This window comes from Pseudomonas sp. 43mfcvi1.1 (genome assembly GCF_900115935.1).
In the GTDB taxonomy this organism is placed as follows: domain Bacteria; phylum Pseudomonadota; class Gammaproteobacteria; order Pseudomonadales; family Pseudomonadaceae; genus Aquipseudomonas; species Aquipseudomonas bijieensis.
In genome coordinates, this window is record NZ_UETT01000004.1 from 1 (window position 1) to 112,271 (window position 112,271).

General features: G+C 59.6%; 108 protein-coding genes and 1 pseudogene (1 of these 109 running past the window's edge). 43 read left to right on the forward strand and 66 right to left on the reverse strand.

The window, feature by feature from the left end:
- Positions 1-207 precede the first annotated feature (207 nt).
- The 4 genes from DTP52_RS08700 to gabP form a co-directional block, all read right to left on the reverse strand.
- Complete coding sequence (locus DTP52_RS08700) at positions 208-1,557, reverse strand: TolC family outer membrane protein (RefSeq protein ID WP_109752968.1); 1,350 nt, start codon at positions 1,555-1,557, stop codon at positions 208-210.
- A 2-nt stretch (positions 1,558-1,559) separates the two neighbouring features.
- Positions 1,560-2,930, reverse strand: coding sequence for an HlyD family type I secretion periplasmic adaptor subunit (locus DTP52_RS08705; protein ID WP_109752969.1), 1,371 nt, complete (start codon positions 2,928-2,930; stop codon positions 1,560-1,562).
- Positions 2,923-4,644 carry a type I secretion system permease/ATPase gene (locus DTP52_RS08710; RefSeq protein WP_109752970.1) on the reverse strand — a complete coding sequence of 574 codons (1,722 nt, stop codon included), beginning with the start codon at positions 4,642-4,644 and terminating at the stop codon, positions 2,923-2,925. The genes DTP52_RS08705 and DTP52_RS08710 overlap by 8 nt, the downstream gene beginning before the upstream one ends.
- 308 nt (positions 4,645-4,952) lie before the next feature.
- The gene (gene gabP, locus DTP52_RS08715) at positions 4,953-6,353 is read right to left on the reverse strand and encodes a GABA permease (RefSeq protein ID WP_109752971.1); all 1,401 of its coding nucleotides are present in this window, start codon (positions 6,351-6,353) and stop codon (positions 4,953-4,955) included.
- A gap of 523 nt (positions 6,354-6,876) precedes the next feature.
- Here gabP and DTP52_RS08725 point away from each other — a divergent pair.
- Positions 6,877-7,488 carry a TetR/AcrR family transcriptional regulator gene (locus DTP52_RS08725; protein ID WP_109752973.1) on the forward strand — a complete coding sequence of 204 codons (612 nt, stop codon included), beginning with the start codon at positions 6,877-6,879 and terminating at the stop codon, positions 7,486-7,488.
- Between the two features lie 51 nt (positions 7,489-7,539).
- Here the strand turns inward: DTP52_RS08725 and DTP52_RS08730 are convergent, their stop codons facing one another.
- The 3 genes from DTP52_RS08730 to DTP52_RS08740 all read right to left on the reverse strand — a co-directional run bounded on the left by DTP52_RS08730 (position 7,540) and on the right by DTP52_RS08740 (position 11,397).
- Complete coding sequence (locus DTP52_RS08730) at positions 7,540-8,643, reverse strand: polyamine ABC transporter substrate-binding protein (protein ID WP_109752974.1); 1,104 nt, start codon at positions 8,641-8,643, stop codon at positions 7,540-7,542.
- A 39-nt stretch (positions 8,644-8,682) separates the two neighbouring features.
- Positions 8,683-10,020 carry an alginate export family protein gene (locus DTP52_RS08735; RefSeq protein ID WP_109752975.1) on the reverse strand — a complete coding sequence of 446 codons (1,338 nt, stop codon included), beginning with the start codon at positions 10,018-10,020 and terminating at the stop codon, positions 8,683-8,685.
- Between the two features lie 117 nt (positions 10,021-10,137).
- Entirely contained in the window at positions 10,138-11,397 is a 1,260-nt protein-coding gene (locus DTP52_RS08740) for a serine hydrolase (protein WP_109752976.1), read from the reverse strand.
- A 309-nt stretch (positions 11,398-11,706) separates the two neighbouring features.
- Here DTP52_RS08740 and DTP52_RS08745 point away from each other — a divergent pair, with 309 nt between their 5' ends.
- A complete protein-coding gene (locus DTP52_RS08745) occupies positions 11,707-12,810 on the forward strand; it encodes a sigma-54-dependent Fis family transcriptional regulator (RefSeq protein ID WP_109752977.1) in 1,104 nt (367 codons plus the stop codon).
- Between the two features lie 62 nt (positions 12,811-12,872).
- On the opposite strand, the gene DTP52_RS08750 is transcribed toward DTP52_RS08745, so the two are convergent.
- The 7 genes from DTP52_RS08750 to msuE all read right to left on the reverse strand — a co-directional run bounded on the left by DTP52_RS08750 (position 12,873) and on the right by msuE (position 19,970).
- Complete coding sequence (locus DTP52_RS08750) at positions 12,873-14,198, reverse strand: ABC transporter substrate-binding protein (protein ID WP_109752978.1); 1,326 nt, start codon at positions 14,196-14,198, stop codon at positions 12,873-12,875.
- A gap of 72 nt (positions 14,199-14,270) precedes the next feature.
- Positions 14,271-15,338, reverse strand: coding sequence for a branched-chain amino acid ABC transporter permease (locus DTP52_RS08755; protein ID WP_109752979.1), 1,068 nt, complete (start codon positions 15,336-15,338; stop codon positions 14,271-14,273).
- Between the two features lie 11 nt (positions 15,339-15,349).
- Complete coding sequence (locus tag DTP52_RS08760; protein ID WP_109752980.1) at positions 15,350-16,231, reverse strand: branched-chain amino acid ABC transporter permease; 882 nt, start codon at positions 16,229-16,231, stop codon at positions 15,350-15,352.
- Positions 16,232-16,298: 67 nt separating this feature from the next.
- Positions 16,299-17,081 (reverse strand): ABC transporter ATP-binding protein, encoded by a 783-nt coding sequence (locus DTP52_RS08765; protein WP_109752981.1) that lies wholly within the window; start codon positions 17,079-17,081, stop codon positions 16,299-16,301.
- A 13-nt stretch (positions 17,082-17,094) separates the two neighbouring features.
- Positions 17,095-18,255, reverse strand: coding sequence for an AMP-binding protein (locus DTP52_RS08770; RefSeq protein ID WP_109752982.1), 1,161 nt, complete (start codon positions 18,253-18,255; stop codon positions 17,095-17,097).
- 14 nt (positions 18,256-18,269) lie between these two features.
- Complete coding sequence (gene sfnG, locus DTP52_RS08775; protein WP_109752983.1) at positions 18,270-19,367, reverse strand: dimethylsulfone monooxygenase SfnG; 1,098 nt, start codon at positions 19,365-19,367, stop codon at positions 18,270-18,272.
- A gap of 39 nt (positions 19,368-19,406) precedes the next feature.
- Positions 19,407-19,970 (reverse strand): FMN reductase, encoded by a 564-nt coding sequence (msuE, locus tag DTP52_RS08780; protein ID WP_109752984.1) that lies wholly within the window; start codon positions 19,968-19,970, stop codon positions 19,407-19,409.
- Positions 19,971-20,347: 377 nt separating this feature from the next.
- On the opposite strand from msuE, the gene DTP52_RS08785 reads away from it, so the two are divergent.
- From DTP52_RS08785 to DTP52_RS08800, 4 genes are all read left to right on the forward strand, one after another.
- Positions 20,348-21,592 (forward strand): acyl-CoA dehydrogenase family protein, encoded by a 1,245-nt coding sequence (locus tag DTP52_RS08785; RefSeq protein WP_109752985.1) that lies wholly within the window; start codon positions 20,348-20,350, stop codon positions 21,590-21,592.
- A 333-nt stretch (positions 21,593-21,925) separates the two neighbouring features.
- Positions 21,926-22,696 (forward strand): class I SAM-dependent methyltransferase, encoded by a 771-nt coding sequence (locus DTP52_RS08790; protein WP_109752986.1) that lies wholly within the window; start codon positions 21,926-21,928, stop codon positions 22,694-22,696.
- 90 nt (positions 22,697-22,786) lie between these two features.
- Positions 22,787-23,512, forward strand: coding sequence for a CPBP family intramembrane glutamic endopeptidase (locus DTP52_RS08795; RefSeq protein ID WP_249411789.1), 726 nt, complete (start codon positions 22,787-22,789; stop codon positions 23,510-23,512).
- Positions 23,513-23,569: 57 nt separating this feature from the next.
- A complete protein-coding gene (locus tag DTP52_RS08800) occupies positions 23,570-23,947 on the forward strand; it encodes a hypothetical protein (protein ID WP_109752988.1) in 378 nt (125 codons plus the stop codon).
- 176 nt (positions 23,948-24,123) lie between these two features.
- Here the strand turns inward: DTP52_RS08800 and DTP52_RS08805 are convergent, their stop codons facing one another.
- From DTP52_RS08805 to DTP52_RS08820, 4 genes are all read right to left on the reverse strand, one after another.
- Complete coding sequence (locus tag DTP52_RS08805) at positions 24,124-24,819, reverse strand: tRNA (adenine(22)-N(1))-methyltransferase TrmK (RefSeq protein ID WP_109752989.1); 696 nt, start codon at positions 24,817-24,819, stop codon at positions 24,124-24,126.
- Positions 24,820-24,834: 15 nt separating this feature from the next.
- A complete protein-coding gene (locus DTP52_RS08810) occupies positions 24,835-25,761 on the reverse strand; it encodes a Gfo/Idh/MocA family protein (protein ID WP_109752990.1) in 927 nt (308 codons plus the stop codon).
- A 131-nt stretch (positions 25,762-25,892) separates the two neighbouring features.
- Positions 25,893-26,687, reverse strand: coding sequence for a DeoR/GlpR family DNA-binding transcription regulator (locus DTP52_RS08815; protein WP_109752991.1), 795 nt, complete (start codon positions 26,685-26,687; stop codon positions 25,893-25,895).
- A gap of 108 nt (positions 26,688-26,795) precedes the next feature.
- Positions 26,796-27,803 carry an aldo/keto reductase gene (locus DTP52_RS08820; protein WP_109752992.1) on the reverse strand — a complete coding sequence of 336 codons (1,008 nt, stop codon included), beginning with the start codon at positions 27,801-27,803 and terminating at the stop codon, positions 26,796-26,798.
- A 92-nt stretch (positions 27,804-27,895) separates the two neighbouring features.
- Here DTP52_RS08820 and DTP52_RS08825 point away from each other — a divergent pair, with 92 nt between their 5' ends.
- Positions 27,896-28,798, forward strand: a complete 903-nt coding sequence (locus tag DTP52_RS08825; protein ID WP_109752993.1) for a LysR family transcriptional regulator — start codon at positions 27,896-27,898, stop codon at positions 28,796-28,798.
- A 105-nt stretch (positions 28,799-28,903) separates the two neighbouring features.
- Here the strand turns inward: DTP52_RS08825 and DTP52_RS08830 are convergent, their stop codons facing one another.
- A complete protein-coding gene (locus DTP52_RS08830) occupies positions 28,904-29,245 on the reverse strand; it encodes a hypothetical protein (protein ID WP_109753375.1) in 342 nt (113 codons plus the stop codon).
- Between the two features lie 150 nt (positions 29,246-29,395).
- On the opposite strand from DTP52_RS08830, the gene DTP52_RS08835 reads away from it, so the two are divergent.
- Positions 29,396-29,632 carry a hypothetical protein gene (locus DTP52_RS08835; protein ID WP_109753376.1) on the forward strand — a complete coding sequence of 79 codons (237 nt, stop codon included), beginning with the start codon at positions 29,396-29,398 and terminating at the stop codon, positions 29,630-29,632.
- On the opposite strand, the gene DTP52_RS08840 is transcribed toward DTP52_RS08835, so the two are convergent.
- The gene (locus DTP52_RS08840; RefSeq protein ID WP_109752994.1) at positions 29,629-30,507 is read right to left on the reverse strand and encodes a hypothetical protein; all 879 of its coding nucleotides are present in this window, start codon (positions 30,505-30,507) and stop codon (positions 29,629-29,631) included. The genes DTP52_RS08835 and DTP52_RS08840 overlap by 4 nt on opposite strands.
- A gap of 112 nt (positions 30,508-30,619) precedes the next feature.
- Here DTP52_RS08840 and DTP52_RS08845 point away from each other — a divergent pair, with 112 nt between their 5' ends.
- The gene (locus DTP52_RS08845) at positions 30,620-31,105 is read left to right on the forward strand and encodes a thiol-disulfide oxidoreductase DCC family protein (protein ID WP_109752995.1); all 486 of its coding nucleotides are present in this window, start codon (positions 30,620-30,622) and stop codon (positions 31,103-31,105) included.
- Here the strand turns inward: DTP52_RS08845 and DTP52_RS08850 are convergent.
- From DTP52_RS08850 to DTP52_RS08860, 3 genes are all read right to left on the reverse strand, one after another.
- The gene (locus DTP52_RS08850; protein WP_109752996.1) at positions 31,102-31,596 is read right to left on the reverse strand and encodes a DUF2269 domain-containing protein; all 495 of its coding nucleotides are present in this window, start codon (positions 31,594-31,596) and stop codon (positions 31,102-31,104) included. The two genes, DTP52_RS08845 and DTP52_RS08850, sit on opposite strands and share 4 nt — an antisense overlap.
- Positions 31,597-31,599: 3 nt before the next feature.
- On the reverse strand, positions 31,600-32,727 hold the full coding sequence (locus DTP52_RS08855; RefSeq protein ID WP_109752997.1) for a saccharopine dehydrogenase family protein: 1,128 nt from the start codon (positions 32,725-32,727) through the stop codon (positions 31,600-31,602).
- Positions 32,728-32,970: 243 nt separating this feature from the next.
- On the reverse strand, positions 32,971-34,158 hold the full coding sequence (locus DTP52_RS08860) for a XylR family transcriptional regulator (RefSeq protein ID WP_109752998.1): 1,188 nt from the start codon (positions 34,156-34,158) through the stop codon (positions 32,971-32,973).
- A gap of 154 nt (positions 34,159-34,312) precedes the next feature.
- Between DTP52_RS08860 and xylA the strand changes: the two genes are divergently transcribed.
- The 7 genes from xylA (at position 34,313) to DTP52_RS08900 (ending at position 42,061) form a co-directional block, all read left to right on the forward strand.
- A complete protein-coding gene (gene xylA / locus DTP52_RS08865) occupies positions 34,313-35,629 on the forward strand; it encodes a xylose isomerase (RefSeq protein ID WP_109752999.1) in 1,317 nt (438 codons plus the stop codon).
- 148 nt (positions 35,630-35,777) lie between these two features.
- Positions 35,778-36,779, forward strand: a complete 1,002-nt coding sequence (gene xylF, locus DTP52_RS08870) for a D-xylose ABC transporter substrate-binding protein (protein WP_109753000.1) — start codon at positions 35,778-35,780, stop codon at positions 36,777-36,779.
- Positions 36,780-36,963: 184 nt separating this feature from the next.
- Positions 36,964-38,520: a D-xylose ABC transporter ATP-binding protein gene (xylG, locus tag DTP52_RS08875; RefSeq protein WP_109753001.1), complete on the forward strand. Its 1,557-nt coding sequence runs from the start codon at positions 36,964-36,966 to the stop codon at positions 38,518-38,520.
- A complete protein-coding gene (locus DTP52_RS08880; protein WP_109753002.1) occupies positions 38,521-39,657 on the forward strand; it encodes a sugar ABC transporter permease in 1,137 nt (378 codons plus the stop codon).
- Positions 39,657-40,118, forward strand: a complete 462-nt coding sequence (locus DTP52_RS08885; RefSeq protein WP_109753003.1) for a GNAT family N-acetyltransferase — start codon at positions 39,657-39,659, stop codon at positions 40,116-40,118. The genes DTP52_RS08880 and DTP52_RS08885 overlap by 1 nt, the downstream gene beginning before the upstream one ends.
- 17 nt (positions 40,119-40,135) lie before the next feature.
- Positions 40,136-41,275, forward strand: a complete 1,140-nt coding sequence (locus DTP52_RS08890; protein WP_109753004.1) for an epoxide hydrolase family protein — start codon at positions 40,136-40,138, stop codon at positions 41,273-41,275.
- A gap of 510 nt (positions 41,276-41,785) precedes the next feature.
- The gene (locus tag DTP52_RS08900; RefSeq protein ID WP_109753005.1) at positions 41,786-42,061 is read left to right on the forward strand and encodes a fructose-bisphosphate aldolase; all 276 of its coding nucleotides are present in this window, start codon (positions 41,786-41,788) and stop codon (positions 42,059-42,061) included.
- Positions 42,062-42,308: 247 nt separating this feature from the next.
- Here the strand turns inward: DTP52_RS08900 and DTP52_RS08905 are convergent, their stop codons facing one another.
- Positions 42,309-43,979: a hypothetical protein gene (locus DTP52_RS08905; protein ID WP_109753006.1), complete on the reverse strand. Its 1,671-nt coding sequence runs from the start codon at positions 43,977-43,979 to the stop codon at positions 42,309-42,311.
- A 400-nt stretch (positions 43,980-44,379) separates the two neighbouring features.
- Between DTP52_RS08905 and DTP52_RS08910 the strand changes: the two genes are divergently transcribed.
- Positions 44,380-44,910 carry an AidA/PixA family protein gene (locus DTP52_RS08910; protein ID WP_109753007.1) on the forward strand — a complete coding sequence of 177 codons (531 nt, stop codon included), beginning with the start codon at positions 44,380-44,382 and terminating at the stop codon, positions 44,908-44,910.
- An 88-nt stretch (positions 44,911-44,998) separates the two neighbouring features.
- On the opposite strand, the gene DTP52_RS08915 is transcribed toward DTP52_RS08910, so the two are convergent.
- The 5 genes from DTP52_RS08915 to DTP52_RS08935 form a co-directional block, all read right to left on the reverse strand.
- The gene (locus tag DTP52_RS08915) at positions 44,999-45,220 is read right to left on the reverse strand and encodes a formate dehydrogenase subunit delta (protein ID WP_109753008.1); all 222 of its coding nucleotides are present in this window, start codon (positions 45,218-45,220) and stop codon (positions 44,999-45,001) included.
- On the reverse strand, positions 45,217-48,093 hold the full coding sequence (gene fdhF, locus DTP52_RS08920; RefSeq protein WP_109753009.1) for a formate dehydrogenase subunit alpha: 2,877 nt from the start codon (positions 48,091-48,093) through the stop codon (positions 45,217-45,219). The genes DTP52_RS08915 and fdhF overlap by 4 nt, the downstream gene beginning before the upstream one ends.
- Positions 48,090-49,649 carry an NADH-quinone oxidoreductase subunit NuoF gene (locus tag DTP52_RS08925; RefSeq protein ID WP_109753010.1) on the reverse strand — a complete coding sequence of 520 codons (1,560 nt, stop codon included), beginning with the start codon at positions 49,647-49,649 and terminating at the stop codon, positions 48,090-48,092. The genes fdhF and DTP52_RS08925 overlap by 4 nt, the downstream gene beginning before the upstream one ends.
- Complete coding sequence (locus DTP52_RS08930) at positions 49,643-50,125, reverse strand: formate dehydrogenase subunit gamma (RefSeq protein ID WP_109753011.1); 483 nt, start codon at positions 50,123-50,125, stop codon at positions 49,643-49,645. The genes DTP52_RS08925 and DTP52_RS08930 overlap by 7 nt, the downstream gene beginning before the upstream one ends.
- A gap of 306 nt (positions 50,126-50,431) precedes the next feature.
- Complete coding sequence (locus DTP52_RS08935; protein WP_109753012.1) at positions 50,432-51,325, reverse strand: LysR family transcriptional regulator; 894 nt, start codon at positions 51,323-51,325, stop codon at positions 50,432-50,434.
- 89 nt (positions 51,326-51,414) lie between these two features.
- Here DTP52_RS08935 and DTP52_RS08940 point away from each other — a divergent pair, with 89 nt between their 5' ends.
- Together DTP52_RS08940 and DTP52_RS08945 are read left to right on the forward strand one after the other, a co-directional pair.
- A complete protein-coding gene (locus tag DTP52_RS08940) occupies positions 51,415-51,897 on the forward strand; it encodes a cyclophilin-like fold protein (protein ID WP_256594247.1) in 483 nt (160 codons plus the stop codon).
- 25 nt (positions 51,898-51,922) lie between these two features.
- The gene (locus DTP52_RS08945; protein ID WP_109753014.1) at positions 51,923-52,951 is read left to right on the forward strand and encodes an alpha/beta hydrolase; all 1,029 of its coding nucleotides are present in this window, start codon (positions 51,923-51,925) and stop codon (positions 52,949-52,951) included.
- Positions 52,952-52,991: 40 nt separating this feature from the next.
- Here the strand turns inward: DTP52_RS08945 and DTP52_RS08950 are convergent, their stop codons facing one another.
- Positions 52,992-53,726, reverse strand: coding sequence for a helix-turn-helix domain-containing protein (locus DTP52_RS08950; RefSeq protein WP_109753015.1), 735 nt, complete (start codon positions 53,724-53,726; stop codon positions 52,992-52,994).
- Between the two features lie 113 nt (positions 53,727-53,839).
- On the opposite strand from DTP52_RS08950, the gene DTP52_RS08955 reads away from it, so the two are divergent.
- The 4 genes from DTP52_RS08955 (at position 53,840) to DTP52_RS08970 (ending at position 57,195) form a co-directional block, all read left to right on the forward strand.
- Entirely contained in the window at positions 53,840-54,457 is a 618-nt protein-coding gene (locus tag DTP52_RS08955) for a YebB family permuted papain-like enzyme (RefSeq protein ID WP_233459518.1), read from the forward strand.
- Positions 54,454-55,920, forward strand: a complete 1,467-nt coding sequence (locus DTP52_RS08960; protein ID WP_256594248.1) for an FAD-binding oxidoreductase — start codon at positions 54,454-54,456, stop codon at positions 55,918-55,920. Before DTP52_RS08955 ends, DTP52_RS08960 begins: the two co-directional genes overlap by 4 nt.
- Before the next feature lie 154 nt (positions 55,921-56,074).
- Positions 56,075-56,998 (forward strand): hypothetical protein, encoded by a 924-nt coding sequence (locus tag DTP52_RS08965; protein WP_109753017.1) that lies wholly within the window; start codon positions 56,075-56,077, stop codon positions 56,996-56,998.
- Positions 56,999-57,033: 35 nt separating this feature from the next.
- Positions 57,034-57,195, forward strand: a complete 162-nt coding sequence (locus DTP52_RS08970; protein ID WP_109753018.1) for a DUF2986 domain-containing protein — start codon at positions 57,034-57,036, stop codon at positions 57,193-57,195.
- A 17-nt stretch (positions 57,196-57,212) separates the two neighbouring features.
- On the opposite strand, the gene DTP52_RS08975 is transcribed toward DTP52_RS08970, so the two are convergent.
- Positions 57,213-57,935, reverse strand: coding sequence for a class I SAM-dependent methyltransferase (locus DTP52_RS08975; RefSeq protein ID WP_109753019.1), 723 nt, complete (start codon positions 57,933-57,935; stop codon positions 57,213-57,215).
- A 293-nt stretch (positions 57,936-58,228) separates the two neighbouring features.
- Between DTP52_RS08975 and arsH the strand changes: the two genes are divergently transcribed.
- Positions 58,229-58,963 (forward strand): arsenical resistance protein ArsH, encoded by a 735-nt coding sequence (arsH, locus tag DTP52_RS08980; RefSeq protein WP_109753020.1) that lies wholly within the window; start codon positions 58,229-58,231, stop codon positions 58,961-58,963.
- A 46-nt stretch (positions 58,964-59,009) separates the two neighbouring features.
- Here arsH and DTP52_RS08985 read toward each other — a convergent pair whose 3' ends face one another.
- From DTP52_RS08985 to DTP52_RS09000, 4 genes are all read right to left on the reverse strand, one after another.
- Positions 59,010-59,657 (reverse strand): DUF998 domain-containing protein, encoded by a 648-nt coding sequence (locus DTP52_RS08985; protein ID WP_109753021.1) that lies wholly within the window; start codon positions 59,655-59,657, stop codon positions 59,010-59,012.
- A gap of 77 nt (positions 59,658-59,734) precedes the next feature.
- Positions 59,735-60,001 carry a hypothetical protein gene (locus DTP52_RS31025; RefSeq protein ID WP_146206846.1) on the reverse strand — a complete coding sequence of 89 codons (267 nt, stop codon included), beginning with the start codon at positions 59,999-60,001 and terminating at the stop codon, positions 59,735-59,737.
- A 349-nt stretch (positions 60,002-60,350) separates the two neighbouring features.
- Positions 60,351-60,569 (reverse strand): hypothetical protein, encoded by a 219-nt coding sequence (locus DTP52_RS08995; protein WP_109753023.1) that lies wholly within the window; start codon positions 60,567-60,569, stop codon positions 60,351-60,353.
- A gap of 42 nt (positions 60,570-60,611) precedes the next feature.
- Entirely contained in the window at positions 60,612-61,016 is a 405-nt protein-coding gene (locus DTP52_RS09000) for a hypothetical protein (protein ID WP_109753024.1), read from the reverse strand.
- A 245-nt stretch (positions 61,017-61,261) separates the two neighbouring features.
- Here DTP52_RS09000 and DTP52_RS09005 point away from each other — a divergent pair, with 245 nt between their 5' ends.
- The 5 genes from DTP52_RS09005 (at position 61,262) to DTP52_RS09025 (ending at position 64,577) form a co-directional block, all read left to right on the forward strand.
- The gene (locus tag DTP52_RS09005; protein WP_109753025.1) at positions 61,262-61,456 is read left to right on the forward strand and encodes a hypothetical protein; all 195 of its coding nucleotides are present in this window, start codon (positions 61,262-61,264) and stop codon (positions 61,454-61,456) included.
- Positions 61,453-61,779 (forward strand): low molecular weight protein tyrosine phosphatase family protein, encoded by a 327-nt coding sequence (locus tag DTP52_RS09010; protein WP_109753026.1) that lies wholly within the window; start codon positions 61,453-61,455, stop codon positions 61,777-61,779. The genes DTP52_RS09005 and DTP52_RS09010 overlap by 4 nt, the downstream gene beginning before the upstream one ends.
- 36 nt (positions 61,780-61,815) lie before the next feature.
- On the forward strand, positions 61,816-62,109 hold the full coding sequence (locus DTP52_RS09015; RefSeq protein ID WP_109753027.1) for a hypothetical protein: 294 nt from the start codon (positions 61,816-61,818) through the stop codon (positions 62,107-62,109).
- Positions 62,110-62,146: 37 nt separating this feature from the next.
- Positions 62,147-62,713 (forward strand): hypothetical protein, encoded by a 567-nt coding sequence (locus tag DTP52_RS09020; RefSeq protein WP_109753028.1) that lies wholly within the window; start codon positions 62,147-62,149, stop codon positions 62,711-62,713.
- Positions 62,714-62,810: 97 nt separating this feature from the next.
- On the forward strand, positions 62,811-64,577 hold the full coding sequence (locus tag DTP52_RS09025) for a S8/S53 family peptidase (RefSeq protein ID WP_109753029.1): 1,767 nt from the start codon (positions 62,811-62,813) through the stop codon (positions 64,575-64,577).
- Positions 64,578-64,592: 15 nt separating this feature from the next.
- Here DTP52_RS09025 and DTP52_RS09030 read toward each other — a convergent pair whose 3' ends face one another.
- From DTP52_RS09030 to DTP52_RS09050, 5 genes are all read right to left on the reverse strand, one after another.
- On the reverse strand, positions 64,593-65,306 hold the full coding sequence (locus tag DTP52_RS09030; protein WP_109753030.1) for a class I SAM-dependent methyltransferase: 714 nt from the start codon (positions 65,304-65,306) through the stop codon (positions 64,593-64,595).
- Between the two features lie 219 nt (positions 65,307-65,525).
- Entirely contained in the window at positions 65,526-66,062 is a 537-nt protein-coding gene (locus DTP52_RS09035) for a dihydrofolate reductase family protein (protein ID WP_109753031.1), read from the reverse strand.
- A gap of 123 nt (positions 66,063-66,185) precedes the next feature.
- The gene (locus DTP52_RS09040; protein WP_109753032.1) at positions 66,186-67,838 is read right to left on the reverse strand and encodes a N,N-dimethylformamidase beta subunit family domain-containing protein; all 1,653 of its coding nucleotides are present in this window, start codon (positions 67,836-67,838) and stop codon (positions 66,186-66,188) included.
- Between the two features lie 43 nt (positions 67,839-67,881).
- Positions 67,882-69,207 (reverse strand): MFS transporter, encoded by a 1,326-nt coding sequence (locus DTP52_RS09045; protein WP_109753033.1) that lies wholly within the window; start codon positions 69,205-69,207, stop codon positions 67,882-67,884.
- 49 nt (positions 69,208-69,256) lie between these two features.
- Positions 69,257-70,507 carry an MFS transporter gene (locus DTP52_RS09050; protein ID WP_109753034.1) on the reverse strand — a complete coding sequence of 417 codons (1,251 nt, stop codon included), beginning with the start codon at positions 70,505-70,507 and terminating at the stop codon, positions 69,257-69,259.
- A gap of 101 nt (positions 70,508-70,608) precedes the next feature.
- Here DTP52_RS09050 and DTP52_RS09055 point away from each other — a divergent pair, with 101 nt between their 5' ends.
- Complete coding sequence (locus DTP52_RS09055; protein WP_109753035.1) at positions 70,609-71,577, forward strand: AraC family transcriptional regulator; 969 nt, start codon at positions 70,609-70,611, stop codon at positions 71,575-71,577.
- 145 nt (positions 71,578-71,722) lie between these two features.
- Here the strand turns inward: DTP52_RS09055 and tssI are convergent, their stop codons facing one another.
- Positions 71,723-73,051, reverse strand: a complete 1,329-nt coding sequence (tssI, locus tag DTP52_RS09060) for a type VI secretion system tip protein TssI/VgrG (protein ID WP_109753036.1) — start codon at positions 73,049-73,051, stop codon at positions 71,723-71,725.
- Between the two features lie 149 nt (positions 73,052-73,200).
- Positions 73,201-74,304, reverse strand: a complete 1,104-nt coding sequence (locus DTP52_RS09065) for a polyamine ABC transporter substrate-binding protein (protein WP_109753037.1) — start codon at positions 74,302-74,304, stop codon at positions 73,201-73,203.
- Positions 74,305-74,442: 138 nt separating this feature from the next.
- Between DTP52_RS09065 and DTP52_RS09070 the strand changes: the two genes are divergently transcribed.
- Positions 74,443-75,234: a response regulator transcription factor gene (locus DTP52_RS09070; protein ID WP_025569585.1), complete on the forward strand. Its 792-nt coding sequence runs from the start codon at positions 74,443-74,445 to the stop codon at positions 75,232-75,234.
- 22 nt (positions 75,235-75,256) lie between these two features.
- Here the strand turns inward: DTP52_RS09070 and DTP52_RS09075 are convergent, their stop codons facing one another.
- On the reverse strand, positions 75,257-75,775 hold the full coding sequence (locus tag DTP52_RS09075) for a hypothetical protein (RefSeq protein ID WP_109753038.1): 519 nt from the start codon (positions 75,773-75,775) through the stop codon (positions 75,257-75,259).
- A gap of 771 nt (positions 75,776-76,546) precedes the next feature.
- Between DTP52_RS09075 and DTP52_RS09080 the strand changes: the two genes are divergently transcribed.
- The 5 genes from DTP52_RS09080 to DTP52_RS09100 all read left to right on the forward strand — a co-directional run bounded on the left by DTP52_RS09080 (position 76,547) and on the right by DTP52_RS09100 (position 81,676).
- A complete protein-coding gene (locus DTP52_RS09080; protein WP_109753039.1) occupies positions 76,547-77,638 on the forward strand; it encodes a hypothetical protein in 1,092 nt (363 codons plus the stop codon).
- Between the two features lie 54 nt (positions 77,639-77,692).
- Positions 77,693-78,976: a hypothetical protein gene (locus DTP52_RS09085; RefSeq protein WP_109753040.1), complete on the forward strand. Its 1,284-nt coding sequence runs from the start codon at positions 77,693-77,695 to the stop codon at positions 78,974-78,976.
- A 113-nt stretch (positions 78,977-79,089) separates the two neighbouring features.
- Complete coding sequence (locus DTP52_RS09090; protein WP_109753041.1) at positions 79,090-80,001, forward strand: hypothetical protein; 912 nt, start codon at positions 79,090-79,092, stop codon at positions 79,999-80,001.
- Positions 80,002-80,004: 3 nt separating this feature from the next.
- On the forward strand, positions 80,005-80,964 hold the full coding sequence (locus DTP52_RS09095) for a hypothetical protein (RefSeq protein ID WP_109753042.1): 960 nt from the start codon (positions 80,005-80,007) through the stop codon (positions 80,962-80,964).
- Positions 80,957-81,676, forward strand: a complete 720-nt coding sequence (locus DTP52_RS09100) for a sulfotransferase domain-containing protein (protein WP_109753043.1) — start codon at positions 80,957-80,959, stop codon at positions 81,674-81,676. The genes DTP52_RS09095 and DTP52_RS09100 overlap by 8 nt, the downstream gene beginning before the upstream one ends.
- Positions 81,677-81,736: 60 nt before the next feature.
- On the opposite strand, the gene metC is transcribed toward DTP52_RS09100, so the two are convergent.
- Genes metC through DTP52_RS09145 form a run of 9 tightly spaced genes read right to left on the reverse strand, consistent with a single transcriptional unit; the run spans position 81,737 to position 91,893 of the window.
- The gene (gene metC / locus DTP52_RS09105) at positions 81,737-84,508 is read right to left on the reverse strand and encodes a cystathionine beta-lyase (RefSeq protein WP_109753044.1); all 2,772 of its coding nucleotides are present in this window, start codon (positions 84,506-84,508) and stop codon (positions 81,737-81,739) included.
- 45 nt (positions 84,509-84,553) lie between these two features.
- A complete protein-coding gene (locus DTP52_RS09110) occupies positions 84,554-85,153 on the reverse strand; it encodes a cysteine dioxygenase (protein ID WP_025569695.1) in 600 nt (199 codons plus the stop codon).
- Between the two features lie 30 nt (positions 85,154-85,183).
- Positions 85,184-86,020 carry an amino acid ABC transporter ATP-binding protein gene (locus tag DTP52_RS09115; protein ID WP_109753045.1) on the reverse strand — a complete coding sequence of 279 codons (837 nt, stop codon included), beginning with the start codon at positions 86,018-86,020 and terminating at the stop codon, positions 85,184-85,186.
- Positions 86,007-86,795: an amino acid ABC transporter permease gene (locus DTP52_RS09120; RefSeq protein ID WP_109753046.1), complete on the reverse strand. Its 789-nt coding sequence runs from the start codon at positions 86,793-86,795 to the stop codon at positions 86,007-86,009. The genes DTP52_RS09115 and DTP52_RS09120 overlap by 14 nt, the downstream gene beginning before the upstream one ends.
- Complete coding sequence (locus DTP52_RS09125; protein ID WP_109753047.1) at positions 86,785-87,519, reverse strand: amino acid ABC transporter permease; 735 nt, start codon at positions 87,517-87,519, stop codon at positions 86,785-86,787. The genes DTP52_RS09120 and DTP52_RS09125 overlap by 11 nt, the downstream gene beginning before the upstream one ends.
- Entirely contained in the window at positions 87,516-88,727 is a 1,212-nt protein-coding gene (locus DTP52_RS09130) for an aminotransferase class I/II-fold pyridoxal phosphate-dependent enzyme (protein WP_109753048.1), read from the reverse strand. Before DTP52_RS09130 ends, DTP52_RS09125 begins: the two co-directional genes overlap by 4 nt.
- Positions 88,724-90,148: an FAD-binding oxidoreductase gene (locus DTP52_RS09135; RefSeq protein ID WP_109753049.1), complete on the reverse strand. Its 1,425-nt coding sequence runs from the start codon at positions 90,146-90,148 to the stop codon at positions 88,724-88,726. Before DTP52_RS09135 ends, DTP52_RS09130 begins: the two co-directional genes overlap by 4 nt.
- Entirely contained in the window at positions 90,145-90,996 is an 852-nt protein-coding gene (locus tag DTP52_RS09140) for a transporter substrate-binding domain-containing protein (RefSeq protein ID WP_109753050.1), read from the reverse strand. Before DTP52_RS09140 ends, DTP52_RS09135 begins: the two co-directional genes overlap by 4 nt.
- 54 nt (positions 90,997-91,050) lie before the next feature.
- Entirely contained in the window at positions 91,051-91,893 is an 843-nt protein-coding gene (locus DTP52_RS09145) for a transporter substrate-binding domain-containing protein (protein WP_109753051.1), read from the reverse strand.
- A gap of 242 nt (positions 91,894-92,135) precedes the next feature.
- Between DTP52_RS09145 and DTP52_RS09150 the strand changes: the two genes are divergently transcribed.
- Positions 92,136-92,993: a LysR substrate-binding domain-containing protein gene (locus DTP52_RS09150; RefSeq protein ID WP_109753052.1), complete on the forward strand. Its 858-nt coding sequence runs from the start codon at positions 92,136-92,138 to the stop codon at positions 92,991-92,993.
- 23 nt (positions 92,994-93,016) lie between these two features.
- Here DTP52_RS09150 and DTP52_RS09155 read toward each other — a convergent pair whose 3' ends face one another.
- The 7 genes from DTP52_RS09155 to DTP52_RS09190 form a co-directional block, all read right to left on the reverse strand.
- Positions 93,017-93,460: an HIT family protein gene (locus DTP52_RS09155; RefSeq protein ID WP_109753053.1), complete on the reverse strand. Its 444-nt coding sequence runs from the start codon at positions 93,458-93,460 to the stop codon at positions 93,017-93,019.
- 259 nt (positions 93,461-93,719) lie between these two features.
- Complete coding sequence (locus DTP52_RS09165; protein WP_109753055.1) at positions 93,720-94,121, reverse strand: response regulator; 402 nt, start codon at positions 94,119-94,121, stop codon at positions 93,720-93,722.
- Positions 94,118-96,301, reverse strand: a complete 2,184-nt coding sequence (locus DTP52_RS09170; RefSeq protein ID WP_109753056.1) for a PAS domain S-box protein — start codon at positions 96,299-96,301, stop codon at positions 94,118-94,120. The genes DTP52_RS09165 and DTP52_RS09170 overlap by 4 nt, the downstream gene beginning before the upstream one ends.
- 193 nt (positions 96,302-96,494) lie before the next feature.
- The gene (locus DTP52_RS09175) at positions 96,495-97,325 is read right to left on the reverse strand and encodes an amidohydrolase (RefSeq protein ID WP_109753057.1); all 831 of its coding nucleotides are present in this window, start codon (positions 97,323-97,325) and stop codon (positions 96,495-96,497) included.
- Between the two features lie 28 nt (positions 97,326-97,353).
- On the reverse strand, positions 97,354-98,643 hold the full coding sequence (locus DTP52_RS09180; RefSeq protein ID WP_109753058.1) for an MFS transporter: 1,290 nt from the start codon (positions 98,641-98,643) through the stop codon (positions 97,354-97,356).
- Between the two features lie 131 nt (positions 98,644-98,774).
- Entirely contained in the window at positions 98,775-99,506 is a 732-nt protein-coding gene (locus DTP52_RS09185; protein WP_109753059.1) for a GntR family transcriptional regulator, read from the reverse strand.
- A 292-nt stretch (positions 99,507-99,798) separates the two neighbouring features.
- Positions 99,799-100,788 (reverse strand): MBL fold metallo-hydrolase, encoded by a 990-nt coding sequence (locus DTP52_RS09190; RefSeq protein WP_109753060.1) that lies wholly within the window; start codon positions 100,786-100,788, stop codon positions 99,799-99,801.
- A 274-nt stretch (positions 100,789-101,062) separates the two neighbouring features.
- Between DTP52_RS09190 and DTP52_RS09195 the strand changes: the two genes are divergently transcribed.
- Both DTP52_RS09195 and DTP52_RS09200 read left to right on the forward strand, forming a co-directional pair.
- Positions 101,063-101,485 (forward strand): AraC family transcriptional regulator, encoded by a 423-nt coding sequence (locus DTP52_RS09195; protein ID WP_109753061.1) that lies wholly within the window; start codon positions 101,063-101,065, stop codon positions 101,483-101,485.
- A 36-nt stretch (positions 101,486-101,521) separates the two neighbouring features.
- Positions 101,522-102,865 carry an OprD family porin gene (locus DTP52_RS09200; RefSeq protein ID WP_109753062.1) on the forward strand — a complete coding sequence of 448 codons (1,344 nt, stop codon included), beginning with the start codon at positions 101,522-101,524 and terminating at the stop codon, positions 102,863-102,865.
- A 98-nt stretch (positions 102,866-102,963) separates the two neighbouring features.
- On the opposite strand, the gene DTP52_RS09205 is transcribed toward DTP52_RS09200, so the two are convergent.
- On the reverse strand, positions 102,964-103,731 hold the full coding sequence (locus tag DTP52_RS09205; RefSeq protein WP_109753063.1) for an EAL domain-containing protein: 768 nt from the start codon (positions 103,729-103,731) through the stop codon (positions 102,964-102,966).
- A 179-nt stretch (positions 103,732-103,910) separates the two neighbouring features.
- Positions 103,911-104,615: a phosphoribosyltransferase gene (locus tag DTP52_RS09210; RefSeq protein ID WP_109753064.1), complete on the reverse strand. Its 705-nt coding sequence runs from the start codon at positions 104,613-104,615 to the stop codon at positions 103,911-103,913.
- Positions 104,616-104,951: 336 nt separating this feature from the next.
- Between DTP52_RS09210 and DTP52_RS09215 the strand changes: the two genes are divergently transcribed.
- Positions 104,952-105,515 (forward strand): GNAT family N-acetyltransferase, encoded by a 564-nt coding sequence (locus tag DTP52_RS09215; protein ID WP_109753065.1) that lies wholly within the window; start codon positions 104,952-104,954, stop codon positions 105,513-105,515.
- A 216-nt stretch (positions 105,516-105,731) separates the two neighbouring features.
- Here the strand turns inward: DTP52_RS09215 and DTP52_RS09220 are convergent, their stop codons facing one another.
- On the reverse strand, positions 105,732-106,643 hold the full coding sequence (locus DTP52_RS09220; RefSeq protein ID WP_109753066.1) for a universal stress protein: 912 nt from the start codon (positions 106,641-106,643) through the stop codon (positions 105,732-105,734).
- Positions 106,644-107,062: 419 nt separating this feature from the next.
- Here DTP52_RS09220 and DTP52_RS09225 point away from each other — a divergent pair.
- The 3 genes and pseudogenes from DTP52_RS09225 to DTP52_RS09235 all read left to right on the forward strand — a co-directional run bounded on the left by DTP52_RS09225 (position 107,063) and on the right by DTP52_RS09235 (position 109,093).
- Positions 107,063-107,985, forward strand: a pseudogene (locus tag DTP52_RS09225) (universal stress protein).
- Positions 107,986-108,236: 251 nt separating this feature from the next.
- Positions 108,237-108,671, forward strand: coding sequence for a YeeE/YedE family protein (locus DTP52_RS09230; protein WP_109753067.1), 435 nt, complete (start codon positions 108,237-108,239; stop codon positions 108,669-108,671).
- Positions 108,672-108,673: 2 nt separating this feature from the next.
- The gene (locus DTP52_RS09235; protein ID WP_109753068.1) at positions 108,674-109,093 is read left to right on the forward strand and encodes a DUF6691 family protein; all 420 of its coding nucleotides are present in this window, start codon (positions 108,674-108,676) and stop codon (positions 109,091-109,093) included.
- A gap of 20 nt (positions 109,094-109,113) precedes the next feature.
- Here the strand turns inward: DTP52_RS09235 and DTP52_RS09240 are convergent, their stop codons facing one another.
- The 4 genes in view from DTP52_RS09240 to DTP52_RS09255 are tightly spaced (at most 11 nt apart) and all read right to left on the reverse strand, a layout consistent with a single transcriptional unit that may run on beyond the window.
- A complete protein-coding gene (locus DTP52_RS09240) occupies positions 109,114-110,481 on the reverse strand; it encodes an ATP-binding protein (RefSeq protein WP_109753069.1) in 1,368 nt (455 codons plus the stop codon).
- Positions 110,478-111,140: a response regulator gene (locus DTP52_RS09245; protein ID WP_109753070.1), complete on the reverse strand. Its 663-nt coding sequence runs from the start codon at positions 111,138-111,140 to the stop codon at positions 110,478-110,480. The genes DTP52_RS09240 and DTP52_RS09245 overlap by 4 nt, the downstream gene beginning before the upstream one ends.
- Before the next feature lie 11 nt (positions 111,141-111,151).
- Positions 111,152-111,796, reverse strand: a complete 645-nt coding sequence (locus DTP52_RS09250; protein WP_109753071.1) for a tetratricopeptide repeat protein — start codon at positions 111,794-111,796, stop codon at positions 111,152-111,154.
- Positions 111,793-112,271, reverse strand: partial view of an SDR family oxidoreductase gene (locus DTP52_RS09255; RefSeq protein ID WP_109753072.1) — the 3' portion only. 331 nt of this gene lie beyond the right edge of the window; 479 of the gene's 810 nt are visible here — the last part of the coding sequence; its start codon lies off the right edge, out of view — the gene reads right to left on this strand; it ends in the stop codon at positions 111,793-111,795. The genes DTP52_RS09250 and DTP52_RS09255 overlap by 4 nt, the downstream gene beginning before the upstream one ends.

Sequence of the window (112,271 nt, forward strand, 5' to 3'; positions counted from 1 at the left end):
TGTGGGAGCGAGCCTGCTCGCGAAGGCGCCGGCACATCCAACAAAGATGCTGACTGACCCACCGCTATCGCGAGCAAGCCCGCTCCCACAGGGGTCGTGCTGTGCCTGAAAAATCCAGGACAACCCCACAGAGGGTCGTGCTGTGCCTGAAAGGTTGAAGGCAAGCACAAGGCCTGGACCGTTTCTGTGGCGAGGGATAAGGATTGTCTAGAACAGCCTTTGCACCTGCTCCAGTACCGCGCGGTTCATCTGGCCGGTGTGGGTGTGCAGGCTCACATAACTCTGCAGCATGTCGAGCTTGGTATTGAGCAGGTCTCGACGGGCCTGGAACAGCCGCTGCTGGGCATCGAGGATGTCCACCGTGGAGCGCACGCCGCCCTGGAAGCCTTTTTCCGTCGAGGCCAGTGCTCGCTGGTTGGACTCAACTGCCCGCTGCATCGCCTTGCTCTTGGCAAACCCGGCTACGACACCCAGGTAATCGGCCTCGATGTCCTCGGCCAATTGCTGGCGCTGCACATCGTAGTCGGACTGGGCGCCGGCCAGTTGCGCCTCGGCCTTGGCCACCGAGGCTCGTACCGCCCCGCCGCGATACAGCGGAATATCCAACTGCACCCCGACGTAGTAGGTGTCCTGGCGCGGGTCGAGTTCCTGGTATTGACGGGTTTCCCGGCGGGTCAACTGAGTGGTCAACGACAGGGTCGGATAATGCCCGGCGCGCTGACTGTCAGCCTGGGCCTCGGCAACTTTCACCGCTGCCAGCCGGGCGGCCAGCTCGGGGCTGGCCTCCCGGGCAATTGCCGTCCAGTACGGCAGGTCCTGCTCCGGCGGGATCGGGCTGCCGGCGGCCAGTTCTTCACGCATCGGCAGGATGTCATCGATGGGCACGCTGGCACGCCCGGACAACGCCCGCAAGGCCGCCACCCGGCGCGCCTGGGCTTCAGCCTCCTGGGCTTGCACCAGGTCGAGCCGCGCCTGGGCTTCGTCGATATCGGTAATCGCGCCCTGGCCGCCCTCGTACAATTTTTTGCTCTGGATGACCAAGCCTTGGATGGCCGCCTTTTGCTGCTGGATCAGCTTGATCTCATTCTCGGCACGGGCGACCTCGAAATACCCCTTTGCCACCCGGTCATACAAGGTCTGGCCGGCCACATCGAACACCCGGGTGCCCAATTGTCCCCGCGCCTTGCCTTCCTGGTACGCCGCCCAGCGTGCCTTGTCGTAGAGCGGCTGCTGCGCCGCCAGGGTCACGTTGTTCGCCTGGTAATCGTTGCTGTTGACGTAAGTGCTGTCATCGCCGCCGTCGGTGCGCCCGCCGTAGCCGTAGCGCGAAGTCAGCGACACCTGCGGATAAAGCCCACCGCGACCGATGTCCTCTTCATGGCGTGAAGCTTCGAAGGCGTGGGCCGCCGATTGCACGGTCGGATCGTTGAGGCGCGAGGCATCGTAGGCGGCGGTCAGGCTCAGGCCCCCCTCGGCAGCCCACACGGGATTGATCGCCGCCCATCCGGTACACAGGCTTAGCAACACACGCAAACGGTAGCGGCCACGGTCGACCATGCTCATTCCTCCTTGAAGGCTGCAAGCAAGCGTTCACGCAAAGGCTTCATCAGGTAATTCATCAAGGTGCGTTCTCCGGTCACCACCGTGACATCGGCGAGCATGCCGGGGCGTACCAGCAAGCCGGCGCTCTGCAACGCAGCCACGGTGTCGGCGGGAATCTCGACCTTGGCGGAGAAGTACGGCTGGTGCGTTTGCTCATTGATCAACTGGTCAGCCGACACCGTCGTCACCGTTCCGGTGACCGTCGGGGTGTCCACCCGTTGCAACGCCGTGAAATGCACGTGCACCGGCAGACCCGGACGCAGCTTGTTGGCCATCAGCGGCTCGAAACGGGCCGTGATCGCCATCGGCGCATCCAGCGGCACCACCTGCATCAGGGTTTGCCCGGCCTGCGCAACGCCGCCGACCGTATGAATACTCACATCCATGACCTGCCCGGCCACTGGCGCACGGATCGCACCGTTGTCGACTTCAAACTGCAAGGCACGAATCTGATCGGCATAGCCGGCCGCCTCGGCAGACACTTCGCTGAGCTGGGTTTCTGCATCGCGGCGAAATTCCTGTTGTGCCTGCAAGGCCTTGAGCCGGCTTTCGTTGATCGCCTGGCGAGTCCTGCCGACATCGCCCACGCCAGAGGCTATCTGTCCCGCCAATTGGGCCGCGTTGCGCTCGGCCTCGAACAGTTTGTTGCGCGGAACGTAGCCTTCGCGGGCCAGGTCACGCAGGCCTTCGAGTTCCTGCTGCTGGAAACGCATCTGCGCGTCGTAGTTGCGCTTGACGCCTTCGTAGCCAAGCAATTGCTGCTGCAAGGCCGCGGCTTCGTGCTCAATGATCTGCAAACGACTGCCCAGCTCCGCGCGGCGGGTGATGAACAATTGGCTCTGCAAGGCCATGGCCGCCTTGACCCGTGGCTCGTCGGCGTGGGCCAGCAGTTCGGCGGGCCATTGGATCTCGGCGCTGCCCAGGCGCTCGGCAATCAAGCGCGCCTCGATGCTGCGATCATTGAGGAGCTTGCCCAGGGTCACGTCCAGTTGCGACTGCGCCTGCACCGTGTTGAGCTGTACCAGCAATTGCCCCTGGGTGACGCGGTCGCCATCGCTGACCAGCAGCTTTTCCACCACCCCACCGACCAACGACTGCACGGCCTTGCGCTCCCCCGCCACCACCACGGTGCCGCTGCCCACCACGCCCTGGTCGAGCGGCGCCAGGCAGGCCCAGAGCAGAAAACCACCCAGGGTCAGGACCAGGAATCCGACGCCATAACGTGCTGCGCTTCCGGCGTCGGTACTGGCGCTGGGCAGCGTTGTGGTGCTGCGCACGCTCAGCCCGTGCTCGCTGTAGGTCTGTGCCTCGGGGATCAGATCACGCATCTTCGCCAGCCTCCCTGACCGCGGCCGGCCTTGGCCCCGGCATCAATGCCTTGAGCACTCGGTCCCGTGGGCCGAACGCCTGTTGAGTACCGTCCTTGAGCACCAGGATGTGATCGACCACCGCCAGTACACTGGGCCGGTGAGTAATCAACACCACGGTGCTGCCGGCCGTCTTGAGCGCATTGATGGCCTGTACCAGCGCCAGCTCCCCGGCGTCATCGAGATTGGAGTTGGGTTCATCGAGCACGATCAGCGATGGCCGTCCGTAAAGCGCGCGAGCCAGGCCCAGGCGTTGTTTTTGCCCACCGGACAAGCCAAGCCCGCCGGGCCCCAGCGGCGTGTCGTAGCCCTTGGGAAACCGCAGGATCATCTCGTGGATGCCGGCATGACGCCCGGCGGCGATGATCTTGTCGGCGTCCTGCTCACCGAAGCGGGCAATGTTGTCGGCGACCGTGCCGTCGAACAGTTCGATGTCTTGTGGCAGGTATCCAAGGTACGGGCCCAAGGCGTCGTGGGACCATTGGCTGATCTCGGCATCGTCCAGGCGCACCGACCCGCCCATGGCCGGCCAGACCCCGACCAAGGCCCGCGCCAATGTCGATTTACCACTGGCGCTAGGTCCGACCACCGCGAGCACATCGCCCTTGGCGAGGCTGAAATTGATGCCGCGCAGGATCGGCTGCGAAGCACCCGGCGGGCCGACATACAATTGTTCCAGGCGCACCGCGCCGGTAGGTGGCGGCAACGGCATGCGCAAGCGTTCGCGCGGATGCTGGGCCAAGAGTTGACTCAGGCGCTGGTAGCTCTGGCGCCCGGCGTTGAACTGCTTCCACGAGCCGATGGCGATTTCCACGGGCGCCAAGGCTCGCCCCAGCAACAGCGACATCGCAATCATCATGCCCGCCGACAGTTGGCCTTCAAGCACCAGCAAGGCACCCAGCCCCAACGCCAGGGACTGCCCGGAGATACGCACGAAACGGGTCGTCGAGGTGATGCGCGCGCTACGGTCGCTGGCATGGGCCTGGGCGGCAATGATCCGTTGCTGCAACAGGCTCCACCGCTGACGCAGTGGCCCGAGCATGCCCAGGGCCTGGATGACTTCAGCATTGTGCAGCGTGCTGTTCACATAAATGGACGACTGCACCCCCAGCCGATTGGCCTCCCCCAGCCGTGTTCGCGTCGCCAGTTCGCCCCACAGCGCCAGGCCGATCAGCACCAGCGCCAGCACCAGCGTCAGCACGCCAAACCAGGGGTGAAAAATGAACGCCACCAGCAGGAAGATCGGCAGCCAGGGTGCGTCGAGCAAGGCAATCAGGCCCTGCCCGGTAATCAACTGCCGCAGCGTGGCCAGATCGGTGAGCACCTGCGCCGGATTGGCGTTGTGCTCGCGCAGGCTGCGGGCGAAGGCGGCGTCGAAAATCCGTTCGCCCAAGGCCTCGTCCAGCCCTGCGCTCATGCGAATCATCACCTCGCCGCGCACCCACTCGATCAGGGCGCTGAACATGAACAGCCCCAGGGCCATCAACGTGAGCATGAACAAGGTAGTTTCGTTGCGGCTGGTCAGGACCCGGTCGTAGACCTGCATCATGTAGAGCGACGGTACCAGCACCAGCAGATTGATCACGCCACTGAACAATGCCAAGGCCCAGAACACCCGGCGATAGCTCAGTAAGGCAGCATCGATGTCATGACGCGGATCGAGTAGAAACCCCATGGGAAATCGCCTGCAAGAGAAATGGTCGGTCCAGGACGCAATCCATCGCGAGGCTTTTTTCCCGAGGCTATTCGAGAAAAAATCAATCCAGTCGGCGTGCTGTTATCAGGGGCGATCCTCATCCCTACAGGCGCCAATTACTGACAACGCAGCCGCCGGTTAGTGCCGGTTCGCAGGGGTGGGCTTGCAAGTGGGTGACAGGCGGGCGGGCCGCGCTTCAGGACGGAGGTTATGGCGTCCTGAACAGGCCCAAAACGAGGTTTTGTTGACGCCAGTAACGTGGCGTCAACAGGGTAAAAACGGCACGGTTAACCGAGGGATGCAACCTGTTCAGGCTGGGGCGAATGTCGCGACGTCGACAGGCCGATAAAGGAAATGACCAGCGCCAGGCCGAGGGTGGTACTGACCTCGCTCCGATGCTCGGGCGTGACCATCATGACCGCCAGCGCCGCCGAGATGAACACGATGACCAACCAGGTCAGCCAGGGGAACAGCCACATGCGCAAAGGCAGCTCGATATTCTGCCGTTGCAACATCCGGCGCATGCGCAGTTGCGAGATGGCGATCACCAGGTACACCAGCAAGGCGATGGCGCCGGAGCTGGCGAGCAGGAACTGGAACAGGCCGGCGGGCATGAAGTAGCTGAACAAAGTGACACCCGCGCCCAACACGGTACTGGCAATCACCGCAGACCGTGGCACACCGGCCGAGGACGTGACCTTCACGGCCTTTGGCGCATCGCCACGGCGCCCCAGGGAATACAACATCCGCGAGGCGATGTAGATCGAAGAGTTCATGCAACTGGCCACGGCGATCAGCACCACCACATCCACCAGGAACTTGGCATGGGGAATGTTCATCAGCTCCAGGGCCCGCTGGTAGGAGCCCACTGAAGCCAGGAGCGGATCGTTCCAGGGCACCACGGAAATGACCACGAAGATCGACAGCAGGTAGAACACACCGATACGCCAGATCACCGAACGGGTGGCCTTGGCAATGTTCCGCGCAGGGTTATCGGATTCGGCGGCGGCGATCGTTACCGCCTCCGTACCGATGAAGCTGAACATGATGGTGATGAACGCACCCACCACCGCCGACAGACCATTGGGGGCGAACCCACCATGCTCCTCCATCAACCGACTCAGGCCGCTGGCTTCACGCTCGGGTATCCACCCCATCAGCACCGCGAAACCCAGGGAGATGAAACCGATGATCGCCACAACCTTGGCCATGGCGAACCAGAACTCGAACTCGCCGTACTTGGAGACGCTGAACAGATTCGTCACGGCCAGCAGGACGATCGATACCGAGGCGAACAGCCAGGCATCGACGGCGGGAAACCATTGGTTGAGTACATGACCAGCGGCCAACGCTTCGATGGGAATCACCAGCACCCAGAACCACCAGTACAGCCAGCCAATAGTAAAGCCTGCCCAGCGTCCGATGGCCTGGTCGGCATAGGTGGAGAATGAGCCGGTGTCCGGATTGGCGACCGCCATCTCACCCAGCATGCGCATGACCAGGACCACCAACAGCCCGGAGAACAGGTAGGCCAGCATGACTGCCGGGCCGGCGGCGGCGATGGCATGGCCCGATCCGACGAACAAACCGGCACCGATGATCCCGGCGATGGAGAGCATGGTGACGTGACGAGGCTTGAAGCCCTGTGCCAAATGGCCGTTCGAATCCTTGAAGCTGGGGCTGGTCATTTTCTTATTCTCTTGTGATCGAACATTGAGGCGCGCGCAGGGACAGTCGGTGTTGCTGGTTTTCCCGCTCCTCCTGAAAGCGAGACCGCTTGGTTGTGTTGATCCACCCTGGGCAAACGTGCGCACTTGCGGTGAAAAGTCGCGCCACGTTACCTGTGTTTTCTCCCCAGTCAGTTACCTGAACGCGCCACCTCTGTGCCTGATGTCGCCACGTGGGGCATGGCGTTTTGCCTCTTGCCAGGCGTCTGGACCGTGGCATTCAGCCAAGTCCTTGAGGGGCGTAAACGAAATAAACCCTTTAAAAACTTTACTGGGTTAAGTATTTTGCGTGGGGCATCAGGTGCTATTGCTATCCGCCATAACACCGGTGGGAGCGAGCCTGCTCGCGATTGCGGAGTGTCAGTCAACGTCAATGTTGGCTGCTTCAGTGCAATCGCGAGCAGGCTCGCTCCCACAGGTTGATCTGCAACTGGCTGGCATTGCTCCGGTCGCCTCTTTTTTATTTCAATGACAAGGACCTCCCGTGAGCGGACTGCGTGAACGTCAAAAAGCCGAACGCCGCCAAGCCATCAGCAAGGCAGCGGTCGAACTGTTCGAACGCCAGGGTTTCCAGAACACCACCATCGAACAGATCGCCAACCAGGCCGGCGTATCGGCTCCCACCGTGTTCAAGTACTTCGGCAACAAACAGGAAATCATCCTCGAAATCCTGCATGACGCCGACCAGCGCGCACTTACGGACACCCGCAGCCAGATGCCTGAAATCGAGGATCCGGTCGAAGCGCTGTGTTATCTGGAGCGGTTGCTCACCGGTTATGCGCTGGAAGTCATGCACCCAAGCCTTTGGCGCGAATTGCTGCCGCTGATCCTGTTCGGTGGCGACAACGGGTTGCCCGAAGGTTATCGCGCCATGAACGATGCGCTCAGGGCCGAGATCAGCGGGCTGATCAGGGAGTTGCAAGAGGCTGGCAAGTTGCGCGCTGATCTGGACGTCGACCTCGCCGCGTTCCTGTTGAACGACTATTCGCACTTACAGCTGTTCAGACTGGTCAACCAGGAACAGCCGGATATCGAGGCCCACTCCACCCAGGTCCGGCGTATCACCGAACTGCTCTTCCTGGGCATGCGCGCCTGAGGGCGTCACCCACCGATACGGACCCGGCGCCGCAGCGCCGGGTCACGCTGATCACTGATGGGTCTTGATGCTGATCCAGGTGCGGGTGCGGACCCGCTCCACGGCGGCCGGCACCGGCTCCAAGGCGAACAGGGTCTTGCGCGCCTCGTCCGGCACATACATGGCGGGGTTGTTGCGAATTTCAGCATTGACCAACGCCGTGGCGTCCTTGTTCGGGTTGGGGTAACCGATCTTGTTGCTGATCCGGGCAATGACATCCGGACGCAAGATGTAGTTGATGAACGCGTAGGCCTCCGTAGCATGGGGCGCATTGGTGGGCACCATCATGACGTCCGACCACATCGGTGCGCCCTCCTTGGGTAGCGCCATTTCCACCTTGACTCCCTTCCCAGCGTCTTCAGCCAGTCGCTTGGCCAACGCCACGCCGCCCGACCAGCCCACCCCTACGCAGATCTCGCCGTTGGCCAGGTCCATGCCGTAGCGTGACGAATTGAAATAGGTGATGTAGGGGCGAACCTTGAGCATGGCCGCCTGCGCCTTCGGGTAGTCCTCACGTTTCTGGCTATTGGGGTCCAGCCCTTCGTAGTGCAAGGCAATGGGCATGATCTCGTTGGCGGCGTCGAGCAGACCCACGCCGCAACTGGCCAGCTTGACCATGTTCTCCTCCTTGAACAAGATGTCCCAGGTGTTCATTTGCACATCCGCGCCGAGCACCTGCCGAACCTTGTCGACGTTGTAGCCGATCAGGGTCGTGCCCCACAGATACGGCGCCGCATAACGGTTGCCTGGATCGCCGACCGCTTCCAGGGACTTCATGAACTCGGGGTCCAGATGCTGCCAGTTCGGCAATTGGCTGCGGTCCAGGGGCTGCACGGCACCGGCGGCAATCAGGTGACTGACGTTGGAACTGCTCGGGTACACCACGTCATACCCGGAGTTGCCGGTCAGGAGCTTGGACTCCAAGGTCTCGACGCTATCGAAGACGTCGTAGATGGGACGGATGCCCGTTTCCTCCTGGAAACTCTTGAGGATTTCCGGCGGCAGGTACTCGATCCAATTGTAGATTCGCACCGTCCGCTCTTCGGCCAGGCTCGCACCACTGACCAGCATCGAAACAACAGCGCCCAGCAAGGTGTTACGCAAAAACGTACTCATGATCAAACACTCCAGCGCGGCCGCGAAGGCTCGCGGCACTTAATAGCGGTAGGTGAAGTAGAGTTCCAACGCGCTGAATTTCCGGTCGTCGCCGAAGACCTGCTTGGCCGCGGCCATGGGCTTGACCCAGTTATAGGACAGTGAGGTGGACAGCGACTTCGACGGTGCCCAATCGAGGAAGACTACACTCTCGTCGGCAAAACGCCGGTCGCTGACGGCGGTACCCATGTAGTTTTTTTCGTCGAGCCAGAACTGGTAGTGAATCGCACCGAGGGTGAGGGTTTCGTTGAGGTGGGTCTTGAGCGAGAACTGTTGGACGTTTTCGTTGCTGTTGAACAGCAGGTAGTTGCCGACGACATCGCCGATCAGCCAGGTGCTCCAGTCGACGAAGCCCTTGCTCAACGGATCCCAGGCTTTCTGGCGGTTGTCCGTGAGGTTGTCGTCGCCGGAAAAACTCGCGTAGCGGTAGCCAATGACCGGGGTCAGCGGCAGCGTGCTGAAGGTGTAATCGGCCTGGCCGTACCAGGCCTCGGCATCGTAGTCCACGCCTTCGCCACTGCCTCGCTCCAGGGCATATTCGGCGTTGAGGGTCAGGTCCGGGATACCCGGCAGCTTGGCGTTCAAGGCCCGCACGTTGTACACCAGCATGCCATCGCGGCGGCGCGGTAACGTACTGCCCTTGGGTCCCATGGCCTTGACCTTCAACACCGTGGCCCCGAGCGTCACCTGGTCGTCGAGGTTGTAGTCCAGGTTCGCGCCGCTCATGCGAAAGTCCCCCAGGTCGCTGTCGGTTCCCAGGCTGAAGCCCTGGACTTTCAGCGCGCCATGGTCCCAGGCGACCACCGCCGAATCCTTGAAGGCGGTACGCGGGGCGAGCCAATAGGCGCCGTCGTTCAACTGGTCGAGGTTGCCATCCATCACGATGAAACCGTTGCCGATCATGTAGTTCTGGCGACCGCCCGTCACCGTCCACTCCCCTGCGCGGAAACCGCCATAGAACTCTTCGGTCGACACCTTGCCATCGGAGCTGCGGGTGAAGCCACCGGCATCGCCATCACCGAAGGTGGTCGCCCCCACCAGTGAGCCGCCGGCCAGCAGGCTGAAATCCGGCTGCACGGCGTATTCCAACTTGACGCCTGGCTTGACGTAGAACTCCTGCCAGTCGATTTTCGTGCCGCGATTCTTGCCGCTGCGCATATCCACCACGCCGCCGCCAAAGTTGACGTTGCGGGTAGAGAGGATGGCGCCACCGGCACTCAAGTTGACCTCACCCTTGAGGTTGCCCTCCTCGAAGGTGTAGCCCGCCCATGCAGCCTGGGCGGTCAAGGGTAACCCGAGCATGAGGAACGTTCGGGACAAACGCGTCATGGAAACCATATGGAGCTCCTGTGTGATTATTGTTGTTACAGGGCAGTGAAAGGCGCGCAAAACCGCGCCAACACCTGGCTAGGCCAGGTGAGCGGAACGCAAGACTCTTGTGGTTATCGGATGAAGTCAGGGCGTCAGGTGCGCTGCGATGGCACGCAGCATTCGCACGCTGTCGCCGTCGAATGGGCTGACGGCATCGTCCAGGGACGACTGCTTGACGATCACCACGCCGGACGGTTTGTCGATGAACAGGTATTGGCCATGGATGCCACCGGCCATGAGCGCCTGGCTGTGGTCGTTGAAGACATACCACTGGCTGCGGTAGGACGCACCAGGGGTCCAGCTCGAGAAGTCGGGGGATGCGGCGTAGATCGCCGGATCGGCCCCGGCGGCGATACCGGCGAGCGCCTCGGCCGAGAGCAGTTGTCGCCCGTCCTGGCGACCATCGTTGGCCAGCAGGCGACCGAAACGCGCCATGTCACGCAAGGTCGCACTGAACCCGGCACCGGCTACGCTGCGCCCCCAGGGGTCGGCCAGGAAATAGCCGTCACGCTCACAGCCCAACTGGCTCCAGACTGCCTGCAGCAACTGGTGGCAAGCCTTGCCAGAGGCCCGCTCCATGACCCAGGCCAACGCCTCGGTGGTGGCCGTCACGTAATGGAAAAAGCCACCGTGACTGCCGCGTTTGCGCAGTGAAGGCAAGTACTGGTAGAGGGATTCGAACGTCGTGTACTGCGCCGGTGCCGGCTGGAAACCGCAGGCGTAACCGTATTGGGAACTCTCTGAATCCGGATCCTCATAGACTTCGCTGTAATCGACGGCTACCGCCATGTCGAACAGCTGGCGCACGGTCGCATCGCCGAACGCGCTGCCCGTCAATTCCGGTACGTAGTGTGCGGCCGTCAGCGTCGGGTCCAGCAGGCCTTCGCAGACCAGTTGCTCGCCCAACGCCCCGATCAGCGACTTGGTCACCGAGAACATGATGTGCCGGTCCCGGGGACGCTGGCCGTTGAAGTAGCGCTCGAACAGTACGGTGTCGCCCTTGAGGACCAGGAAAGCATCGGTCTGGCTGGCAATCAGGTGGTCGATCACGCTGATGCTCAAGCCACACTCGCTGTCGAAGTGCAGCTCATCCAGCGGCTGGAGCGCCTGCTTGAAGGCGCTGACCGGCCCGGTGCCGGCCTGCACGTCGATGGAAGGACGCAAGCGGGCCAGGTTGCGGAAGCCCCATTGGTTGAACGGCGGGCTCATCCAGTTGTGCCAGGTGACGCGGCGGTGGGGTTCGGCGGGAAAACCTTGCATGAGCGAAGGCGCCGTGTGGGTGTCAGACGACTCGTGAGTCTCGACGTAAAGACAGGCCAATGAAGGCGCGGTGTTCTGATTCATCGGGTTGCCCCTGCGAAATGACTCTGCGTGAAAGCAGATGCAGGGAAATAATTACTCGATGTTATTTTTTAGTCAATAAAACTTTTTACCGTACCTTCGATTGATTGCCGTTATCGCTACCAGGGCTATCAGTCCAGCGTTGCATCCTTGCGGACATAGCCCTAAGCAAATAACTAAAGGTTATTTGTTTTATATTTTTTAGATCATTTAAATTACAGCATAAGCCCAATGGCTTCCTGCGGTGTTGTCATCAAGGAGCGATGGCACGCCCAACTTCAGTCACGGCAATCTCATTAACGGGCCACCGTCATGCAGCTTCTAACGCTACCTCCCTCCCCTGGCCTTGCCACTTCCATTCGTGCCACGGCCCAGGTCTTCGAAGACCCCACCTCCCGCGCTTTGCTGGCTCACCTGCAACAAGTAGCGCCCAGTGACGCCAGCGTGCTGATCATCGGCCAGACCGGAACCGGCAAGGAACTGGTGGCGCGCCACGTGCACAACCTCAGCGCTCGTCGCCACAAGCCGTTCGTTGCAGTCAACTGCGGCGCGTTTTCCGAAACCCTGGTGGAGGCCGAGCTGTTCGGCCATGAAAAAGGCGCCTTTACCGGTGCGCTGACGGCCAAGGCCGGTTGGTTCGAGGAAGCGGACGGCGGGACGTTGTTCCTGGATGAAATCGGTGATTTGCCGTTGCCGATCCAGGTCAAGCTGCTCCGGGTGCTACAGGAGCGCGAGGTGGTCCGGCTGGGTTCGCGCAAGAGCATCAAGATCAATGTGCGCGTGCTGGCGGCCACCAACGTGCAGCTGGAAAAAGCCATCAATGCCGGGCACTTTCGCGAAGACCTCTATTACCGCCTGAACGTGGTCAGCCTGGTGCTCAAGCCCTTGCGCGAACGCCCCGGTGACATCCTGCCGCTGATACGCCACTTCATTACAGAGTACAGCCGCCGGCTCGGGCACGGCGAAGTGACGCTGGATGCCCAGGCCCAGCGCAAATTGCTCGACTATTCGTGGCCGGGGAATATCCGCGAGCTGGAAAACGTCATCCACCACACACTGCTGATTTGCCGCCACAACGTGATCGGCGCGCAGGACTTGCATCTGTCGAACTTTCGTATCGAACGCCAGGACAACCCACCGCAATCTACGCCTCAAAGTGCGGAGGAGCTGTTGCACAAAGCCTTTGAGAAACTGCTCGAGCAGGAGCATGGCGATTTGTATGAAAAGGTCGAGGCCGAGCTGTTGCGCGCGGCCTATCGATATGCCAACTGCAACCAAGTCCACACCGCCAGCCTGTTGGGCCTGAGCCGAAACGTCACGCGAACGTTGCTGATCAGGATTGGCGAGCTGGTGGTCAATCGACGCCGCCCGGCACTGAGCACGCAGGATGGCCAGGTGATCAATCTGTCGACCTGAGCTACCAGGGGTTCCGTGGCGAGGGAGCAAGCTCCCTTGCCACAAAACTATTCGACGGGTACTCAGGACTCCTTGCTGCAATCGCGTGGGGTAATGCCTTTTTCCCGGGCGTACTGGTGCGAAGACGCTTCGATGATCGGCCGCAGCAAGGCGCGGTCGGCCTGCACCCAGTCACTGATCAGCTTCCACTGGCTGCCGTCCCATTGCTGGAAGCGCACCGCGCCCCCGCCTTCATGGTCCGAGCACGACAACTGCAACGGCTGCACCAGGCCCAGCGCCCCCAGTTCCTTGAGTCGGGCGTCGTCGAGCTTGAGGTTCTCGAACCCCCAGCGCACCTGTTCACCGGTCAGCGGCTGCTTGCCGAACTTCTGCTGGGCAATGCGCACCGCCTCGACGTTGAGGATGCCGTTGACCACGCCGAGGTTGTAATACACCGTACCGAATCGCTTGGGGTCGGCCAGGTCGCCCTGGCCGGCGTCGACCACTTGTTTCTTGATGCCCTGCAACACCGGGAAATCGGTGCCCGAGGGGTGCGTAGTGATGGCGATGAAGCCCTTGGCCGCGGCACCTGCCGGCGCGGCGTCATCTTCGGAGTTGCTCCAGATATTGCCGATGATATGGTCCGCCGGGAACCCGACCTTCTGCGCGGTTTTCAGCGCCACCGGGTTCATCACTCCCCAACCGCGCAGGATCACCCAGTCGGGTTTTTCCCGACGGATATTCAGCCATTGCGACTGCTGTTCGTTGCCCGGGTGCGGCACCTCCAGCAGGGTCAGCGTAAAGCCGTACTTGTCGGCCAGGGTTTGCAGGACCTCATTGGTTTCCTTGCCGTAGGGCGAACCGTGATACAGGGTGACAATCTTCAAGCCCTTGAGCTTGTCCAGCCCCCCGGCGCGTTGGCCGATGTAGTTGATGATCGCCGACACTTCCGAATAGGGGTTCAACTGCAACGGGAAGACGTAGGGAAACACGCTGCCATCGGTGGAATCCGTGCGTCCGTGGTTGATGGTGATCAGCGGCAGCTTGTCGGCCGTCGAGCGTTCCAGCGTGGCATAGGCAATACCCACCGACAGCGGGTTGGTGGCCGCCGCGGGTGCGCCGTTCAAGCCTTTCTTCAGGCGTTCGTAGCACTCCACGCCTTTCTCGACCACATATTCGGTTTCGCACTCGCTCCAGGTCAGCTTGACGCCGTTCACGCCGCCGTTGGCGTTGACGTACTTGAGGTAGTCGATGAAGCCGCCGAAAAAACCCGTGCCACCGGCCGCATAAGGGCCGACGCGATAGCTTTGCAGCGGGAAGTATTGTTCGTTGTCCGCCTGGACGGTGAAGGCCGCGGCGGTGAGGCTCAGGGCCAGCGCCAGGCTGCTGGCGAATGATCGTTTGAACATCGGATTTTCCTTGTTATGAAGCCATGGATGAGCCAACAAAATGGAACTGCAAACCCGCGTTGTGCGGTTCGCTCAGTAGCGCAACGGCCACAGCCGTGCGCGCTGGCGAAATCTCTGCCAGAGGCGCGCAAGGCCCTCTGGTTCCTTGATCAGAAACAGGATGATCAGGGCGCCGAATATCATCTTCTGCAGGTTTTCCACCTGGCCGGCGTCCACCAGTCCGCCGGGCAGCAGCGACACGAGGTTCGAGAGCAACACCGGAAACAGCACGATGAAGGCCGCGCCGAGAAAGTTGCCCAGCAGGCTGCCGAGGCCACCGATAATGATGATGAACAGGATCTGGAACGAGCGATTGAGGTCGAAGCCATGGGGCTCCACTGTCCCCAGGTAAGCGAAGGCCCAGAGCGCGCCAGCCACTCCGAGGAAAAAGCCACTGATGGCGAACGCCAGCAGCTTGGTGTTCGCCAATGGAATACCGATCACCGCTGCGGCGGTGTCCATATCGCGCACTGCCATCCAGTTGCGCCCCAGCTCGCTGCGCACCAGGTTCTTGCCCAGCCAGAACAGCGCCACCACCACGCCGAGGGTCAACAGATAGCGGCCGGCCGGCGCATCCAGGTTGACGCCGAAGACTTCCAGGCGCGGCGCGCTGATCACGCCCGAGGCGCTGTTGTTGGAAAACCAACTGAAGCGGGTCAGTGCCCAGGTCACGAAGAACTGCGCCGCCAGGGTCGAGACCAGCAGGTAGAAACCTTTGATGCGCAGGCTCGGCAGGCCGAACAGCAACGCCACCAGCGCTGCCGTCAAGCCACCCAGGGCAATGCTGACCAGCAACGGCAAGCCGGCGACCCGCACTTCGAGGTTGTAGGTGGCAAAGGCCCCCACCGCCATGAACGCCGCCGAACCGAGGGACAACTGCCCGGCATAACCGGTGAGCAAATTGAGCCCCAACCCGGCTAGGGACAGCACCAGGAACGGAATCAGGATCGCGCTGAACCAGTAGTCATTGCCCAGCCAGGGCACCACGACGAAGGCAAACAGCAGCAACGCGGCCAGCCCGTGACGGTCCTGGCGCAGCGCGAAGACCCGACGGTCCTGGGCATAACGAGTGTTGAACTGGCCTGCTTCTCGATAAAACATGATGCGCTCCCCTAAACCCGTTCAATCGCCCGTTCGCCAAACAGTCCCGCCGGACGCACCAGCAGAAACAGCAGCGCCAGCACGTAGGGAAACCAGTTCTCGATGCCACTGCCGATGAAGGGCCCGAGGTAAACCTCCGCCAGCTTCTCCGACGCACCAATGATCAAGCCGCCGACAATCGCGCCGCTGATGGAGGTGAAGCCGCCGATGATCAACACTGGCAAGGCCTTGAGCACCACCAGCGAGAGCGAGAACTGCACGCCCAGGCGAGCGCCCCAGAGCAGGCCGGCGACCAGCCCGACAAACCCCGCCACCGCCCAGACCACCACCCAGACCCGTTGCAAGCGAATGCCCACGGCCAGCGCTGCCAATGGATCATCGGCCACCGCCCGCAACGACAGCCCGAGCCGAGTCTTGTTGAACAGCCAGGACAACAGCAACACCAGGAACGCCGCCGTCAGCGCGGCAAAAATGTCGAACTGCGACAACAACATCCCGCCCAGTTCCAGCGGTTCGTCGCTGATGCCCAGTTCCAGCCCGTGCACCTGGGTGCCCCACAGCGCCTGGGCGAAGCCTTCGATGACGTAGGACAGCCCAAGGGTGGCCATGAACAGCGTGATCGGCGAGCGGTTGACCAACGGGCGCAGCACCACGCGCTCCACCGCCACGGCGATCAGCACCATGGCCGCCAGGCTGATGACGAACGCCAGCCAGAACGGCACACCGCGTTCCAGCAGGCTGACGAAAGTCAGCGCCGAGAACAGCACCATCGCGCCCTGGGCGAAATTGAACACACCGGAGGCCTTGTAGATCAGTACAAAACCGATGGCCACCAGGGCGTACATCACCCCCGCCAACAACCCGCCAATCAATACTTCAAAGAAAAATTCCATAGCTGTTCCTGTTCTGCGGGCGCAACTTGCCTGCCCTCCCTGTCGGGAAGGCGTCGAATGTCAGGTGTCAGTGGCGAGTGCCCAGGTAGGCCGAAATGACCTCGGGGTTCTGCCGTACGTCTTCGGGCGAGCCGTCGCCGATCTTGCGACCGTAATCGAGCACCACCACGTGATCGCTGATGTCCATGACCACCCCGATGTCGTGTTCGATCAACACCACGGTGGTGCCCAGTTCTCGATTGATATCGACGATGAAGCGACTCATCTGCTGTTTCTCGTCGGCGTTCATCCCAGCCATGGGCTCGTCCAGCAACAACAGCCGAGGCTCCGCCGCCAGCGCCCGGCCCAACTCGACCCGTTTCTGCAAGCCATAGGGCAACGTACCCACCACCGCATCGCGCCAGGGCTGCAAGTGCAGGAACGCGATGACGCGTTCAGCCGCTTCGCGCTGGATATCATCCTCGGCCCGGGCGCGACCGATGCGCAGCGCTTGCTCGACCCAGCTGCTGCGACGCTTGAGGTTGCGTCCGGTGAGCACGTTGTCGAGCACGCTCATGCCTTTGAACAGCGCAATGTTCTGGAATGTCCGGGCGATGCCGCGTACCGCCACATCGTGGGGGCGCATCCGGCGCCGCTCCTGTCGATCGAAACGGATGCGTCCGTCCTGGGCGTGGTACACACCGCTGATGACATTGAGCAGCGAACTCTTGCCGGCACCGTTGGGGCCGATCAAGGCGCAGATCTCACCAGTGGCAACGCGAAAGCTGATGTCCGTGACCGCCTTGACGCCTTTGAATGACAGTGAAATATGTTCCAGCTCCAGCAAATGCGTGGCGGCCGTCTGGGTCATGGGGTGTTTCCTCTCAGGCCGGTTGCGACTGGAGCCCGGTCCAGTCAGGGTTGATTTGCTTCACAAGGTTCGTCGGCGCTTCCCAGTGGGCTGTATCGCCCCACTGGCGAACCCGGATACCCAACGCCTGGAAAAACGCCTGGGTCTCGGGCGGCAAGGCATCCCCCACCAGCAGCGGTGCATGGGTCCGGGAAAAACCCAGCACATCACGCAAGGGCCGACGAACCAGCCAGTTACCCAGTTGCCTTTGCAGGAGCCCCGGCTGGGCCGCCAACGCCCAATCCACCAGCCGGCGCGACCAACTGCCCGACTCCGGCAAACGCTCCAACGCATAACGGTACAAGCGCTCGTAGGTTTCACGCGTCCCGGCTACCAATGTCGGGCCCAGCTCGCGGCGGTCGCGATCACGGGTCGCCAGGTTCTCCGGAAAGTTCAGGCGAAAACCGGCGATCAACCACGGCGCCAACAAATAGCGGGCTTGTCCGCCCGAGGCGAACGCCCGTGCGGCCAATGCCTCTTCTTGCCGTCCCAGGCCTTCACGCGCCACCAACCGCTGGCCCTCCTGCAGCAGCTCGGCGTGGCTGACGCGCTGCTCTTCAATTGCCTGCCCCGCCCCGCGATAAAAGACAAACGCTGTTTGCAGCACTTGCCCTTGCGGTGCCGGTTCGTCGGTGGGCCGCTCGGCAACCAACGCAGCGTAATCCAGCGCTTGCGCCAATGGCATCGAATCCGACAAGCCACGCTTGTCGAGGTAAACCAGCACGCTCGGGTTCACCTGCGCCGCACGCAGACGCAGCATTTCTTCCAAGCCCTCGACCAGAACGAAATCCGGCTGCAATGTGCCGAGCAGTTGCACCTGTTCGGCCCGTGCCTCCAACGGGTCGAACAGGCTCGCCACGCCACCCAGCCACTGCGCAGCCAATGCCGCAAGCAATGCCTGCGGCCTGGGTCGGCTGATGATCGTCAGGCTCGCCCCCGTGGAAAAACCGCGGGCTTGCAGGGCGCTCGCCAAACGGCGCACCTCGTCGGCCACGAGCCCCCAGGTCCACTCCTGCCAGACACCCAGATGCTTGTGGCGCAGCGCGACATCCGCGCCATGCCGCTGCGCCTGTTGTTGCAGCCACTGGGGCAAGCTGGCTGGTAGCGCAACGGCGGTGTCGGTGAAGGTGCCCATGCTGCCTCCCGCGCCTAAGCGACTGCCGCCGTTTTGGCTGCCGCTTTGCGCTGCTCCAGCTCACGCACCAGCGGCAGGACCTTGCGACCGAAATACTCGACTTCTTCCTGAAAATGCAGGAAACCTGCGAGCACCAGATCAACCCCCACGGCCTTGAGCGCGACGATGCGTTCGGCGATCTGCTGCGGCGTGCCGATCAGGTTGGTCTTGAAGCCGTCGTTGTACTGCACCAGGTCCTCGAAGCTGGACTTGGCCCAGTTGCCTTCACCTTCCGGGCTGGACTTGCCGGCTTGTTTCGCCGCATCGCCGAAGGCATTGACCGCTTCGGGGTCGGCCTGGTCGATGATCTGGGCAAGGACCGCACGCGCCTCCTCTTCGGTGTCGCGGGCGATGACGAACGCGTTCACTCCGACCTTGACCTTGTGGTTATTGGCCGCGGCCTTGGCCTGGATGTCGTCGACCTGGGCCTTGATCCCCTCGACGGTATTGCCATTGGTGAAATACCAGTCGGAGACACGGGCGGCCATGTCCCGGGCGGCACGTGAGCTACCGCCCTGGAAGATTTCCGGGTGCTGCTGCAACGGCTTTGGCTTGAGGGTGTAGTCATGGAAGCGGTAGAAGTCACCGCGAAAGGTAAAGTTGTCGGTGGTCCAGATACCCTTGAGCGCGGTGATGAACTCTTCGGAACGGCGATAGCGCTCATCGTGCTCCAGCCACGGCTCGCCAATGGCCGTGAACTCGCCCTTGAACCAGCCCGACACGATGTTGACCGCGACCCGGCCGCCGGTCAGCTGATCGATGGTTGCGATCTGCTTGGCCAACACCGACGGCGTCCATGGTCCCGGCAACACCGCCGCAATGACTTTCAGCCGCGTGGTGGCGGCCAGCAAGGCATGACTGAACGCCACGGACTCATGCTGGTATTCGGCGCCGTAACCGGCGGTAAAGCGTACCTGGGACAAGGCGTAGTCGAAACCGGCCGCTTCAGCGATCTGGGCCAGCTTGCGGTTGTAGTCGATGCCCCAGTCGGTGCGCTGCTCGATTTTGCTGACCACCAGCCCGCCGCTGACGTTGGGCACCCAGTAGGCAAATTTGATCGTGTCCTGGCTCATTGCATGTACTCCACGGCTCGTTTTGAAAGAAGAAATTGGTCAAGCGGCGCTGGCGTCGCGTCGGGCGCTCGGGACCAGGCTCAGCAACGCCGACTCGACGGCGCGCTCGATACGCTCCAGCACCTGTGGGCTGGAGATCCGGTAGTGAGTGAAATCGGTTTCGCTGGCATAGACCCCCACCGGCAGGCTGAGGGCCTGGAAAAAGCCAAACAGCGGCCGCAACTGGTGATCGATGATCAAGGCATGGCGATCCGAGCCCCCCGTCGCGGCCAACAGCACCGGCACGTTCTTGAGGGCTTCGTGATGAACGAAATCGAACAGATGCTTGAACAGGCCGGTGTACGAGGCCCGATAGACAGGGCTGGCGGCAATCAGCAAATCGGCCGATTCAATGGCCTGCAAATCATCCTGCACGGCAGCCGGCAACGCCTCGCGACGCAACACCCCGGCGAACTGTGGACCGACCTTGGCCAGCTCGATCAAGCGCAGCTCGATCGGCAGTTGCTGCCCGAGCCGCTCCACCAACGCCTGGAGCAGGACCAGTGTGCGTGACGGGTGCTGCACGCTGCCTGACACCGCCACCACTTTGAATTGCTTGCTCATCGCTTACCCCATGCCTGGAGACGCCACCTCAGCGTCTGCACAAGGGATAGAGCAGCAACCGTGCCATCTAGATATTTCCTTAGTAATCAATTAATTAGAAGAACAGCCCAATCACTTTGCTGTCGCTCGACGGACAAGCTGTTGATCCACTGTTGGCTGGCGAACATCCGCTGCGTCGAGGTTCGTGGCAACAACTGTTGCCCGGCACACAGTTGCGCAACAGATTGTCCGCAGCAAGGGCAGCTCTTTCGTTGATGAACCCAGTTCAAGCCCCGTATTCACGGGCGTTTGGCCTCGGGCATGGACTGTGCAATGGCCACTGGCAACGGCAGGTTTCTCCCCTGCCCGCCTACTCGTCAGTAAGAAGGAACATCGCCATGACCGCACAGCAACAACACCTGCCACCGATTCTTTCCACCGGCACCGACTATGAGCCCCTGGCCGAACGCTTTCGGCCGATCTTTGCGCGCATCCAGGCCGGCGCCTTGGAGCGTGAGCAGACGCGCAGCCTGCCCTTCGAACAGGTGAAATGGCTGAAGGAAGCAGGCTTTGGTGCCATCCGCGTACCAGTCGAATATGGCGGCGCCGGGGCCTCGTTGCCGCAGCTGTTGCAACTGCTGATCGAGCTGGCCGAAGCCGATTCCAACCTGCCCCAGGCGCTGCGCGGGCACTTTGCATTTGTCGAGGACCGCCTCAATGCCCACGCCAGCAGCCCACAGGACCTATGGTTCAAGCGCTTCGTCGAGGGGGATCTGGTGGGCAATGCCTGGACTGAAGTCGGCGCCGTGAAAATCGGTGAAGTGGTTACCCGGGTTTCCCGGCAAGGCGATCAATGGGTCGTCAACGGCACCAAGTACTACAGCACCGGCAGTATCTTCGCCGACTGGATCGACGTGTATGCCCAGCGCGACGACAATGGTGCCGACGTGATTGCCGCCGTGCGCGTGCACCAGCCGGGCGTCAAGCAAAGCGACGACTGGGACGGCTTTGGCCAACGCACCACCGGCAGCGGGACGTCGTTGTTCGAGAATGCACTGGTCGAGGCGGAAAACCTCATCGACTTCTCTACCCGTTTCAAATACCAGACTGCGTTCTATCAACTGGTCTTGCTCGCCGTGCTGACCGGCGCCGGCCGCGCCGCGGTCCACGACATCACCGAACAAGTGCGCAAACGCACACGGATTTTCAGCACCGGCAATGCCAGCGCAGTGAGCCAGGACGTGCAGGTGCAGCAAGTGATCGGCAAGGCTTCGGCCCAGGTCTATGCCGCCGAAGCCACCGCCCTGCGAGCCGCGAGCGCCTCCCAGCGCGCCTATGAAAGCCGCTTCAGTCAGAACGCCGAGACCGAACACACCGCCAACATCGCCGCCGAACTGGAGTCGGCCCAGGCCCAGGTGGTCATTTCCGACCTGGTGCTACGCGCCACCAGCGACCTGTTCAATGCCCTTGGCGCCTCGGCCACCAGCACCAGCAAGGCCCTCGACCGCCACTGGCGCAACGCCCGCACCGCGGCTTCGCACAATCCGTTGATCTACAAGGAGCGCATTATTGGTGATTGGGAAATCAATGGGACGGAGCCGCCGTATGTCTGGCAGATTGGCGGGGGGTCGAAGCAGCTTTGAGTAGGTAGGTTGGTGTATATCCATTGCTGCGGTAACGGAGGGTCAGTTGGCTGATGATATCGGCTGTGCTGACGTCTTCGCGAGCAACTCGCTCCCACAGGTTTTGTGTTGCGTCCAGAGACTGTGAACGCCCGTAAATCCATGTGAGAGCGAGCCTGCCAGTTAAAAACTGTTACCTATGTGCGTGAACTGATTTGTAACCCATGTGGGTGAGTCAAGCCATCTGCCCCAACGCAAGCGCGTGAGACCAAGCCCAAAAAAGGATCAACTAGCTGACGACCTGAACACACCGCATAATCCATCTACCCCCATCCACCCGAAGGGTCGCTGAAGATGACAGTTATCCATAAGGCCGCTCAGATAGGATACTCAGCAGAAGCCGGCACCTATACCCAAGGTCGCCCAGACTACCCAAGCGAAATACAGGCATGGCTCAGCAGTACACTGCAAATCAGCCCAGGATCGACAGTCATTGAGCTAGGAGCCGGTACCGGTAAGTTCACTCGCCTGCTGGACTCAATGACGATCAATACCATCGCCATCGAACCGGTCGAGGCGATGCGAATCGAGTTTGCCAAACATTTACCGAACGCCAGGATTCTGGAAGGAACGGCCGAATCCATTCCCCTTGAGGCAGGGGCAGCGCAGGCGCTCGTATGCGCCCAGGCTTTCCACTGGTTCGCGAATGAAACCGCGCTCCAGGAGATTCACCGAGTACTCAAACCGGGCGGCCGACTCGGCCTGATCTGGAACGTGCGTGATGAGTCAGTGGACTGGGTGGCCGACATCACTAAAATCATCACCCCCTTCGAAGGCGATACCCCACGCTTTCATACTGGAAACTGGCGACGCCCCTTCAACGGACGTTACTTCTCGGAGCCCGAACTGACCTGTTTTAGTTACACCCACGCAGGCAGCCCCGAGACGGTCATCCTGGATCGCTTTCTGTCGGTGAGCTTCATCGCAGCGCTGCCTGACGCAGGGAAAAAACAGGTAGCGGATCAACTACTGGCCTTGATTCAAAACCATCCGGCGCTACGCGGGCGCAAGCACATTGAGTTCCCTTATCAGACCCACGCTTATTCATGTCGACGCCTGGATTGAATCACGACGCCATCAACTCAGCGGGAACTCGTACCTGACGCCCTCAAAATACTGGCATCATGCTTTTTTCCTTGCACTCATGGAGTGACTGTGACGAATCTTTGTGCTGCCCCTGAGTTTGCTCCCGCTGCCACTTTATCGCCCTACCGCTTCTTTCCCCGGCTCGGGATGTTTGTGCTTGCGACCCTGATAGTCTTCCTGGCAGCAGTGCCCGAGGTCCTTTTCGTACCCGCAGACATGCAGGCCTACCTGACGTTCACCACCACCTCCGGTATTACCGCGCTCGTTCTCCTCGCCCTTTTCGCCTGGCAGTACCGCTCCGATGCGCGTGCTCAATGGCGTGGTCACTGCATAGGCAAACCGCTCAAGTGGGGTGCGCTTGGCATCATTGGGTCCTACCTGCTTTTCGGGGTTGCCATCCTCGTGCTGGGGCTGCCGCGAGAAGTGTTCATGGCCGAGCTTCTGGACGGACTCAACAATTGGCAGGCCACACTCAAGATCGCCTCGCTGATCGTACTGCCGCCCATCGCCGAAGAGCTGTTTTTCCGTCATTACATGTTGCGACTGTTTCCCTACGAGAACAGCCGTGCCTGGACATGGATCGCGATCATCGTCACCTCAGCCGTCTTCGCCGGCATGCACATCCAATACGGGAATTGGATAACTGTCGTGTTGATCTTCGCCTGTGGAAGCGTGTTCGCCGTCGCCAGAGTGGTCAGCGGTGGCCTGCTGGTGCCGGTGCTCCTGCATTCGCTGGCCGAAATTGTCGCGCTGACCACTGACAAGTCTTTCGCCCTGATGGGGCTTTACGGTTGAGTCAGCCAAAGGCGAGGCTATGATTCACGAACCTCAGCACTTCAAACAAGGGCAATAATGAACACTCACATAGCGGGCCTCGGACTGCTTGCCTTGACGCTCCCCTTCCTGTGCGCCCCCGTCCAGGCCTCGACTTGGCAGATCTGTCACATGGAGCTGCGTATCGTCGAGGTGCTGAAACAACCCTATCCGCAGCTCCAGGCGCAGATTGTGAAAGTCACGCCGAAGTCCTCCTCGGTGGAGTGTCCAGTGCAAGGCTCGTCGCTCACCTTCACCCCGGAAACCCCGGACTACCAAGCCACGCTCCCCCGCCGACAATGGCCCGCGAAAGGACAGTCGGTACAGGTCGACTACCGCTATCTGGATGGCATCTGTAAAGGCGACGGCCACTCACATCCGTGTCGCATCAAGCACTACCCGGTAGTGGGTCGATAGACGGGCAGCCGAAGAACGCGATATTTCTCAGATCCGTGAAGTCACTGATGCCCCCATCGCGAGCAGGCTCGCTCCCACAGGGAATTGCGGGTGTTCACAGCATTCCGGCTCACCACAGAACCTCTTGTGGGAGCGAGCCTGCTCGCGATGACGTCGGCACATCCACCTCAATCAACTCAAGCCAACAGCTCAGTGATCCACCGGACCTGCCGCGCAACGTCCTGCAGTTTCTCTTCCGGCACGGCTTGCCGCGCCTTGGCGAAGCTGGTGAGGGTCTTTTGCTTCTGGTGCAGCAGGCGCTGCCACTTGGCCAGGAAGGTTGGGGTGCGGGCTTGCATCTGCAGCGGGCCGAAGTACAGCTGTTCGGCGGTGTACGTCACCGGCCCGGCGCGCTCGGCGACGATGATTTCGTAGTAGAAGCGGTTTTCCCGCAGCACCTCCTCGCAGAGGATGCGGTAGTCGTTTTCCATCAGCCATTGGCGCAGTGGCTGCTCACCGCCGTTGGGTTGCAGGATCAGCCGCTCCTGCCCGCTCAACCGCGCTTTGCCGCTGTCCAGGATGTCGCGGATCGTCTCGCCGCCCATGCCACAGAGGCTGATCGCCGTGATCCCGTCTTCCGGCTCGATCGCCGCCAGGCCATTGGCAAGGCGTACGCTGATCTGCCGCTCCAAGTCACTCTCGCCCACGGTGCGTTCGGCGGCGCGAAACGGTGTCAACGCCACCTCGCCGGCCACCGCCGCCGTGATGACGCCACGGCGCAGCAAGGCCACCGGCAAGTAGGCGTGATCCGAGCCAATGTCGGCCAGGCGCGCACCTGCCGGCATATGCGCCGCGACACGCTCCAGGCGCATGGACAATGTCTGTTCGTTCAACTGCGGTTCCTTGGTTTAATCGTAGAACGGCTCGACCGCCGTCCGGCTGCCGACAAAGAAGCTGTCCGCGACCAACCGCAACGGCTGCAGGTCCATGTCACTGGTTTTATCGGCAATCAGTTGCTGGAAATGTCGATACACCGCAGCGTATTCACCTTCCTCGGATACGGCCTGGCGTACGCCGTCGATGCTCAACAGTGCACCACCGTTGTCCAGGCGCAGGACGCCTTCGGCGCAGCGAATCTCGATGCTCCAGAGTTCGTCATGACCATGGTCGAAATCGAATTCCGCACGGATATCGAGGTGGCGCGCGTCGGCCATCTTGATGCTGGCGGCAATCGGCGACTGACAGTTGTCCGGCACACGCAACTCGGCGGATTCCACGAACAGCGGCAGCGCCAACAGATGAGTCACGATCGACAAGGCATTGATGCCTGGATCGAAGACGCCCAAGCCACCGGGTTGCCAGATCCACGCCTGGCCGGGGTGCCACTTGCGCACGTCTTCCTTCCAGTCGATCTGCACGCTGTGCAAGGTGCGACTCGCCAGCCAGTCACAGGCGGCTTCGATGCCCGGGGCGTAGCGCGAATGCCAGGCGAACAGGCCGCTGACGCCTTGCTCGCGGACCTGCTCCACCAACGCCATGGCTTCCCCCAGGGTGGCGCACGGCGGCTTTTCCACCAGGACATGCTTGCCCGCCGCCAGTGCCTGTTGCACCAGGGCGAAGCGACCTTGTGGCGGCGTGCAGAACGCAATCGCGTCGACCTGCGGAGCGTTCTCGAGCAACTCGCCCAGGGACCGGAAATTCTCCACTCCGGGGCAAGGCTGCCCTTGCGTGGCGACCGCTACCAGTTGGAACGCGGGGTTGGCGTGGATAGCTGGAACGTGTTGATCCTGGGCAATCTTGCCGTAGCCCACCAGACCGAGACGAATCGGTTGCATCGATGACTCCTGATTTTTGTACTTGTGATCGGGCAGCAAACTAGACGCAAATCGTCCGGCGGACAATGGGGATCGGGCAGTATCCATGCGATTGTCCTGCGCAATTTGGCCACAGCGGTGCGGCAAAGACGTCAGGTCCGTCGCTGTTCACGGGCCGCCGTCACGACGTTGGTCACCCGGCCGAAGAAGGGCTCCAGTCGCTCACGCGGCGCATCGTGCTCCACCACCAGGGTGGCGACTTCTTCGCAGGAGGCCACCTGGTAATGGGCTACGCTGGACAGCTTCTCATTGGTCACCGCCGCGATCACTTGCCCACTTGCCGCGACCACCGCGCGCTTGAACTCCGCGTCATCCAGGCCGAACGCAGTGACGCCATTGTCCGGATCAATGGCGCAGGCGCCGAGGACACACACGTCGAAACTGAATTGGCGCAATTGCTGGACAGCCGTCAGCCCGATCACACCACCCGCGTTTGGACTCAAGCGGCCACCCAGCAGGATGACCTCGGCGCGGGGCAGCTTCATCAACTGAACCGCAATCAGCGGCGAATTGGTGGTGAGGGTCAACGGAAGTTGCGGATCGATGGCGCAGGCCACCGCCAGGTTGGTTGAGCCGACGTCAATGAAGACGTGCTGGCCCGCGCGCAGCAGCGCAGCGGCCGCCTGGCCGAGACTGCCCTTGCGCGCCGGGTCTTTGCGCACGCGTACGTCCAACGGCCCTTCGACAGCGGGCAAGAGTATTGCGCCGCCATAAACGCGCTTGCACACCCCCGCCGCCGCCAATGCGCCCAGGTCACGCCGTATCGAGTGCTCGGATACATTGAATTCGCTGGCAAGGTCGGCCGCGATCACCCGGCCATACCGGGCAAGACGCTGGCTGATCAATTGCTGGCGTTCGCCGGGGAACGTTTCGTGAGGAGAAGTCATGACATCACAACCTGCATAAACGAGCACTAATGATCACAAACGAGCAAATAGTGCCGGTTATGCAGCGAGGCGTCAAACCCGCTCAACCAAGCGGTTGCACGATGAAGGTCAAGCGACCCCTGGGACATTCGTGCCCATGCCCGAGGGCAGGAAAGGTTGAATCTCGTCAATTTCCTCGGCGCTGAGGCGCAGCTGTGAACCGGCAACCAACCCATCGACCTGCGCGGGGCGGCGGGCACCGACGATGGCACCGGTGACCACTGGTTTGCGCAACACCCAGGCGATGGCGACTGCCGCCGCGCTCACCCCGTGCCGTTCACCAATACCGGCCAAGACCTCGACCAGCGCCAGGTTCGCGCTCAAGCGAGGCTCCTGGAAGTCCGCGCTTCGGGCCTTGCGCCAATCGTCGTCGGGCAATTGGGCGATGCGCTCGCGCGTCATGCTGCCGGAAAGCAGCCCCGATTGAAGGGTAGAATAGGCCAGGACACCCATTGCGGCCTGCTCGCAAAAGGGCAGGACGGCGTCCTCGATGTCCCGCATCAAGGCGGAATAAGGCGGTTGGAGTGACACGATCTCGGTCACCGCCCGCGCACGCTCGAGTTGCGCAACGTCGAAATTGGAGACGCCGATAGCACGAATTTTCCCCTGTTCACGGGCGGTGGCCAACGCTGAAAGCGCGCTCTCGATCCCTTCACTGCTGCCATCGGCAGGAAAGGCCGGCCAGTGGATCTGATAAAGATCGATGGTTTCGACTTGAAGCCGGCGCAAGCTCGCATCGACCTCGGCGAGCAGCGACTGGGGCGCCAGCGAGTGCGAGATCGCCTTGGTGACCGGGTCCCAGACCAGGCTGCCCTTGGTGAATACCAACGGACGCCGCGAAACCGGCACCCGACGCAACAGTTGCCCGACCAATTGCTCGGCATGGCCCAAGCCATAAACCGCCGCCGTGTCGATCCAGTTCACACCGCGCTCGACGGCATATTCAAGGGCGCCCAGGCTGTCCTCGTCGTCCTGCGCGCCCCAGCTGTATTCCCAACCGGTACCAGCAATCGCCCAGGTTCCCAGGCCAATGGGCGAAATCCGTAAATCCGATGATCCAAGGCGATTCTTTTGCATAGCGAGTTCTCCACAGATGATGTGGACAGTATCGGCGAGCGATCTTACGACGATAAGATGGGCAATCCCGCTTGAACTAATGAACAGGATTCATGAATAAGCACCCTGATCTTTCCGAACTGGACGCCTTTGCGGCCGTCGCTCGCCATCGCAGTTTTCGCAAGGCCGCCGACGAGCGTGGCGTTTCGGCCTCAGCGTTGAGTCATGCGCTGCGGGCACTGGAAGCACGCCTGGGTCTCAGGCTGCTCAACCGCACCACGCGTAGCGTGACTCCGACCGAGGCCGGTCACCAACTACTGGCAACGCTGGGCCCTACCCTGCAACAGGTTGCCGATGCACTGGCGCAGTTGACCTCGATGCAGGAAGTGCCCGCCGGCAAGCTTCGCCTCAACGTGGCGCGTCCGGCGGCGCGAGCGGTATTTGCGAAGGTGCTCGCGCCATTCGTGGCCAGGTATCCCCGTATTCAACTGGACCTGGTCACCGATGATGGCTTGACCGACATCGTGGACGAGGGGTTTGACGCGGGCGTGCGCTTTGGCGAAAGCCTGGCCGGCGACATGATCGCGGTCCCTGTCGGCCCTCCTCAATCGTTCGTGACCGTCGCTTCACAGGCTTACCTGGGCACAAAGGGCATCGTCCAGGCTCCACGGGACTTGCTCGACCATGCCTGTATCGCCCGGCGTTTTCCCAGCGGCAAACTCTATGCCTGGGAGTATCAGGCGGATGGGCAACCGATCCGCTTGTCCGTCACCGGTCCGCTCATTCTTGAAGACGATGGGCTGATGATCCAGGCAGCAAAAGATGGCGCCGGGATTGCCTATGTTTACGAGGAACTGGTGCGCGATGACATCCGCAATGGGCAGCTCACGGAACTGCTTGCGCAGTGGAAAGCCCCACCAAGCCGGTTTTTTCTTTATTACCCCAGCCGCCGCCATGTGCCACCGGCCCTCAGAGCGCTCATCGAATTCATTCGGGCGGATGATTGGCGAACCTGAAACCAGCAGACAAAAAAAGCCCCGCGACCGAATGCGGTGCGGGGCAAGGGAATTGGTTGGTTGCGGCCAACCAAAGGAGCACGGTAAAAAACGTTTACGGGCCGGTCAGATGCATTCCTGTGCAGCGCGTTCAAAACTCGAGGGCAGGAGGTTGGAGGCCAGCAAATGCCGCTCGTAGATGAATACCTTGCCGCCGCTGCCGGCCTTGTAGGCTTCCAGCACGTTGTCCGCCGCGACTTTGCTCGGCACCACGATGCGATAGCTGCGCTGGGTTTGCGAGACCATCGGGTTCAAGGCACTGCCCTGCAATTTCGGTACGACGCATTCAGCGTATTGGGCCGGCGTCTTGCTGGTCTGCAAGGTCAGGGTCGGGTCGTTTGGCGCCGAGGCACAACCAGCCAGCAACAACGGGGAAAACGCCAGGGGAAGCAAAAATAAACGGCGCATGGTCGGGTCCTGAAAATAAAAATAGTGAGCTGCGTGTTCGATGGCGCTGATTTTCCAATGATTGCCGGCAAAGCAGAACTTGCATTTGGTAATGGTCACTATTACTCCTAGCAATAGTTGCAAGCCGAGAACAATTGATGAGGTATGGCCATGAGAACATTTGATCTGATTCGCGACGCGGTATTGCCCGACTTCCGTGAGCGGGTGGCTGATTACCTGATCCAGTACGAAAGCGTGTTGTTGAGCAGCACCAAACCCGACCCGGAGCTCAAGCGGGACACGGCCAATCAATTGCGCGGTTATTTGCGCGGGTTGAACACCACTCGGGTATTAGGCATGGCGGATTGGGAGGAACTGGATCGGCGGGTGGTGGATACGTGGCTTTAGCGCCCGGCTGGATGCGCCCTGCTCACCAAACGTTGCACCCACGCCGCATCCTGGTCATTGACCACCCCATAGCGGTTCGGCGGTAGAAAATTCCAGTGATGGGCGGCCTCTTCCAAGCGCTTGAGCTCATCGGCAGACATCCAGTACGGCGTATCCACCAATGGCATCGGCGCACCGTCGAAACGCCGGCCCAGCTGCAGGTTCGTGCCGGGGGCGAAAGCAATCGCCAGTTGCTGCTGGGGTTGCAGCAGCTTGTCCGGTGCCGGCATTTGCCCTACCCGCCCGTAGCTGAAGTCGCCCGGATACTGCTCCTTGAGCACCAGCCAGTGTCCCGCCGCCGTCTTGGCCAGGATCCACTGCGACACACCGCTGTCTTGCACGCATTTCAACTTGTCGTTGGACCACTGCATGAGGGTGTTGCAGTCCGGATCATAGTCGTTGGACCACAGGCTGATGCCGGAGACCAGGGTATGGTGTTCAAGCTCGACCACCCCTTGATCGGGCATCGATTGCCAATAACGCTTGGTCGGGTCGCGCTTATCGCGCAGGAAGTTGTGCAGGATCCACGCAGCCATGAACAGCAAGGTGGCAAGCACGAGCCAACCAAGGGAGGCCCCGGCGATCCGGTCGAGGTCGACGCCTGAGGCGGATAATCCTTGATGGACCAGCAGCCTCAGCAAAAACACGATGCCCGGCAACACTGGGCCCAGGCACAACGGTGGCACCAGCACCTCGATCCAGCTGAAGCGATGCATGGTCGCACGCTCGCGCGCCCAGGCCTGTTCCTGAGCGAGCATCGGCGCCTGCTCCCGGGGGCCGATGCCAGGGTCGGGGGTCTGGAAGCGCATGTACAGGGTGTAAGTGTCATCGCTCATGGATCGGATCATGCCCTTGAAATCATCATGGTCGAGCAACCCTTCGGGACGCCCTTTGACGCTGGAACACGCGTATTATCCGGGTAACCAGGCGCCATGTAGAGACTCATTCATGCCCATCTCCCAAACTCGCCCCTCACCCGCGCCCTTGCTCGAGCCAGGCGAGACAGTGGTCCTGTTCGACGGCGTTTGTAAACTGTGCAATGGCTGGGCAAAGTTCCTGATCCGCCATGACCACGCCCGACGCGTGCGGTTGGCCTCCGTACAATCACCCGAAGGGCAAGCGCTGCTGGCCTGGGCGGGCCTGCCCTTGCAGCAGTTCGACACCATGGCTGTGGTTCGAGATCGGCATTACTGGGTGCGTTCGGAGGCGATTTTTGAAATCGTTGCCCTACTGCCCTGGGCCTGGCGCTCGGTGAAACTGCTGCGTTACGTCCCCCGCAGGCTTCGGGATTGGGCCTATGATCGCATTGCCCTGAATCGTTATCGGCTGTTTGGCAAGTACGACGTTTGCCTTTTGCCGAGCCCGGATCATGAAGGCCGTTTCTTGAAGGCTCCCACGCTTGGGATCAATCCGGTGGAACGGATCGGTACTTAGCCCGTCAGAAGCTCGATCCACTGACGTGGCGTCATCTTCGTCACCATGATCAGCACAATGACAAACATCCCCAAAAAGCCAAAGACGCCCATCCAGAACCACTTTTGATACACGGATGAGTATCGATCATCGAGCGCGCGCCCGTCTCCAACTGCGCTCGAAGCCATCACGTATAAGCGCTTCTGGAGCACCAGCACAGGAAGCCACAGCGCCCCTACGCAAAGGAAAATGATCAGCGATGTCATTATCCATTCCGTGGTCGGGGGAAGTCCGGCCAGCTTCAGCAGCAGGTAGCCCGTCGCTATCTGGATAAAGCCCGCAGGCGTGGTAATCCAAGTGTCGAACTGGACGACCGTCCTGGCCACGTGGGCAATGACCTGAGGGTTGGCGGTGCGGCTAGCAGCGATCAGGTAGAGGTAGGACCCCATGCCGAAGCCGAAAAGGAAAATGGCAGCAATGATGTGGAGGTACTTCAGGCAAAGATAGAGCATCTGTCAGCCCTGCTCGTCAGAGAAGTGTACGGACAGGCTCAAGTTTTCGGGGTCGTTGATAGCAGCCATGTATTCGTCCACGGTGATTTCACCCACGCAGGCCCGAGCACCGGGTTCGGGCAGATACCCTTGGCTGATTTTTGCCGCCAAGGCAACGGCTGCGCAGCTGGGAATCTCTGGCCCCTTGTCATTCATGGCGGTGAGCTGCACGTTCATCGACAGCGGTTCGTCATCGACACCGATGCCCTGGACGTCGATGTACATTGCGCTTTTGCCATCGCCAAATCGTTCGAACCAGAGCCCCCACCGATGAAGCCTGGTGGCCCAAGGGGCATGGTCACGCACCACCCCCATCCTCATTGCCTGGGCCAGCAGATAGTTGGCAATGCCGCCGAGTTTCAGGCCTGAGCCGGCCTTGAAGCTCAGGGTCCGGGCACCATAGCGGCTGGCGAAGATATCCATGTCCGGCACGTCGACATTGGCCAGTACCCGGGTCCCCATATAGCGCATTCTGCGAAGCGTCAGATCCTGCCACCCCAGGACCTCATGTACCCGGCCATCCCGCAGTTGCTTGATCGGCCTGCCTGCGTAGGCGAGAACGCCTTCGACGGTGGACAACCCCGGCATCTTGGCCGAAGAGGAAATACCATGCTCAATCGAGTCGATACGCTTAAAGCGATGCCGCTGCTGATCGATGAGGGCGGCCGAGAGCGTCGGCACTGAGCTGCAACCACTAAGGACCGCGACGCCCGCCTGTTTTGCCCGGGCGTCGAGTGCGCTAATGCCGGTGACGAAGGCTCTGGAATCGGACAGGTCACAGTAGTTCACACCCGCGTCGATACAGCTCTCGGCAACGGCATAGGCTTGCCCTTGAAATGGGCCACCGGTATGGATGACCAATTGGATGTTCATCAAGCCCAGGACAGATTTGAAGCCCGCTCCCATGGCGTCGCCGCACCAACTTTCACACACAGTGCCCGATTGAGCCTTCAACTCATCGACTTTGCGCTGCAGTTTTTGGGTGTCGCGCCCTGAAATCACCAACTTTACGCCTGGCATCACCACCAGGTGCCTGGAAACGATACTGCCAAAGTTTCCATACCCGCCGACCACCATCACCCTGAGCGTCATTCAATCCTTCCCTAAATATTCGATGAAGCCAGCAACCTTGCCACAAGGAAGACTCGGTGGTGTACCCCTTGTGGCGGTGGCTCACCGTGCCTTTGTGGCGAGGGGATTTATCCCCGTTGGGCTGCGCAGCAGCTCCAATGTTATCCACTCAATCAACCTGACACACCAGGCTGCCAGGTTTCAGGGCCGCTTCGCGCCCCAGCGGGGATAATCCCCTCGCCACAAGAGCGGTTCGGCCGTGGGTCAGTGAGTGGCCGTATTGGCTCCCTGCTGATATTCCCGAGGCGTGCAGCCGAACTCACGGCGAAACACCGTATGCAGGTACTGCGCCGATTTGAAGCCACAATTCTGGGCAATGTCGGCAATCGGCGAGTTGGTGTTTTCCAGTCCGTTGGCGGCAGCGGCCAGTTTGAAGCGCAGGATTTCGTCGTGGACGCTACAGCCGCGCTCCTTGCGAAAGTGCGATTCCAGCGATGAACGCGACACGCCCACATAGGCCGCCACCTGGGCAGTCTTGATGCCCTGGCAGGCGTATTGGCGGATGAAGAGCATTGCCTGCATCACATAAGGGTTGCCCAACGGCTGGTGCAGGCTCGAAACCTGCACATTGATCGCATCCGGCGGTATCAGAATCTGTGTGCCCGTGGACGGCATGCCGTGCAGCATTTGATGGAGCAGGCGCGCGGCGGTGCGGCCCATGGTTTCGGTGCCTTGGATCACCGAACTCAGCGGCACCCGCGTCAGGCTGCGGGTCAGCGGGTCGTTGTCGATGCCGATCAACGCCACTTGCTCGGGCACGGCGATCCCGGCGGTCAGGCAGGCTTGCAGCAGCTGCCGGGCGCGCGCGTCGCTGACGGCGATGATGCCGATGGGTTTGGGCAGGCTTTGCAGCCAGGCGATCTGCTGTTCAACGGCGCTGTCCCAGAGCGGTGCGCTGGTGCCCATGCCGCGATAGACCTCGGCGTGCAGGCCATCGCGCTGCATCAGCCGGCGAAAGGCCTTTTCCCGTTCCTGGGCCCAGCGATTGGCTTGTGCTTCAGGCAGGCTGAAACAGGCAAAACGGGTCAACCCGGCCTCGACCAGGTGCTCGTAGGCCAATTTCATCAACGCTTCGTTGTCGGTGGCGACATAGGGAATGCCCTTCGGATAAGCGCGTTCATCCTGATACGAACCACCCACCGCCACCACCGGCAGCTTGATCCCGGCCAGCGCCTCGCCAATCAGCGGGTCGTCGAAGTCGGCAATGATCCCGTCACCTTGCCAGCGCTCGATGCCTTTCAAGCGGCAGAGAAAATCTTCTTCTAGGAACAAGTCCCAGGACGCGCGCGTGCTGCTCAGGTAGTTGCCGATGCCACTGATGATGCCGCGGTCGTAGATCTTGCTGCCGTTGAACAGGAGCGCAATGCGGTGAACGGGCGGGACGGTTTTCATTGGTTTAACCCTGGGCCGATGAGCACAGACTAGGCGTGCAGCCAGCGAATCTCAATACTCAAAATCGAACGGCCCGTTGGTGATTTTCATAATCAGCAGCCATAGGCCCGGCGTTAGTATCGGGACACCGCCAAGAATAAAAAGGAAATTGCACATGCCGTACTTCCCCGGTGTCGACAAGATTCGCTACGAAGGCTCCGCCAGCGATTCGCCACTTGCCTTCCGCCACTACGACGCCAACAAACTGGTGCTCGGTAAACCCATGCGCGAGCACCTGCGCATGGCGGTCTGCTACTGGCATACCTTCGTCTGGCCGGGCTCGGATGTGTTCGGTGCCGGCACCTTCAAACGCCCATGGCAGCGCACCGGGGATCCAATGGAGCTGGCTATCGGCAAAGCCGAAGCGGCCTTCGAGTTCTTCTCCAAACTGGGCATCGACTACTACTGCTTCCACGACACCGATGTCGCCCCGGAAGGTAGTTCGCTGAAGGACTACCGTAACAACTTCGCCCAAATGATCGACCACCTGGAGCGCCATCAGGAAGAGACCGGGATCAAGCTGTTGTGGGGCACCGCCAACTGTTTCAGCAACCCACGCTTTGCCGCCGGCGCCGCCAGTAACCCAGACCCGGAAGTGTTCGCCTGCGCCGCCGCGCAGGTGTTCAGCGCCATGAACGCCACCCAGCGCCTCAAAGGCTCCAACTACGTGTTGTGGGGCGGTCGTGAAGGCTACGAAACCCTGCTCAATACCGACTTGAAACGCGAGCGCGAACAGTTGGGCCGCTTCATGCGCATGGTGGTCGAGCACAAACACAAGATCGGCTTCAAGGGCGACCTGCTGATCGAACCCAAGCCCCAGGAGCCGACCAAGCACCAGTACGATTACGACAGCGCCACGGTGTTCGGCTTCCTGCAACAGTTCGGCCTGGAAAATGAGATCAAGGTCAACATCGAAGCCAACCACGCCACCCTGGCCGGGCACAGCTTCCATCACGAAATCGCCACGGCCGTCTCGCTGGGGATTTTCGGCAGCATCGACGCCAACCGTGGCGATCCGCAGAACGGCTGGGACACTGACCAGTTCCCCAACAGCGTCGAGGAAATGACCCTGGCCACCTACGAAATCCTCAAGGCCGGGGGGTTCAGCAATGGTGGTTTCAACTTCGACTCCAAGGTCCGGCGCCAGAGCCTGGACGAACTCGACCTGTTCCACGGCCACATCGCCGCCATGGACGTTCTTGCCCTGGCTCTGGAACGCGCGGCGGCCATGGTGCAGAACGACCGGTTGCAACAGTTCAAGGATCAGCGCTACGCCGGTTGGCAGCAACCGTTTGGCAAGGCGGTACTGGCCGGTGATTTCAGTCTTGAATCACTGGCCGAGCATGCCTTCACCCACGAGCTGAATCCCCAGGCCGTCAGCGGTCGCCAGGAGATGCTCGAAAACGTGGTCAATCGGTTTATCTACCCCTGACAACGGGCGATGTTCGGGGCACAGGGGCTGTTACATTCTCGCGACAAATCTGTGCCCACGGCGCCCTGCAACGCTCTACAGTTCTACCCCGGTATCACGCTCATCGTCAGGCAGTGTCTTTCAAACAACAATAAAAGGACGCACCACCATGAAAACCTTCAAACGCACGTTACTCGCCGGCGCCCTCGCCCTCCTGTCTCTCCCGGTCATGGCCGATGCGGCCCACCCGAAGATCGGTTTCTCCATCGATGACCTGCGCCTGGAACGCTGGTCGCGGGACCGTGACTACTTCGTCGCGGCGGCGGAAAAACTCGACGCCAAGGTCTTCGTCCAGTCGGCCGATGCCAACGAGCAGAAACAGATCTCGCAGATCGAAAACCTGATCTCCCGTGGCGTCGATGTGATCGTCATCGTGCCGTTCAACGCCACCGTGCTGACCAACGCCGTCGCCGAAGCCAAGAAGGCCGGGATCAAGGTGGTGTCCTATGACCGCCTGATCCTCAATGCCGACATCGACGCCTACATTTCCTTCGATAACGAAAAAGTCGGCGAGATGCAGGCCAGCGGCGTGTTGAAAGCGGCGCCCAAGGGTAACTACTTCCTGCTCGGCGGCGCCCCTACGGACAACAACGCCAAGGTCCTGCGCGAAGGCCAGATGAAAGTGCTGCAACCGGCCATCGACAAGGGTGACATCAAGATTGTCGGCCAACAGTGGGTCAAGGAATGGAACCCCACCGAAGCCTTGAGCATCGTGGAAAACGCCCTGACCCGGAACAACAACAAGATCGATGGCATCGTCGCCTCCAACGACGCCACCGCTGGCGGCGCGATCCAGGCCCTGGCCGCGCAGAAAATGGCCGGCAAGGTACCGATCTCCGGCCAGGATGCCGACCTCGCCGCAGTCAAGCGCGTGATCGATGGCACCCAGACCATGACTGTCTACAAGCCGCTGAAACTGATTGCCTCCGAAGCCGCCAAGCTCTCGGTGCAACTGGCGCGTAACGAGAAACCCAGCTTCAGTTCGCAATACGACAACGGTAGCAAAAAGGTCGATACCATCCTGCTCACCCCGACACCGTTGACCAAGGACAACATCGACCTGCTGGAAAAGGATGGGTTCTACACCAAGGCGCAGATCGCCGGGCAGTGACCAAAGCCCGGATCTTTGGTTAAGCAAAGATCCTGTGGGAGCGAGCCTGCTCGCGATGACGGCAGCACATCCACTATTGATGCCAGCTGACCCATCGCCATCGCGAGCAGGCTCGCTCCCACATGCCCTGTGACTTGACTGGCATCGGGGTGATGCCTGAGCCCTCTTTATTCGAGCCCTCGCCATGTCCGACTACCTGTTGCAAATGAACGGCATCGTCAAAACCTTTGGCGGTGTCAAAGCCCTGAATGGCATCGACATCAAGGTCCGACCGGGTGAGTGCGTCGGCCTGTGCGGCGAGAACGGCGCCGGCAAATCGACGCTGATGAAAGTCCTCTCGGCGGTCTATCCGTATGGCACCTGGGACGGTGAAATCCTCTGGGACGGCCAGCCGCTCAAGGCACAATCCATCAGCGAAACCGAGGCCGCCGGGATCGTCATCATTCACCAGGAACTGACCCTGGTCCCCGACCTGTCGGTGGCCGAAAACATCTTCATGGGCCACGAGCTGACGCTGCCCGGCGGGCGCATGAACTACCCGGCGATGATCCACCGCGCCGAAGCCTTGATGCGTGAACTCAAGGTGCCGGACATGAACGTCTCGCTACCGGTTTCGCAGTACGGCGGTGGTTACCAGCAATTGGTGGAAATCGCCAAGGCACTGAACAAGCAGGCACGGCTGCTGATCCTTGATGAGCCCTCCTCGGCCCTGACCCGTTCGGAAATCGAGGTGCTGCTGGACATCATCCGCGACCTCAAGGCCAAGGGCGTTGCCTGCGTCTACATCTCCCACAAGCTCGATGAAGTGGCCGCCGTGTGCGACACCATTTCGGTGATCCGCGACGGCAAACACATTGCTACGACCGCGATGACCGAGATGGACATTCCGAAGATCATCACCCAGATGGTCGGACGGGAAATGAGCAACCTCTACCCCACCGAACCCCATGAGGTCGGCGAGGTGATTTTCGAAGCACGCCACTTCACCTGCTACGACGTCGACAACCCCAAGCGCAAACGAGTCGACGACATTTCGTTCGTGCTCAAGCGCGGGGAAATCCTCGGCATCGCCGGGCTGGTCGGCGCCGGTCGCACGGAACTGGTCTCGGCACTGTTCGGCGCCTACCCCGGGCGCTACGAAGGCGAAGTCTGGCTGGGCGGCCAACAAATCGACACGCGCACGCCCCTCAAGTCGATCCGCGCCGGCCTGTGCATGGTCCCCGAAGACCGCAAGCGCCAAGGCATCATCCCGGACTTGGGCGTCGGCCAGAACATCACTTTGGCGGTGCTGGACAACTACTCGAAACTGACCCGCATCGACGCCGAAGCCGAACTGGGCAGCATCGACAAGGAAATCTCGCGCATGCACCTCAAGACCGCGAGCCCGTTCCTGCCGATCACCAGCCTCTCCGGCGGCAACCAGCAAAAAGCCGTGTTGGCGAAAATGCTCCTGACCAAACCCCGCGTGCTGATTCTCGACGAGCCGACCCGCGGCGTGGACGTCGGCGCCAAGTATGAGATCTACAAGTTGATGGGCGCGCTGGCGGCCGAAGGCGTGTCGATCATCATGGTCTCCTCGGAACTGGCCGAAGTGCTGGGGGTATCCGACCGCGTGCTGGTGATCGGCGAAGGCCAGTTGCGCGGCGACTTCATCAACCACGAACTCACTCAGGAACAGGTGCTCGCCGCCGCACTCAGCCAGCCCGATGGCCATAACAATAATGATCGGAAGTCCGCGTAGATGAATCAGGTCAAACAACTTTTCAGCCGCTACAAAATGCTCGCCCTGGTGATCGCCGTGGCGGTGATCTGGCTGTTCTTCAGCTGGCAGACCGACGGCGGGTTCGTGACCCCGCGCAACCTCTCCAACCTGCTGCGGCAGATGTCCATCACCGGGATCCTCGCCTGCGGCATGGTGCTGGTGATCATCAGTGGCGAGATCGATTTGTCGGTGGGCTCGTTGCTTGGCTTGCTCGGTGGTCTGGCGGCGATTCTCGACGTGGTCTATCACATTCCGCTGCTGGCGAACCTGAGCCTGGTGGCCCTGTGCGGCTTGGTCATCGGCTTGGGCAACGGCTACATGACCGCCTACCTGCGTATCCCGTCGTTCATCGTCGGCCTGGGCGGCATGCTTGCTTTTCGCGGCATCCTGCTGGGGGTGACCGGCGGCACCACCATTGCCCCGGTGTCACCGGATCTGGTGTACGTCGGCCAGGGTTACTTGCCGCACACGGTCGGGACCGGGCTCGGCATCCTGCTGTTCGCCCTGACCCTGTTCCTGACCTGGAAACAGCGACGCAACCGCGCCCTGCATGGCCTGGCGGCGCACTCATTGGTGCGTGACGTATTGCGCGTGGTGCTGATCGGCGCAGTGCTGGCCGGGTTCGTCTATACCCTCAACAGCTACGATGGCATCCCGGTACCGGTGCTGCTTCTGCTGATCCTGCTGGGCGTGTTCAGCTATGTCACCAGCCAGACCGTGTTTGGCCGCCGCGTCTACTCGGTGGGCAGCAACATGGAAGCCACACGCCTGTCGGGCATAAACGTGCAGGCGGTAAAACTGTGGATCTTCGGCATCATGGGCGTGATGTGCGCCCTTGCCGGCGTGGTCAACACCGCACGCCTGGCCGCCGGTTCGCCCTCGGCGGGCAACATGGGCGAACTCGACGCCATCGCCGCCTGTTTCATCGGCGGTACCTCCATGCGCGGCGGCTCCGGCACCGTCTACGGCGCCCTGCTCGGCGCGCTGGTGATCACCAGCCTGGACAACGGCATGTCCATGCTCGACGTCGACAGTTATTGGCAGATGATCGTCAAGGGCAGCATTCTGGTGCTGGCGGTGTGGGTGGATGTGAGTACACGCACGGGTCGACGCTAGTGGTCAGGTCAGCCGATGAATTGGCGATACACCAAATCTCAGCCCTTGCTCCTCAAATTCCGCTGTTGGAAACCGAGGCAGTTGCAGAGGGTTTCAGGTTCCTCACCCGTTTGGTAACCGATTGGAAAAACGGCTCCAATCGGTTCGACCGCCCCGGTGAAGGGCTTTTTGGAGCCTTCTGCAATGGGCAACTGATTGCCATAGGTGGTCTTTCTTGCGATCCCTATGCAGGGCCGGATACCGGTAGACTACGCCGGGTGTACGTCGCACCTGCTTCAAGGCGCCAGAGCGTGGGTAAGGTTCTGGTGAAACACCTTCTGGAATATGCGGCCCTGAATTTCCGTGTCGTTCGCCTGTCCACGGATACACCGCAGGGAGCCGCATTTTACTTGCGCTGCGGATTCCAGCAGGTCCAGGACGATTCTGCGACGCATGTCATGTCATTTGTAGATGCCACCTGATCACGGCGAAAACACCCATGTTCATCAAACCCTTCTCCATCGATATCTCCGAACACGCCCTTGAAGAGCTGCGGCATCGCCTGAGGAACACCCGGTTGCCGGAGCCCTTGGCCGGGCAAGGTTGGGACGAGGGTATGGACATGGACGTGCTTGGGGAGCTTCTCGCCTATTGGTCGAGCGCGTTCGATTGGCGCGCCCAGGAAACGGCGCTCAATCGCTTGCCGCAATTTGTCGCCGACATCGGCGAGCAGCAGGTCCACTTCATTCATCAGCGAGGCGTCGGGCCGAATCCGATGCCTCTCATCCTCACCCACGGTTGGCCCGGCTCGTTCATCGAGATGCAGCGCATCATCCCACTGCTGACGGACCCGGCCAGCCATGGCGGCGATGCTGCGGATGCCTTCGATGTGGTGGTGCCGTCGCTGCCCGGCTACACCTTTTCCGCGCCGTTCCAGCAACCTGGCATGGGCCCCTATGAAGTGGCCGGTTTGTGGAGTGAGTTGATGACGGGGCTCGGCTATGAGCGGTTTGGCGCCCAGGGTGGAGACATCGGTGCAGGCGTGTCGACGTGGCTGGGCGTGCGTTTTCCCGAGCGCGTGACCGGCATTCATCTCAATTACATCCCCGGCTCCTATCGCCCGCCCCTTGGCGAAACCGAGCCCCCGCAGACAGCTGCAGAAACCGCGTTTTTGCAACGCGCCGGGGCATTTGCCGATGCCGAAGGCGCCTATGCCCACCTCCAGAGAACCAAGCCGCAAACTCTGGCCGTGGGCCTGAATGATTCACCGGCGGGACTCTTGGCGTGGATGGGCGAGAAGATCTTGTCCTGGTGCGATACCAACCCCGCCATCGATCGAGAATGGCTGCTGACCAATGTCACCCTGTACTGGCTGACGAACTGCATCGGCTCGTCGTTTCGCCAGTATGTGGAAGGTAGCAAGCGGCCGTTGCTGTTCAACAGCGGCGAACGGGTGAAGCCGCCGGTTGGGGTGGCGTTGTTTCCCAAGGAGCTACCCATGCCGCCAAGGAGTTGGGTGGAGCGCTGCTGCGACGTGAGGCGTTGGACCGTGATGCCCCGAGGCGGACACTTTGCGGCGTTGGAACAGCCGGAGTTGTTGGCGGAGGATATCAGGGCGTTTTTTCGGGGCTGTCGCTAGAAATCCGGAAAGTCTCCACCCCTCCGACGGTGATTTGGCCTTCTGAAAAACTCGTAGGAATTTACCTCTGTGGCGAGGGGATTTATCCCCGCTGGGCTGCGAAGCGGCCCCAAACCAGCGACCTTATTTCGCCAGGTACTCCGCAGGTACCGGTTTTGCGACTGCTGCGCAGCCGAGCGGGGATAAATCCCCTCGCCACAGGGGGCGCGTGCGTCCTACAGGTCGGTTGTGGGTGCCGGGATCGACTTCTATAGTTGGGTCGTCGCTGGCTTTGGCCGGTGGCTGGGTTTCGCAGCCCGACAGATACGGTAGCAACCAAGCATCATAAAAGTGACAATGAGCGCCTTTGGCGTTCGACGTCATTTTATGGTGGCTGTGTGTGGGAGACCTTCGGGTCTGCCGGGTTCCTTCGTATCCTCGGTCTGCGAACCCACGCGCAGCTACCACCCATTCGTTTCGCAGCGGATCGAAGTAGCTTTTTCTTGATACGAAGAATGAGTAACTTTTGCCATGAACCAACGTGATCAACGCTTCACCCCTCTAACCCAAACCGCCACCACCCACCCCGTCCTGCTGATCGACACCCAAGCCCCACTCCCCGAACTCCACGCCTGCGCCAGCGAACGCCTGCACGCCACCCTCGATTACCTGACCTTGGTGGCGTGCAGCAGCCTGCGTGATTCGGCATCGAGCGACATCAACACCATCACCAACGTCGCCCGGATCCTGGTACAAGATGTGGCGGATGTGTTTGGCGTGATTGAACAACGCGGGCTCGAAGGCTAAACCTTGTGGGAGCGAGCCTGCTCGCGATGGCGGCGGCACAATGGCCTCTGGCAGGCGCCTTCTGTCGTGCCGTTCGCGCTGAGGACTGGTGCTTCTAAACTTCATCAAAAGATCGGCTCGCGCTGAGCCGGTCTTGTTCAACAAGCGGAGCTCACTGCATGGACCCGTTGCGACCCTCGCAATGCACAAACATGGAAGACATCCGACGCCTGATCGCTACCCCCGTGGCAGGATTGATCTGTTCAACTTATGGCAACATCTCAAAGCCTGCATTCTGGGTCACGGGGATCATTTCCCCAGGTGTGGTCACGACCAATTGGTACTTACCAGTTGTCAAAGTGTTTGCCGGATAGCTGAAGCACGACACGCTGGATGTGGATTTGCCGGGAACAAGAGCCACACTCTTGATCGGCGTGGGCGTAGCTCCTTCTTTTAGTTGATAGAACGAATACTGGGGGTTGCTGACCGGCTTGGCGTGCGTAAGGCAAAACGAGTCGTTCTTGACTGAAGGCGCGAATCGTCCCTTGGCATCCAGGGGTGAAACGAAGGTTATCCCGCTGCGGCTCTCTTGCTCGGCCTGCTGGGCAGCATCCAGGGCCGTCCTGGCACGCTCATAGTCGGCATTCTTCAACAGTGCACTGGTCTCTTGCCTGTTGATGGACTGGACGGCTTTCTCTGCCTCATTCAACGCACGTCGCCGTCCCCAGAGCACATCATCGCCCCCTTTGTAGACTGCAAATGACAACCAGGTCTTGTCTACGAACGTCTCGTTTTTGCCGCTCTGTTGCAGACCGTGATTGTCGTACTCGATCTCGCCAGCCTTGATGTCTTCCAAAGACGTTCCGTCTGGCGTGTCAGTCCAACCGCGCCGCATGGCAGTAGGCACCAGCATCAACGTGTCCCCCAGCCAAGCCAGCGGATTCTCTTTATTGCCCCGATTGGTCAAATAGAAATAGCAGTTGGTGGGAGCACAGCGCTCCTGGTTGATCAGCACATAATTCCCAGGCTTGAGCGCCACTATCGAACCGTTACCTTCCACGGCCTCATCGTCAGGACCTGCCACCATGTCCACGTCGATTTCCAACACAATGTCATCTTTGTTGAGAGCCAACAGACTTTTGGCGACTTCTTTGGCAAACACCTGTTCAGCGGCTGTTATCGGGTTGGCCAGGGACAATGTCTTGCTGGCCGATCCGATAAAGTCGAGGAAAGCTGCGGAGTCTTCGTTTTCGCCCTGGTCGTATTCCAACACGGTCAACTTCATCGACAGGTGATCGGACTCGAGCTTTTTGGGTCCGTACAACAACTTGTTCAGCAGGTTCGGCTTGGAATTATCGGCAACCCCGAGGTAAGGCCCGAGTACTTTGGTCACCGTTGCGCTTTTATCCTCGCCACTCACTTCGGTGAACTCGGCAACGATCACGACCTCGTTCACCCCACCGAGGTCCTTGAGGTACTTAAAGTAAGCATCCGTCAAATAGATAGCGAACACATCGCCACCGTTGCCGTTGCTGTCAGGTTTGCGAATGGCGCCGGCTTTATCGGTGCTGAAAATATCATCATCCAAACGCAGGCGTTCGGCTTTCCAATCGCGGATAGCGTCTTCGAATTTTTTTCTGGCTTGTTGCGCTCGTGTATTGGCGGCCTCGATTTCAGTGGCTGCCACCCCTTGTTTCTTTTTCACAGCGTCCGCCTGGGTTTGGGCGCTTTCCCATTCGTCCTTAAGTTTTTTTGCAGCCTCAAACTTATTGACGTCCGTTGTAGGACGAGCAGGCTGAACCTTAAAAAGATGCGCCTTCCCTGTTGGAACAGCGCAGCCCGCGATGAAGAGTGAAAGCGCACATGCCAATGCCAATCGAGCGCTGAAGGCTGAGCACAACGCCTTTGCAACCTGAACCGGTGCGTTTTCGGTGAACATCCCTTTCCCCTAGTCGTTGCTGGCACAATGCCTTGTCCCGGAGATTAGGACAGCCATCCAATAAGCGCAACGCAGATAACTTGACGCCAGTAATTGTGCAGCTTGAGGTAAGAGACTTCATGTGGATGCACAGGTTATTGATGACACTCGTTGTGCGCCTTCACCTACTCAAGCTGCCGGAAAAACACCCGTCATCCGCTAAGAGATTACCAAGTCCCGAGCTTAATCAAAGCTATACTTCAGCCCCGCCTCGCTGCGCTTGACCAGCGTCAAGAGTTCGAAATTTGACTCCACAAAGCCATCACCTATCGTTGCTCTCGAGACCGCACCCAGGGACCGGGTGGCCCGGACGCCTTTGTAGGCGCGGTCTTCAATGTCATTACCCTCAAGGAGCAACAAAATGTCTGGAGCGACCCAAACCATTGATGTGCTCGTCAACGTTGACGCCGACTACCTGCTCGCCCACCCCAATGACGTAGGCGGTGCGATTGCCATGCTGGTGACCCGCAGCGCCATCGACAGCCACGCCAACATCAGCAGCGGCGAAGGCGAAGGCGGTAACGAGTTGTGGTTCGACGTAAAACCCGGCGACATCATTCGCTGGCGCGCCACCACGCTGTCGCGCAACTTCGACCGCATCGCATTGATCAAAAACGTCGTGATCGGAGACCCTCATCAGGGCGGTGATTACAAGGGCACCATCTCGACCCCGCAATTTTTCAATATCCCCGGCATTCCAGTGCCCTATCTGGACAATGGTGCCCCCGGAGGCATTGCCAAGACCGATGTGACCTATACCGTCTGGCAGTCCACTGCGCTGAACCCGGGAAAGCTCTGGTACCAAATCGTCTTCGTTCTGCTGGACCGTAACCTGAACCAGATCGGCCCGACCAACACATGGGATCCCTACATCACCGTCAATAATCAATAACTGAAATGCACACAGCCCCGGTCGGTTCCCTTCGTCGTTGACGAGGGCGCCGGCCGGGGCTGTGTGCAGGTTCTACAGCATTTCCTTCCTAAGCCGCTTTTTCAAACTCCATTAATGCCGCCAACACCAGCGGGTGCAGGACCGCGTCGGGATGTTTCGTTTGCCAGGCCATCAACTCGCGACACATGGCCGGCGTCCAGAAGCTCTTGATGTGCTGGTACACGCCACGCACCGCCACTGCCTTATCCGGCTCGCTGGCGAAGTACTGGCCGATCTGGTTGGCCATCTTGATCAGGCTTTCAGAACTCATCGACGCACCTCGGCTTTCTCGGCATGGCGGCGTTCCTTCAGCAGCCGCCCCTGTTCATCACTGAACGCCTGGTAGCGTTTCTGCCATTCCGAAGGTTGGCTGACCCGCACGATCTCCACCGCCGTCACCTTGTATTCCGGGCAGTTGGTGGCCCAGTCGGAGTTGTCGGTGGTAATCACGTTGGCGCCCGATTCAGGGAAGTGGAACGTGGTGTAGACCACACCCGGCGCCACTCGCTCGGTCACCTTCGCCCGCAGTACGGTCTGCCCGGCACGACTGCCGATACCGACCCAGTCGCCATCGACAATCCCGCGGTTCTCGGCATCGGTTGGATGAATCTCCAACCGATCCTCCTCGTGCCAGGCCACGTTGTCAGTACGCCGGGTCTGGGCGCCAACGTTGTACTGGCTGAGGATGCGTCCGGTGGTCAGCAACAGCGGATAGCGGTTGTTGACCTTCTCTTCGGTGGGCACGTAGCCGGTGAGCATGAAACGCCCTTTGCCGCGCACGAACTGATCGATGTGCATGGTCGGCGTACCGTCCGGCGCAGCATCGTTGCAAGGCCATTGCAGGCTGCCATGACGCTCCAGTTCGGCGTAGCTGACGCGGCTGAACGTCGGCGTCAGGCGGGCGATTTCATCCATGATTTGCGAAGGATGGTTGTAGTGCATCTTGTAGCCCAGGGCGTTGGCCAGGGCGATGGTGGCTTCCCAGTCGGCCTTGCCGGCCAACGGGTCCATCACCTTGCGAACGCGGGAGATGCGGCGTTCGGCGTTGGTAAAGGTGCCGTCCTTCTCGAGGAACGAACTGCCCGGCAGGAACACGTGGGCGAACTTGGCCGTCTCGTTGAGGAAGATGTCCTGCACCACCACGCACTCCATGGCGCTCAGGGCGGCAGTCACGTGTTGGGTATTGGGATCGCTCTGGGCAATGTCCTCGCCTTGGCAATAAAGCGCCTTGAAAGTGCCGTCCAGGGCCGCCTCGAACATGTTCGGAATGCGCAGGCCCGGATCAGGTTGCAAGGTCACGTTCCACGCCTGTTCGAACTGGGCGCGCACCGTTTCGTTGGAAATATGCCGATAGCCCGGCAGCTCGTGAGGGAACGAGCCCATGTCGCAGGAACCCTGGACGTTGTTCTGTCCACGCAGCGGGTTCACCCCGACACCTTCGCGACCAATGTTGCCGGTCGCCATGGCCAGGTTGGCGATGCCCATGACAGAGGTACTGCCTTGGCTGTGCTCGGTGACGCCGAGGCCGTAGTAAATGGCCGCGTTGCCGCCGGTGGCGTAGAGCCGTGCGGCGGCGCGGATCTGCTCGGCAGGCACGCCACACACAGGGCCCAGGACCTCGGGGGAGTTTTCCGCCAGGCTGACGAAATCACGCCAGCGAGCGAAGTCCGCCGCCTCGCATCGCGTCTCGACAAAAGGCTGGTCTATCAAGCCTTCGGTGGCAATCACATGGGCCAGCGCGTTGAGCATCGCCACGTTGGTACCCGGGCGCAGTTGCAAGTGCAGGTCGGCGCGGGCATGGGGTGAATCCACCAGGTCAATCCGGCGCGGGTCGATGACAATCAAACGAGCGCCCTGGCGCAAGCGGCGCTTGAGCTGGGAGCCGAACACCGGGTGCGCGTCAGTGGGGTTGGCGCCCATCACCAGGATGACGTCGGCCTTCATCACCGAGTCGAAATTCTGGGTCCCGGCGGACTCGCCCAAGGTCTGCTTGAGACCGTAACCGGTGGGCGAATGGCAGACACGGGCGCAGGTGTCGACGTTGTTGTTACCGAACGCGGTGCGCACCAGTTTCTGCACCAGGTAGGTTTCTTCGTTGGTGCAGCGGCTGGAGGTGATGCCGCCGATGGAGTCACGCCCGTACTTGAGCTGGATCCGGCGCAATTCGCTGGCGGCGTAAGTGACCGCCTCGTCCCAGCTGACTTCCTGCCACGGGTCGTTGATGTGCTTGCGGATCATCGGCTTGGTGATGCGGTCTGGATGCGTGGCGTAGCCCCAGGCAAAGCGGCCCTTGACGCAGGAGTGGCCATGGTTGGCCTGGCCATTTTTGTCCGGGACCATGCGCACCAGTTGTTCGCCTTTCATCTCGGCACGGAACGAACAGCCCACGCCGCAGTAGGCACACGTGGTGATGACACTGCGCTCCGGCTGGCCGATCTCCACGACGCTCTTGTCGATCAAAGTCGCCGTCGGACACGCCTGCACACAGGCACCGCAAGACACGCATTCGGAATCGAGGAAATTGTCACCGCCGGCCGCCTCCACCCGGGAATCGAAACCGCGCCCGCTGATGGTCAGGGCGAAGGTGCCCTGAATTTCCTCACAGGCGCGCACACAGCGGCTGCACACGATGCACTTGCTCGGGTCGTAGTCGAAATACGGGTTGGAAACGTCCTTGGCCTCGGCCAGGTGGTTGGCACCTTCATAGCCGTAGCGCACCTCGCGCAGGCCCACCTGTCCCGCCACGGTCTGCAATTCGCAGTTGCCATTGGCCGGACATGTCAGGCAGTCCAGCGGGTGGTCGGAAATGTACAGCTCCATCACGTTGCGCCGCAGCGTGGCGAGCTTGGAGGTTTGCGTGCGAACCACCATGCCTTCGGTGACCGGCGTGGTGCAGGAAGCGGGATAGCCGCGCATGCCATCGATCTCCACCAGGCACATGCGGCAGGAGCCGAAGGCTTCCAGGCTGTCGGTGGCACAGAGCTTGGGAATGGTAGTGCCGAGCATGGCGGCGGCACGCATGACCGAGGTGCCGGAGGGAACGCTGATTTCGCGCCCGTCGATGGTCAGGCTGACCTGCACGTCGCTGTCGCGTGCCGGGGTGCCCAGGTCGATATCGGTGCTGGGGTCGAAGATGTTGATCATTGGTCGGCCTCCGTGGTCGCCAGACCGAAGTCGGCGGGGAAATGCTTGAGGGCGCTGGCGACAGGGTAGGAGGTCATCCCACCGAGGGCACAGAGCGAACCGTATTGCAGGGTGTCACACAGATCCTGCAGCAGCAGGGCCTGTTCCTGACGAGCACCCACTTCCGTGCTGGCGATCAAGCGATCCACCACTTCCACCCCACGGGTGGAGCCGATCCGGCATGGCGTGCACTTGCCGCAGGACTCCTCGGCGCAGAACTGCAAGGCGAACCGGGCCATCTGGGCCATGTCCAGGCTGTCGTCGGCAACCACCACGCCACCGTGACCGAGCATCGCGCCCATGGCGGCGAACGCCTCATAGTCCAGCGGCGTATCGAATTGCGCAGGCGGCACCCAGGCGCCCAGCGGCCCACCCACCTGTGCAGCCTTCAGCGGGCGACCGCTGGCGGTACCGCCGCCATAGCCTTCCACCAATTCGCGCAGGCTCAGGCCGAAGGCACGTTCCACCAGGCCGCCGTGACGGACGTTACCGGCCAGTTGGAACGGCATCGTGCCCAGGGAACGGCCCATGCCGAAGTCGCGATAGAACTGCGCACCCTTCTCCAGGATGATCGGCACCGAGGCCAGGGTCACCACGTTATGCACCAGCGTCGGCAGCCCGAACAGGCCTTGAATGGCAGGCAGTGGCGGTTTGGCGCGAACCGTGCCGCGCTTGCCCTCCAGGGACTCCAGCAGCGCCGTTTCCTCGCCACAGATATAGGCGCCCGCCCCCACACGAACCTCAATGTCGAAGGCGCAGCCGCTGCCGCTCACGTTCGCCCCCAGGTAACCGGCGTCACGGGCAATGCCCAGCGCTTCGTTCAGCGTGCTGATGGCGGCCGGGTATTCCGAGCGCACGTAGATGTAGCCCATGGTCGCGCCTACGGCGATGCCGGCGATGATCATGCCTTCGATCAGCAGGAAGGGGTCGCCTTCCATCAACATGCGGTCGGCGAACGTACCGGAGTCGCCTTCATCGGCGTTACACACCACATACTTCTGTACCCCCGCGGCATCGCGCACGGTGCGCCACTTGATGCCCGCCGGGAATGCCGCCCCGCCCCGACCGCGCAGGCCGGAATCCAGCACGCTGGCGACGACATCCGCGCCATCCATCTGGATGGACCGGGCCAGGCCGAGGAAGCCGCCTCGGGCACGGTAGTCATCCAGGGACAGCGGTTGCGTGATGCCGGCGCGAGCGAACAGCAGGCGCTGCTGGCTCTTGAGATAAGGAATGTCCTCCACCGGCCCCAGGGCCAGCGGATGGCTGCCGGGATCGCCTGCCAGCGCATCCAGCAGGCTCGGCACATCGGCCGGTGTGACGGGACCAAAACCCAGCCGGACACCGGCACTTTCAAGCTCCACCAGCGGTTCCAGCCAATAAAGGCCACGGGAACTGGTGCGCAACACCTCCAGCGGCAGCTGCCGACGTTCAGCCTCACGGGCCAACGCATCGGCCACCTTGTCCGCGCCCACGGCACGGGCCACCGAATCGCGGGGGATACAGAGCGTCAGCATGCGCCCTCCTCCATGCAGTCATTGACCAACTGACGCAGACGCTCGGGCGTGATCCGGGCATGCAACTCCCCGTCCAGCTCCAGGGCCGGCGAGCAGACGCAGGCGCCCAGGCAATAGACTGGCCGCAGGCTGATGCTCCCATCGGCGCTGGTGCCGTGATCGTCCAGCGCCAATTGCTCACGCAACTGCGCAGCCAGGGCTTCGGCGCCCATGCTCTTGCAGGATTCGGCACGGCACAGGCGCAGGGTATGGCGCGCCGGCGGCGTGGTACGGAAATCGTGGTAGAAACTGATGACCCCACGCACTTCGGCCAGGCTGAGGTTCAGGGCGTGGGCGATCTCCGGGACGGCATTGTCGGGGATATATCCGCAGCCGGCCTGGATGGCATGGAGAATCGGCAGCAAGGCACCGGGGGTGTCCTTTTCGCGCGCAAGCACGCTATGGATCAAAGGCAGGTGAAGCGTCTCATCAGGCATAAACGTACCTCGGCATCTCGAACGCCACCGCTGCATAGCGGCAGCCGTCCGGAGTCTTGGCTGCGGCGTCCGGCCCACGTCACGGTAGCGTGGCACATCCGATCGCCATTCTCGCTCTCCGGCCAGGTGTCTTTGGCGCACCTGGTCCGGGGCATCCTCACAGCTTGCCACTCCCGGGGGTTGGCGATTGCACATGGACGACGAAACGTGTTCTGAAAGCGACTACTTGAAAGCCGTAGCCGTGAATCAGCGTTGCCCGAACTCGATAGACATACGCCGGATCCGCTTATGAACGGTCACTCGCCCTTAATGGGCTTGGCGCAATGCATTGGCAACCAACGTAAATGCAGGCGAAGGTTGCCGCCGACTGGGGTAGTACAAATAGTAGCCTGAAAACGGCGGGCACCAATCTTCGAGCACGCGCACCAGCCGCCCCTCTTGCAGGTGGGGTTCAAACTCCTCCTCAGGCAGGTAGCCAACGCCCAGCCCGGCCACCGCCGCCTGCACGATATGAGTGGACGTGTTGAAAATGAGCTGGCCGTCTACCCGCACGTTCACCTGTTTGCCTCGCCGCTCGAAATCCCAGACATAAAGCCCACCCGAGGTCGGCATACGCTGGTTGATGCAACGATGGATCATCAGGTCGCGCGGATGCTCGGGAACGGTGCGAGTGGCGAAATACGCTGGCGAAGCCACCGCAGCCATCCGCAACGCAGGGCCGATAGGGACCGCAACCATGTCCTTGTCGATGGTATCGCCCAGGCGCACGCCTGCATCAAAGCGATCCGCCACGATGTCTCGAAATCCGTAGCTGACATCGAACTCGACGTTGATGTCCGGGTAGTCGTGTAGCAGCCCGACCAGTTTGGGCAGCAGGGTCGTGCGCAGGACATGATCGCCGCAAGTGATGCGTACGGTGCCAGCGGGCTTGTCGCGCATGTCCGTGAGCATATCCAGTTCGGCTTCAATCTCATCGAAACGATTACCGATGGCCTGCAACAGCCGTTCACCGGCAATGGTCGGCGAAACGCTGCGGGTGGTCCGCGTCAGCAATCGGATCTGCAAGCGTGCTTCCAGGCCCCTGATCGCCTGACTCAGTGCAGATTGTGAGACCCCCAGCGTCCCGGCAGCTCGCGTGAAGCTGCCTTCGCGCGCCACCGTGACGAAAGACAGCAGATCGTTAAGGTTTCTTTTGACCATGGCAACAGCACTTCAAGCAGATTGATTAGCTCTGCTTATAGCCTTGTTAAGCACTCATTAGCTAGTCGCATAACTGCTCCCAAGTCACCATGAACTCTATGAACAGAAACAAATGCCCCGTTGCGATGAGATCGGCCCGGCTCGGTTTGCTGACGGTAATGCTCGTGCTTGGCGGCTACGCAACGATCAATGATGCCGCGTTGGCATCTTCAAAAGGGGAGAAAATGGCGATGTGGATGACCGTCGGCGAACAACACTTCGCCATCACCTTGGCCGACAACGCTGCCGCCCGCGCGTTTGTCACGTTGTTGCCGCTGACGTTGGAGATGAGCGACCTCAACCGCAACGAGAAATACGCCCCCCTTCCCCAAGCGCTGCCTGCCGAAGCCAGCAAGCCGGGAGCGATCCGCAATGGCGACCTGATGCTGTACGGCACGGACACCCTGGTCGTCTTTTATACGAACTTCAACTCGACCTACGCCTACACGCGCCTGGGGCAAGTGGACGCCACCGCGAAACTGGCTCAAGCGCTGGGCCGGCGGGATGTGCAAGTGACGTTTTCCCAACACTGATTACTCCGCATCAACAGGATTCCCAATGAAAAAGATCATCGTTTTACTCACCCTTCTCGTCTGTTCCCTCTCAGCAATAGGAGCCGATATGTCCAACGGCGCAGATAACTTTTATTCCAGCGACGACGTGACCGTACAGAAGGTCAATTTCAAGAACCAATATCAAATGAACGTGGCAGGCAACCTGTTCATTCCGAAGAAACTCAATGGCAAGACAAGAAATCCAGCGATTGTCGTAGGCCACCCGATGGGCGCGGTCAAGGAGCAGAGCGCGAACCTCTATGCCACGAAAATGGCGGAAAGAGGCTTCGTGACCCTCTCCCTGGACTTGTCATTCTGGGGCGAAAGCGAGGGGCGCCCGCGCAATGCCGTCTCGCCGGATATCTATGCCGAGGATTTCAGCGCCGCAGTGGACTTTCTCAGCGCCCAGCCTTTCGTCGACAAGGAGCGCATTGGCGCCATCGGCATCTGTGGCAGTGGCAGCTTCGTGATCAGCGCAGCCAAGATCGACCCGCGCATGAAAGCCATCGCAACGGTGAGCATGTATGACATGGGTGGCGTCAATCGCAATGGATTGAAGCATTCCCAAACGCTCGAACAACGCCGGGCGATCATCGCCCAAGCCACACAACAACGTAATGTGGAGTTCGCAGGCGGCGAAACGCTTTATACCAGCGGTACGGTGCATCAGTTGGACGACAATACTCATCCTATCCAACGTGAGTTTTATGACTTCTACCGCACCCCGCGCGGCGAGTTCACGCCATCCGGCTCGTCCAGAGACCTGACCACGCACCCGACGCTGACCAGCAACGTCAAGTTCATGAATTTCTACCCGCTCAATGACATCGAGACCATTTCGCCTCATCCGATGTTGTTCATTGCCGGAGCCGATGCACACTCCAGGGAGTTCAGCGAGCAAGCGTATAAACTCGCCGGTCAGCCGAAGGAACTTGTCATCATCCCCGGCGCCGGGCATGTCGATCTTTACGACAGGGTCAACCTCATTCCTTTCGACAAATTGACGACCTTCTTCCAGAGCGCCCTGAAGTAATACCTGGCCCAGTCGATTCATCCACAAGTGACCTATCGATCTACCCCCGCTTAAGCTGCCTGAACACCTGCGGCTCCCAAACGCGCATCGCCAGCAACAGCGCAGTCCCACGTTTTTCGGACAGCGGCGCGGTCAACGATTCGTTATGAAGCGCCGCCAGTTTGCTGCGCAACTTGTGGATGTCGACTTGCAACTGGGCGTAAGCGGGCTGGGTCAGCATGCCATGGGCAAAGTGCAGGGTTTCATCGGGGACGTCGAATCGGCTCGCCATGAAATCCGGTAAACCCTGTCGCAGGAAGAACCCTCGGATAGGGCCGTCCGGCAGCCAATCGAAATCCCGCGCGACCAGCAACCTGATGCGATTTCCCGGCTTCAGGTCCGCCAGGCCCATCCGCTCCAACACCAACAAATGCTTGATGCACTCGGCTTTTGAGACGCAGTAGGCAGACACCATGTCTTCCAGTGACCAGTGATTCAGCGCACACACCGCCACCAGCAATAACTTTTCGTTTGAGACCAGTTGCGCTTCCTGCTCACGCGTCAGCATCTGCAGGCGTGGGGCCGACCGCTCTGCCTCTTGAAGCAATTCCGCCATCGTCAGGCCCAGCAACTCACAGAGTTGGGCCAGGCGTTCGAGCGTCAGGCGACCGCTGGCGAGCAAACGCTTAACGCTGGGCTCCGACAGGTCGAGCGCTTGGGCAACGTCCCGATAGGTCATGCCGGCGGCCTTGAGGCGTTGCTTCAGGGTGGAGATGAGTTGAGTAATCTGGCTCATAAGTATTGATATCCGATACCGTTGGTATCAGCTTAGCGAAATACGCACGAACAAGTTGCGAATTACGCAACCACCCCCCCATGCTTGAAGCTCAACAGAGCCGAGAGGTCAGCATGTTCAGCAAAAATGCAGCGCACGTTTCTCCAACATCAGGCGGACCATCCATGGTCGATCTGCAGATTGGCGATATGGTGTTCATCCGGGTCACCGCGCGGCCCTTCCTGGAAGTCGCCAATGCGACGAACTCATGGACGAACCATGTGGGTGTGGTGGTCGACAACCATGGTGGTGAGCCGTTGATTGCAGAAAGCACGTTTCCGCTTTCGCGCACCACCTCGCTCACCCGGTTTATCAAGCGCTCCGAGCATGGACGCTGCACAGTGGCGAGGCTCACGCGGCCACTCACCGACACGCAACGCAAGGCGCTTCAGAACGCCGCCGATCATCGGCTGGGTACGTTCTATGACACCGGCTTCAACATAAGCTCGCGGCGCCAGTTCTGCTCTCGTTTCGTGCGTGAGGTGATCGATGAAGCGACGAACCTCCAGCTCGGTGAGGTGGAGACGTTCGCGACCTTGCTGCAAGATAATGCCGATCCGAACCTGGCCTTCTGGCGGCTGTGGTATTTCGGCCGAATTCCTTGGCGACGTCGTACCGTCACGCCGGCCAGCCTGCTTCAAAGCCCGGACGTGCGTGTCATTTTCGATTCACAACTGAGTGACACCGCATGACCAACGATGCACAGGTGTTTGACCCTTCAAGATCGTCGCCCTGTCTCACCCGGCGCAGCCTGCTTCAGGCAGGCATGACCGGGGTTACCTTCGGCGTGCTGTCGCCTTGGTCGTCCTGGGCAGCCTCTTCGGGCGTCCTGGTCAACGATGTGACACGACTCAACCCGGTCTGGGTGAATCGCCTGCTGGCTCCGCGCACCACCGATGAGATCCGACAGGCGTTGGCCCTGTGGGCAGGCCCGGTGAGCATCGGGGGTGGTCGCTACAGCATGGGTGGACAGATTGCCACCGAAGACAGCCTGCACCTCGATATGCGTCAGTTCAATCAAGTCATCCACTACTCACCTGAGCAAAAGGTCATACGCGTACAGTCAGGAATGCGCTGGCGCGACCTTCAAACCGTCATCGACCCAGACGATCTTTCGGTAAAGATCATGCAGAGCTACGCCAACTTCACCGTCGGCGGGGCGCTGTCAGTCAACGCTCATGGGCGTTACGTCAGTGCCGGCCCGATGAGCAACTCGGTATGCGCCTTGCAACTGGTGCTCGCCGACGGTTCAATCGTGGAAGCCTCTCGCACCACAAATACCGACCTGTTTCACGCAACCATCGGTGGCTATGGCGCGATGGGCGTCATCACAGAAATCGAATTGGAGCTGGCATCCAACGTCACGATGGAACGCCAGGTACACCACATGCCGGTTGCCGATTACCCTAAATTTTTCAATGAGCAGATCCGCGGAAACGATCAGGCAATCCTGCACAACGCCGATCTGGCGCCGCCCAACTTTGACCAGGCCACCGCCATCACCTGGTACGCCACGGAAAAAGCGCTGACCGTCGAAGATCGGCTGGTTGCACCGGGGCAATCGTACACATTCGATCAAACCATCATGTGGGGCGTGGCCAGACTCCCCGGCGGCCCGTTGCTTCGCAAGGATGTGGTCGATCCATTACGCTACCTCAGCCACCCGGTGGTACGCCGTAATTACGAGGCCAGCCGGGACGTCGCCTCCCTCGGACCGATCGCTACCCGCAATAGCACCTACGCGTTGCAGGAATATTTTGTACCGGTGGCCCACCTCAACGCGTTTGTCATGCAAATGGCCGATCTACTCAAGGTGCATGACGTCGATGCCATCAACATTTCCATCCGGCACGCGCCACCCACCCCTGACTCGTGCCTGTCCTGGGCACGGGAGGAAGTCTTTTCATTCGTACTTTATTACTGGCAACACGTTGGCGTGGCCGACCGCGAGAAGGTCGGCGTATGGACACGCGAACTGATCGATATTGCCCTGGCGTTTGAGGGCACCTACTACCTGCCCTATCAGTTGCATGCAACGCGACAACAGTTCTCGCGGGCCTATCCCGGGGCGCAACGGTTGTTCGCACTCAAGGCGCGGTTCGATCCGCAGAAACGATTCCGGAACAAGCTTTGGGATAAGTATTACGTGGGATAGCGTGGCCGGAGGACGGGGGCCAGGTCCACGGATCTCTCCCGCGACAGACCTCGGCTGCCGCCTCGCCACAAGAAGCAAAATCATCACTATGCTACCCACAGAGCGATGAGTCAGGTAACGACCATCCTATGCGTAATATCAAGGAGATTGGGTGATGCAGGAAGCAACCACGGGACTCGAAAAGCAGATTGAGATCGCTACAAAGCTTCTCTCTCTGTCAGCAAAAATAGGATTACTGATCGGCGGCACGTGCATCGTCAGTTACCTATTGAGCAACGGCCATTACCCACAAGGCGTCTCGATTGGAGACAGCTTGTTATTTCTGGTCGCGGCATTTTGCTTTGGGCTGGTGTGTGTTTATTTTTCAGTTTCCGTCACGGCGGCCGGGGTGCTGCTTTCCCCATTTTTCATTCCCGTGCTTAGAGGTTTCGCCTGGCTACATGGAAAAGTCACCGGTAAAAAAAACATACTGGAATTCAAGCGACCGAAAATTACGTTCTTCTCGGTGTTTTTTGGAATATGCGGCGCAGTGACCATTTATTTCCTTACCCGCAGAAGCCCCTTGGAACACATCCCGCTTATCCTTCTGCCCGTTTTTCAGTACATCGTTTACTCAGCCTATCTGGAGCAGAACAAGAAAATAAAAGCAGTGCTTGAAGTCACCGGTCCAGAGCATCCTGAGCACAAGCCCCATGCTGAAATGAAACCCTTGAAGAAAACCAGGGCGATGATTGTCTGTGTCATCCTGCTGACGCCCCTGCTCATGGGAGGCGTGACCTCGGACTTGCTGCAAGCGGCCATGCGCTTCGCGCAAATACGCATAGAAAGGGCCACGATTCTGGTGAAACCACCTTATGCCAACCTGTTGCCAGCCCCTAAGGATTCCCCGCTGGAAAATTACAAACGCTTTGAAAATGCGACGGTGATTTTCCGAGGTGTGGGCAACTCGACGCTCATTGAAATGCGCACCGAGGAAACGGCGATCCGGCTGGAGATTCCGAATGACTCGATCATCATCGAGCGCCGGGTGAAGCCCGTTGCCAACATCAGGAAAAATCCTGAGAAAACGGAAAGCTGATACCATCCAAACATTGACACGCTGAGCAGAACGACATGAATCGCCGCAAGAAAATAAACCAGTTATTGAAGGCTAACGCCAAAAAGGCCAGTGCCAAGCTGGCGCCCAAAAGCAAGAATCAGTACATCAGTAAAGCCGACCGACTGAAGCTGGCGGCTGAAGCCAGCGACGCGCCCATCACGCCCCCGGAAAGCTGATCCACGTCGCTTAAGTTCTATCCTAAGGCCGTTTTGCACGTTAACCAGGCGCTCCAGAAAAGACTGCTGAAGAACCGGGTAGCACTGCCGAACCCTGCATCATTCAACAGCTTTTGAACCGCAGCTTCGGAATGGGGAGGGTCGGCACCTTGAAGAATTTTTCCAAGCTTGACCGTCACTTCCTCCGGGCTGGCGCCATGCTGTCGCCACCGTTGCCCCCAGGCCGCGAGGAGTAACGGCTGGCTGGCATAAGCATATTGGTTTGCGGCGACAATCAGCGGCGCGCCCGGCTTCAGATGTACCTGGATGGACCGTAATATTTTCAACTTGGCTTCATCCCCATCGAGATGATGGAGTACACCGACCAAGGTAGCAGCATCGTACGGCCCGTTTGTTACCAGGTCTTCGACATGCCCAAGATGCATGGCGGTTCTTTCAAGCAAGTTGTTTGCGGCTAACTGCTGCTTCGCGGCCTCCAGCATAGGCTCGGACGGATCGACGGCTGTGAAGTGCCACTCCGGTTCAAGCTTGGCCATTGCAATGATCTCCTGCGCCGTACCGCCAGCGCCCACCACCAGTATTTTCGCCGAGCCCACATTCCCAAGGGTCGCCGCCAGCATGCATGCGGCCAGGTCCTGGCAGGCGTCGTATCCAGCGAGCGCAATGCGGCTCTGCCGGGCGTACTCATTGGCCCGTGAAGTATCAAATTTTTCCGCTGAATTAAGCGAGGATGATTTCAAAGCGCAGTTCTCCGTGTTCTGAAATCAAGCTACGCCTCGCTTGGGAATAATAAAAATTCATTAATTTTATGCACGGCATTCCCACAAGGAATATCCGTTTCCATCGGCAGAATTTTGCGCAGTCAGCCAATTGCAGCTTGCGATAAACATATGGAAATACGAATATGCTTTTTTCCATATGTTGATAGCTGTCGGCGCGGCGGTTTACTCGTCACGCCCCCGAAGGAATGACTGCAACCCCACTCATCCTGGCAGGATCCGCACAGGTTCTGCACCGGATTGGAGATTTTCTGATGACCGAGTTTTCCAGCGAAACCCCGCATGACTTCCCGAATCTTGACCTGTCACTCTTCGACGTACCGACACCGGAAAAACTCGCAAAGTGCGCAGAACCAGAACATAAACCGCGCATACTTTTACTCTACGGATCAACCCGCGAGCGCTCCTTCAGTCAGTTGCTGACTCGAGAAGCGGCACGCCTGTTGGAGCTCATGGGCGCCGAAACCGCAATCTTCGATCCTTCCGGGCTGCCGCTGCCGGACGATGCGCCCGTCGATCACCCCAAGGTGCAGGAACTGCGCGACCTGGTGATGTGGTCGGAAGGCCAGGTGTGGTGCTCGCCAGAACGCCATGGTTCGATGTCGGCGGTGTTCAAGGCACAGATCGACTGGATCCCGCTCGCACTGGGCGCGGTGCGTCCCTCACAAGGCAAGACGTTGGCGGTGATGCAAGTGTGCGGCGGCTCGCAATCCTTCAACACGGTGAACCAACTTCGCGTGTTGGGTCGCTGGATGCGCATGGTCACGATCCCCAACCAATCCTCCGTCCCCAAAGCCTTCCTTGAGTTCGACGAAGCCGGGCGCATGAAGCCATCGTCCTATTACGACCGGGTTGTCGATGTCATGGAGGAACTGATGAAGTTCACCTTGCTGGTGCGTGGCCGAGAAACCTATTTGGTAGACCGCTACTCCGAGCGCAAGGAAAGCGCCGAAGCGCTCTCCAAGCGAGTTAACCAGAGGTCTATCTAGGTGCTGCGGTAGATATAGGGGAAGTTCTTCGGTGTGATGTAGGGCGTTAGCGGATGTACGCGGCCTTCATATCGGCCTCACCCTTTAGGGCAACGACAGCCAATGACGCAATCCAGACCACCGAAACACCATAATTGAGCCGCTGGTACAAGCCAAACAGATGACCGTCAGCCAATGCGGTCGCCATCAGCGTAACCGTCACGATGGCCAGGATGACGCAGATCGCCGAGAACATGGCGAACCCGGACGACGACAGCAGCGGCTTGCCGAGGCGCATCCACAACGCACTCGCCAGGGTAAGCGAGATGAACATCACCAGTCCCGCCAGGTTGTGGCTCTGTTGCGAGACCGACGGCTGAACCGGCGCGCAGCCTTGGTCGCAGGAAAAATAGCCGGCCGCGAAGCTTGCCAACCCATGGACGAAGATCAGGGCTGCGCCAAGCAAGGCCATCCGCGATGCCTTGAACCGTCTCGCCACGCCGACTGCGAAAAGCACGAACATCACACCTAGCGGAAAGTTGTTCACCCAGCCAGAGAAGCCGTGGGTTGGCGCTCCAACGGCGCCCAGTTGGCTCATGGCTTGATCCAGATGGTTGTAGACTGGGTAGGCCCGCGCAGTCAGTGCGACACCTAAAAGCAGCCAGAATGGAATCAAGATTCCGAAGCCTAGCAAAGCACGGTCAATGGTTTTCATGTTGTGACACTCCCTGTCGTTGTGATGTCCGCGCCTGGGTGATGCGAATCTGGCACCCATCCAGCAGAACACTGTCGTTAACTTCCTTGGACCAGACTATCCCTGACAAAGCCGATGCCACAATGCTCGCAGTAAAAACCCGACACTAGCTGTTGCAGCGGCGGCGGCTTCAACATTTCAGGTTTACACTCATCAATAGCCAGTTGATCCGTACGCCGATAGCCTGCTTTTTCTTCGCCGTTGAAGCGTTTCTTCGGGCTTGCTGCGCCGATCAGCAGCTCTTTCGGCCGAACGTGTTGAGCGTTTCCACAGCATGGGCACAGTTCAGGTTCAATGGGCTGCAAGGTAATGTCCTATCAACAAAGCGGTGGTTTTTGAAGGGCAGAAGCATCCGTAGCGCAGGAGCTACTCAGAGAGTCGGCTCAGTCATAATAAGCCGTATGCGCTGCCATTCACTCCAGCAGTCCTCCGCAACGATATCTCGCAAGCCTACTAGGTCACTCTCCATCTGCAATGCAACGTCAAAAGGAACGGCGATACAAGTAGCCCCATCACGTATGGCAAGCACTTCCGCCTCAGAGAGTGGCGAACCTTTTCTTGTTTCGGCATCGGTGAGCAGCAATACAAGTGCGGGGATAAATACAGCGCAAAGCTGATCGGTCGTGGGTATTTGCCTCGTCGAGACGCCAGGGTTTACTTGATCTCAAATAGCCTCGAAATCACAGCCCGCGCCTTCTTTCCATCAGCTTCGTGAAGCCCGGACAGATAGGACTGGTCGTCTAGTTTGTGCAGTTGAAAATAGTTGTAGAACGCTTGGCCGAATCGTTGCTGATCAAACGCTCCCTGACCCCAGAGGCTGAGAAAATCGTTGTAGGTGGCATACTCGATTTCCAGTTTCGGATTCCTGTCCATCTCTACTCGTCTCATTTATTCAATCAGGCATGGTGCCAATGCTTACCTGACAAGTGTCGGCAAACCTCTCCCAATGCTGTGCAGAATCCGCTCTATCTCCGGCCGAGTATATTTCTCCCAAGGGCACACATCCGCCGAATCACCTCTGTGCCGGTACTCTCCGACGTCAAATGCTAGGTATATCGAAAATGCCGGCTCTGGCATCGTCGCCTGCATGGATACATCCACGATAGCGACGAACAACGCATTCATGACCTCATCGCAAAATTCAAAGTCTTGAGTATTTGAAGTGAAGCTCTCGGCCACCGCAATCGCGACCTGATTCAAGAGACTGCAGACATCGACCTGCAGACGCTCACAGATGGCGTGCACGTTGATGTTCAAGCCTTCTTCGATGGCTTCCAGCATCACGGCATGAAGATCTGCATCGCTCAGGTCTTTGGTCATAGATTCAAGCACCGGTTAATCGACTCAATCAGGAACGGAACGTGATCACAGACTCAATCCTTTGATATCTAAAAAACCGGATTCTACACAGGATACGAGGCATGTCGTCGGTGATTGCCGTTGACCATAAGCGAGCGCGACCAATATCAGGAACAACAATCTAGCCACGGCCCCGATTCATGCTTATCCTATCCACAACTCGTATTACCGCGGCTGCTGAACCCGGTACTCACGAGGAAATGACCATGGAAAGAACTCGCGCCTGGAGACGTACCCAGGCCCGTAAACACGGCAATGACAAACCGGCTCGGCGGCTGGAATTCAAGCCGGAAAAAAACTGGAAGCTGATGTACACCCGTGCCGACAAGCTCGCCAGGGCACGTCAGCTTGGCATGAGCTATCCCATCCGCACGACTCGCCAACTGTTGGATCAAGCATGACAAACCTCCTGTTCGTCTGCAGTCGTAACCAGTGGCGCAGCCCCACCGCGGAAGCGATCTGGCACCGCCGTCCGGGTTTCAACGCCCGCTCGGCGGGCATCAGCCCGAACGCACGCAAGACCATCGGCCCGGCGGATATTCGCTGGGCCGATATCATTTTTGTCATGGAACGCAAACACCTGAATCGCCTGCAAGCCGAGTACGCCCGCCTGCTTCAATACAAACCGATCCACACCCTGGATATTCCCGACGACTTTCGCTACATGGATCCTGAGTTGGTGGACATGCTCGAAAGCGCAGTGACGCCCTATCTCACTGCCTGACGCCAGTGGTCAATCAACAACCTGAACCGAAACACCATGGATGAACGCCAAGCAACCCTCAAGAACATGATCCGAGCCAAGGTGACGAGTAGCGAATCCGACGAGATCACCTATCGATCAGAGTGGCTCGGTTACCTGCCCTTCCCGGTTTTTCACTGGGTTGAATACCAGGGCGAAAGTTTTTCCGACGACTTCCCCTTTGATTGGACCCTTGAGGATTTGACGAGTCTTGAGCGGACAGGGTTCTTGGAAACACTGGAAGCTTATGAAAACCCGGAAGACCCTTTTGATCGGGATATCATGTATCGCGTTCATATTGGTCGCGAGTGACGGTTGGCTGGAAAAATGGACGACTTAAGGAAAGGAAATGGGCATTTTTGATCGCTTGTTCGGCGGCCGCTTTACCTTGCCGCCACCGGAGGAAACGACTGTCAGCGACGCAGCGATCATGCGGGAGCTGCATCCTTATCGCGCCGAACTCAAGGCGTTTGTTCAAGCCCTGTTGGCCCGCCTGCCAGACGACGAACGTGCCAGGCTGGTCAGGCGCGTGCTGCGCATTTACGGCACGGGCCAGGAACCGGCCACCGCGCTGGTGGAAGGTGTGCTCGATGCAGACAGGGGCCAGAAGCTCGAACACCTGGCTTTGCTAGGCGTCGACTGGAGAGGCTTTGATGGTTTCGAGTATCTGGTGCCCTATCTGGTCAGCGCCAGCGGGGTGAAAGAAATTTACCCCTACCGCTGTGAGGGCACGCTGTCGATGTCGGAGACCCTGGCCAATTTCGACCAATGGCTGGCGGCGTTCGACAAACGCTACCTGCACCTGGACTCCGGTGGCGACGAATATGTCGGGTTCATCGCCGAGGCTGGCCAGGTCGAAGCCATGATCGAACTCGCGCGGCAGGCAGGTCTTGAAGTGCGCCTCGAGCGCTTCTGAACCCCAGCGGGTATTCGCTGAGTGTCGTTATCCCGCTGAACGAAGCGAGCGACGCAACAGTCGGAGCAACAAGACCCTCGGCAAAGAAACCTGGCCCATGCCCCTACGATCCGCTGCCCTCGCTACGTTGCTCACTTTCGCCGCCGGCACAGCGGCCGCGGCACCTGAACCGCTGCGCCTGGAAAGCCTGAAACGCTGCGGCGACCTGCTGGAAAGCCAGCACCAGGACTGGTGCCTGACCGTACGCGGGCTGGGAGACGGAACGCCGCAATTGAACCTGGGCGCCAAGACGATACCCCCAGATGCGGTCCAGCGTGAAGGGGAAAACCTGCGCTTGCGCCTGGACGGCGCCAATTACCAGAGCGGCCCACTCTGGCTGCAGGACGGCCCGCGCGCCAGCAATGCCGCCTGGCTGACCCTGCGCAACAGTCACGTGCTGGCTGCCGGGCCGGACGAAGTGGCGAAGAACATGGACGGCCTGACCACTTACGTCGACCTGGTCAGCGTGCTGATCGAGGAAGACCGTGATGGCCGCCAGGAAGCCGAGCGCCTGGCCCAGAAGTACGGGGCAAAAGTGGTCGGCAGCATCTCGCCCCTGAATCTGTATCAGCTGCGCCTGCCGGCCAAGGACCTGGTGCAGCGCGACGCCCTGGTGCTGCGCCTGGGCAGCGAGACCAGCGTGGATGCTGTGGTGATCGAGGAGTCCTCGGCCGAAGAAACCGAGCAGGCCGCAACTCATCCAGAAGAACCGAAGAAACCGGCCCTGGACTCCGACGAATGGGCCGCAAATCGCTTTCTCGACGCGGTGAACTATTACCAACGCCGCATCCCCGGGCGACAACCACCCATCCAACCGCAGCCGGTGCGCATCGGCCTGATCGAGCGCGATGTGGATTTCGACACGACGGATTTCGCAGACAACGTCGGCGCCTGCTCGCCCCCGCGCACCTGTGTCTACGCGCGCGACGCGGACAAGCCGGACAACCACGGCACGACCGTCGCCGGCATCCTCGCCGCACGTTGGGACGACAGCGGTAACACCGGCTTCCTCCGTGGCCTGGACAAGGCCAGTGGTGGCTTCGAGGTCATCGTCGAACGCAATTCCGATGCCGGGATCACCGCCAATATCGCCGCCTCGGTCAACCTCGTGGAAGACGGCGTGCGCGTGCTGAACTGGAGCTGGGGCATCCACCGCGTCGGCGCCAAAGACATCAAGGGCGATGACGTCGACTCGCTGCTGCGCTCGGGCATCGCCATGGGTGGTTACGAGGAGCTACTGGAGGAGTTTTTCCTCTGGCTGCGCAAGGAACATCCTGACGTGATCGTGGTGAACTCCGCCGGCAATGGATCTTCGTTCTCGGGCAGCGATGAATACCGCCTGCCCTCCTCCTTCATCACCGAACAATTGCTGGTGGTCGGCGGGCACCAGCGCAGCGAGCGCACCGACGTCGGCGTCGACGACCCGGCCTATGCGGTCAAACGCAGCTCCTCGAACATCGACATGCGCGTCGACATCACCGCCGCCGCTTGCGCCCACGCCTCGACGACCAGCGCCGGCCAGGACAGCGCAGTGCATTGCGGCACCTCCTACGCCACCCCCATGGTCGCGGGCCTGCTGGCGGCGATGCTGTCCATCAACCCGCAACTGCAACCCGAACAACTGCGCATGTTGCTACGCCGCAGCGCCATGACCATCGGCGACAACCACGACTTCGAACAGATGGACGCCGAAGACCTCACCGCGCCCATCCTGCCGTCGGAGCGTCGCTACCAGCTAAACGACAAAGACGTCGGCCGCTCGGCACGGTTGGATATGCAAAAGGCCCTGGACCTGGCGGTGCAAAGCCGCGACCGTGTGCGTTGAAAGTCAAGGTCACGTCTAACTCAAGACAATGCCTGCCTTGCGCGGGCAAAACCACCCATGCATCAGCCCCGCCTGGTAGAACTGTACCGGCGCCTCGAACCCAGCGCTCTCGATGAGACCGGCGACCTGCTGTGTCGGCAAGATAGCCACGTCTCGGGCGTAGGCGGCACGAGCTCTGATCAGCATTTCTGGTTGTACGCCTGCAGAGGACATCAGCGTCATCCAGTTGCGCAGTAGCGCCTCATAGGCGGGTGATTCGATGTCAGCGGCGAGGTCGGCGTTTGCCAGTATTGCGCCCGGCTTAAGCCGGCGAGCGATCTCGTGGAAGAACGCTATGCGGGCTTGTGGCTCGAGCAAGAATTGAGACACCAGAAAACAGGTGGCGCCGTCGTGGTCAGGCTCGGCAGGCAGCGCGTCGAGGTAACCTTGGTGAAAGCTGCAACGCGAAAGGAAGCCTCCTTGTACCGCTTTCTGCCGGCAAATATCGAGCATGGTGCCTGAAGGGTCGACGGCAGTGAAATGCCAACCGGGGCGGCGCTTGGCCAGGTGGGCCAGTTCCGCACCGGTACCCACGCCGACACAGAGTATCCGGGCATTTTCCGGTAAGTCAGCGAACACCGCGTCAAGCAGGGTGTACAGGGCGTCACGAATGGGCGCCATTCCCGCCCATTGCTTATCGTAGCCGGCAGCCTGCTGGTCGAATAAGGCCTTGAGTTCTTCATTGCGCATGGAGAGCACCTTCCTTTGCGTCGGGATGGGATGTAACCACGATGGATGTGGCGACGCTTTCAGTATCCCAGGGCTGTCAAGCCCCACCGGTTGTGCCGCAGGGCTGCACTGCCTCAGACAGTCGAGCTTAGCTCCACTGGGTACGGGCATTGTTCCTGTCACAGGTACGACGTTGTGACCATGAGGCGTCCAAACCACTGCCCTGACTGACTCGGCCAGTCATCGGACCAATCGGTAGGTGGACTGCACCAACCCCGAAGGAAAGCTGCGGCTGGATACGAGTTTCAAATCCACATCCCGCTCAAGCCCACCAAACAATGGCCGCCCCGAGCCAATCAATACGGGAACGGTAGTGATCACCATATCGGTGACCAACCCCTCGCGCAGAAACGACTGCACCACCCGTCCGCCATCCACATAGACGCGCTGCACGCCTTGGCTCTCCAGCTCCGTCAGCAAATCCTTGGGGGCCAGGTTGGAAAAGCGCAACTTGCCCTTCAACGCCTCGGGCACTGGCGATTCGGCCAACTGTTCGGACAGCACCACCACGGGCCGGTCGTAGAACCAGGTGTCGAAGGTCCGCACCTTTTCGTAGCTCCCACGCCCCATCACGATGACATCCTTGTCGGCGATGAAGGCTGAATAGCCGTGGTCCTCGGACGGGTCGTCGCGCTGTAGAAGCCAGTCGATGTCACCGTCAGGCCGGGCGATGAAGCCATCCAGGCTGGTGGCGATGAAGACGTGAGTGGTAGGCATCTTTGGAGGGCCTTTGCTGTGGGGTGGTGGGCATGCTTGGTAATGTGCGGAGATATCCCAGGACATCGCAGCTTGATGTTATTCCAAAGCAGCAACCGATTTTCAAGGAAATCGACGCCCCTCCTACGTATTGCGCAAGAACCGATCGAGCACGTTTTTTGTAATCATCACGGTGTAAATGTCTGCCTGCATGAGGCCATGGACCCATTCGCACGTGGCGGCAGTAAAGACCTCTCCTCGACCTTTGTGGAAATGCACCACCATACCGGCCCCACGACTATGCCGATCGATGCTGGCCTCGTTAATATCGGGCGCCAGGATGGAAGCACGAAACCGGGCATCGCCATCGCCGAGCATGAATGAATAGGCATCCTCGGAGCGGCCGTGCTCGGCATTGGTCGCCCAGCCCATGGCAAGAATTTGCAATCCGCTGGGCGCACCGTCCGTGCCGAGCGGTTCTGGGAGACCCTCGACGAAAGTGTATTCCAGGCCATCCACCTCATAACCAAAGATATTGGCTTCGTCTCCGAACATGTCCGCGTAACCCAGGCCCGTGCCCATGAACGCCCAGTGCTGGGGTCTGAAGACTGTATACCCGCGCGGGTTGCGCGGTGCCATTGCCCCAAAGCCGCCGTATATCCCCCGCAATGCATTGACCCCAAACGTTCTCGCCCCGGGATGATCCACCCGCGGATCTTCCCAGGCACCCGTCAGTCGACCAGGGTCAGTCGCTGCCACAGGATCAAGCGCGCCGGCATCATACTTGTAGGCCACTTGCCGCTGCCCCTCATCCTCCAGGCGAATCTGCCACATGAAATTGCCGGCGAAGCGCGCGACCTTGCCGCCCTCCTCGACAAAGGCATCGACATGGTTGCGCATTTCCCGCGTCCAGTACTCGTCGTGCCCCGCGAACACCGCGCAGGTGTAGCCCTCGAGCGCATGCGGGTCATGATGCAAGTCGTCCTGGGTCAGGATATCGACCGTGTAGCCTTGCTGTTCGGCCCAGACGACAAAAGGTCTTTCGTAGGAGGCCCACCCCGCCAGTGCGTAGTACTTGGCGTAGCCGTTAAGGGATGCCCATTCGATGAACTCGTAGCGCGCCGGCCCGGGCTTGCGTGGCCGGGTCGCGTTGACGGAACGCGGTGCACCCTCGGGCAGCCAGACCTGTCCCCGCGCCCAGGGGCGCTGTGCCGACAGCAACGGCGCGCGGCCGCGGGGCGTGCCGGGGTGCAGACCGAAGTAATGGTTAGCGCCGCCCCAGTCGTTATAAGCGGCCCAGGTCGATGTTGCCGCGACCAGCACCAAGGCTTCGGCGCGCTTGCGCACCGTCTTGACAATGAACAGATGATGCCCGAGGACGCTATCAGCGCTATCGCGCACTTCCACTACATAACCACCCGGCTCGGCATCAGCCGGGATTGACCATTGCACAAAGACGGGCCATTGGCAGCCATGCTCATAGGCACGCTCGGGCAACGGGAGGAACCGAGCGTCAAGGCTGTCGGTTTCATGCAGCGTGCGAGCGACGGCTCCATCACGATAGATCCTGAGCCTCACTTGCGGGCGGTTCGACGACAGATACAGGCGCACCGAATCGCCCGGGCTATAGGAGCGGCGATCCGAGTAGCACCAAGCGGCTGCCGGGCCCGACTCAGAAGGGACTTCGACCCAAATCTCGCGAGCGGCCTGACGTGGCCCCGACGTCTGGCTGACGGTCACGCTCGCGCCCGGTCGTTCACCTCGTGCAGTAGCGTTCTTGAGGTCTGTTGAATTCATTGAATCGCACTCCTTTGATCCCGCGGATCGGCAAGCCAATTGATTAATCCTGAGAGGCCATCGACGGCCGTGAGCCAGCAGCCACTCGAGCGCCGGGCGCCTCGATGTGCGCAAGATCGATACCCGCCGTTTCGTCTATAAGAAAACCTGCCAGGACGGTGACCAGGCCCAACCCCATGAGGTAGCAGGTGTACAGATAGCCAAGATCGGCGCCGCTCAGATAGCTATGCAGATAGGGGGCGGTGCCGCCAAAGATCGCCACCGAAACCGACGACACCAACCCAACGCCCTGCGCCCGCGCCTGGGTCGGCACCTGCTCCGACAGCACCGCGGGGAAAATCGCCGCGATCAACGACCAGGCACCCAGGCCCACGACCTGGGCCAGGAACAGCGTGTAGGGTTCAGTGGTCACCATTATCGAGATGGGATAAGTCAGCAGGATCACGCCCAGGCCCCAGGCAATGACCATGGGTTTGCGACCGAAACGATCAGACAACATTCCGCAGATTGGCAGCCAGCACACACAGAGGATCTGCGCCAGGAGGCTGGCCATATAGGCGCCCGTGGCGTCCATGCCGTGGGCGATCGCCGTCGAAGCGCCAAACGTGACCCAAGCGTAGTAGGTGACATTGGCGGCCGCTGCGAGCATGACGATGTTGCGCGCGACTCGCAGCATCTCCCCCCTGGACAATTTGCGCGGCGGCCGAGCCAGGCCCTGCTGCTCTACGAACACGTGAGACTCTTGCGCACCGCGGCGCAAAAACAGCGCATAGATACCCAATAGTCCACCGACGGCAAAGCCGATCCGCCAGCCATAATCGCCCATGGCCTGCGCGCCCAGCTGCCAGGTCAACGCCGCCGCCATGGCCGTCGCCGCCATCACCCCTAGCGTCACCCCAACATAGACTGAACTGGACCATAAGCCACGGTGTTTGCTTGGGGCAATCTCGGCGACATAGGTGTAGGAAACCCCTGTCTCACCACCATGGGCGAGCCCCTGCATGAGCCGAAAAAACAGCAGCGCGAACGAGGCATACAGGCCAATGCTTTGGTAGTCAGGGATAACCGCGATGCCAAGGCTGCTAATCGCCAGTAGCAACATCGTGATCACCATGATGGTTCGGCGCCCCAATCGGTCGCTCAGCCGGCCAAACAACCATCCGCCGATGGGACGAGCGACAAACCCCACCGCAAACACCGCAAGGGTCGCGAGCATCGCCGAGCGGGCATCGGTCTTGTCGAACAGGTTGCTTGCCAGGTACACCGAAAAGGTTGCGTACAGCGTCCAGTCGAACCACTCGAGCGCATTGCCTATACCTGCCGCGCGCAAGGATTTGAGGCGTCCTTGGTGGGACGTCGTATTATTCATGTTGTATCTCCGGGTTACGGACGGGATCGGAGCGGCTTGGGGAGCCGGATCAAAGGTGCAGCGCCGGCCTGGCCTGGGCACTGCCACGGGCAGAAGGGACTCGCACACGCAACGCAATCAGCAACGCGGCCAGCAGCATCAGCACGGCCGCCGCTACAAATACGCCTGCGCTGCCACCGAGGCTGAACATCGCACCGCCAGCGGCGGCGCCTGTTGCGATGGCCGACTGCACAGACGCCACCACCATGCCCCCGGCGCTTTCCGCCTGATCGGGTATTGCGCTGGCGACCCAGTTCGACCACGCCACTGGCACACCACCAAAGGCCAGGCCCCAGATCGCCAGCAGTACCGCCTGCCCCGGCACCGAGGCCGGCAACAGCACCAACGCCAGCGCTGCAACACCCACCAGCGCGGGCATCAACACCAGCGTGGCCAGTGGACGACGCTCAAGCAGCCACCCGGCCAACAACGTGCCAACGAAGTTCGCCACACCGAAACCCAGCAGCATCAGCGACAGCCCTTGCGGGCCGATGCCGGTAGTGCCCTCGAGGAATGGCCGAACATAGGTGAACATCGCGAAGTGGCCGCTGTGCACCAGCACACAACCGAACATACCCATGGCGATACCCGGGCGCTGCAACACCTCGAGTACGGTGCGCAGGCGTGCCGGTGTGCGCGGCGCAAGGCGTGGCAGCGTGAACGACTGGAAAGCCAGGGTCACCACACCTACCGCTGCCGCGGCAAAGAACGCGCTGCGCCAGCCATATAGCCCGCCCAGGTAACTGCCCAGCGGGACCGCAACCACCGTCCCGACGGCAATGCCACTGAAAATGATCGACAGCGCTCGGGGCAACAAAGCCCCCGGCACCAAACGCATCGCCACCGCTGCCGCCATGCTCCAGAACCCGCCAAGGGCAATACCCAGCAAGATACGCATCACCAGTAGCACCGCGAGACTGGAGGAAACGGCGACCAAAAGATTGGATACGATCATCAACGTGGAAAAACCCAGCAGCACCCAGCGACGGTCGATACCGCGGGTCAGGCCTGGCACCAGCAGGCCAGCGAACAGTGCCACCACTGCTGTCACCGTTACCGCCTGGCCAGCCAGCGCTTCGGACACACCCAGATCGGTAGCCATCGGCGTCAACAGGCTGGCCGGAAGGTACTCAGCGGTCAGCAATCCGAACACCCCCATAGCCAACGAGAAGACTGCCATCCACGCGGGGGTTGCAGGTTCCACATCCAGCCCGACGCCGGGACGGCTGTCGGATACGCCATTACAAACACAGTCAGTCATTGCACGGATCTCCCAATCTTAATCGCGACCCGCAGTCTAGGCGCGAGAAACTGGATGATCTATGATCGAAAACCTCGATTTTTTGACCGAAACACCTGACCATGCCTACAGATCAGTTTGCTCTCTCCTCGGATCTCATCAATGAGCTGCTGCGCGGCATGCGCCTGCGTGGCGTCGAGTACCGGCGTATCCAAGCCGGTCCAACCTTCGGCCTGGGCTTCGCGGCCAAACCGGGGCATGCCTGGTTCCACTTTCTGGCGGTCGGCAATGCGGTGCTGCAGATGGAAGACGGGACAACGTATGCGCTGACTGCCGGCAACGCCATCTTCATCGCCCATGGCGCGGCCCATCAGTTGCTTTCCCATACGGACGTGCCTGTTCAGGACATCGACCGTCTAGACGGCGCCCCCCTTGGTGATGCCGTCAGCGCGGTGGATACCGGAACCGATGCCAGCCCCACGCCAACCACCGTTCTGTTCAGTGGCTGCATGGAGTTTGAACTGGGCAGTATCCATGGCCTTGGCCGGCTGATGCCGGGCCTGATGCTGATTGATGCCGGTGGCCAGCGTTACCCCGGGCTGGTGCCTATCCTGACCACCATGGAGCGCGAGGTCAGCGCCGCACGTATCGGCTTCGCCGGCATCCTCGCGCGGTTGGCCGACGTGGTGGCCGCCATGGTCGTTCGCGGTTGGGTGGAGTGCGCCTGCGGCAATGCCTCTGGCCTGGTCGCCGCATTGCGCGATCCACGCTTGGCAAATGCACTTCTGGCACTGCATCAACAACCGGGGCGCGACTGGACCGTTGCTCAGCTGGCGGAGCAATGCAACACCTCGCGCTCGGTCTTCGCCGACCGTTTCCAAATGACGATTGGCATGGCCCCGCTACGCTACGTCACCGAATTGCGGATGCGGCTTGCGAGCCAGTGGCTGACGCTCGAAAGACTACCGATTGAAGAGGTGGCGCAGCGCTTGGGCTATACCTCTCAGGCCGCTTTCAGCCGCGCATTCAAGCGCATTACCGGCAAGACGCCTGGATTGAGTCGTCAGTCGAGGCAGTCCGCTGTTTCCTGAAGCCGAGCGGAAGTGGTGGGTGAGCTCATCCAACTCTTTGATTTTCCCCATAACCAGACTATTCCTAGAATGATGGAGTCTGGCCCAAAAGCTGATGCTCAGCAGTATCAACCGTGCCCCTAAGCAAAGCAGCGGCAGGACGCCCTTAACGACAACACAAGCACCCACTGACCAGCGGCTGATCGGGGTCGTTTTCAAGAAATGTGACCATTACCTCCATACCCGTCCGGGGCGGCCCAATCTCACAACTCCAGTCGGAGCCCCTCTTCAGCCAACAACGGCTCTTGTCGTCAAATCTATCCTCGCGGTCCCAGGGGAACTTGACCTTGATCCTTGCGAAGAGCCGATCATTCTGGATCTCTTCGTCCTCCAGAGCGATGACTACAGCGGTCTGGTTACTTGGCATCCGAGGTTTTTTGTGGGCCAACGACGGACGATAGGAAACATTCCATGGAAGAACGATAAAGCGATTGCGGTAACCCTGATGGAAGTCATCTTCGTTCGCAGTGTTGCCACTGGCGACGTCCTCATTCATTACTTGTGGTTGCCGGCCTTCGTGAATGACCTTAGTCAGTAGCCATAGGGCGTTCCACTCCTGGCGTGGATGGCCTGAGAGTTCCAGCACATGGCCGCTGGCTAACCGAGCCTGGTCACTCTGCCCTTCGGCTTGACGATAAGCTGCATGGCGACGCTCCATAGCACGAAGACGTATCTGTTTGCCGTGCTCATGACCTGTGAAACGCTCCAGCCTGCCATCTTCTTCAACGTCCAGCTGTTGCTCGACATCATGGTTGCGCTGCGAGATACGACTGGTGAGCTGTCCCAGACGCAGGTTGATGCGCTTGATCAATGGCTCGCTGGACATCCTGTCGCGCTCTTGCCGATAGGCGGTGGGCTGTCCAATTCTGGGAAAAACCGCCTGATCGTCACCAAAAACCAACACATGACCTTGAGCGCTGTGCTGGAAGTGAAAGTGGATACCTTCTTCTTCGCACAAGCGTTGAATAAAGTGCAAATCCGTTTCGTCGTACTGGGTGCAGTCGCCACGCTCCGGGTAGGTTGCCTTCAGATGAAACCGATAGGCGTCGCCCACGATGCCGTGTTCCTCCAATATCAAGGCAACGATTTTCGGCACCGAGAACTGTTGATAGATCCTGTGGCTGATGCGGTGGCGCAAGTAGGACAGGTGCGGTACTAGCGCCAGGCTGTAACATGTCGAATGCTGGCGATGACCGCTTTGAGCGATGTGATAGATTCGTCCATGAATGCCGCTACCCTTCGCGTCTAACGTCAGAAAAGCTTCTTTGTCGAAGAGATTTTCGAGATCCAGGTCAGACCGTTCGCTAACAAACTCCACGTTGAAGAGATAAGGCCTGCTGATCGCCTCTTCTCCAGTGAATGCGAGCACTTGAAAGTCGTGCTCGAAACCGTCGATTGTCAAACTGAAATACGTTTGATTGACTGGGCTGAACATCCGCTGTTCTCTTTTTACATAAGGCGGCGCAATGGACCGGAAGACACTGGATAATGCCGGACTGATGAATTAACAGATATCAACCCAGCAGCCCAGCGCCCCTCTATATCGGTGTTTACGTCTTACTTTCCAGACATCAAAAAGTCAGCTCACACACCACTCTTCACTTTGGTCCAGATCCGCGTGCGGATTCGCTCCAGTTTCAATGGCAGTGGCTCAAGAGGAATGAGTGTAGCGATCGTCTTTCTATCTGGATAAATCCAAGGATTATCTCGCAGCTTCTGCTCGACAAATTCAGCGGCATCTTTATTGGCGTTAGGGTACAGCGTGTGGTTTGAGGTCTTGGCGATAATTTCCGGTCGCAACATATAATTAATGAACGCCAACCCCTCCTTGGGATGGGGCGCATCTTTTAGCAGTACCAGATTCTCCGACCAGGACAGCGCGCCTTCGCGAGGAAGACTGTAGGTAATCTTGCGCCCCGTGTTGGCCTTTTCGTTGATGGCCTGTGCAGCAAGGGCACCATTGGCCCATCCCACAACGACACAAATATTGCCGTCAGCCAGGTCGGCGTCGATTCTGGACGAATCGAAATAGAGGACGTAGGGGCGGATTTTCAACAGCAGGGCTTGAGCTTTTTGGTAATCCTGCGGATTCTTGCTGTTACTAGGAAGTCCCAGATAATTCAAAGCAATCGAAATGATCTCACTGGGAGAATCAAGCATTGCCACACCACACGACTGAAGCTTGCTGATGTTTTCCTCTTTGAAGATCAGATCCCAGCTATTCACCGGAGCATCATCACCCAATGCCGCTTTGACTTTGTCAATGTCATAGCCAATGCCGGTAGTACCCCATAAATAGGGCACAGCATAGCGATTACCAGGATCATTGACCGCGAGTTGGGACAAGATATCAGGGTCGATATGTGAAAAGTTACTCAGCTGATTACGATCCAAAGGCTGAAGGACTCCTGCCTGGATCAGGCTTGGCAACACATTGGAGGTCGCCACGACCACGTCGTATCCCGTGCGCCCAGCCATGACTTTGCTCTGCATGATTTCTGCGCTGTCGAACGCATCCATGTGCACGCTCGTGCCAGTTTCCTGCTCAAACTCCTTTGGCGTCTCCGGCGCGAGCAACCCGAACCAGTTATACAGATACATCCCAGGCTCTACAGCCGCCACTGATGTACTTATCCCTACGCAGAGAAGCGTGGCCGAAAAAATGGTTCGCAAATGTGACTTTCTCATGCAACATCCTTGTCAAGACGATATGCCCTCATGGCCATCGTAAACCCTGGCAGCGAATATACCGGGTGCGACTAAATAGTAAATACCTACGAATACTTACCCTTGACCGAAGAATCCCTAACCCTAAAGGGGTAGAAAATGCCGTTTGACCTCCACAGCCTGGCTTGGCATCGATCGATTGGAAAGCTGATCATGCAACTGAACCGTCCGGAATTCTGGAGCTCGCTGGTCCGCACATTAAATGAATATGTCCAGATCGATAATTGGGTTGTATTGATTTTCAGTAGTCAACACGTGCAGGTCGTCAGTCTTCCCGAGGTAGCCGATGCGGAAGAGATTGATGCATTCACTCATCGCTATGTGAAAGGGCTTTATCTACTGGATCCATTTTATATAGCCAACCGAGAGAACCCACAGAGCGGCTTCTTTCATCTATTGGATATTGCACCGGAGTATTTTCTGGAGACCGAGTATTATCATCAGTATTTTGCACAATATATCTCCATGGATGAAGCACAGTACAATGTCCAGCTCGACCCCGATAGGACGTTATGCATTTCCATCGGCAGCAAAGCCCGCTTTAGCCAAGAACAAATAACCATGCTCGACATTATCAAGCCATGGGTGACTGCTTTGATGCATCAGCGCATGGGTTTTGAAATTGACGAAGAAAAAACTCTGACTGAACCGCCTCTGTGGCCGGAAACGGTCAACCAACTTGGCACACAAATAACAGCACGCGAAAGTGACGTACTCCGCTTATTACTCAGCGGCTTCTCCAATAAAGAAATAGCCGGAAAGCTCTCCCTCTCGGCGGAAACCATAAAAGTTCACCGCCGCAACATTTACGCAAAATTGAATATCAAGTCACAATCTGAGCTGTTTGCTCGATTTTTCATGCCAAAACAGAATATTCCCGCTACAAATTGAAAATCCGACCGAACTGAGAGGCTTACCTTTTCTCCACCAATCGCAGTGACTGTGAACCTTCCAGGGACAGGTGAATCACGGAAGCCTTGCTTGGGAAATTCGGCGCATCGTCGTCGGTATTCTCCATCACGGGAATGTCGATCAGGGTCTGCTCACCCGTCGGGTCGCTCACCAACTTGGCATCCAATTTGTCGATGGCACGCCAGCTGTCGCCACCGATGCGCATCACGTCCAACAGACTGTAATGCGGCACGCCTTCTTCGTTCTCTTCGGGCGTAAAGGCCGCCAGGTATTGGCTGTAGTTGTTGCCCATGCCGAAACCCTCGACGGTGAAGACCGCGAGAGTGACCTGGCTGTCCTCGCCGGTATCCAGCGTCTGCACCAGCGTCGCTTCAGGATAGCCGGTGGCATAGCTGTCCTTGATGAGTGCTACCAGGTGCCCGATCTGTTCTTCCAAGGCTTTCGGAACGGGTTTTGATTCAGCGGCGTGAGTCAGGGTACAGGTGAAGAACAAGACAGCGGTCAGCAGGCGCAATTTCATGAAAGTGAAATCCGAGGTGTCGGGAGGTCAGCGCGCAATGGTAGCGGTTGGAGCGGGATTTGGTAGCCACTTGTCGATAGATTTTGTGGGGAGGCGCACAACCTTGCTCGCCAAAGCGCTGGGGCCGTGTGCATTGAGGTTGGCATGTACCACCGAGCACCCTTGGCTATGAATTCGAAATCATTGATTTGTATCACGCATATCAATGTTTTCATTTGACAACCTTAAATACTTTATTGCAACAGTCATAATTCTTTAAAAATCAAGGCATATGAGGCACCAGGCATAACAATCAGCGGACCTGCAGATTACATATTTAATACAATTTACAAATGATGGCCACGTAACACTACCGGGACACATATCATAATTATCGCCCAGCGCGCCAGCACATATCCTTCAAAAAAAAAGTTTTAACTTTTTTATATTTCAATGTTTGACAAATGTTTTGTCCAAGACTAGGTTTTGGGCTCGAAGTAATTTGCTTCGAACAAAACCTTACTAGAAGGAATTAGGCTATGACGACGACAATTCGTGTACTCAGTGCACAAGAGCAGAAAGCCATCAGTGCATCTGCTGCCTTCACCAAAAGTGGCGGCGGTGGTGGCGGTGGCGGCGTGGCTTAATAAGCCACGGCGTAGTCACTAGTAAAGCAGGGATAGCCTATGCACATGGAAGTGCACGAACCTCACTAGAATCTACAGCCTTGCAAGCATTAAAAATCACCGATGGTTTCGGCTGATGGGACTGAGTAATACAGGGAGGTATGTCATGCAACAAACATCAGCAGACATTTCTATTGAAGAGCTTGACGCCTTAAAAAACTTAGTCAACGACTATTTCCACTCAACGGCGCAACCCATTTTCAGCTTTCTATCGGGTTCCATCCCGGAAGGAATCTCTACACCCAATTCCGATTACGACATCTATGCAGTATTTGATGACTGCACAGAGGAAGAAGTCTTGATTTCGGAACTCCAGCGTCCTGTAGAACTCACGAAAATTCCGCTCTCAAAAATACACAGAATAATGGACATCATTTCAAAAGGTGAAAACCTCGCGTCTGTTAGCGCTTATGAAATGCTAATTTGCCATAGAGTGTATTCCGGTATTGCCCTTAGTGGAGAACCCGCATTCGACAGTATAAAAAAAGAATTCGATGTCGTCACATTCAGGACCAGGCTCGCTGAATTAGCTTTGCTCAACGCTGAGCGTGAATTCAAGGTATCGCATGGCTTCAAGTTGGTTGATGACACGCGCTCAGCACTCTTCAGCGCGCATAAAGCACTCAGGCACAGTCTCAGTGTACTTCTGGCAATACACGGATCGACATCAGTCCTGGAAAAATGGCATGTACGCTACGCAGTTCGATACCTGGGAGAGAATCATCTTGGGTTCCGTCGTTTTCTTGAACTCGCCTCCTCCATTCCAATTTCATCGACAGTTGAAAGTAAAAAATACTTAAACTCTGTCAAGAAATTCCATCAAATGGTCACGGATTACAAAATCCTTGCCGATATCGTGCCGGAAGAAATTTTCTTTGTTGAATCCCGGCTGATCGACACTGACCAAGAAAATGATGAACCGTTGATTCTGAAAAATCCGGACGCTCGCGTCATGCTTCATATGTCAAGATGGTACCTCACGATCGAGTCTAAAGCGATATTAGAGCTCCCAAGCTCGGCCGCACTTTTTTGGGCATTAATAAACAACGCGCAATCAGTGAACGTTATTATTGACAGTGCCAGAGAGCACCTGAAAATACCTGACAACATTTGCCTTGAGTATTTAGATGCACTGGCCGCAGCCAAGGCCATCAGTTCGCGCTCATTTGAAATTCACAAAATCGATAGAGCGATATAATTACCAGCCTGCGGCTTATCGGTACAAGATCATTTGAAAATGGATTCGCGACAAATGAAAGCAGCTGCCACGGACCAAAGTTATGCAAACTTCTACTACTCCAGCATAATCAAGTTTTCTGCAAATCGTTTCTTCCCCTTTGTCAGCATGGCATTTGCCGGAATTTTAGTCGCAAACAAAAACTTCGATGAATTCGCCTTTTTCAGCTACATCACATCAGCATTTATATTTCCTGCGACTGTTGTCACTTTCATGTTCAGGGCGGTGGGAAATCTGTCACTGGAGGGAGGACGCACGCGTCAGAATATCTTCATGTCATCCTTTTTTTTGGTCGTTGCCTGTTCATTCCTGGTAGCAGCCGCTTGTTACCTGATCACAATCACATCCGATCGTGAAATAGACAGTTTGTCCAAAAACTATAAGGCGCTGACATTTTGCTATGTGTACCTTATTTATATCTCGATCTACATCCTTACAAGCTTCTTTAACGCCTATTTTGAAGCTCACGTAAAAGGCAACAGCAGCAGCATCGCCCGACTCATGAACTTCTGTCCTTTCATGTTTTTTTCAGGCGCGGCATTCGTACTGAGCGACAAAGAAAATTATTCGCTCACCATTGCATACCTCATGCTTGGCTGCGAATGTTTGGAACTGGCTTACTACCTCTATAAAAGCAGCACTCTCAAGCTTTGGCAACTCAGCTTCAATCATTCTGTACTTCGACACCTTTTTATAATTGGAGGCCCCAACGGGCTTGGTCTCGCGTCCCAACGACTCGCATTTTTCATGGCAAACAAAAAACTATTTTTAATTGACAAAGACTTAGTGTCTATTTTTTCAATTGCCGTGAGCATAACAACCTTATTAATAATCCCGGTTTCAGCCTTTACTCAGATTCACAGCATCTACGTATCCAGAAATGGCAAACCCGGTCTTTCGTCGATGGTTTTTCGCTACCTCGCTCTTAGCATGTTTATACCTATCGCCATCCTTGCAGTATGGGGCATTGAAATCGGTCAGCTTTTTGGCGTTACTGCTCACATGTATAAAGCAGACCCTTGGTTGAACCCCAGCCTGATTTTCATGTTTTGCTGCACAAGCCTGATGATGCTCGTATCAGCCCACATCCGAGCGCTAGGCAATACGATCATCACTCAAATAGTCATGAACGCCGTCGTTTACATAGGCTATGTGGGCTATATCTTTAGGTACGCTGACTCAAGCATGCCTGGATCCACCTTGTTAACCACTTACTCGCTCTGCTACCTGTTGAGCTTCTTGTTTTTAGGTGCCAACGTACACTATTTCCAAGCAAAACAACTACAGCCATCGCTGTAGACATTTTCTAACGGTACTTTTTATGAGTGCTCCGAACCGTGCACAACGTCATCAGCTTGGCATTTGTAAAGTTTGAAAATTCGAATCCCTACAGCCTGTGACAAAGGATAAACATGAAGTTACTCAGGGAAGGATACCCAGTCAAACAAGTTTGCATCATCGGCGGCACGGGCAAAGTAGGCCAAACACTGGTTTCTTTCCTGAAAACAGCCAATAAATTCTCGATCGCATTTTACGCTGAAAGCTACGAGCAAGAATGCAAGCTCCGCGCTAGTTTCCAGGACAATCTGGTCAGTTTTGAAATCTGTCGATCTCCACAAGCAATTCAGAAATCCGACACTGTTATTCTGATCGCAGGAAAACGAACCAGTCGAGGAAGCGGAAAAAGCGATCTGTACCAACTCAACAAGGAAGTCATTGACCCCTACTTGGATTTCTTGAATCATAAAAACGTAATTTTGGTCACCAACCCAACAACATTATTAGGCACCTATTTAGGGGAGAGGCTCGACTCCTTCATCGTAGGTGTTGGCGTTCAAAATGATTTCAATCGCCTGAAATTCCAGTGCCCCCATGTCGATTTTGTGATGGGTGCACACAACCTGAACGAGCAGTGTTATTTCAATACTCATCAGCAACTTCTGTTTGATGGATTCAAGTCTACAGATGTTTACTCTGAGGCTCGCAATCAGCAGGACGATTATGTGAGCAATGGCAATTTTGAGAAGTTACACTCCACATTCATGGAGAATGACATCCATAAATGGTGGAAAATCCAGAGATACCATACTGTCGTCAATAGCTCTTCCTACTCATGCGCATTGGCGATCATGCAAACCTTGTCTAATTTAAACGAAAGCACTTGCAAAGTGACTCACTCTGAGGTTTGCATTGTAACCCCGGGAGGCTCCAGCTACTTTATTGGCGTGCCACTGATGGGAAAAAATCTGCATTGCAGTGACAGCTGCCTCATGCAATTCATAGATATGCACCTCGATCAACTATCCAACTACAAGGTGGCGTAAATCATGTTATACCTAAACTATTATGATGAATTTATTTTTCTCGTAACCTTTGATTCTTCCACAGAAAAACAAGCCTTTCTAGAACTCTATAAAACGAACCTTTTCCCATTCCTGTCCATTAGCGAGGCTCCTCACGACGCCTTCGATTATAAAATAAACCTACGCCAAAACACCTCTGACTTTAAAGCCAATTTCTCTGACTGGTCAGAAATCATTTTTTTCAACCCCCTTACCGATAACGCCATAAGTGATTTTGGTACTGGTCTTATAAAGTACAGCTCCGATACCTCTCGTACAATCTACAACCCCATTTCCGGAACGTTATTTTCAATAGACAAAAACACCATTGAAGTCGTGTATCGCAACAACAGTTCATTCGCCAAGGATTTTCAGCGCTTGTTGAAACAGCTTATTGTTACTGAGATAGAGCGCCAGGGTGGAGCAATACTCCACGCCTCTGCTGTCTCCTTCGCAGATTACGGGTTCTGTTTCATCGGGGAAAAAGGCCAAGGCAAAACAACAAGTCTGCTCCAATCTCTCCAGATACCCGGCGTGGGCTACCTTACCAATGACAGATTACCTGTCATTCCAAACGGGGAAGGATTCAAGGTTCTAGGTTGGTTTGAAGAGATCCGCTTGGTCATCCCCGGCAGCACAAAAAAAGAAGTTGTACGTGTTACCGAACACGTAGATCCATCGCGCATACAAAAAAAACCGGTGTACCTAAAGAAAATAATTCTTCCGACCCGTATTCAAAGCGATTCATCACCGGCGGAAATCGTTGCGAGCCAGATGCTTTCTCCAATAGATCCCCAACGTCCCAAATGGCTAGGCTTTAGTGCCCCACAAGATTTCCCTCTGGCCTCGCTGCTTGAGAAGGTAAGCACTGTTTCTATCGACTGGAGTTATTCTGATCTAGAGGGCTTAACGCATCAGATTGAGAAGGAGATATTAAATGTATGATTGCGTGCTGATTCTTGGCCCCTGCAGAAGTGGCACCACATTTCTCTTTAACGCACTCGCATCCTCTCACTACATTGGAATCTTCCAACCGTTAAAACACATTTTAAGATGTGAACACATGAAAGTTGATCCAAAAATTTCACTTAGAGATTTTGTTGGCAAACGGCTGGTGCTAAAGGAGGCCTTTGGCCCATACCTTGCTTCGGAGGCAACCTATGATCCAGTAGAAATTTTGGCGAATAACCTCAGCCTAAAGAAAATTCTGCTGATCACTATTCTTCGCAACCCTGTCGACTGTTTGTCCTCATGGATTGCTTCTTTTAAAGTTACCCCGGATGAGGCAGCAATACGCCTCTCGCAAGCCTATGACAACACAGTGCGAATGCATACAAAATATCTTCAGGAAATGGATTCGGTTTCTTTAATCCTGGAAGATGAAGCAGACTGCCGTAATAAAATAAATTTAATCAGAAAGGCCATGGGCAGCGTGTCCCTCCCGGATCAGTACGACCAATACATAAAACCGAACGATCCACCTGGTTTTCAAGTATCCGGACTGCTCAAAAAAGCGCTTAGTAGCCAGGAATACAAGGCTGAACACATAGAAAAGAGAACATTTTCTTTCGACAAAAAAAAACTGAAGGTTGCCGTGTCGCATTATGAAAACCTACATAACCTGAAGCCCAGGTTATCTGGCAATGCTTGCGTTTAGCAGGTTCAAACAAGTGGAGCGCACAACCTGGGTGTGGTTGTGCCCCCAGTGCTTCCAGGCTCAACGGTCGGGTGTGAGCGGCTCGAAAGCGGCCTGTGCGAACCCCCGCCGCAAGTCCTCGACCAACACCTCGACATCCTCCAACCCAACATGCAAGCGCACCACCGGATTCAACGCCCGATCCTCGGCACGTTGCCGGTCCTTGGTATCAGCGACAGTCACCAAACTCTCAAACCCGCCCCAGGATGCACCCAACCCAAACACCTGCAAGGCGTCGATGAATCGCTCCAGGTAAGTGTCGTCATTTTCGCGAAGCTCAAAGGACAGCAAGCCGTTGCTGCCCTTGAAATCCCGCTGCCAAAGGGCGTGACCAGGATGGTCGGGCAAGGCTGGATGAAAGACGCGCTTCACCTGCGGTTGTGCCTGCAACCAATGGGCGACTTCCAGCGCCTGTCGTTCGTGCATGTCCAGACGTGGCGCCAGGGTGCGAGCGCCGCGCAGGACAAGATAGGCGTCGTCCGGGCTGACGGTATTGCCAAAGGTGTCGCTCATGGCCGCCAGTGCCGGCCAAGCCTCCTGCCGAGTGCAAACGCTGCCCATGACCACGTCGCTGTGGCCGCTCAAGTATTTGGTCAGGGCCATGATCGAGATGTCGGCGCCCAATGTCAGTGGCCGGTACAGCACGCCCGAACCCCAGGTATTGTCCACTGCCAGCAGGATGCCCCGCGGCTTGCAGAGTGCGGCAATGGCCGGCAAGTCGCAGAGTTCGTACAGCAATGAACCGGGCACTTCGGTGTAGACCATTTTGGTGTTGGCTTGCAGTCGTCCGGGCAGGTCGCTGCCGTCGGGGGCGAAGTAATCGACTTCTATGCCGAAGGTTTCGAGAAAGTCCCGGGCCACGCGCCGTACCGGGGCATACACCGCATCGGTGATCAGTACATGATCGCCAGGCCGCAGGTAGGCCAGGAAGGTTTGCGCCACGGCAGCCAGGCCAGTGCCAAACAAACGAGTACGATAACCACCTTCCAATTCAGTGACGAGGTCTTCCAGGGCGAAGGCCGTCGGATTGCCCCGGGCGCCATAACTCAGGACTCGCTCGCTGTCGCGCCGGGAACGAGCGTCACGCATCTGTGCCAGGTTGTCGAACAGCACCGTGCTCAGGCGGCTGACCGGTACGTTGACCGAGCGGGCACCGCTGCCTTTTTCCGGGCGCGCGCCCTGGACCAGGCGGGTGCGATCCAGCCCACCGACAACGCTTTGCGACCCTGGTTGCAGCGGCTTCAGGCTGGCGACTTCGTCTGCGCTCATCTGTGCCAGCAGGCCGATTTCCCAGGCCAGGTATTGGCGCGCCGCGTCCTTGTTTCCAGCGTGGCGGTCGTGGGTGAAGAAGAGGAAATCAATACACTGTTCATCTGCCAGCGTCTGGGCACCCTCTTGCAATGCAAGGCCTGCCGAACGCCAGGTATCCACGCCGTCGGCCAACCAGCGCACTGCCGTGTGCGGCAGCTCCAGCGCCGCCAGGGCGGCAAGCCGGGAATCATCGGCCACCAGCACCACTGGCCGTCGTTCATCTGCCAGCGCGGCGGCCAGCAAGGGCCGGATCGACCAACGCGCGCCGGCGATATGCGCTTTGCGATAGGCGCTGCTCGAGCGCAGGTCGATCAATGCCACCGCGTCATCCTTCAGGGCATCGGCCAAGGCCCGCACGCTGATCAGCGGCAGTTTTTCAGGCGCGACGACTGCTGGAACCGGTAATGCCAAGCCACTGCTCAGCCCACCCGACAATACAAAAGCCTCATGCCCCAACTGCCGCAACCAACTGGCGATGATCGGTGCGCGCACGCCGTCGTCATCGAACAGCACAACCCGCGCTTGGCGTACGCCAACATACAGGTCGGTGGATTGAATCAACTGCCCTCCCGGCGTGTGTTGTGCTCCCGGCAGCGTGCCGGTGGCAAACTCTTCAGCGGTGCGCACGTCGCAGAGAAAAAGACTGCGCTCAGCGTCCGCAGCCCACTGCTCGACCTGAGTAGCCTCGACGGTAGGCACGCCGGCCCGTTCGGCCAGTCGTGCCGCCGCCAAGCGCTGCGCCGGCAATGTAGCGGCCGATACCTGGTCGGCATAACGGCGCTCGCTACCATGCTCCAGTTGCAGGTCTTCCAGGTACCAGCCTTGCGTACCGTTCTCCAGGGCATAGATCGGGTTCTTGAGCCCCAGGTCGATCAGCGTCTGGGCGCCGATGATGCTGCGGGTTCGACCCGCGCAATTGACCACGATGGGGGTCTGCTCGTCCGGTACCAGGTCGTGCACGCGGTAGCCCAGTTCGCCATTCGGGCAACAGATCGAACCGGGGATGGTCATCTTGCGATACTCCTCCAACGGTCGGCCGTCGAGTACCACCAAGGGTTCACCCCGGGCCTGCCATTGCGCCAGTTGACGGGCGCTGACGTGAGGCGTATGCCGGACGGCCTCCACCTGTTCGCCAAAGGCCTTGGACGGTACGTGCACACCGGCAAACAGCTGATAGCCGGCTGCCTGCCAACCGTCGGCGCCGCCCTCCAGGCTATACACATTGATGTAGCCCAGCGCTTGCAGGCGTTGTGCCGCTCGCACCGCCAGGTCCGCGCCATCCTGGTCATAGATCACCAACCGCACCCGAGGGTTGGGCGCCAGCCGCCGCGCCTCCAACTCCAATCGGCTATAGGGCAGGTTCACCCCGAAAAACAGATGGGCTTCGCCGTACTGGCCGTGCTCGCGCACATCAAACAGGGCGATTTCCTGCCCATCGAACAACCACTGCTGCAGTTGTCCGGGAGTTATGGTCTGGCTCATGGGAGTCCCGCTGGAAAAATGGAGTGACTGGAGCACGAGGTGGCGTCAGTGGGCGTAGGCCTTGATCGACGGGGCCATTTGCGAGGCGTTGTAATTGAGAATCCGCCCATCGGCCTCGACTCCATAACGGCCATTGAGCGACTCCAGCGGCAAGCCATACAGGTGGAAATGCAGGGTCGGCTGCTCTCCGGCGACCCGAATGCCATGCAGATCTTCCCCAAGGAACGAAATCGAGGTGCCGGGCTGCACGATCACTTCTTTTTCCAGGTGCAGGGTGGTGTAACCCGGTTCACGCCCCTCGTCGTCGCGCTGGTAGACGTAGTTGATTTCCTGGCCCTCGATAGCACTGATAATCGCCCAGGTTTCGTGGTTGTGAGGGATCGTGCTTTTGCCCGGCAGCAGCGAGTTCAGGTACAACGTCGGAGTGTCGCCATCGTCATTGAGGCGGTAGCGGAACGCGGTGCTGCCCTGCCCCGGCACCGGCGCCGGAAAGGTTTCGAAGTTGAACAGGTCGCGGCGCTCGGCCAGACCTTCCAACAGACCAACGATTTCAGTCAGCGCGGCACGATCGACCCCGCGCTGATGGATGACGCGTACTTTCTGCAGGAAGGCTTCGATGACATCGGGACGGCTAAACACGCTCATGGGGCAGGCTCCATTGTTCAGAACAGACAATTAAACGGACAGGCTGTAGCGACTCAGGTTGGTCAACAGGTACGGATCATCGGCGTTGGGCAGACGCCGCCCTGGGTCACCCAAGGCATGGCGCAGAAACTCCCGGGTGCGCTCGCTGGTGGGGTGCTGGAAAATCCGCGCGGCGCTACCGTGCTCGACGATCACACCGTTCTCGGTGAAATAGACGACATCGCTGATCTCCTCGGCGAAGCGCATTTCGTGGGTCACCAGCACACAGGTCATGCCCTCTTCGGTCAGCTCGCGAATCACCGTCAACACCTCGCCGACGGTTTCCGGGTCCAGGGCCGAGGTCACTTCATCGAACAGAATCAGCTCCGGACGCATCGCCAGGGCGCGGGCAATCGCCACCCGTTGTTGCTGGCCGCCCGAGAGCTGCCCCGGGTAGGCATCGGCCTTGTGCTCCATGCGCACCTTGGCGAGCAAGGCGCGGGCGTCTTTCTCGGCGTCGGCCCGATTGCGACCCAGGACCTTGCGCGGCGCGATCACCAGGTTCTCCAGCACCGACAGATGCGGGAACAAGTTGTACTGCTGGAACACAAACCCCACGCGCTTGCGCAACTCGATGCGCTGGGCTTCCTGGGCCAGGGTGTGGACTTCGGTGGCACCGACGCGAATGCTGCCGCGCTGGGGCTGTAACAGGCCGGTAATGCAACGCAGGATCGTCGACTTGCCCGAGCCGGACGGACCGATGATCGACACGGCCTCGCCACGGCGCACATCCAGGTCAATGCCCTTGAGCACCGGGTTGCTGCCGAACGACAGGTGCAGGTCGCGCAGGCTGACCAGGGGTTCGGCGACGGTTTCAGTAGAAGGCATAACGTCGCTCCAGGTATTGGGTGAGGCGGGAAATCGGGTAGCAATAGGCGAAGAACAGCACCAGCAGGCTCAGGTAGATCACCACGGTGAAGCCGGTCAGGTTCACGGTATTGCTGGCGATCTGCGCGGTGTCGATCACGTCATGCACGCCCACCAGGGAGGCCAGCGCGGTGCCCATGGTGATCACCGCGTAGAGGTTCATCCACGGCGGCAACATGCGCTTGAAGCACTGCGGCAGGATGATCGAGCGGAAAATCTGCCCACGGGTGAACGCCAGGGAGCGCGCGGCCTCCCATTGAGTACTGGGGATCGAGGCAATCGCGCCCCGGAAGATTTCCGCGACGTTGGCACTGGCCGGCAACGCCAGGCCGAGGGTGACCTTGATCCAGTCGGGAAACGAGACATAGCCGTGGCCGATACGAATCTCGAACGGGAACACATAGGTGGTGAAATAGATCAGCACCAGCCACGGCGCGTTGCGCAAGACCTGCACCCAGATCCGTGCCGGCCAGCGCAGCAAGCGCAGGGGCGACAGGACCATGGCGCCGACCACCAACCCCGCGGCAGAACCCAGCCCAATGGCCAGCAGACTGATGAGAATATTCTGGCCGAAGCCTGCGGCCAGGGCCGGTGACCATTGCAGCAAGGCCTTGAACACCGGGCTGTGCGGGGCGAAATACACCAGCCAGGACAGCGCTCCGATCCCCAGCAGCACCTTGCCGAAATGTCGACGCGGCCAAGTCAGCGGCACGATGACGGACGAATCAATGGCCATAGCCGGGCATCCTCAGGCGCGCTTCAAGGTAGCGCCCCACGCAATTGACGGTGAAACTCAGCAAGCCGAAAAACCCCAGGATCAGAATCATAAGCTCCAGCACGTTATCGCTCTGGGTCCAGATCATGATGGCCGCGTAGGTGATGTCGCCCACGGCAATGGCCGAGGCCACGGCGGTCATTTTCACCAGGTCGATCAGGTTATTGATCAGCGACGGCAAGGCAAAACGCAGGGCCAGGGGCAGTTGCACGTTCCATAACAATTGGCGGTGATCGAAGGCCAGCGAACTGGCGGCCTCCAGGGTCACCGCAGGCACCGCCTCGATGCCGGCCCGCAGCGCTTCGGCATGGAACGCACCCTTGTGCAGCGAGATCACGATCACCACCCAGGCGAAGGGTGTCAGCGGGTTGGCCGCACCGACGGCCTCGGTCAGCAGCATGTTCAGCACCAGGAAGGCGCAATACAGCTGGACCAGGGTCGGCGTATTGCGGGTGACTTCGATGAACACCCGCGCCGGCCTGGCGAGCCAGGGCTTGCCCGAGGTCAACAGTGCCGCCAGGCCGACGCCCGCCAGCAGGCTGCCGACGATGGTCAACAGGCACAACAACACCGTGGTCAACGCGCCCTGCTCCAGCGTGCCGCGCTGATAGGCATCGAGCAAAAAGTTGTAGTTGAGGCCGAGCCCGGCGCTCCAATGGACGAACTGCTCCAGCCAATGGCTCATCGCTCGCCCCTCAATCGGCCGCAAGCATGGGCAATTCGGCGGCCCGCTTCGGCAACGGTTGCGGTCGCCGTGGCGATGGACAGGCGAAACCACGGCGACAAGCCATAAGCACCGCCCGCGACGCCAGCGACGCCCTCGTCCAGCAGGTACTCGACAACGTCGGTATCGTGCTCCAGACGCTGGCCGTCCGGGCGGTAGCGCCCCAACAACCCGGCGCAGCGCACAAATACGAAAAAACCACCTTGAGGCTCGAGGACTTCAAGGCCTTCGACACTGCGCAAGCTACTCACCAGCACGTCACGGCGTTGACGATAAGCCGCAACCTGTTCCGCGAGGAAATCCAGCCCACCCTCGAACGCTGCCAACGCCGCCGCCTGGCCGACCGAGGAAGCCCCGGAAGTGGATTGCGATTGCACCACCGTCATGGCATCGGTCAACGCTTGCGGCCCGGCACCGAAACCGATGCGCCAGCCGGTCATGGCATAGGTTTTCGATACCCCGCCCACCAGCAGGCAGCGCGCTTGCAGATCGGGCGCGACGTTGAGCAAGCCCTGGACCGGACGGCCGTCGAAACGAATGTGCTCGTAGAGCTCATCCAGCAGAATCAGCACGTGGGCATGACGCCGAAGTACCTGGGCCAGGCCTTGCAGTTCGGCCTCGCTGTACACCGCGCCACTGGGGTTGCCAGGGCTGTTGAGGATCAGCCAGCGCGTACGCTCGCCGATGTGTTGCTCCAGTTGTTGCGGCGTGAGCTTGCAGCCCTGGTCCAGCCCGCATTCGATGAACACCGGTTCACCACCATTGAAACGCACACTGTCCGGGAAGGACGGCCAGTACGGCGTCGGTACCAGCACTTCGTCGCCGTCATCGAGCGTCGCTGCGAAGGCGTTGAAGATGATCTGTTTCGCACCGTTGGCAATCACGATGGATGCCAGCGGATAGTCCAGCTGGTTTTCCGTGCGCAGCTTGTGTTGCACGGCCTCACGCAAGGCCCTTACGCCCGGCGTCGGCGTGTACTTGGTGGCGCCGGCCGCAATGGCGGCGTAGGCGGCCTGCTTGACGTGCACCGGCGTATCGAAATCCGGCTCGCCGGTGGTCAGGTCGAGGATGTCGCGACCGGCCTCACGCAGGGCCGTGGCCCGGGACTTGGCGGCGGCATTGGCTGACAGCGAGACCCGCTGCACGCGTTTGGACAGGTAAAGCGTCATGGCCGCGTGTCCTCCAGCACCTTACCGGGATTGAGCAGATTGCGCGGATCCAGCGCCTGCTTGATCCGACGCATCAGGTCCAGTTCCACCGCACTTTTGTAGCGCCCCAGCACGTTCACCTTGCGCTGGCCGATACCGTGTTCGGCGCTGATCGAGCCACCGTGGGCATGGGCGCTGTCGTGGACCAGTTGGCTGAGCGCAGTGTAATGGGCCATGTGCGCGTCAACCGTGGAGCCCAGCGGATGGGCAACGTTGTAATGCAGGTTGCCGTCGCCCAGATGACCGAAGGTGTAGTGCCGCACGCCGGGAAAATGCTGTTGCAGCAGCGCATCGGTATGGGCAACGAACGCCGCGACCTGGGAAATCGGCACCGAGATGTCATGCTTGATGTTGCGCCCGGCGCGCTTTTGCGCATCGCTCATGTTTTCCCGCAGTCGCCAGAACGCCTGGCTCTGGACGAGGTTTTCAGCGATCAGCGCATCGGCCAGCAGGTGTTGCTCGAAGGCCTCGCCCAGCACCTGTTCGAAGACTTCCCGTGCATGACTTTCACTGTGGTTATCGGACAGTTCCAACAGTGCGAACCAAGGCTGGTGAGCATTGGAGAATGGCCGCGGACCGTCGGGAAACTGCTCGCGCAACAATGCAAGGCACCCGGCGCTGAGCAACTCGAAGGCCGTCAGGCTGGCCCCAAAACCGGCGCGGGCGTGAGACAGCAAGGCCACTGCCTGCTCCAACGAGTCGAACGCCAGTAGCGCGGTGGCCTGGGCTTTGGGCAGTGGAAATAGCTTCAGGGTCGCGGCGGTGATAATGCCCAGCGTGCCTTCGCTGCCGATAAACAGGTCCCGCAGATCGTAGCCGGTATTGTCCTTGCGCAAGCCGCGCAGGCCGTTCCAGATCTCACCCTGGGCGGTCACGACTTCCAGGCCCAGGGTCAGTTCGCGGGTATTGCCATAGCGCAGCACTGCGGTGCCGCCGGCATTGGTCCCCAGGTTGCCGCCGAGGGTGCAACTGCCTTCGGCGCCGAGGCTCAGAGGGAACAAGCGACCGGCCGCACGCGCAACCTCCTGGACAGTTTGCAGGATGCAGCCCGCCTCGACAGTCAGGGTGTCGTTGTCGGTGTCCACCGCACGTACCCGATTCATTCGGTCGAGCAATAGCAACACGGCGCGACCGCTGGCGTCCGGGGTGGCACCGCCCATCAGTCCGGTGTTGCCGCCCTGCACCACCACGGGCGTATCGGTCGCGACGCAAGCCCGGACCACCGCCGCCACCTCTTCGGTGCTGGCCGGGTGTACCGCGGCAATCACTTGGCCGACGTAACGGCCCTGCTTGTCGGTCAGGTACGGCGCGGCTTCTTCACTGCTCTGCACATGCCTGGCACCCACCAATGCCTGCAACGCCGCAAACAACGACTGGCTCATGGTTGCGCGGCCAGGGGGGCGGCATTGCTGTACTTGGCATGCAGATCACGCAGGGCCTGGGACGGCGCCATGCCGGTACGCTCGCCCAACTCGATCAGCCAGCCGCTGCGGTGCCAGTCGCGCACGATGGCATCGAGTTTCGCCTGGGTATCGTGCTCGCCCTTGCGCAGCCAGATCACCGAATTCGACGGAATCAGATCCCCCGGCAGCGGAATTTCATAGCCGGCCCATTCGTCTTCACTCAGCAGCGCATGCAGGGTCGGACTCACATGGACCGCGGCCACGCAGCCATTGCCGCGCAACGACAACAGCGACTCGGACTGGCTGCGAAAAGCCTTGATCTGTGCGCCATAGGTTTCCTGCAGGGGCTTGATGAAATTGCTGCCCTGGGACACGCACACTGGCTTGCCTTTGAGGTCGGCCCACTGGCTGATGCCGGAACCCTTGCGAATCAACGCCGCGCCACCAACCTCCTCATAAGGCGTGGGCACATAGTCGAGAATCTCGCCGCGCTCTTCGGTGAACTGCATGTTGGCGATCAGGATGTCGACTTTGCCCTGTTGCAGGAATTGCACGCGGTTTGGCGCCAGGACCGATACGGTCTGGGTTTCCACGCCCAGCGCCTTGCCGATGCCCTGGGCCAATTCGACGTTGTAGCCCAGGTGTTCGCCAGTCTTGGGGTCGATCGTGCCGAAGGGCGCGCCACTGAGCATCACCCCGACGCTGATCGCGTGACGTTGCTCGATCCGGTCCAGCGTGGCATCGGCCTGGGCCAGGCTGGCAGCGGATCCGATGGACCATGCCAGGCACAGGCTGACCAGGGTTCGAGGGGTGAAAAATGAAGTCATGGGTGATTACCTTGAGCGTCGGTCGTTGGGAGAGAAAAGCAGGCGCGACGGTCCTCAGGCACCGTTGGCCTGGAACTGTTTCTGCAACTCCACCAAGGCCGGTGACGCCGGCGTGATGCGGTTACGGGTCTGGGCCTCGATCAGCCAGCCGCTGCGGTGCAATTGCTTGATGATCGGATCGAGCCTGGCCTGGGTATCGCTTTCGCCCTTGCGCGTCCAGATCACCGAGGGTGCCGGGTTCAACTCCGGGCTCAGGGCGCGGTAGCCCTGCCATTCGGCATTGTCGGCAATCAGCGGATTGATCAGCGTGGCGTCGTGCACCGCGGCAACGCAGTTGTTGCCCCGCAGCGCCAGGAGTGATTCCGAGGAGCTCTTGAAGGCCTTGATCTCGACGCCCAACTCGGTGAGCGGCTTGATATAGCTGCTGCCCTGGGAGGTACACACCGGTTGATTCTTCAGGTCTTCCCAGCGGCTGATCGCACTGTCCTTGAGTACCGCCGCGGTGCCACCGACGCGGTAGAACGGCGTGGGCACGAACCCGAGGATTTCACCGCGCTCGGCGGTCCATTCCATATTGGCGATCAGCACATCGACTTTACCCTGCTGCAGGAACTGCACGCGGTTGGCAGGCAATACCGGCACCAATTGCACCTCGGCGCCCAGTTGCCGACCCAATTCCTGGGCCAGGTCGACGTTCAAGCCACGCGGTTTCTGGGTGGCGGGGTCGATGCCACCGAACGGACCACCGGACAGCAGCACGCCGACCACCAGTTCGTGGCGTTGCTCGATCTTGTCCAGGGTGGCATCGGCCCGGACGCTGTCGACGGCCGACAATGAGATCAAGGCGCCCAGCATGACAGGCAGCAATCGTTTTACGGGTGAGCGCTCGAGCAACATGGATTTCCCCTCATGAATGGCCGGCGTCCCCCGGCCTGATGAGTGGGCATCCTAGGTATCCCCCGAAGGCAAAGGAAATTCAAATATCTAATATCGTTATAACTTCAAAGGTTTGGCTTTCAGGCAAAAAACGCATAACCGCTATTTTATTGGCCCACAGAAAGCCACGAGCCACATTCTTCCCATCAATTCATAAAATTCTGTAATGTTTAGGTTTGCACCCTTGATATGAAGCAATCACCATGTCGACCCTCGATCTCGAATTACTGCGCACCTTCATCGCTGTGGTCGACCACCACAGCTTCGCCGAAGCGGGCGCCCAACTGTCCCGCACGCAATCGTCGGTGACCCAGCACATGCAACGCCTGGAACAACAGGTCGGGGTGAGCCTGTTCGAAAAGCGCGGGCGGCAAAAACAGCTGACGGAAGCGGGCCAGCAATTGCTGAGGCATGCGCGGCAGATGCTATCGCTCAACGATGACGTCCTCAGTTCCCTGCGAGAGAGCAGCCTCAGTGGTGTACTGCGCATCGGTTCGCCCCACGACATCGCCGACACCATCCTGCCACCGATCCTCAGCCACATCGCCCGCTCGGCCCCGCGCCTGCGCCTGGAGATCGATGTCGGGCGCAGCCCGTTCCTGATGGACGACCTGCGTCGCGGCAAGGTCGACATGATCATTTCCACCCGCCAGGATCCCAGCCTCGAAGGATTCGCCTTGCGCACCTCGCCGGTGTGGTGGATCTGCTCGGCCCAGTACCTTCACAATCCCGGCGAGCCGTTGCCGCTGATCCTGGTGGACGAACCCAGCATCTATCGCCGCTATGCCCTCGAGGCGCTCGAACGCGCCAATATCCCCTGGCGCCAGGCCTACCTGGCCTCGAACCTGATCGGCATCAAGGCCGCGACCCGCGCTGGGTTGGGCGTCACGCCCCGCAGCATGGAAATGCTCGGGCCGGATATGCGGGTATTGGGAGAAAACGATGGTTTACCGCGGCTACCGGACGTGACCTATCACCTGTGGATTCGACCGAATACTGTCAATCCATTGGTACGCCGGGCTTATGAGTTGGTCCGCAACAGCCAGGGGCACGGCAACTGATGCGACCCGTGCCCCGTGCGCTATCACGCCTCTGAGCGAATGCGCTCGACCAGACGAGCCTGGAGTGCTTCCAGCTCTGCGGGATCAGCCTTGCCCCTGCCATGCACACCGGGCGCCTCACCTTCCCAGCGTGGAATGATGTGCATGTGAATGTGATAGACCGTTTGCCCGGCCACGGCTCCATTGAACTGCGCGACCTGAACCCCGTCCGGCTGCAATTCGTCCACGATGATCCGTGTCAGGTGCTGCACGGCAGATATCATCGCGCCCAGGACAGCGGGCTCGACCTCAAGGATATTGCGTGCCTGGGAGCCTTTGGGGATGACCAGGACATGGCCGCGCGATTGAGGAAAAATATCCAGGAAGGCCATCACATCGGCGTCTTCGTAAATCTTGTAGCACGGCGCATCGCCGCGAAGGATCAGCGCAAAGATGTTCTGCGGATCGTAATGACCGTGGAGACTCATGATCACTCCTTCAATGGGTAAGAGCGGTTGGTGGGCTGCCGGTAGAGATTTAGCACAGTCCAGAGGCAACGTCTCGTAGAGGCCGGTTTGAAAGTCAGGGCTGGGCTTGCTGGCGATAGTGTTGCATCAGTCGGCTGTGATGTTGGCTGTGCCGCCACTATCGCGAGCAGGCTCGCTCCCACAGGGATTTGGGCCGGACACGACTTTTGCGAGTACTCGAAAAAACTGTGGTAGCGAGCCTGCTCGCGATAGCGCCGGGTCAGTTGGCATCGGAGCTGAAGGCCAAGTCGCTGTCGCGAGCGCCCGCCAGCGTAACGGCAATTTTCTGCTGCAGCTCGCTTTGTGAGAACGGTTTGTGCAGAACCGGGCACCCGGCATATTCGGCGGATAGCCCGCTGGCGCCGTATCCGGTGCTGAATAGAAAGGGAATATTGCGACCGCGAAGAATTTCGGCCACCGGGAAAACACGCTCGCCAGCCAGGTTGACGTCCAGGATCGCCAGGTCAACCTGCACCGAACCGGCTATATCACATGCCGCAGCGAGCCGGGCGACTGACGCCACCACTTCGCATCCGAGCTCTTCCAGCATTTCCTCGATCAACAGGGCAATCGCGCCTTCGTCCTCGACGACCAGCACCCTGACCCCAGCAAATGGGGTCATGCCCCAGATACTCCAATCAGAAACGAAAAGCGGCAGCAAACGCCTTGCGGAGCGTAGATGAGGTCGAACTTGCCAGCCAGGTCACGCTCGATGCAGCGCTTCATCAAGCGAGAACCCAGCCCTTCCCGTCCAGGGGGTGACACGGGCGGCCCGCCTTGTTCACGCCAGTCGAGGGTCAGCAGCGTTCCGTCTGCCTGGGCTTGCAGGTGCCAGGTAACTGAAAGCGTCCCCGTCTCGACCGACATGGCCCCGTATTTAAGCGCGTTGATCGCCAGTTCATTGAGGGTCATCGTCAGATTGAGCGCCACCCGGGTACCGACATCCGCAGAAGCACCTTCGATCACGACGCGGCCAGGTTCATGGCCAAAGACCGGCATCAGCACTTCAAGGGCCAGGGTGTGAAGCGGAGTCTGCCCCCAATGGCGCTTGGTCAAGAGATCGTGTGCCCGCGACAACGCCAGGAGCCTGGCCTCGAAACGCCTGTAGCCGTCTTTCGCATCCTCTGCATTGCGCGCGGTCTGGGCCGCCAGCGATTGCACCGTCGCCAGGGTGTTCTTGACCCGGTGATTGAGCTCATCGATCAGCGTCTTCTGCCGGTTTTCCGCCTGTTTGCGTTCGGAAATATCGACCAGCATGTTGATGGCGCCCACCAGATTTCCATCGGCGTCATGCAACGGCGTGGGAAACGGCGTGAACGGGACATAGCTGCCATCCGGCCGCTGCGCAACCGCCTCGACGCCGCGTATCGGCCGGTTTTCCTTCAGCGCCACCGCCATCGGGCATTGATCGTGGGGAAGTGCGCTGCCGTCCGTATTGAACAGTTTCCAGGTCACACACCACATCTCGCCCAACTGCGGCGTGCGCCCCGACAACTCGACGGCGGCGCGATTGAAGAACGTGATGCGCCCCTCGGCGTCGGTGGTGTACACCGCGGCAGGCAAGGCTTCGAGCAGATTGCGCATGTGCCGCTCGCTTTCGAGGAGCTGGTTTTCCATCCGCCGCGCCAGCGTGACGTCCTGCAGCACCCGCACGCCATAACGAAACGTACCGTTGGCGTCCCTCACTGACGAGCTGTGGATGTCGAGGTAAACCACCTCGCCATCGGGCTTCAGGGCGCGTTTGCGTAGCACGTAGTTCTCCAGCTCACCGGCCACCTGGCGGGCGTACAACCCGGCATCCTGCTGAATACAGTCCGGGTGGGTGTAGTCCAGAAACGTCATCGACAGGAGCTCTTCGCGCGACCGCCCCAGCATGTTGCACAGGGCATCGTTCACCCGGAGCAAGCGACCGTCGATATCGACCTCGGAAATTCCGATGGTCACCGCCTCGTAGGTCGCCGAAAGCCGCTCATCGCTGTCCTGGCGTGCCGCCTCGGCCGCATGGACGCAGCTTCTGTCGATGGTGAAACAACGGGTGTTGAAGAGCTTTCCGTCCTCGAAGCGCCCGTTCGAGGTGATCGTGACATGCTTGATCGAGCCGTCTTTCGCCCTCAGGCGCGCCGGATAGCTCTCCAGGCAATCGCCACTGCCCAGTTTGGTGAGGATGTCGCCGATAACCGGTTCGTCGACATGAAACTCGGTGATGTGCCGCCCGATGTATTCTTGCGCCGGATAACCCAGCAGCGCCAGCTCCGCCTTGTTGGCGCGCAGGATGATGCCCTCGCCACTGACGATATGCAGGCCCACGGCGCTGTTTTCGAAAAAGTCTTCCAAGTCGGCACTCTTGCGCCGCAGCTCCTCGGCCATGGCGTGATGCGCCGAGACGTCCTGGAAGCAATTGATCACCCCTTGGACGACGCCGCGCCGATCCCTGAGGGCGCGGATGTTCATCAGCGCCACGAAGCGCGAGCCATCCGGGCGCTGGATGAGCACTTCCTGGTTGCGCGAGGCTATGCCGGTATTGAGCGCCGAGGCGGTCGGGCAGTGTTCGAATGGCAGCGGCGTACCGTCGGTCAGGAACAGACGATAGGCACCGCAGAAACGGGCGCCATTCTCTCCGAGTACTGGCGCCCTTCCCCACAGCTCGGCCGCCTCACTGTTGTACCGCACGAGCCAACCCTGGCGATCGCACAGGTACACCGCACCAGGAATGGCATCGAGCGCGCTCGTCCCCATCGCGATCAAGCTTTCATACTCGCTTGCCGTGCGCGCTTCCATGGGTAGCTCTTCAATGTTCGACATCAGTCTTCCTCAAACCGCCTGGCTGAAACGCCCTCGCTGTCCAGCGCCCCGGCCGCCATAGCCTGGGCCGATGCTTCCAGCGCGCAAATCCTTCTAGAGACGGATACGGCTACTGCTCACAGGGCTTCAATGGAGTCTAGATCCCTATTCACCGGGCGAGTTCAGGAAAACTCGACGTCACAGGCCTTTCGCCTCAAAACCTGAATAATGCCTGGGGGGCCTGAACCATTAACGCATGCATCAGTGGCGCCGAACACTGCAATGCGCGCAACTGCCCCATGACCGTTTCAAAGCCGACACTTTCTTCATGCTGCGTGTGCGGCCAGTCGCTGCCCCACACCAGGCGCTCGGGACCGAAAGATTGTTCCAGCAACGTCAACGAGGCGCGGGCGAATTCAAGGTTCTGCGGGGCCGTTGCGCCCAGTCGATAGATGCCGGACACCTTCATCCAGACCTGCCCGCCTCGCCCAAGCTCCATCAATTGGACAAAGCCAGGTTGATCCAGCCCCACACGCGCATCCGGGCGACCGAAGTGATCGACCACCAAACGGATGCCAAACGGTAACAGTTGACCGATCAGCCCCGGCAAGTCCGCCAGGTTGGCATGCAACTCGACATGCCAATCCAGCTCCGCGAGATGACCCAAAAAACCGTACCAGGCGACGTCGCGAAAATCAGGCAAGGCTTTGCCCATCAGGTTCAAGCGAACACCGACCACGCCCAGCCGGGCCATGTCGTCCAGCTCGGCTCGGCTGACGTCCCGCTCCAGCACCACGACGCCGCGCAACTGCTCCGGTGCTTGCCGTAGCGCAGCGAGCAGGTAGCGGTTATCGGTGCCGAGAAAGCTCGGCTGCACCAACACGCCATGGCTCAAGCCGTGGGCGTGCAGGTGGCTCAGGTATTGAGCGAGCGTGGCGTCATAGTCAGGTGTGTAGCGCCGGACAGCGGCCAGCTCCAGCTCGCGGCTGAACACGTGGGCGTGGCAGTCAATGCCGGTGATCGGTTTAGTACAGGTATCAGGCATGAGGCTCATCTATCGACAATAAGGAAAATCAGGCCCGGGCGCCCTGGCTGTCACGCTCAACCACAGGCGCAGATGCAACAGTGGCTTCCAGGCTGCGGCCACGGGTTTCCGGCAGGCACAGCGCCGCGATCACCGCCACGCCGTAGGCGATCCCGGCGTCGATGCCAATGGCCGAGCCCAAGGACATGGAATCGCTCATGTGGCCGACCAGGAACGGGAACACCGCCGAGAGCACCCGGCCGAAGTTGTAGCAGAACCCCACGCCGGCGCCGCGCACATCCGCCGGGTACAATTCGTTGAAAAACGCCCCGAGGCTCGCCGGAATACCGGCCGCGAAGAAGCCGAGCGGGAACCCCAGGAACAGCATCTGGGTGTTGGTCAACGGCAGGAACACATAGCACTGCACGGTGACCACACAACACAGCGCGAACAACACGATGTTTTTCCGACGACCAATGCGATCGATCAACAAGCCACTGACCACGCAGCCGCACCAGAAGGCGAAGATGATCACCGCCAGATAGCCGCCGGAGTTGAGCACCGACAGGTTGCGTTCGGTCTTGAGGAAAGTCGGCAGCCAGGTCATCACGGCGTGGTAACCGCCGTGCGCACCCAGCCCCAGCAACCCGCCAAACAAGGTCACACGGATCAACTCGGGACGAAAGATGCCGGCCAGGGATTTGAAGAAACTCTGGGGAATGACGTTGTCTTTTTTCAGGCGCTGGAAACTGTCGGGCTCTTCAACGTTGCGCCGCACCCAGATGATCAGGAACGACGGCAGCAGGCCCACGACGAACATCACCCGCCAGGCCATGTCCTGCGGCACGAGGGAGTAGATCAGCGTGAAGACGCCGACCGCCAGCCCCCAACCCACCGCCCAAGCGCTTTGTACGGTGCCCATGACCTTGCCGCGGTATTTTGGGTTGATGGTCTCGGCCATCAATACCGCACCGGCGGCCCACTCCCCGCCGATCCCGAAGCCCTGCAGCGCCTTGACGATCAACAACGAGTGGAAGCCGGTGACGAACGCCGACAGGAAGGTGAAGAACGAAAACCACAAGATCATCCATTGCAACGTGCGCACCCGACCGTAGCGGTCCGACAGCGTCCCGCCGACCCAACCGCCCAGGGCCGAAGTGACCAGGGTCACGCCGCTGACCAACCCGGCATCGCCCTTGGTCAGGGCGAACGCGGCGATCAGCGCCGGTATCGCCAGGCCGAACATCTGTACTTCCAAGGCGTCGAGCGACCATCCGCCGAAACAGGCCCAAAACGTTTTGCGCTCCCGCGCAGTGACTTGGCGATACCAACTGAACATGCTTCTTATCCTTATAAGTGGAACGAAAGGCAGCCGAGAGCGAACCGCGCCGCTACAGGGCCAGTCATGGCAAACAAAACGATAAAGACAGCGGCGACCGATGCGCCGCTGAACGCACTAGCCGGGCAGGGTCAGCGGATTTCCACGCTGTAGCGGAAATGCTCGGCATGCCCGCGCGAGCGTCGCCATTCCAGCGGATTACCGGCGTAGTCACGTGCCAGGCGTTCGATCACCACCACAGGGCTGTTGACCGGCACCTGCAGCAATCTTGCGTGCACCTCATTCACCGATTCGGCGGTAAGGGTTTCTTCGGCATAGGCGACGACCTGGCCACAGGTTTCTTCGTAGATGGGATAGAGCAGCGGGCCCTGTTGACTCAGGTCGATCTCGAGCAAGGGTTGGAAGCGGCTACGGGGCAGCCAGATTTCCTCGGCGAGCACCGGTTTCACCTCCAGCAGACGCACTCGCACAATGCGGATGACCGGTGCATCCACCGGCAGCCCCAGCGCCTGGGCCACCGCCGAAGGCGCGGCCACCGGCTCTACGGACAGGATGCGGCTCTCGGGAACCCGACGTTCGCCCGATGCACTTTGAAAGCGGAAGAAACGGAACAGCGACGACTGAAACTGCGGCCGGCGAATGAAAGTACCGCGCCCTTGCTGACGCTCCAGGATGCCCTCGCTGACCAGCGCATCGACAGCCTTGCGCACAGTACCGGTGGACAATTGATACTCCGCCGACAACGCAGCCTCAGTCGGGATCGCCTCCCCCGGGCGCCAGCGATTGTTGGCGATCTGCTCGGCCAATTGGTCGCGCAAACGTTGATAGAGCGGCAGACGGACATCGCTGGAGAGAGCTTTCATCGACCTTATTCACCTTGTTATCTAGTCATATATATGAATATGGACGCGAGTATTTGCCCAAGCAGATTGATTGTCAAGAATGCGCGGGCTCCTGACTGACAAATGGCCAGCACTCTGCTCTACCCGTCACGGTGGCGAGTGGTAGTCAGGTTGGGTGGGGGTTAATTACCGACATTGGGTCGACGTCAGGGCTCAGGTCGGAACACGCTGACGCCGACTCTCGGGTGTTGAAGATCGATTATTGTTCCGGCAGTGAAGCAAGGCCTGTTTTATCGGCGCAAGCAATCGGATTTCATTCGATCATCGGCACCTTGGCTGCCCGTTGATAAGGCCCATACTCGACCGGCACCCACTGGAAGTGCCCGCCCACTGCACTGATATGCCCCATGCCTGGAAACGGCAGATGTGCTGCCGCCACCCAGGTCTTGGCGGTAGCTGCCTCGTTGAACACCTTGGCCCGGCTCTTGATCGCCCGTTTATTGTCGACATCGAAACGAATCGATACCTCGGGATGCTCGAACTGCACCGCCAGGTTATGCACCAGGTCGCCCATGAACAGGATGCTCTGGCGTTGGGAGGTAAAGCGGTACGTGGTGCTACCCGGCGTGTGCCCTGGCTCCATCGCGGCATCGACACCGGGCAGCGGTGACTGGCCGCCGGCGAAGGTCTTGAAGCGGCCGGCTGCCACATAAGGCGCGGTGGAATCCTGAGCGATCTTGAAGAACTCCCGGGCACCGGCGGGTGCCTTGGCCATCGCCTGGGGATCGAGCCAGTAATCGGCTTCTGCCTTCGCCGCATAGACCGTAGCGTTGGCGAACAGCGGTTGCTGCTTGTCGTCGACCAGCCCGCACACGTGATCCAGATGCAAATGAGTAAGCAGGATGGCATCGACCTGCTCCGGACGATAACCGGCGGCCTGCATGTTCGCCGAGAGCATTCCAGCCGTGGCGCCGATGCACTGACCGGCACCGGTGTCCACCAGGATCAGTTGCTGACCGGTATTGACCAGAAAAGCATTGAACGCGGTCTGCACTCCCGGTGTTTCAATCGAGCGACGGGCGAGCAAGGCGCGGATCTGGCTTTGGCTCAGGCCTTCGAGCAGCTTGGGCGACAGATCGTTGTAGCCGTCGAACAGCGCCGTCACTTCGTAGTCGCCCACCGCCAGGCGGTAATAACCGGGAACTTGAGTGGCCTGCAGCGGCGCCTGGGCCAGGGCGTCCAACGATGTCAGCGCCAATGCCAGGCCCGCTCCGCGCAGGGCGCACACCAGAGAATGCTTCATACCTTCACCTTGATCGAGTCGGAAGAACGGCCACCCATACGCCAGCCGGAGAAGGTCATCATGCACTCGCCTCACAGCGCAAAAATTGCAGCCATGTGCTGAATGAGTGCGCGCTCGGCGCCGCACCCGAACGCAATTAACAACGTTTAACTCGCATGCCCGCGCTCCGCGTCCAAGAATGAAGCCCTCTGCTCAGACCTGTTTTCTCAAGCGGGAAGCTGCCAGCCCACCGTGCGGTGCGCCGGGCATTTCCCACTGACACGGAATCTTAGTCATGGCTCATCCATCGCACACCACCGTCAAGGCGCCCATCAATCCAACGCGCAAATCCGCTACTGGTGGCTTGTCTCCCTGGCGCGAAAGCCTGGTCAAGAAAATGATTCTCGACGGCCTGAGCGACACCCTGGAAATCGCTGAACTGGCCAAGGCCTGCGCCCTGTCCCGCAGTCATTTTTCCCGAGCCTTCAAGTGCAGCACCGGTCAGTCCCCTCAGGCCTGGATCCGTAGCCAGCGCATCGCCCGGGCCAAACAACTGATCCGAGAGACCGACCTGACCCTGACGCAAATCAGCCTGGAATGCGGGTTCTGCGATCAGGCGCACTTTTGCCACATCTTCACCCACAGCGAAGGCATCAATCCATTTGCCTGGCGTTGCCGGCAATTGCGTGCTCAACCCTACACACCTGGCTGTGCGTAGCCCCCTTCGCCCGCCCATCTCACACGGAAACGAAGCATGTTGCCTGCACCACAATACTCAACCGCTACCTTGAAACCGTTCTGGCTGCTCGCCGTGCTCACAGGCAGCACCGCGTCGGCGATGGCGGCAGAACCCGCACAAAGCGCACCTGGCTTTCTGGACGGGGCAAGGCTTGAAATCCTCAGCCGCAACTTCTACCTCAACAATGACTATCGCACCCAGGCCCCAGCTGGCAAAAGCTACAAACAGGAATGGGCCCAAGGCTTCATCGCTTCGTTCGAGTCCGGCTTCACTCCCGGTACGATCGGCGTAGGCATCGATGCCCACGCATTCCTGGGTCTGAAACTGGACGGAGGCAAGGGACACTCCGGAACGGGATTATTGCCCTTGGATGAGGATGGGCGAAGCGAAGACCAGTATTCCAGCGCGGGTGGCGCGCTGAAATTCAACACCTCTCGCACCACCCTGGCGGTCGGCGAAATGACCGTGGAAAGTCCGGTATTCGACACCGCAGACAAGCGCCTGCAACCGGAATACGCCAGCGGCCTGCTGCTCTCCAGCCGCGAGTTCGAAGGGGTGAACCTGCAAGCGGGTCACTTCAGCGCGTTCAAGAATCAGGACGCCTCAACCAGCAAGGGCGATTTTTCCGGCTATGGGGCAACGACGCGCCACGGCGCCATCGATTTCATCGGCGCCGACTTGCTCACCGGCCAAGCCCTCGGCGGTGCGCTCTATGCCTCCGAACTGAGCGATACCTGGCGCCAGTACTACGCCAACCTGCACACTACGCTTGGCGAGCTGTTCCTCGACGGCAACCTCTACCACACCCGCGACTATGGCAAAGCCGTCGCCGGGGCTATCGACACCACCGCCTATAGCCTGAGCGGCAAATACCGGCTCAATGCCCAGGCGTTCACCCTGGCCTATCAGAAAATCAACGGCGACACGCCCTTCGATTTCGTCGGCGGCGACTCCATCTACCTGGCCAACTCGATCAAATATGCCGACTTCAACGGCCCCGGCGAGCGCTCATGGCAAGCGCGCTACGACCTTGACCTGGGCACCTTGGGCATCCCCGGCCTGCGCTTCATGGCCCGCTATGTGACTGGACGCGGGATCGATGGCAGCCATGCCCCCCAAGGCGGTGCCTACAACCCGTTCGATAGCGACACCGGCGACTACCGTCCACAACAGGGGGACGGCGGACGCCATTGGGAGCGCGATCTGGACCTGCACTACATCGTGCAGTCAGGCCCGGCCAAGGACCTGTCGTTGCAACTGTCCCATGTCACCCATCGCGCCAACAGCAGCCAGGGCGGCGATGACATCGACCGGCTGTATATCGTCATTGAGTACCCGCTCAAGCTGGGGCCGTTCTGACGTTAGCGCTGTGGAAGAACTGCTGTAGTGCGGCGGCGTCCTGTTGCCTTCCAATGGTGCTTTCTGACAATTGATATCCTTGGAATCGCAAAAAAAAACTAATCAAAGCTGCCAGCCGAAAGCCGTCCGACCTCAGGCCGTGCGAACAGATACCCCTGCATCAGTTCAACCCCCATGCCTGATAGCGTCGAGCTTTCCGCACGGGTCTCGACACCTTCGGCGATAACCAGAATCCCCAGGCGCCTGGCGACCAGGATGATGCCTTCAACGATCGCTTGCTTGACGGGGTCTTGATCGATAGTGCGGGTCAACGCCATATCAATCTTCAGCACCTGGGGCTGGAACATGGCCAGCAAGTTAAGGCCCGAATAGCCAGAACCGAAATCGTCAATGGCAGTCGTGAAGCCTTGACGCTCATACTCCGCGAAAATGGCTTTGAGATGATCCGGGTCGTCCACCCTTTCGCCTTCGGTGACTTCGAACATGAGCCTGTCCGGCGGGAAATTTGTCAGGCGCGCAGCTTCCAGGGTGGCCCGGATACAGGTCTCGGGCCGGTACACCGCGTTGGGCAGAAAGTTAATGCTCAGCAAGCAATCGGGGATGTCCAGAATGCCCAATCTTGCCGCTTCTTCGATGGCCTTCACGCGACATGCCTGATCGAATCGGTAGCGGTTGCCGTCGTTCACCAACCCCAGAATGTAGCCTGCCGACTCGCCATTGACGCCCCTGACCAACGCCTCATAGGCAAACGCCGCGCGCGTTCGGACATTGAAGATCGGCTGGAAGGCCATGGTGAAATCAAATCCCAGCGCCTCATGGTTACGGCACTCGGCGCAACCGAGTGATTGGAACGCAGAGCCTTTCATCGTGATCAGTCTTCCGTGGTGGTAATGGCATGTCTTTGCCGCTGCACAGAAGTGTAGCCATCCTCACTGAATGAACATGGGGCTACTGGAAAGGCAGACCCTGCCCCCTGAAGACTTTGCCCCGCTCTTACCGATCAAGCGCCCAGCGGCGGCACTGCAACTTCTTCGAGGGGCCTCCTTTATGGAACTGGCGAGCGGCTGGAATGGCGGTCATGGGCCTCTCGCTGCCAGGCTCGCGCCAACAAATCGACAACGACTTCATCCGAGGTCTGCGAAAAGTCCTCATACCAATAGCCAATTGAACCCATCCAGTCAGGCATAAGCGGGCAAATCACCTCATTCACTTCGCTGCGCAGCGCCTCCACCGTTTCAAGCGGACCAACCGGCACGGCAACGACGATGCGCGAAGGGGCTTGCATTCGCACCGCGTGGATCGCCGCCATCATCGAAGCCCCGGTCGCCAGGCCATCGTCGATCAGGATCACCACTCGGTCCTTGAGCTGCATAGATGGACGAGTGCCCCGATACGCCTGCTCACGCCGCGACAGCTCCTGGGTCTCCCGCGCGACAACGGCGTCAAAACTGGCTTGATCGATCGAATGAGCACGAAGCGCATCGTCATTCAGGATTTGTATGCCGCCGCCGGCAATGGCGCCCATGGCAAATTCAGGCCTGGACGGCACGCCCAGCTTGCGTACCAGCATCAGGTCCAGATCGACCCGCAGGGCAGTGGCCACCTCGTAAGCCACCGGAACTCCACCGCGAGGCAAGGCCAGGATGATCACCTCAGGCCTCTGAGCGTATTTGAGCAAATGTTCCACCAGCCCTTGTCCTGCGGCGCATCGGTTCTTCAAGACCGTTTGCAATGAGGGACTCTGAGTCATTGGAAAGCCTCCCCAGGCGATGGTGCCTGTCGTTTCGTTGCGAACACATCCTCAGGTTCCCCTGCCCACCCTTTATCTCAAGAGTCTTGGAGGAGCGTGCCTGCTGCGCTTGCAATTGCAGCGCACTTGAACTGTGCCTGCCCATTGGCCTGACGGGCGGTGAAGTCGAGCGTAAGCGCTCAAGCGGTTTGATCGGAATCAAGCGCGGGCCAATCGACGGACGGATACCCAGGCACTGATCCAGATCAGAATCGTTCACCGTGGCGGGCGTAGAACAGTACCGATTACCTAGCTTTTTACCGCACCGCACGTGCACATCCGAGGGAGGATCGCACCATGCTCACTGTCAAAGACCACAACGAACGCGCCGCTGCCCTGTATGCCAGCATCAGCGGCAAGCACTGGATCCAGGCACTCAAGGACGGCCGGCATGTGCTGATCAGACCGCTTCGGGAACAGGACCGCCAGCGCGAGTACGACTTCATCATGCGCCTGTCGCCGGAGTCCCGGCACATGCGCTTCCTGGCCCAGATCAACGAACCAGGCGCGGCACTGCTCGATCAGTTGATGGAAGTCGACTGCAAGACGCGCATGGCCTACATCGCCCTGGTCCATGACAACGGCGAGTTGATCGAGATCGGGGTCAGCCGCTATTGCGTGACCCAGGAACACGAATGCGAGTGCGCGGTGACGGTCGCCGACCCCTGGCAGCATCTGGGGCTGGGGACGTTGTTGATGGAACATCTGATCGACGCCGCGCGTAAAAACGGCTTGCGCCAGATGTACTCCGTCGACGCCGCCAGTAATGCCCCGATGCGGAACCTGGCCCACAGCCTGGGTTTTGAAACCCACAGCGATCCCGACGCCCCCCGCCAGGTCATTCACCGCCTCTACATCTAGTGGCCTGTACGGTTAATTCGAGTACTCAACTTCGAGTGCCAGTGATTGCCAGGCAAGGCGCCATGACGAGTCGTAGCCCGCTACGGCGAGGAATGGTAACGCAGCTTGGCAAGCACTGGCGCCGAAGTTGAGTGCACGAATTAGCCACACAGGCCACTAGCTAACCGGTACGCTGGCGCGAGGCCTTGGTACGGCCTCGCGCCAGTGTTGATCCCATCATGCTTGCGGCTTGATCGCCAATACGCTGCAAGGCGCCCGTTGCAGCAGGAGTTCGGCGGTGGTGCCCAGGCGCCTGTCCAAGCCACGATGCGCCGTGGTACCCATGACGATGACATCAACCTGGTGATCGGCGGCGAACGTGCAAATGCTGTTCAGCGGCGCCCCTTCGATGAAGTGGCGCTGCTGTGGCGAGACGCCATGCCGCTCGGCCAGGGATTCGAACACCTCATGCTGCGCCTGGCCCAATGTTTCGTAGAGCCCGGTGGCGAGAGGGAGCGCACCAATGCCCATATCTGCGGCGTAGACGGCCGTCCAATCGAAGGCGTGCAGCAACTCGACCTGGGCGTTGCATTGTTCAGCCAGTTTGACGGCGGCGTCGACGATCCGGTCGTTGAACACCAGGTCCTGCTCTTCGCTGCGCAGCACGTCGACAATCGCCAGGACCCGCCGAGGCCGGGGGTGACGGGAGTCCGTGACCAGATGCACCGGCACGGGACAGTCACGCAGCAAACGCCAGTCCAGGGGCGTGAAGAAAACCCGTTTCATCGCCGGTTCCGGCTGCGCATCCTTGATGATCAAGGCCATCGGCATCTCCTTGACGTATTGCTGCAAGGCTTGAAAGGCATCCTTGCTCCAAACTACCTCACAGGTCACCTCGACGCCGTGCCGGCGCGCCAGTTCGGCCTGTTGCCAGAGCCAATGGCGATGGGTTTCCAGATAGCCCTCACGTGCTTGCCTGACCTGCTCCGGGGCGAAAAGGCCGGCCACCGAGAGCAGCTCCAGGTAGTCGATCGCCACAATGTGCAGGGGCAGGTCCAGCGCCAGGGCCAACTCGGTGGCGCGGTCGAACGCCGGCGTACGGATCATGGCGTCAGGGGCCAATAGCAACAAACGTTGAGTCTGGGACATGGAACACCTCGGCACGTGGCGACAGCCACTTAAAGGATTGAGGGTTCCAGAATGGACGCCTGCCAGGGACAGGACTTGATCTTCATCAAACGGCCATCATTCAGGCTGACAAACAGGGGAGCAACAGCCCCGCCCACATCGCCAGCGTTGCCAGCACCTGGCCGGGGATCACATACCCGGCGGAACTTCGCCCACCACTGATCCAGGGGCCAGAGCCGGTTGCGCTCATGACCTGAGGCGGCTGTTCATACTCAAACATAGCGCGATTGACTCGCCGCCGCGGCCTTCGATGCAACGCTTTGAAGTGTGTTTGATGCAAATCAAGTTACCAGGCGCCGTGGCGCTCATGATCAATGACAGACACCACGCCGCGCGAACACTCGCCCGGTGCCAACAGGTCCTTGCCCGGGAGGTTTGTCATGTCTACGCAATCACGCTTGATGCTGGTCGTCTCGCCACTGATGGAACACAGCCCGGCGTTCGACCGGGCGGCCGCGCTGGCCAAGGCCGAAGGCGCCGCGCTGCATATTGTCGCGTTTGACTACCTCGAAGGCCTGGCCACGGCCGGCCTGGTCAACGAGCAAGCACTGGAGCAGATGCGCCTGGGCTACATTGAGCGCCATCGGCACTGGCTGGAGGAACAGGCCAGGCCGCTGCGCAAACTCGGTATCGAGGTCACGACAGAAGTAACGTGGGTCGAGCGCCCCTTGCAGGAGATCCTGGTCCACCTCAAGGAAGCGCCCATGGATGCGCTGATCAAGTCGGTGGATCCTGAGTCCTGGTTTTCCCGATTGATGTTCACACCGCTGGACGTGCATCTGCTGCGCGAATGCGAAGTTCCCCTGCACTTCGTCAACAAGGTCGTCCACGCTCGTCCGCGCAAGATCCTGGCGGCCATCGATCCGTTTCATCAGGACGGGCGCTACGAAGGCCTCAATGACCGGATCCTGAGCGAAGCCAACAAGCTGGCCACCAGTTGCGACGCGACGCTGGAAGTCATCTACGCCTATGACCTCTCGTCCATTACCGCCGCCGAATACGGTTATGGCAACGGCTCGCTGTTCTTCTCCTCGACCCTGGCCCGCCAGCTCTACGAATCCCAGGGCGCGGCCTTCGATGCACTGGCCGAACGCAACGGCATCGCCCCGGACCAACGGCGCATGATCATGGGAGACCCGGCCAAGGTGTTGGCCAGCTACGCCGCGTCCCATGACATTGATGTCATTGTCATGGGGCGCGTGCGCTACGGCAGCTTGGACAAGCTGATCGGCAGCACCGTGGAAGGCCTGCTGTACAAGAGCCCTGCAGCGTGTGGGTGGTCGCACCGCAGCAGGTCGGCTGAGGGCGTGATCGGCAATGACTGACCCACGGGCATGGGACTCCTTGCTCGATGAGACGCTCGGGCACCACGTTCGCCGAGGCTTGGCACGCGTTGCCTGCGCAAGGATTCGACTGCGCTTGTCCGAGCCCTTGCCTGCCGCACCCGCATCGGGAACAAGCCTGTAGCCCCCAGTGCTCAAATGCATTGTCGGCTATCCTCCCGGTACATGCCCGAATCGCTCGGCCTCAATCACTTTTTGCCTGAGAAGCGCCATGAACATCGACTGGCTCAACTTCACGCCATGGTCCGCCCTTGCAGGCGGCATGCTGATCGGCCTGGCGGCCAGTCTGTTCGTCGTCGCCAATGGGCGCATCGCGGGCGTCAGCGGCTTGATTGGCAGCCTCCTGCAACGGGGTGGCGAGGGCATCAGTGAGAAAGCGCTGTTTCTCCTTGGCCTGCTGGTCGCGCCACTTTTATGGGGGGTGTTTGCCAGCCTTCCACCGATCGAATTCCAGAGCGGCGTGTTGGGTCTCATCCTCGCGGGCCTGTTGGTCGGCGTCGGCACCCGCTACGGTTCAGGCTGCACGAGTGGTCATGGCGTGTGCGGCCTATCGCGGCTTTCGCCGCGCTCCATGGTAGCCACCGCCTGCTTCATGTTCAGCGGCTTCGTCACAGTGTTTGTCCTGCGTCACTTGCTGGGGGGCTGAACATGCTCAAACTCACGGCGTTCATGGCCGGCCTGCTGTTCGGTTTCGGCCTGCTCCTGGCGGGCATGACCAACCCGAGAAAGGTATTGGCGTTCCTGGACTTGGCCGGTGCCTGGGACCCTTCCCTGGCCCTGGTGATGATCGGCGCGATTGGCACCGCCATTGTCCCGCTGACCTGGGCACGCCAGCGCAGCCACTCGTTGCTGGGAAGTCCCATGCAATTACCGGCCAAGCGTGAACTGGACCGACGCCTGATCGGCGGCGGCCTGCTGTTCGGCATCGGCTGGGGCATCGCCGGCATCTGCCCAGGCCCCGCCGTGGCCATGCTGCTGACCGGTCACTGGCAAGCCATCGTATTCGCCTTGGCCATGCTGGCCGGCATGATGCTGTTCACGGTATTGGAAAACCGACGGGGCCACTGAGGCAAAATCGTTGATAGGTGCTAAAAGCGACAAATCTCCAAGGTCGCGCACAACCCGCCTTCGGCCCGATTCTCCAGCCGGATCTGACCACCCAGGCGCTCGGCGATAGTGCGTACGATCGTCAGCCCCAACCCGGCCCCCTGATCGTTGCCACGGCTGTAGAACCGCTCGAAGAGCCGCTCACGCTCGGCCTCGTCGATACCCGGCCCCTGGTCTTCGACTGACAGCTCGTAGTGGTCGCCCTTCCTGGCCAGCCGTACGGTGATCGTGCCGTTGGCCGGAGAAAAATTGGCCGCGTTGGTCACCAGGTTGTTCAAGGCAATGTCGATGGCCACCGGGTCGATGCGAACCGGGCCGATATTCTCGCTGACATCCAGCACCGGCTCGAGTCCCTTGCTCAGCAACCAGGGAGTCAGTTGAACCAGGCTCGCACGAACCGTGGCCGGCAGGTCGATGACCGCAGGCGTCGGAACGCCCGCCTGCGGTTCAAGCCGCGCCATGGTGAGCAGTTGATTGACCAGGCGCGTGGTGCGATCGACCCCGGCGATCAGGTGTTCCAGGGACTCGCGCCGGCTTTGCTCGCTCCCCGCCTCCATCAGGTTCTGCGCATGCACCCGCAGCACCGCCAAGGGCGTGCGCATCTCGTGGGCGGCGTCGGCGATGAAACGCCGTTCACGGCCCATCACCTCCTGGATCTGCGCCAATACACGGTTGAGTGCCGCCTGCATGGGCTCAAGCTCGGTAGGAAGCGGCATCATTTGCAGGGGTTCAAGTGAGCCCGGATGCCTGGCGCGCAACTTGGCCGCCATATCGACCAGGGGCTTGAGCCCCCAACCGATGGCCAGCCAGATCACCGCGGCCAGCAGCACGCTGCCGATCAGGTTGGGCACGACGGTGTGACGGACAATCCGGTCGACCAGGTCGGCACGCACGTCGTCGCGCTCACCCACCCAGATCTTCAAGCCATATTGCGCATCGTCCAGGACGAATGCCCGCCATTTACGGTTCTTCTGGTCCACGATCTCACTGAAACCGGGCGCACTCGGCGGCGAGGTAAAAGACGGCGCACTGGACGTATGCACCAGCACCGAACCTTGTGAATTCCAGACTTGAAAGGCGATCTTGCTTTCATAGGGATGGCCGTCGACTTTCGGCACCGCCTGCCCCAACGCCGAATTGAATGCCTGATACAGCTCGGCATGCTCCTTGCTCGCCATCGGCATGCGCATCACGCCCTGCAACAACCGGGCATTCTGCGCCAACTGGGCATCGTAGACCTCGGCGATTTCGTGGTTGCTGTCATGCAGGTTGAATACGGTGATGATCAACAGGCCAAGGAACAGCAGGCCGAGAATCAACGTGAGGGTGCGACGCCGGATCGAACTCATCGATGCTCCTCCACCAGGTAACCGACACCGCGAATGGTGCGGATCAGGTCGGTGGAGAACTTCTTGCGCAGGTGATGGATGTGCACTTCCAGTGTGTTGCTCTCGGCCTCCTCGTTCCAGCCGTAGAGCAGCTGCATCAGATGATCGCGGGTCATGACGCGGCCCGGCGGCGAGAGCAGTTCATGGAGCAACTGATACTCCTTGGGCGTCAGGGCCACCGGTTTGCCCTGGTAACTGACTTGCTGGGTGCCGGGGTTCAGGCTGATGCCGGCATGTTCGATCAACGCCTGGGCGCGGCCGGCGCTACGGCGCAACAAGGCCCTTAGCCGGGCCTTGAGTTCCGCCAGATCGAAGGGCTTGACCAGATAATCGTCGGCCCCGGCGTCCAACCCGGCAATACGATCCTCGGTGGCATCCCGGGCGGTAAGGATCAGCACCGGCAGGTTGGAGCCACTGTCACGCAAGCGCCGCAACACTTGCAGGCCGTCCATCCGTGGCAGGCCCAGGTCAAGTACCGCCAGGTCGAAGGTTTCACTGAGCAGCGAATGCAAGGCGCTGCTGCCGTCCTGCAACCAGTCGACGGTATAGCCTTCACGACTCAGGGCCTGGTGGATGCCTTCGCCCAAGGCCACGTCATCTTCGATCAGTAATAAACGCACACCCGCTCCTGTCAGTTCAGTTGCTTGTTCACATCCACCAGCAAAGCGTCGATCTCCTTGCGGCGCCCGGCATCAGCCGTTTCCCGACCCGGCCGCGGCGCTGCCTGCAAGGCTTTTTGCAACGCCGCCCTGGCTTCGCTGTAACGCTTTTGACGGTAGAGGTGATCCCCCCAAAAGTACAGGCTGTCAATGCCGTTCGGGTTGAGTTGCAAGGCCTGCTTGAGCAACTGCTCGGCCTTGTCCGAATCGCCGAAACCCAGGGGCCAGCCCGGCACCCGGTCGTAGAGTGCGCCAAGACTGGTGTAAGCCGACCCTTGCAGGGCCTTGGCGTCCAGGGCCAGGGCTTTTTCCAGGTCGCCCTTGGCTTCCTTGACCTTGCCCAGCGCACCGAGCCCGCCCTTGGCCCCGGCCCAACTGCTGTTGACGATGCCAGACCAGATCCAGGCTTCGGCCAGCGACTGGCGCTCCTGCTTGAACGCCGTGGCCTGGGTCGCGAGTTTTTCGAACGCCTCGGCCCGTTGGCCCTCGGGCAACTCGTATTGAATGTGTGCCCAGTTCTGCTGGATGTCGCCCAGGCGTTGCTGGTCGGCAGCCTCCAACGCCCAGACGCTTTGGCTCAAAGTGCCGATCAATAGGCAAGCGAGGATTTGCTTCATGGCTTGAGGTGCTCGTTTTCGGGTTTGTGACTGAGGCGGCGGACCAGCGGCAACTGCTTGCGCAGGCCTCGGTCCACCAGGTTGGGCAGCAGGCTGTTGAGGCCGACGAAAAAGCGTTCGGGCCAACCCAGGTAGAGCTCGAGACGGTCACCGACGATGGCGTGGACCACTGCGGTCGCCACGGTTTGCGGGTCGTCGACGTTGGCCTTGAGCGCCTGGTTGAGCGCATCGGCCGCCGGGCTGTTCATCGCGGTACGGGTGGCCCGGGGCGCCACGTAGAGCACCCCGACACGGGTGTCGGCCAGTTCCCGGCGCAAGGCTTCGGAAAAACCGCGCAAGGCAAACTTGCTCGCGCAGTAGCTGGCATAGCCCGGGTAGCCGATTGATCCATAGGTCGAACCGACGTTGACCACCATCGCGCTGTCGGCCTGCTTGAGCAGCGGCAAGAACAGTTTGGTCAGGCAGATCGGCGCGC

What these genes read in the sequence shown, in the direction of transcription:
- DTP52_RS08905 (WP_109753006.1), bottom strand. Translation starts at nt 43,979, where the DNA reads ATGTTCACCGAAAACGCACCGGTTCAGGTTGCAAAGGCGTTGTGCTCA.
- xylA (WP_109752999.1), top strand. Translation starts at nt 34,313, where the DNA reads ATGCCGTACTTCCCCGGTGTCGACAAGATTCGCTACGAAGGCTCCGCC.
- DTP52_RS08835 (WP_109753376.1), top strand. Translation starts at nt 29,396, where the DNA reads ATGAGAACATTTGATCTGATTCGCGACGCGGTATTGCCCGACTTCCGT.
- DTP52_RS09155 (WP_109753053.1), bottom strand. Translation starts at nt 93,460, where the DNA reads ATGAGTCTCCACGGTCATTACGATCCGCAGAACATCTTTGCGCTGATC.
- DTP52_RS09080 (WP_109753039.1), top strand. Translation starts at nt 76,547, where the DNA reads ATGCAACAAACATCAGCAGACATTTCTATTGAAGAGCTTGACGCCTTA.
- DTP52_RS09065 (WP_109753037.1), bottom strand. Translation starts at nt 74,304, where the DNA reads ATGAGAAAGTCACATTTGCGAACCATTTTTTCGGCCACGCTTCTCTGC.
- DTP52_RS08845 (WP_109752995.1), top strand. Translation starts at nt 30,620, where the DNA reads ATGCCCATCTCCCAAACTCGCCCCTCACCCGCGCCCTTGCTCGAGCCA.
- DTP52_RS09100 (WP_109753043.1), top strand. Translation starts at nt 80,957, where the DNA reads ATGTATGATTGCGTGCTGATTCTTGGCCCCTGCAGAAGTGGCACCACA.
- DTP52_RS09000 (WP_109753024.1), bottom strand. Translation starts at nt 61,016, where the DNA reads ATGACCAAAGACCTGAGCGATGCAGATCTTCATGCCGTGATGCTGGAA.
- DTP52_RS09250 (WP_109753071.1), bottom strand. Translation starts at nt 111,796, where the DNA reads ATGAAGCAAATCCTCGCTTGCCTATTGATCGGCACTTTGAGCCAAAGC.
- DTP52_RS09190 (WP_109753060.1), bottom strand. Translation starts at nt 100,788, where the DNA reads ATGAAGCATTCTCTGGTGTGCGCCCTGCGCGGAGCGGGCCTGGCATTG.
- DTP52_RS09220 (WP_109753066.1), bottom strand. Translation starts at nt 106,643, where the DNA reads ATGTCCCAGACTCAACGTTTGTTGCTATTGGCCCCTGACGCCATGATC.
- DTP52_RS08985 (WP_109753021.1), bottom strand. Translation starts at nt 59,657, where the DNA reads ATGAAAACCATTGACCGTGCTTTGCTAGGCTTCGGAATCTTGATTCCA.
- DTP52_RS08770 (WP_109752982.1), bottom strand. Translation starts at nt 18,255, where the DNA reads ATGGGCACCTTCACCGACACCGCCGTTGCGCTACCAGCCAGCTTGCCC.
- DTP52_RS09205 (WP_109753063.1), bottom strand. Translation starts at nt 103,731, where the DNA reads ATGAAAGGCTCTGCGTTCCAATCACTCGGTTGCGCCGAGTGCCGTAAC.
- DTP52_RS09075 (WP_109753038.1), bottom strand. Translation starts at nt 75,775, where the DNA reads ATGAAATTGCGCCTGCTGACCGCTGTCTTGTTCTTCACCTGTACCCTG.
- DTP52_RS09055 (WP_109753035.1), top strand. Translation starts at nt 70,609, where the DNA reads ATGCCTACAGATCAGTTTGCTCTCTCCTCGGATCTCATCAATGAGCTG.
- DTP52_RS08965 (WP_109753017.1), top strand. Translation starts at nt 56,075, where the DNA reads ATGCAGGAAGCAACCACGGGACTCGAAAAGCAGATTGAGATCGCTACA.
- DTP52_RS09130 (WP_109753048.1), bottom strand. Translation starts at nt 88,727, where the DNA reads ATGACGCTTTACCTGTCCAAACGCGTGCAGCGGGTCTCGCTGTCAGCC.
- metC (WP_109753044.1), bottom strand. Translation starts at nt 84,508, where the DNA reads ATGAGCCAGACCATAACTCCCGGACAACTGCAGCAGTGGTTGTTCGAT.
- DTP52_RS08915 (WP_109753008.1), bottom strand. Translation starts at nt 45,220, where the DNA reads ATGAGTTCTGAAAGCCTGATCAAGATGGCCAACCAGATCGGCCAGTAC.
- DTP52_RS09020 (WP_109753028.1), top strand. Translation starts at nt 62,147, where the DNA reads ATGGGCATTTTTGATCGCTTGTTCGGCGGCCGCTTTACCTTGCCGCCA.
- gabP (WP_109752971.1), bottom strand. Translation starts at nt 6,353, where the DNA reads ATGACCAGCCCCAGCTTCAAGGATTCGAACGGCCATTTGGCACAGGGC.
- DTP52_RS08785 (WP_109752985.1), top strand. Translation starts at nt 20,348, where the DNA reads ATGACCGCACAGCAACAACACCTGCCACCGATTCTTTCCACCGGCACC.
- DTP52_RS09110 (WP_025569695.1), bottom strand. Translation starts at nt 85,153, where the DNA reads ATGAGCGTGTTTAGCCGTCCCGATGTCATCGAAGCCTTCCTGCAGAAA.
- DTP52_RS09140 (WP_109753050.1), bottom strand. Translation starts at nt 90,996, where the DNA reads ATGACTTCATTTTTCACCCCTCGAACCCTGGTCAGCCTGTGCCTGGCA.
- fdhF (WP_109753009.1), bottom strand. Translation starts at nt 48,093, where the DNA reads ATGATCAACATCTTCGACCCCAGCACCGATATCGACCTGGGCACCCCG.
- msuE (WP_109752984.1), bottom strand. Translation starts at nt 19,970, where the DNA reads ATGAGCAAGCAATTCAAAGTGGTGGCGGTGTCAGGCAGCGTGCAGCAC.
- DTP52_RS08815 (WP_109752991.1), bottom strand. Translation starts at nt 26,687, where the DNA reads ATGACTTCTCCTCACGAAACGTTCCCCGGCGAACGCCAGCAATTGATC.
- DTP52_RS08950 (WP_109753015.1), bottom strand. Translation starts at nt 53,726, where the DNA reads ATGAGCCAGATTACTCAACTCATCTCCACCCTGAAGCAACGCCTCAAG.
- DTP52_RS08825 (WP_109752993.1), top strand. Translation starts at nt 27,896, where the DNA reads ATGAATAAGCACCCTGATCTTTCCGAACTGGACGCCTTTGCGGCCGTC.
- DTP52_RS09200 (WP_109753062.1), top strand. Translation starts at nt 101,522, where the DNA reads ATGTTGCCTGCACCACAATACTCAACCGCTACCTTGAAACCGTTCTGG.
- DTP52_RS08765 (WP_109752981.1), bottom strand. Translation starts at nt 17,081, where the DNA reads ATGACCCAGACGGCCGCCACGCATTTGCTGGAGCTGGAACATATTTCA.
- DTP52_RS08705 (WP_109752969.1), bottom strand. Translation starts at nt 2,930, where the DNA reads ATGCGTGATCTGATCCCCGAGGCACAGACCTACAGCGAGCACGGGCTG.
- DTP52_RS09035 (WP_109753031.1), bottom strand. Translation starts at nt 66,062, where the DNA reads ATGCCTACCACTCACGTCTTCATCGCCACCAGCCTGGATGGCTTCATC.
- sfnG (WP_109752983.1), bottom strand. Translation starts at nt 19,367, where the DNA reads ATGAGCCAGGACACGATCAAATTTGCCTACTGGGTGCCCAACGTCAGC.
- DTP52_RS08735 (WP_109752975.1), bottom strand. Translation starts at nt 10,020, where the DNA reads ATGGTTTCCATGACGCGTTTGTCCCGAACGTTCCTCATGCTCGGGTTA.
- DTP52_RS09045 (WP_109753033.1), bottom strand. Translation starts at nt 69,207, where the DNA reads ATGAATAATACGACGTCCCACCAAGGACGCCTCAAATCCTTGCGCGCG.
- DTP52_RS09180 (WP_109753058.1), bottom strand. Translation starts at nt 98,643, where the DNA reads ATGTTCAGTTGGTATCGCCAAGTCACTGCGCGGGAGCGCAAAACGTTT.
- arsH (WP_109753020.1), top strand. Translation starts at nt 58,229, where the DNA reads ATGACCGAGTTTTCCAGCGAAACCCCGCATGACTTCCCGAATCTTGAC.
- DTP52_RS09115 (WP_109753045.1), bottom strand. Translation starts at nt 86,020, where the DNA reads ATGCCTTCTACTGAAACCGTCGCCGAACCCCTGGTCAGCCTGCGCGAC.
- DTP52_RS09085 (WP_109753040.1), top strand. Translation starts at nt 77,693, where the DNA reads ATGAAAGCAGCTGCCACGGACCAAAGTTATGCAAACTTCTACTACTCC.
- xylG (WP_109753001.1), top strand. Translation starts at nt 36,964, where the DNA reads ATGTCCGACTACCTGTTGCAAATGAACGGCATCGTCAAAACCTTTGGC.
- DTP52_RS08745 (WP_109752977.1), top strand. Translation starts at nt 11,707, where the DNA reads ATGCAGCTTCTAACGCTACCTCCCTCCCCTGGCCTTGCCACTTCCATT.
- DTP52_RS08830 (WP_109753375.1), bottom strand. Translation starts at nt 29,245, where the DNA reads ATGCGCCGTTTATTTTTGCTTCCCCTGGCGTTTTCCCCGTTGTTGCTG.
- DTP52_RS09210 (WP_109753064.1), bottom strand. Translation starts at nt 104,615, where the DNA reads ATGACTCAGAGTCCCTCATTGCAAACGGTCTTGAAGAACCGATGCGCC.
- DTP52_RS08900 (WP_109753005.1), top strand. Translation starts at nt 41,786, where the DNA reads ATGAACCAACGTGATCAACGCTTCACCCCTCTAACCCAAACCGCCACC.
- DTP52_RS09170 (WP_109753056.1), bottom strand. Translation starts at nt 96,301, where the DNA reads ATGTCGAACATTGAAGAGCTACCCATGGAAGCGCGCACGGCAAGCGAG.
- DTP52_RS08945 (WP_109753014.1), top strand. Translation starts at nt 51,923, where the DNA reads ATGAAAAAGATCATCGTTTTACTCACCCTTCTCGTCTGTTCCCTCTCA.
- DTP52_RS08850 (WP_109752996.1), bottom strand. Translation starts at nt 31,596, where the DNA reads ATGCTCTATCTTTGCCTGAAGTACCTCCACATCATTGCTGCCATTTTC.
- DTP52_RS09040 (WP_109753032.1), bottom strand. Translation starts at nt 67,838, where the DNA reads ATGAATTCAACAGACCTCAAGAACGCTACTGCACGAGGTGAACGACCG.
- DTP52_RS09125 (WP_109753047.1), bottom strand. Translation starts at nt 87,519, where the DNA reads ATGAGCCATTGGCTGGAGCAGTTCGTCCATTGGAGCGCCGGGCTCGGC.
- DTP52_RS09050 (WP_109753034.1), bottom strand. Translation starts at nt 70,507, where the DNA reads ATGACTGACTGTGTTTGTAATGGCGTATCCGACAGCCGTCCCGGCGTC.
- DTP52_RS08790 (WP_109752986.1), top strand. Translation starts at nt 21,926, where the DNA reads ATGACAGTTATCCATAAGGCCGCTCAGATAGGATACTCAGCAGAAGCC.
- DTP52_RS09030 (WP_109753030.1), bottom strand. Translation starts at nt 65,306, where the DNA reads ATGCGCAATGAAGAACTCAAGGCCTTATTCGACCAGCAGGCTGCCGGC.
- DTP52_RS09025 (WP_109753029.1), top strand. Translation starts at nt 62,811, where the DNA reads ATGCCCCTACGATCCGCTGCCCTCGCTACGTTGCTCACTTTCGCCGCC.
- DTP52_RS08855 (WP_109752997.1), bottom strand. Translation starts at nt 32,727, where the DNA reads ATGACGCTCAGGGTGATGGTGGTCGGCGGGTATGGAAACTTTGGCAGT.
- DTP52_RS08750 (WP_109752978.1), bottom strand. Translation starts at nt 14,198, where the DNA reads ATGTTCAAACGATCATTCGCCAGCAGCCTGGCGCTGGCCCTGAGCCTC.
- DTP52_RS09015 (WP_109753027.1), top strand. Translation starts at nt 61,816, where the DNA reads ATGGATGAACGCCAAGCAACCCTCAAGAACATGATCCGAGCCAAGGTG.
- DTP52_RS08995 (WP_109753023.1), bottom strand. Translation starts at nt 60,569, where the DNA reads ATGGACAGGAATCCGAAACTGGAAATCGAGTATGCCACCTACAACGAT.
- DTP52_RS08930 (WP_109753011.1), bottom strand. Translation starts at nt 50,125, where the DNA reads ATGCCTGATGAGACGCTTCACCTGCCTTTGATCCATAGCGTGCTTGCG.
- DTP52_RS08925 (WP_109753010.1), bottom strand. Translation starts at nt 49,649, where the DNA reads ATGCTGACGCTCTGTATCCCCCGCGATTCGGTGGCCCGTGCCGTGGGC.
- DTP52_RS08935 (WP_109753012.1), bottom strand. Translation starts at nt 51,325, where the DNA reads ATGGTCAAAAGAAACCTTAACGATCTGCTGTCTTTCGTCACGGTGGCG.
- DTP52_RS09150 (WP_109753052.1), top strand. Translation starts at nt 92,136, where the DNA reads ATGTCGACCCTCGATCTCGAATTACTGCGCACCTTCATCGCTGTGGTC.
- DTP52_RS08810 (WP_109752990.1), bottom strand. Translation starts at nt 25,761, where the DNA reads ATGCAACCGATTCGTCTCGGTCTGGTGGGCTACGGCAAGATTGCCCAG.
- DTP52_RS08730 (WP_109752974.1), bottom strand. Translation starts at nt 8,643, where the DNA reads ATGAGTACGTTTTTGCGTAACACCTTGCTGGGCGCTGTTGTTTCGATG.
- DTP52_RS08910 (WP_109753007.1), top strand. Translation starts at nt 44,380, where the DNA reads ATGTCTGGAGCGACCCAAACCATTGATGTGCTCGTCAACGTTGACGCC.
- DTP52_RS08960 (WP_256594248.1), top strand. Translation starts at nt 54,454, where the DNA reads ATGACCAACGATGCACAGGTGTTTGACCCTTCAAGATCGTCGCCCTGT.
- DTP52_RS09185 (WP_109753059.1), bottom strand. Translation starts at nt 99,506, where the DNA reads ATGAAAGCTCTCTCCAGCGATGTCCGTCTGCCGCTCTATCAACGTTTG.
- DTP52_RS08800 (WP_109752988.1), top strand. Translation starts at nt 23,570, where the DNA reads ATGAACACTCACATAGCGGGCCTCGGACTGCTTGCCTTGACGCTCCCC.
- DTP52_RS08760 (WP_109752980.1), bottom strand. Translation starts at nt 16,231, where the DNA reads ATGGAATTTTTCTTTGAAGTATTGATTGGCGGGTTGTTGGCGGGGGTG.
- DTP52_RS09175 (WP_109753057.1), bottom strand. Translation starts at nt 97,325, where the DNA reads ATGCCTGATACCTGTACTAAACCGATCACCGGCATTGACTGCCACGCC.
- DTP52_RS08840 (WP_109752994.1), bottom strand. Translation starts at nt 30,507, where the DNA reads ATGAGCGATGACACTTACACCCTGTACATGCGCTTCCAGACCCCCGAC.
- DTP52_RS08740 (WP_109752976.1), bottom strand. Translation starts at nt 11,397, where the DNA reads ATGAATCAGAACACCGCGCCTTCATTGGCCTGTCTTTACGTCGAGACT.
- DTP52_RS09135 (WP_109753049.1), bottom strand. Translation starts at nt 90,148, where the DNA reads ATGAGCCAGTCGTTGTTTGCGGCGTTGCAGGCATTGGTGGGTGCCAGG.
- DTP52_RS08710 (WP_109752970.1), bottom strand. Translation starts at nt 4,644, where the DNA reads ATGGGGTTTCTACTCGATCCGCGTCATGACATCGATGCTGCCTTACTG.
- xylF (WP_109753000.1), top strand. Translation starts at nt 35,778, where the DNA reads ATGAAAACCTTCAAACGCACGTTACTCGCCGGCGCCCTCGCCCTCCTG.
- DTP52_RS09095 (WP_109753042.1), top strand. Translation starts at nt 80,005, where the DNA reads ATGTTATACCTAAACTATTATGATGAATTTATTTTTCTCGTAACCTTT.
- DTP52_RS08820 (WP_109752992.1), bottom strand. Translation starts at nt 27,803, where the DNA reads ATGCAAAAGAATCGCCTTGGATCATCGGATTTACGGATTTCGCCCATT.
- DTP52_RS08955 (WP_233459518.1), top strand. Translation starts at nt 53,840, where the DNA reads ATGTTCAGCAAAAATGCAGCGCACGTTTCTCCAACATCAGGCGGACCA.
- DTP52_RS08700 (WP_109752968.1), bottom strand. Translation starts at nt 1,557, where the DNA reads ATGGTCGACCGTGGCCGCTACCGTTTGCGTGTGTTGCTAAGCCTGTGT.
- DTP52_RS09005 (WP_109753025.1), top strand. Translation starts at nt 61,262, where the DNA reads ATGGAAAGAACTCGCGCCTGGAGACGTACCCAGGCCCGTAAACACGGC.
- DTP52_RS09215 (WP_109753065.1), top strand. Translation starts at nt 104,952, where the DNA reads ATGCTCACTGTCAAAGACCACAACGAACGCGCCGCTGCCCTGTATGCC.
- DTP52_RS08940 (WP_256594247.1), top strand. Translation starts at nt 51,415, where the DNA reads ATGAACTCTATGAACAGAAACAAATGCCCCGTTGCGATGAGATCGGCC.
- DTP52_RS09120 (WP_109753046.1), bottom strand. Translation starts at nt 86,795, where the DNA reads ATGGCCATTGATTCGTCCGTCATCGTGCCGCTGACTTGGCCGCGTCGA.
- DTP52_RS08970 (WP_109753018.1), top strand. Translation starts at nt 57,034, where the DNA reads ATGAATCGCCGCAAGAAAATAAACCAGTTATTGAAGGCTAACGCCAAA.
- DTP52_RS08880 (WP_109753002.1), top strand. Translation starts at nt 38,521, where the DNA reads ATGAATCAGGTCAAACAACTTTTCAGCCGCTACAAAATGCTCGCCCTG.
- DTP52_RS09070 (WP_025569585.1), top strand. Translation starts at nt 74,443, where the DNA reads ATGCCGTTTGACCTCCACAGCCTGGCTTGGCATCGATCGATTGGAAAG.
- DTP52_RS09195 (WP_109753061.1), top strand. Translation starts at nt 101,063, where the DNA reads ATGGCTCATCCATCGCACACCACCGTCAAGGCGCCCATCAATCCAACG.
- DTP52_RS08860 (WP_109752998.1), bottom strand. Translation starts at nt 34,158, where the DNA reads ATGAAAACCGTCCCGCCCGTTCACCGCATTGCGCTCCTGTTCAACGGC.
- DTP52_RS09240 (WP_109753069.1), bottom strand. Translation starts at nt 110,481, where the DNA reads ATGAGTTCGATCCGGCGTCGCACCCTCACGTTGATTCTCGGCCTGCTG.
- tssI (WP_109753036.1), bottom strand. Translation starts at nt 73,051, where the DNA reads ATGTTCAGCCCAGTCAATCAAACGTATTTCAGTTTGACAATCGACGGT.
- DTP52_RS09145 (WP_109753051.1), bottom strand. Translation starts at nt 91,893, where the DNA reads ATGTTGCTCGAGCGCTCACCCGTAAAACGATTGCTGCCTGTCATGCTG.
- DTP52_RS09090 (WP_109753041.1), top strand. Translation starts at nt 79,090, where the DNA reads ATGAAGTTACTCAGGGAAGGATACCCAGTCAAACAAGTTTGCATCATC.
- DTP52_RS09165 (WP_109753055.1), bottom strand. Translation starts at nt 94,121, where the DNA reads ATGACCCCATTTGCTGGGGTCAGGGTGCTGGTCGTCGAGGACGAAGGC.
- DTP52_RS09230 (WP_109753067.1), top strand. Translation starts at nt 108,237, where the DNA reads ATGAACATCGACTGGCTCAACTTCACGCCATGGTCCGCCCTTGCAGGC.
- DTP52_RS09235 (WP_109753068.1), top strand. Translation starts at nt 108,674, where the DNA reads ATGCTCAAACTCACGGCGTTCATGGCCGGCCTGCTGTTCGGTTTCGGC.
- DTP52_RS08890 (WP_109753004.1), top strand. Translation starts at nt 40,136, where the DNA reads ATGTTCATCAAACCCTTCTCCATCGATATCTCCGAACACGCCCTTGAA.
- DTP52_RS09010 (WP_109753026.1), top strand. Translation starts at nt 61,453, where the DNA reads ATGACAAACCTCCTGTTCGTCTGCAGTCGTAACCAGTGGCGCAGCCCC.
- DTP52_RS08755 (WP_109752979.1), bottom strand. Translation starts at nt 15,338, where the DNA reads ATGTTTTATCGAGAAGCAGGCCAGTTCAACACTCGTTATGCCCAGGAC.